This is a genomic window from Nitrosopumilus sp. (assembly GCF_025699125.1).
Lineage (GTDB): Archaea > Thermoproteota > Nitrososphaeria > Nitrososphaerales > Nitrosopumilaceae > Nitrosopumilus.
The window spans coordinates 170,423-282,950 of sequence record NZ_JAILWC010000001.1; the positions used below are offsets into that span (position 1 = coordinate 170,423).

137 protein-coding genes and 2 tRNA genes (2 of these 139 cut by a window edge) are annotated in these 112,528 nt (G+C 34.0%); 52 read left to right on the top strand and 87 right to left on the bottom strand.

Annotated elements, in window-relative coordinates:
- The 4 genes from K5783_RS00995 to K5783_RS01010 form a co-directional block, all read left to right on the top strand.
- Window positions 1–55 carry the 3' portion of an adenylate/guanylate cyclase domain-containing protein gene (locus tag K5783_RS00995; RefSeq protein ID WP_297471717.1) on the top strand. Its footprint begins 764 nt before the window's first position, so only the last 55 of its 819 coding nucleotides appear in the window; its start codon lies beyond the left edge, outside the window; the stop codon is at window positions 53–55.
- A gap of 78 nt (window positions 56–133) precedes the next feature.
- Window positions 134–448: a hypothetical protein gene (locus tag K5783_RS01000; RefSeq protein WP_297471718.1), complete on the top strand. Its 315-nt coding sequence runs from the start codon at window positions 134–136 to the stop codon at window positions 446–448.
- A gap of 100 nt (window positions 449–548) precedes the next feature.
- Entirely contained in the window at window positions 549–1,016 is a 468-nt protein-coding gene (locus K5783_RS01005) for a universal stress protein (RefSeq protein WP_297471719.1), read from the top strand.
- Window positions 1,013–1,450: a universal stress protein gene (locus tag K5783_RS01010; protein ID WP_297471720.1), complete on the top strand. Its 438-nt coding sequence runs from the start codon at window positions 1,013–1,015 to the stop codon at window positions 1,448–1,450. The genes K5783_RS01005 and K5783_RS01010 overlap by 4 nt, the downstream gene beginning before the upstream one ends.
- Before the next feature lie 218 nt (window positions 1,451–1,668).
- Here K5783_RS01010 and K5783_RS01015 read toward each other — a convergent pair whose 3' ends face one another.
- The 4 genes from K5783_RS01015 to K5783_RS01030 all read right to left on the bottom strand — a co-directional run bounded on the left by K5783_RS01015 (window position 1,669) and on the right by K5783_RS01030 (window position 4,480).
- Complete coding sequence (locus tag K5783_RS01015; protein ID WP_297471721.1) at window positions 1,669–2,655, bottom strand: inorganic phosphate transporter; 987 nt, start codon at window positions 2,653–2,655, stop codon at window positions 1,669–1,671.
- A 9-nt stretch (window positions 2,656–2,664) separates the two neighbouring features.
- Entirely contained in the window at window positions 2,665–3,294 is a 630-nt protein-coding gene (locus tag K5783_RS01020; protein ID WP_297471722.1) for a DUF47 family protein, read from the bottom strand.
- A 446-nt stretch (window positions 3,295–3,740) separates the two neighbouring features.
- Entirely contained in the window at window positions 3,741–4,307 is a 567-nt protein-coding gene (locus tag K5783_RS01025; RefSeq protein ID WP_297471723.1) for an Lrp/AsnC ligand binding domain-containing protein, read from the bottom strand.
- Window positions 4,308–4,309: 2 nt separating this feature from the next.
- Window positions 4,310–4,480 carry a hypothetical protein gene (locus K5783_RS01030; RefSeq protein WP_297471724.1) on the bottom strand — a complete coding sequence of 57 codons (171 nt, stop codon included), beginning with the start codon at window positions 4,478–4,480 and terminating at the stop codon, window positions 4,310–4,312.
- 731 nt (window positions 4,481–5,211) lie between these two features.
- On the opposite strand from K5783_RS01030, the gene K5783_RS01035 reads away from it, so the two are divergent.
- Both K5783_RS01035 and K5783_RS01040 read left to right on the top strand, forming a co-directional pair.
- Window positions 5,212–5,700 (top strand): cupredoxin domain-containing protein, encoded by a 489-nt coding sequence (locus tag K5783_RS01035; protein WP_297471725.1) that lies wholly within the window; start codon window positions 5,212–5,214, stop codon window positions 5,698–5,700.
- Window positions 5,701–5,816: 116 nt separating this feature from the next.
- A complete protein-coding gene (locus tag K5783_RS01040) occupies window positions 5,817–6,206 on the top strand; it encodes a cyclophilin-like fold protein (protein ID WP_297471726.1) in 390 nt (129 codons plus the stop codon).
- A gap of 7 nt (window positions 6,207–6,213) precedes the next feature.
- Here the strand turns inward: K5783_RS01040 and K5783_RS01045 are convergent, their stop codons facing one another.
- Complete coding sequence (locus tag K5783_RS01045; RefSeq protein WP_297472682.1) at window positions 6,214–6,600, bottom strand: M67 family metallopeptidase; 387 nt, start codon at window positions 6,598–6,600, stop codon at window positions 6,214–6,216.
- A 2-nt stretch (window positions 6,601–6,602) separates the two neighbouring features.
- The gene (locus K5783_RS01050) at window positions 6,603–7,694 is read right to left on the bottom strand and encodes a plastocyanin/azurin family copper-binding protein (RefSeq protein WP_297471727.1); all 1,092 of its coding nucleotides are present in this window, start codon (window positions 7,692–7,694) and stop codon (window positions 6,603–6,605) included.
- A 98-nt stretch (window positions 7,695–7,792) separates the two neighbouring features.
- Here K5783_RS01050 and K5783_RS01055 point away from each other — a divergent pair, with 98 nt between their 5' ends.
- Window positions 7,793–8,680 (top strand): heme o synthase, encoded by an 888-nt coding sequence (locus tag K5783_RS01055; RefSeq protein ID WP_297471728.1) that lies wholly within the window; start codon window positions 7,793–7,795, stop codon window positions 8,678–8,680.
- 3 nt (window positions 8,681–8,683) lie between these two features.
- Here the strand turns inward: K5783_RS01055 and K5783_RS01060 are convergent, their stop codons facing one another.
- Genes K5783_RS01060 through K5783_RS01080 form a run of 5 tightly spaced genes read right to left on the bottom strand, consistent with a single transcriptional unit; the run spans window position 8,684 to window position 12,815 of the window.
- A complete protein-coding gene (locus K5783_RS01060) occupies window positions 8,684–8,980 on the bottom strand; it encodes a hypothetical protein (RefSeq protein WP_297471729.1) in 297 nt (98 codons plus the stop codon).
- Between the two features lie 2 nt (window positions 8,981–8,982).
- Complete coding sequence (locus K5783_RS01065) at window positions 8,983–11,151, bottom strand: CDC48 family AAA ATPase (RefSeq protein ID WP_297471730.1); 2,169 nt, start codon at window positions 11,149–11,151, stop codon at window positions 8,983–8,985.
- Window positions 11,152–11,159: 8 nt separating this feature from the next.
- Window positions 11,160–11,441, bottom strand: a complete 282-nt coding sequence (locus tag K5783_RS01070) for an elongation factor 1-beta (protein ID WP_297471731.1) — start codon at window positions 11,439–11,441, stop codon at window positions 11,160–11,162.
- Window positions 11,442–11,444: 3 nt separating this feature from the next.
- Window positions 11,445–11,624 (bottom strand): zinc finger domain-containing protein, encoded by a 180-nt coding sequence (locus K5783_RS01075; RefSeq protein ID WP_297471732.1) that lies wholly within the window; start codon window positions 11,622–11,624, stop codon window positions 11,445–11,447.
- 54 nt (window positions 11,625–11,678) lie between these two features.
- Window positions 11,679–12,815, bottom strand: coding sequence for an NAD(P)/FAD-dependent oxidoreductase (locus K5783_RS01080; protein WP_297471733.1), 1,137 nt, complete (start codon window positions 12,813–12,815; stop codon window positions 11,679–11,681).
- A 66-nt stretch (window positions 12,816–12,881) separates the two neighbouring features.
- Between K5783_RS01080 and pth2 the strand changes: the two genes are divergently transcribed.
- The 4 genes from pth2 to K5783_RS01100 all read left to right on the top strand — a co-directional run bounded on the left by pth2 (window position 12,882) and on the right by K5783_RS01100 (window position 16,363).
- Window positions 12,882–13,235: a peptidyl-tRNA hydrolase Pth2 gene (gene pth2 / locus K5783_RS01085; protein ID WP_297471734.1), complete on the top strand. Its 354-nt coding sequence runs from the start codon at window positions 12,882–12,884 to the stop codon at window positions 13,233–13,235.
- A 39-nt stretch (window positions 13,236–13,274) separates the two neighbouring features.
- Entirely contained in the window at window positions 13,275–14,876 is a 1,602-nt protein-coding gene (locus K5783_RS01090; protein ID WP_297471735.1) for a lyase, read from the top strand.
- Window positions 14,873–16,069, top strand: coding sequence for a tRNA pseudouridine(13) synthase TruD (gene truD, locus K5783_RS01095; protein ID WP_297471736.1), 1,197 nt, complete (start codon window positions 14,873–14,875; stop codon window positions 16,067–16,069). The genes K5783_RS01090 and truD overlap by 4 nt, the downstream gene beginning before the upstream one ends.
- Before the next feature lie 63 nt (window positions 16,070–16,132).
- Window positions 16,133–16,363 carry an Lrp/AsnC ligand binding domain-containing protein gene (locus K5783_RS01100; RefSeq protein WP_297471737.1) on the top strand — a complete coding sequence of 77 codons (231 nt, stop codon included), beginning with the start codon at window positions 16,133–16,135 and terminating at the stop codon, window positions 16,361–16,363.
- Here the strand turns inward: K5783_RS01100 and K5783_RS01105 are convergent.
- Window positions 16,360–16,569 carry a hypothetical protein gene (locus K5783_RS01105; protein ID WP_297471738.1) on the bottom strand — a complete coding sequence of 70 codons (210 nt, stop codon included), beginning with the start codon at window positions 16,567–16,569 and terminating at the stop codon, window positions 16,360–16,362. The two genes, K5783_RS01100 and K5783_RS01105, sit on opposite strands and share 4 nt — an antisense overlap.
- A gap of 103 nt (window positions 16,570–16,672) precedes the next feature.
- Between K5783_RS01105 and K5783_RS01110 the strand changes: the two genes are divergently transcribed.
- Window positions 16,673–17,359 carry a hypothetical protein gene (locus K5783_RS01110; RefSeq protein WP_297471739.1) on the top strand — a complete coding sequence of 229 codons (687 nt, stop codon included), beginning with the start codon at window positions 16,673–16,675 and terminating at the stop codon, window positions 17,357–17,359.
- A gap of 1 nt (window position 17,360) precedes the next feature.
- Here K5783_RS01110 and K5783_RS01115 read toward each other — a convergent pair whose 3' ends face one another.
- Window positions 17,361–17,609 carry a hypothetical protein gene (locus tag K5783_RS01115; RefSeq protein ID WP_297471740.1) on the bottom strand — a complete coding sequence of 83 codons (249 nt, stop codon included), beginning with the start codon at window positions 17,607–17,609 and terminating at the stop codon, window positions 17,361–17,363.
- A 120-nt stretch (window positions 17,610–17,729) separates the two neighbouring features.
- Here K5783_RS01115 and K5783_RS01120 point away from each other — a divergent pair, with 120 nt between their 5' ends.
- Window positions 17,730–18,227: a hypothetical protein gene (locus K5783_RS01120; protein WP_297472684.1), complete on the top strand. Its 498-nt coding sequence runs from the start codon at window positions 17,730–17,732 to the stop codon at window positions 18,225–18,227.
- On the opposite strand, the gene K5783_RS01125 is transcribed toward K5783_RS01120, so the two are convergent.
- Window positions 18,217–18,450: a hypothetical protein gene (locus K5783_RS01125; protein WP_048115766.1), complete on the bottom strand. Its 234-nt coding sequence runs from the start codon at window positions 18,448–18,450 to the stop codon at window positions 18,217–18,219. The genes K5783_RS01120 and K5783_RS01125 overlap by 11 nt on opposite strands.
- A gap of 222 nt (window positions 18,451–18,672) precedes the next feature.
- On the bottom strand, window positions 18,673–19,707 hold the full coding sequence (locus K5783_RS01130; protein ID WP_297471741.1) for an alcohol dehydrogenase catalytic domain-containing protein: 1,035 nt from the start codon (window positions 19,705–19,707) through the stop codon (window positions 18,673–18,675).
- Between the two features lie 73 nt (window positions 19,708–19,780).
- Between K5783_RS01130 and K5783_RS01135 the strand changes: the two genes are divergently transcribed.
- Together K5783_RS01135 and K5783_RS01140 are read left to right on the top strand one after the other, a co-directional pair.
- The gene (locus K5783_RS01135) at window positions 19,781–20,014 is read left to right on the top strand and encodes a hypothetical protein (RefSeq protein WP_297471742.1); all 234 of its coding nucleotides are present in this window, start codon (window positions 19,781–19,783) and stop codon (window positions 20,012–20,014) included.
- Between the two features lie 42 nt (window positions 20,015–20,056).
- On the top strand, window positions 20,057–22,084 hold the full coding sequence (locus K5783_RS01140) for a thioredoxin domain-containing protein (RefSeq protein WP_297471743.1): 2,028 nt from the start codon (window positions 20,057–20,059) through the stop codon (window positions 22,082–22,084).
- On the opposite strand, the gene K5783_RS01145 is transcribed toward K5783_RS01140, so the two are convergent.
- The gene (locus K5783_RS01145) at window positions 22,081–22,401 is read right to left on the bottom strand and encodes a hypothetical protein (protein WP_297471744.1); all 321 of its coding nucleotides are present in this window, start codon (window positions 22,399–22,401) and stop codon (window positions 22,081–22,083) included. The genes K5783_RS01140 and K5783_RS01145 overlap by 4 nt on opposite strands.
- Window positions 22,402–22,719: 318 nt before the next feature.
- Window positions 22,720–23,061: a hypothetical protein gene (locus tag K5783_RS01150; protein WP_297471745.1), complete on the bottom strand. Its 342-nt coding sequence runs from the start codon at window positions 23,059–23,061 to the stop codon at window positions 22,720–22,722.
- Between the two features lie 132 nt (window positions 23,062–23,193).
- Here K5783_RS01150 and K5783_RS01155 point away from each other — a divergent pair, with 132 nt between their 5' ends.
- Complete coding sequence (locus K5783_RS01155) at window positions 23,194–23,595, top strand: hypothetical protein (protein WP_297471746.1); 402 nt, start codon at window positions 23,194–23,196, stop codon at window positions 23,593–23,595.
- On the opposite strand, the gene K5783_RS01160 is transcribed toward K5783_RS01155, so the two are convergent.
- Window positions 23,558–24,316 (bottom strand): FxLYD domain-containing protein, encoded by a 759-nt coding sequence (locus K5783_RS01160; protein WP_297471747.1) that lies wholly within the window; start codon window positions 24,314–24,316, stop codon window positions 23,558–23,560. The two genes, K5783_RS01155 and K5783_RS01160, sit on opposite strands and share 38 nt — an antisense overlap.
- Window positions 24,317–24,452: 136 nt before the next feature.
- Here K5783_RS01160 and K5783_RS01165 point away from each other — a divergent pair, with 136 nt between their 5' ends.
- On the top strand, window positions 24,453–24,704 hold the full coding sequence (locus K5783_RS01165; RefSeq protein ID WP_297471748.1) for a hypothetical protein: 252 nt from the start codon (window positions 24,453–24,455) through the stop codon (window positions 24,702–24,704).
- Between the two features lie 93 nt (window positions 24,705–24,797).
- On the opposite strand, the gene K5783_RS01170 is transcribed toward K5783_RS01165, so the two are convergent.
- From K5783_RS01170 to K5783_RS01180, 3 genes are all read right to left on the bottom strand, one after another.
- Entirely contained in the window at window positions 24,798–25,145 is a 348-nt protein-coding gene (locus K5783_RS01170) for a hypothetical protein (RefSeq protein WP_297471749.1), read from the bottom strand.
- Between the two features lie 111 nt (window positions 25,146–25,256).
- Entirely contained in the window at window positions 25,257–25,946 is a 690-nt protein-coding gene (locus K5783_RS01175; RefSeq protein WP_297471750.1) for a hypothetical protein, read from the bottom strand.
- Window positions 25,943–26,233, bottom strand: coding sequence for a hypothetical protein (locus tag K5783_RS01180; protein WP_297471751.1), 291 nt, complete (start codon window positions 26,231–26,233; stop codon window positions 25,943–25,945). Before K5783_RS01180 ends, K5783_RS01175 begins: the two co-directional genes overlap by 4 nt.
- Window positions 26,234–26,490: 257 nt before the next feature.
- On the opposite strand from K5783_RS01180, the gene K5783_RS01185 reads away from it, so the two are divergent.
- Window positions 26,491–28,374 carry a DUF4377 domain-containing protein gene (locus K5783_RS01185; protein ID WP_297471752.1) on the top strand — a complete coding sequence of 628 codons (1,884 nt, stop codon included), beginning with the start codon at window positions 26,491–26,493 and terminating at the stop codon, window positions 28,372–28,374.
- A 44-nt stretch (window positions 28,375–28,418) separates the two neighbouring features.
- On the opposite strand, the gene K5783_RS01190 is transcribed toward K5783_RS01185, so the two are convergent.
- From K5783_RS01190 to K5783_RS01215, 6 genes are all read right to left on the bottom strand, one after another.
- On the bottom strand, window positions 28,419–28,748 hold the full coding sequence (locus K5783_RS01190) for a YnfA family protein (protein WP_297471753.1): 330 nt from the start codon (window positions 28,746–28,748) through the stop codon (window positions 28,419–28,421).
- Window positions 28,736–29,101, bottom strand: coding sequence for a YnfA family protein (locus K5783_RS01195; RefSeq protein WP_297471754.1), 366 nt, complete (start codon window positions 29,099–29,101; stop codon window positions 28,736–28,738). Before K5783_RS01195 ends, K5783_RS01190 begins: the two co-directional genes overlap by 13 nt.
- 149 nt (window positions 29,102–29,250) lie before the next feature.
- Window positions 29,251–29,484: an Lrp/AsnC ligand binding domain-containing protein gene (locus tag K5783_RS01200; protein ID WP_109876663.1), complete on the bottom strand. Its 234-nt coding sequence runs from the start codon at window positions 29,482–29,484 to the stop codon at window positions 29,251–29,253.
- Window positions 29,485–29,535: 51 nt separating this feature from the next.
- Window positions 29,536–30,852 carry a DEAD/DEAH box helicase gene (locus tag K5783_RS01205; protein WP_297471755.1) on the bottom strand — a complete coding sequence of 439 codons (1,317 nt, stop codon included), beginning with the start codon at window positions 30,850–30,852 and terminating at the stop codon, window positions 29,536–29,538.
- Between the two features lie 102 nt (window positions 30,853–30,954).
- Window positions 30,955–31,752 (bottom strand): DsbA family protein, encoded by a 798-nt coding sequence (locus tag K5783_RS01210; protein WP_297471756.1) that lies wholly within the window; start codon window positions 31,750–31,752, stop codon window positions 30,955–30,957.
- A gap of 73 nt (window positions 31,753–31,825) precedes the next feature.
- A tRNA-Thr gene (locus K5783_RS01215) sits at window positions 31,826–31,900 on the bottom strand.
- A gap of 123 nt (window positions 31,901–32,023) precedes the next feature.
- Between K5783_RS01215 and K5783_RS01220 the strand changes: the two genes are divergently transcribed.
- Both K5783_RS01220 and K5783_RS01225 read left to right on the top strand, forming a co-directional pair.
- The gene (locus K5783_RS01220; RefSeq protein ID WP_297471757.1) at window positions 32,024–32,251 is read left to right on the top strand and encodes a hypothetical protein; all 228 of its coding nucleotides are present in this window, start codon (window positions 32,024–32,026) and stop codon (window positions 32,249–32,251) included.
- Between the two features lie 89 nt (window positions 32,252–32,340).
- On the top strand, window positions 32,341–32,892 hold the full coding sequence (locus tag K5783_RS01225; protein ID WP_297471758.1) for an arginine decarboxylase, pyruvoyl-dependent: 552 nt from the start codon (window positions 32,341–32,343) through the stop codon (window positions 32,890–32,892).
- Here the strand turns inward: K5783_RS01225 and K5783_RS01230 are convergent, their stop codons facing one another.
- Window positions 32,893–34,050, bottom strand: a complete 1,158-nt coding sequence (locus K5783_RS01230; RefSeq protein WP_297471759.1) for a hypothetical protein — start codon at window positions 34,048–34,050, stop codon at window positions 32,893–32,895.
- Between the two features lie 136 nt (window positions 34,051–34,186).
- Here K5783_RS01230 and K5783_RS01235 point away from each other — a divergent pair, with 136 nt between their 5' ends.
- Window positions 34,187–34,753 carry a hypothetical protein gene (locus tag K5783_RS01235; RefSeq protein WP_297471760.1) on the top strand — a complete coding sequence of 189 codons (567 nt, stop codon included), beginning with the start codon at window positions 34,187–34,189 and terminating at the stop codon, window positions 34,751–34,753.
- Between the two features lie 120 nt (window positions 34,754–34,873).
- Here K5783_RS01235 and K5783_RS01240 read toward each other — a convergent pair whose 3' ends face one another.
- On the bottom strand, window positions 34,874–36,646 hold the full coding sequence (locus K5783_RS01240) for a M3 family oligoendopeptidase (protein WP_297471761.1): 1,773 nt from the start codon (window positions 36,644–36,646) through the stop codon (window positions 34,874–34,876).
- A 76-nt stretch (window positions 36,647–36,722) separates the two neighbouring features.
- Between K5783_RS01240 and K5783_RS01245 the strand changes: the two genes are divergently transcribed.
- On the top strand, window positions 36,723–36,920 hold the full coding sequence (locus K5783_RS01245) for a hypothetical protein (RefSeq protein ID WP_278976006.1): 198 nt from the start codon (window positions 36,723–36,725) through the stop codon (window positions 36,918–36,920).
- Between the two features lie 104 nt (window positions 36,921–37,024).
- On the opposite strand, the gene K5783_RS01250 is transcribed toward K5783_RS01245, so the two are convergent.
- From K5783_RS01250 to K5783_RS01260, 3 genes are all read right to left on the bottom strand, one after another.
- Window positions 37,025–37,498, bottom strand: a complete 474-nt coding sequence (locus K5783_RS01250) for a hypothetical protein (protein ID WP_297471762.1) — start codon at window positions 37,496–37,498, stop codon at window positions 37,025–37,027.
- Window positions 37,495–37,686: a hypothetical protein gene (locus K5783_RS01255; RefSeq protein WP_297471763.1), complete on the bottom strand. Its 192-nt coding sequence runs from the start codon at window positions 37,684–37,686 to the stop codon at window positions 37,495–37,497. The genes K5783_RS01250 and K5783_RS01255 overlap by 4 nt, the downstream gene beginning before the upstream one ends.
- A 106-nt stretch (window positions 37,687–37,792) precedes the next feature.
- Entirely contained in the window at window positions 37,793–37,960 is a 168-nt protein-coding gene (locus tag K5783_RS01260) for a hypothetical protein (protein WP_160049205.1), read from the bottom strand.
- A gap of 49 nt (window positions 37,961–38,009) precedes the next feature.
- On the opposite strand from K5783_RS01260, the gene K5783_RS01265 reads away from it, so the two are divergent.
- A complete protein-coding gene (locus tag K5783_RS01265) occupies window positions 38,010–38,858 on the top strand; it encodes a hypothetical protein (protein ID WP_297471764.1) in 849 nt (282 codons plus the stop codon).
- Window positions 38,859–38,861: 3 nt separating this feature from the next.
- On the opposite strand, the gene K5783_RS01270 is transcribed toward K5783_RS01265, so the two are convergent.
- From K5783_RS01270 to K5783_RS01300, 7 genes are all read right to left on the bottom strand, one after another.
- Window positions 38,862–39,224, bottom strand: a complete 363-nt coding sequence (locus K5783_RS01270; RefSeq protein WP_297471765.1) for a response regulator — start codon at window positions 39,222–39,224, stop codon at window positions 38,862–38,864.
- Window positions 39,225–39,267: 43 nt separating this feature from the next.
- Window positions 39,268–40,905, bottom strand: coding sequence for an ATP-binding protein (locus tag K5783_RS01275; protein ID WP_297471766.1), 1,638 nt, complete (start codon window positions 40,903–40,905; stop codon window positions 39,268–39,270).
- A gap of 83 nt (window positions 40,906–40,988) precedes the next feature.
- Window positions 40,989–41,243 (bottom strand): UBP-type zinc finger domain-containing protein, encoded by a 255-nt coding sequence (locus K5783_RS01280; protein WP_297471767.1) that lies wholly within the window; start codon window positions 41,241–41,243, stop codon window positions 40,989–40,991.
- Window position 41,244: 1 nt separating this feature from the next.
- Window positions 41,245–41,784 carry an inorganic diphosphatase gene (locus K5783_RS01285; protein ID WP_109876654.1) on the bottom strand — a complete coding sequence of 180 codons (540 nt, stop codon included), beginning with the start codon at window positions 41,782–41,784 and terminating at the stop codon, window positions 41,245–41,247.
- 157 nt (window positions 41,785–41,941) lie between these two features.
- The gene (locus K5783_RS01290) at window positions 41,942–42,370 is read right to left on the bottom strand and encodes a hypothetical protein (RefSeq protein ID WP_297471768.1); all 429 of its coding nucleotides are present in this window, start codon (window positions 42,368–42,370) and stop codon (window positions 41,942–41,944) included.
- A gap of 52 nt (window positions 42,371–42,422) precedes the next feature.
- The gene (locus tag K5783_RS01295) at window positions 42,423–42,578 is read right to left on the bottom strand and encodes a hypothetical protein (RefSeq protein WP_297471769.1); all 156 of its coding nucleotides are present in this window, start codon (window positions 42,576–42,578) and stop codon (window positions 42,423–42,425) included.
- Between the two features lie 102 nt (window positions 42,579–42,680).
- Entirely contained in the window at window positions 42,681–43,316 is a 636-nt protein-coding gene (locus K5783_RS01300; protein ID WP_297471770.1) for a DUF4443 domain-containing protein, read from the bottom strand.
- Window positions 43,317–43,396: 80 nt separating this feature from the next.
- Between K5783_RS01300 and K5783_RS01305 the strand changes: the two genes are divergently transcribed.
- Together K5783_RS01305 and K5783_RS01310 are read left to right on the top strand one after the other, a co-directional pair.
- Entirely contained in the window at window positions 43,397–43,612 is a 216-nt protein-coding gene (locus tag K5783_RS01305; protein ID WP_278975998.1) for a CbtB domain-containing protein, read from the top strand.
- 7 nt (window positions 43,613–43,619) lie between these two features.
- On the top strand, window positions 43,620–44,354 hold the full coding sequence (locus K5783_RS01310) for a CbtA family protein (protein ID WP_297471771.1): 735 nt from the start codon (window positions 43,620–43,622) through the stop codon (window positions 44,352–44,354).
- Window positions 44,355–44,449: 95 nt separating this feature from the next.
- Here K5783_RS01310 and K5783_RS01315 read toward each other — a convergent pair whose 3' ends face one another.
- The gene (locus K5783_RS01315) at window positions 44,450–44,704 is read right to left on the bottom strand and encodes a type II toxin-antitoxin system RelE/ParE family toxin (RefSeq protein ID WP_297471772.1); all 255 of its coding nucleotides are present in this window, start codon (window positions 44,702–44,704) and stop codon (window positions 44,450–44,452) included.
- Between the two features lies 1 nt (window position 44,705).
- Window positions 44,706–44,939 (bottom strand): hypothetical protein, encoded by a 234-nt coding sequence (locus tag K5783_RS01320; RefSeq protein WP_297471773.1) that lies wholly within the window; start codon window positions 44,937–44,939, stop codon window positions 44,706–44,708.
- Between the two features lie 184 nt (window positions 44,940–45,123).
- Between K5783_RS01320 and K5783_RS01325 the strand changes: the two genes are divergently transcribed.
- Window positions 45,124–46,011: a Fic family protein gene (locus tag K5783_RS01325; protein ID WP_297471774.1), complete on the top strand. Its 888-nt coding sequence runs from the start codon at window positions 45,124–45,126 to the stop codon at window positions 46,009–46,011.
- Between the two features lie 238 nt (window positions 46,012–46,249).
- Here K5783_RS01325 and K5783_RS01330 read toward each other — a convergent pair whose 3' ends face one another.
- Window positions 46,250–46,558 carry a hypothetical protein gene (locus K5783_RS01330; RefSeq protein WP_297471775.1) on the bottom strand — a complete coding sequence of 103 codons (309 nt, stop codon included), beginning with the start codon at window positions 46,556–46,558 and terminating at the stop codon, window positions 46,250–46,252.
- Between the two features lie 113 nt (window positions 46,559–46,671).
- Between K5783_RS01330 and K5783_RS01335 the strand changes: the two genes are divergently transcribed.
- Window positions 46,672–47,691, top strand: a complete 1,020-nt coding sequence (locus K5783_RS01335; RefSeq protein WP_297471776.1) for an ester cyclase — start codon at window positions 46,672–46,674, stop codon at window positions 47,689–47,691.
- Window positions 47,692–47,843: 152 nt separating this feature from the next.
- Complete coding sequence (locus tag K5783_RS01340) at window positions 47,844–48,140, top strand: hypothetical protein (RefSeq protein WP_297471777.1); 297 nt, start codon at window positions 47,844–47,846, stop codon at window positions 48,138–48,140.
- Between the two features lie 74 nt (window positions 48,141–48,214).
- Here K5783_RS01340 and K5783_RS01345 read toward each other — a convergent pair whose 3' ends face one another.
- Complete coding sequence (locus K5783_RS01345; protein WP_297471778.1) at window positions 48,215–48,787, bottom strand: matrixin family metalloprotease; 573 nt, start codon at window positions 48,785–48,787, stop codon at window positions 48,215–48,217.
- Between the two features lie 294 nt (window positions 48,788–49,081).
- Between K5783_RS01345 and K5783_RS01350 the strand changes: the two genes are divergently transcribed.
- On the top strand, window positions 49,082–49,297 hold the full coding sequence (locus tag K5783_RS01350; RefSeq protein WP_297471779.1) for a YlcI/YnfO family protein: 216 nt from the start codon (window positions 49,082–49,084) through the stop codon (window positions 49,295–49,297).
- Between the two features lie 34 nt (window positions 49,298–49,331).
- Here K5783_RS01350 and K5783_RS01355 read toward each other — a convergent pair whose 3' ends face one another.
- Entirely contained in the window at window positions 49,332–49,715 is a 384-nt protein-coding gene (locus K5783_RS01355; protein WP_297471780.1) for a nuclear transport factor 2 family protein, read from the bottom strand.
- A 96-nt stretch (window positions 49,716–49,811) separates the two neighbouring features.
- Window positions 49,812–49,905, bottom strand: a tRNA-Val gene (locus K5783_RS01360).
- 96 nt (window positions 49,906–50,001) lie between these two features.
- Between K5783_RS01360 and K5783_RS01365 the strand changes: the two genes are divergently transcribed.
- The gene (locus tag K5783_RS01365) at window positions 50,002–50,250 is read left to right on the top strand and encodes a hypothetical protein (RefSeq protein ID WP_109876629.1); all 249 of its coding nucleotides are present in this window, start codon (window positions 50,002–50,004) and stop codon (window positions 50,248–50,250) included.
- Between the two features lie 2 nt (window positions 50,251–50,252).
- On the opposite strand, the gene K5783_RS01370 is transcribed toward K5783_RS01365, so the two are convergent.
- The 6 genes from K5783_RS01370 to ileS form a co-directional block, all read right to left on the bottom strand.
- On the bottom strand, window positions 50,253–50,420 hold the full coding sequence (locus K5783_RS01370; RefSeq protein WP_008299211.1) for a 50S ribosomal protein L40e: 168 nt from the start codon (window positions 50,418–50,420) through the stop codon (window positions 50,253–50,255).
- A gap of 31 nt (window positions 50,421–50,451) precedes the next feature.
- Window positions 50,452–51,369, bottom strand: a complete 918-nt coding sequence (locus K5783_RS01375) for a CoA-binding protein (protein WP_297471781.1) — start codon at window positions 51,367–51,369, stop codon at window positions 50,452–50,454.
- Complete coding sequence (locus tag K5783_RS01380; protein WP_297471782.1) at window positions 51,366–52,472, bottom strand: succinate--CoA ligase subunit beta; 1,107 nt, start codon at window positions 52,470–52,472, stop codon at window positions 51,366–51,368. The genes K5783_RS01375 and K5783_RS01380 overlap by 4 nt, the downstream gene beginning before the upstream one ends.
- A 40-nt stretch (window positions 52,473–52,512) precedes the next feature.
- On the bottom strand, window positions 52,513–52,842 hold the full coding sequence (locus K5783_RS01385; protein WP_297471783.1) for a hypothetical protein: 330 nt from the start codon (window positions 52,840–52,842) through the stop codon (window positions 52,513–52,515).
- Window positions 52,843–52,953: 111 nt separating this feature from the next.
- A complete protein-coding gene (dps, locus tag K5783_RS01390) occupies window positions 52,954–53,541 on the bottom strand; it encodes a DNA protection during starvation protein (protein ID WP_109876633.1) in 588 nt (195 codons plus the stop codon).
- Window positions 53,542–53,593: 52 nt separating this feature from the next.
- A complete protein-coding gene (gene ileS, locus K5783_RS01395) occupies window positions 53,594–56,791 on the bottom strand; it encodes an isoleucine--tRNA ligase (RefSeq protein WP_297471784.1) in 3,198 nt (1,065 codons plus the stop codon).
- Window positions 56,792–56,876: 85 nt separating this feature from the next.
- Between ileS and purD the strand changes: the two genes are divergently transcribed.
- Window positions 56,877–58,139 carry a phosphoribosylamine--glycine ligase gene (purD, locus tag K5783_RS01400; protein ID WP_297471785.1) on the top strand — a complete coding sequence of 421 codons (1,263 nt, stop codon included), beginning with the start codon at window positions 56,877–56,879 and terminating at the stop codon, window positions 58,137–58,139.
- Here purD and K5783_RS01405 read toward each other — a convergent pair.
- Together K5783_RS01405 and K5783_RS01410 are read right to left on the bottom strand one after the other, a co-directional pair.
- On the bottom strand, window positions 58,130–58,690 hold the full coding sequence (locus tag K5783_RS01405; protein WP_297471786.1) for a 5-formyltetrahydrofolate cyclo-ligase: 561 nt from the start codon (window positions 58,688–58,690) through the stop codon (window positions 58,130–58,132). The genes purD and K5783_RS01405 overlap by 10 nt on opposite strands.
- On the bottom strand, window positions 58,680–59,543 hold the full coding sequence (locus tag K5783_RS01410) for a bifunctional 5,10-methylenetetrahydrofolate dehydrogenase/5,10-methenyltetrahydrofolate cyclohydrolase (protein WP_297471787.1): 864 nt from the start codon (window positions 59,541–59,543) through the stop codon (window positions 58,680–58,682). Before K5783_RS01410 ends, K5783_RS01405 begins: the two co-directional genes overlap by 11 nt.
- Window positions 59,544–59,585: 42 nt before the next feature.
- On the opposite strand from K5783_RS01410, the gene K5783_RS01415 reads away from it, so the two are divergent.
- Together K5783_RS01415 and K5783_RS01420 are read left to right on the top strand one after the other, a co-directional pair.
- Window positions 59,586–59,918 carry an antibiotic biosynthesis monooxygenase gene (locus K5783_RS01415; protein WP_297471788.1) on the top strand — a complete coding sequence of 111 codons (333 nt, stop codon included), beginning with the start codon at window positions 59,586–59,588 and terminating at the stop codon, window positions 59,916–59,918.
- Window position 59,919: 1 nt separating this feature from the next.
- Complete coding sequence (locus tag K5783_RS01420; protein WP_297471789.1) at window positions 59,920–60,240, top strand: cupin domain-containing protein; 321 nt, start codon at window positions 59,920–59,922, stop codon at window positions 60,238–60,240.
- On the opposite strand, the gene purN is transcribed toward K5783_RS01420, so the two are convergent.
- Complete coding sequence (purN, locus tag K5783_RS01425; protein WP_297471790.1) at window positions 60,237–60,854, bottom strand: phosphoribosylglycinamide formyltransferase; 618 nt, start codon at window positions 60,852–60,854, stop codon at window positions 60,237–60,239. The genes K5783_RS01420 and purN overlap by 4 nt on opposite strands.
- Before the next feature lie 76 nt (window positions 60,855–60,930).
- Here purN and K5783_RS01430 point away from each other — a divergent pair, with 76 nt between their 5' ends.
- Window positions 60,931–61,893, top strand: coding sequence for an exonuclease (locus K5783_RS01430; RefSeq protein ID WP_297472686.1), 963 nt, complete (start codon window positions 60,931–60,933; stop codon window positions 61,891–61,893).
- Here K5783_RS01430 and K5783_RS01435 read toward each other — a convergent pair.
- Window positions 61,886–62,125: a hypothetical protein gene (locus tag K5783_RS01435; protein WP_297471791.1), complete on the bottom strand. Its 240-nt coding sequence runs from the start codon at window positions 62,123–62,125 to the stop codon at window positions 61,886–61,888. The genes K5783_RS01430 and K5783_RS01435 overlap by 8 nt on opposite strands.
- A 142-nt stretch (window positions 62,126–62,267) precedes the next feature.
- On the opposite strand from K5783_RS01435, the gene K5783_RS01440 reads away from it, so the two are divergent.
- On the top strand, window positions 62,268–63,317 hold the full coding sequence (locus tag K5783_RS01440) for a HAMP domain-containing sensor histidine kinase (protein ID WP_297471792.1): 1,050 nt from the start codon (window positions 62,268–62,270) through the stop codon (window positions 63,315–63,317).
- 33 nt (window positions 63,318–63,350) lie between these two features.
- Window positions 63,351–63,650, top strand: a complete 300-nt coding sequence (locus tag K5783_RS01445; RefSeq protein ID WP_278976074.1) for a hypothetical protein — start codon at window positions 63,351–63,353, stop codon at window positions 63,648–63,650.
- 186 nt (window positions 63,651–63,836) lie between these two features.
- Here K5783_RS01445 and K5783_RS01450 read toward each other — a convergent pair whose 3' ends face one another.
- On the bottom strand, window positions 63,837–65,114 hold the full coding sequence (locus K5783_RS01450; RefSeq protein WP_297471793.1) for a DUF4147 domain-containing protein: 1,278 nt from the start codon (window positions 65,112–65,114) through the stop codon (window positions 63,837–63,839).
- A 52-nt stretch (window positions 65,115–65,166) separates the two neighbouring features.
- Here K5783_RS01450 and K5783_RS01455 point away from each other — a divergent pair, with 52 nt between their 5' ends.
- The 3 genes from K5783_RS01455 (at window position 65,167) to K5783_RS01465 (ending at window position 67,600) form a co-directional block, all read left to right on the top strand.
- Window positions 65,167–66,111, top strand: a complete 945-nt coding sequence (locus tag K5783_RS01455; protein WP_297471794.1) for an iron-containing alcohol dehydrogenase — start codon at window positions 65,167–65,169, stop codon at window positions 66,109–66,111.
- Between the two features lie 99 nt (window positions 66,112–66,210).
- Entirely contained in the window at window positions 66,211–67,311 is a 1,101-nt protein-coding gene (locus K5783_RS01460) for an LLM class flavin-dependent oxidoreductase (protein ID WP_297471795.1), read from the top strand.
- 58 nt (window positions 67,312–67,369) lie between these two features.
- Window positions 67,370–67,600 (top strand): hypothetical protein, encoded by a 231-nt coding sequence (locus tag K5783_RS01465; protein WP_297472688.1) that lies wholly within the window; start codon window positions 67,370–67,372, stop codon window positions 67,598–67,600.
- Here the strand turns inward: K5783_RS01465 and K5783_RS01470 are convergent.
- Window positions 67,595–68,014, bottom strand: coding sequence for a hypothetical protein (locus K5783_RS01470; RefSeq protein WP_109876603.1), 420 nt, complete (start codon window positions 68,012–68,014; stop codon window positions 67,595–67,597). The genes K5783_RS01465 and K5783_RS01470 overlap by 6 nt on opposite strands.
- A gap of 63 nt (window positions 68,015–68,077) precedes the next feature.
- Complete coding sequence (locus K5783_RS01475) at window positions 68,078–68,302, bottom strand: hypothetical protein (protein WP_297471796.1); 225 nt, start codon at window positions 68,300–68,302, stop codon at window positions 68,078–68,080.
- Between the two features lie 77 nt (window positions 68,303–68,379).
- Here K5783_RS01475 and K5783_RS01480 point away from each other — a divergent pair, with 77 nt between their 5' ends.
- The 4 genes from K5783_RS01480 (at window position 68,380) to uvrC (ending at window position 75,732) form a co-directional block, all read left to right on the top strand.
- Complete coding sequence (locus K5783_RS01480) at window positions 68,380–69,012, top strand: pyridoxamine 5'-phosphate oxidase family protein (protein WP_297471797.1); 633 nt, start codon at window positions 68,380–68,382, stop codon at window positions 69,010–69,012.
- Window positions 69,013–69,391: 379 nt separating this feature from the next.
- On the top strand, window positions 69,392–71,344 hold the full coding sequence (uvrB, locus tag K5783_RS01485; RefSeq protein ID WP_297471798.1) for an excinuclease ABC subunit UvrB: 1,953 nt from the start codon (window positions 69,392–69,394) through the stop codon (window positions 71,342–71,344).
- Entirely contained in the window at window positions 71,331–74,156 is a 2,826-nt protein-coding gene (gene uvrA / locus K5783_RS01490) for an excinuclease ABC subunit UvrA (protein ID WP_297471799.1), read from the top strand. Before uvrB ends, uvrA begins: the two co-directional genes overlap by 14 nt.
- Window positions 74,146–75,732 carry an excinuclease ABC subunit UvrC gene (gene uvrC / locus K5783_RS01495; protein ID WP_297471800.1) on the top strand — a complete coding sequence of 529 codons (1,587 nt, stop codon included), beginning with the start codon at window positions 74,146–74,148 and terminating at the stop codon, window positions 75,730–75,732. The genes uvrA and uvrC overlap by 11 nt, the downstream gene beginning before the upstream one ends.
- Window positions 75,733–75,751: 19 nt before the next feature.
- Here the strand turns inward: uvrC and K5783_RS01500 are convergent, their stop codons facing one another.
- On the bottom strand, window positions 75,752–77,047 hold the full coding sequence (locus tag K5783_RS01500; RefSeq protein WP_297471801.1) for a plastocyanin/azurin family copper-binding protein: 1,296 nt from the start codon (window positions 77,045–77,047) through the stop codon (window positions 75,752–75,754).
- 680 nt (window positions 77,048–77,727) lie between these two features.
- On the opposite strand from K5783_RS01500, the gene K5783_RS01505 reads away from it, so the two are divergent.
- The 4 genes from K5783_RS01505 to K5783_RS01520 all read left to right on the top strand — a co-directional run bounded on the left by K5783_RS01505 (window position 77,728) and on the right by K5783_RS01520 (window position 81,037).
- Entirely contained in the window at window positions 77,728–78,549 is an 822-nt protein-coding gene (locus tag K5783_RS01505; protein WP_297471802.1) for a protein-glutamate O-methyltransferase CheR, read from the top strand.
- Window positions 78,550–78,940: 391 nt separating this feature from the next.
- Window positions 78,941–79,387, top strand: coding sequence for a response regulator (locus K5783_RS01510; RefSeq protein WP_297471803.1), 447 nt, complete (start codon window positions 78,941–78,943; stop codon window positions 79,385–79,387).
- Between the two features lie 211 nt (window positions 79,388–79,598).
- On the top strand, window positions 79,599–80,177 hold the full coding sequence (locus tag K5783_RS01515) for a hypothetical protein (RefSeq protein WP_297471804.1): 579 nt from the start codon (window positions 79,599–79,601) through the stop codon (window positions 80,175–80,177).
- A 206-nt stretch (window positions 80,178–80,383) separates the two neighbouring features.
- Window positions 80,384–81,037, top strand: coding sequence for a hypothetical protein (locus tag K5783_RS01520; protein ID WP_297471805.1), 654 nt, complete (start codon window positions 80,384–80,386; stop codon window positions 81,035–81,037).
- A 35-nt stretch (window positions 81,038–81,072) separates the two neighbouring features.
- On the opposite strand, the gene K5783_RS01525 is transcribed toward K5783_RS01520, so the two are convergent.
- Window positions 81,073–81,450, bottom strand: coding sequence for a hypothetical protein (locus K5783_RS01525; protein WP_297471806.1), 378 nt, complete (start codon window positions 81,448–81,450; stop codon window positions 81,073–81,075).
- Window positions 81,451–81,645: 195 nt separating this feature from the next.
- Between K5783_RS01525 and K5783_RS01530 the strand changes: the two genes are divergently transcribed.
- Window positions 81,646–83,784 (top strand): cache domain-containing protein, encoded by a 2,139-nt coding sequence (locus tag K5783_RS01530; RefSeq protein WP_297471807.1) that lies wholly within the window; start codon window positions 81,646–81,648, stop codon window positions 83,782–83,784.
- Between the two features lie 320 nt (window positions 83,785–84,104).
- A complete protein-coding gene (locus K5783_RS01535; RefSeq protein WP_297471808.1) occupies window positions 84,105–85,538 on the top strand; it encodes an NAD(P)/FAD-dependent oxidoreductase in 1,434 nt (477 codons plus the stop codon).
- A gap of 1 nt (window position 85,539) precedes the next feature.
- Here the strand turns inward: K5783_RS01535 and K5783_RS01540 are convergent, their stop codons facing one another.
- The 4 genes from K5783_RS01540 to K5783_RS01555 all read right to left on the bottom strand — a co-directional run bounded on the left by K5783_RS01540 (window position 85,540) and on the right by K5783_RS01555 (window position 87,547).
- Entirely contained in the window at window positions 85,540–85,947 is a 408-nt protein-coding gene (locus tag K5783_RS01540; RefSeq protein WP_297471809.1) for a hypothetical protein, read from the bottom strand.
- 140 nt (window positions 85,948–86,087) lie between these two features.
- A complete protein-coding gene (locus tag K5783_RS01545) occupies window positions 86,088–86,564 on the bottom strand; it encodes a universal stress protein (protein WP_297471810.1) in 477 nt (158 codons plus the stop codon).
- Between the two features lie 71 nt (window positions 86,565–86,635).
- Window positions 86,636–87,133, bottom strand: coding sequence for a response regulator (locus K5783_RS01550; RefSeq protein WP_297471811.1), 498 nt, complete (start codon window positions 87,131–87,133; stop codon window positions 86,636–86,638).
- A 30-nt stretch (window positions 87,134–87,163) separates the two neighbouring features.
- A complete protein-coding gene (locus K5783_RS01555; RefSeq protein WP_297471812.1) occupies window positions 87,164–87,547 on the bottom strand; it encodes a response regulator in 384 nt (127 codons plus the stop codon).
- Between the two features lie 167 nt (window positions 87,548–87,714).
- Between K5783_RS01555 and K5783_RS01560 the strand changes: the two genes are divergently transcribed.
- The gene (locus tag K5783_RS01560; RefSeq protein WP_297471813.1) at window positions 87,715–89,118 is read left to right on the top strand and encodes a HAMP domain-containing sensor histidine kinase; all 1,404 of its coding nucleotides are present in this window, start codon (window positions 87,715–87,717) and stop codon (window positions 89,116–89,118) included.
- Between the two features lie 26 nt (window positions 89,119–89,144).
- Here K5783_RS01560 and K5783_RS01565 read toward each other — a convergent pair whose 3' ends face one another.
- Entirely contained in the window at window positions 89,145–89,513 is a 369-nt protein-coding gene (locus K5783_RS01565) for a response regulator (RefSeq protein ID WP_297471814.1), read from the bottom strand.
- Window positions 89,514–89,648: 135 nt separating this feature from the next.
- Here K5783_RS01565 and K5783_RS01570 point away from each other — a divergent pair, with 135 nt between their 5' ends.
- The gene (locus tag K5783_RS01570; protein WP_297471815.1) at window positions 89,649–90,296 is read left to right on the top strand and encodes a hypothetical protein; all 648 of its coding nucleotides are present in this window, start codon (window positions 89,649–89,651) and stop codon (window positions 90,294–90,296) included.
- Here K5783_RS01570 and K5783_RS01575 read toward each other — a convergent pair.
- The 21 genes from K5783_RS01575 to K5783_RS01675 form a co-directional block, all read right to left on the bottom strand.
- Window positions 90,293–91,678, bottom strand: coding sequence for a YncE family protein (locus tag K5783_RS01575; RefSeq protein ID WP_297471816.1), 1,386 nt, complete (start codon window positions 91,676–91,678; stop codon window positions 90,293–90,295). The two genes, K5783_RS01570 and K5783_RS01575, sit on opposite strands and share 4 nt — an antisense overlap.
- A 317-nt stretch (window positions 91,679–91,995) precedes the next feature.
- Entirely contained in the window at window positions 91,996–92,373 is a 378-nt protein-coding gene (locus tag K5783_RS01580; protein ID WP_109876584.1) for a response regulator, read from the bottom strand.
- A gap of 160 nt (window positions 92,374–92,533) precedes the next feature.
- Window positions 92,534–93,346, bottom strand: a complete 813-nt coding sequence (locus K5783_RS01585) for a protein-glutamate O-methyltransferase CheR (RefSeq protein ID WP_297471817.1) — start codon at window positions 93,344–93,346, stop codon at window positions 92,534–92,536.
- 65 nt (window positions 93,347–93,411) lie between these two features.
- Entirely contained in the window at window positions 93,412–94,092 is a 681-nt protein-coding gene (locus K5783_RS01590) for a chemotaxis protein CheC (RefSeq protein WP_297471818.1), read from the bottom strand.
- A gap of 10 nt (window positions 94,093–94,102) precedes the next feature.
- The gene (locus K5783_RS01595; RefSeq protein ID WP_297471819.1) at window positions 94,103–95,653 is read right to left on the bottom strand and encodes a chemotaxis protein CheA; all 1,551 of its coding nucleotides are present in this window, start codon (window positions 95,651–95,653) and stop codon (window positions 94,103–94,105) included.
- Window positions 95,646–96,698, bottom strand: coding sequence for a chemotaxis-specific protein-glutamate methyltransferase CheB (gene cheB, locus K5783_RS01600; RefSeq protein ID WP_297471820.1), 1,053 nt, complete (start codon window positions 96,696–96,698; stop codon window positions 95,646–95,648). The genes K5783_RS01595 and cheB overlap by 8 nt, the downstream gene beginning before the upstream one ends.
- Window positions 96,699–96,823: 125 nt before the next feature.
- Window positions 96,824–97,105: a hypothetical protein gene (locus K5783_RS01605; protein ID WP_297471821.1), complete on the bottom strand. Its 282-nt coding sequence runs from the start codon at window positions 97,103–97,105 to the stop codon at window positions 96,824–96,826.
- A 57-nt stretch (window positions 97,106–97,162) separates the two neighbouring features.
- Window positions 97,163–97,750, bottom strand: a complete 588-nt coding sequence (locus K5783_RS01610) for a chemotaxis protein CheW (RefSeq protein ID WP_297471822.1) — start codon at window positions 97,748–97,750, stop codon at window positions 97,163–97,165.
- A 217-nt stretch (window positions 97,751–97,967) separates the two neighbouring features.
- Window positions 97,968–99,341 (bottom strand): methyl-accepting chemotaxis protein, encoded by a 1,374-nt coding sequence (locus tag K5783_RS01615; RefSeq protein WP_297471823.1) that lies wholly within the window; start codon window positions 99,339–99,341, stop codon window positions 97,968–97,970.
- 99 nt (window positions 99,342–99,440) lie between these two features.
- Window positions 99,441–100,925 carry a flagellar assembly protein FlaJ gene (locus K5783_RS01620; protein ID WP_297471824.1) on the bottom strand — a complete coding sequence of 495 codons (1,485 nt, stop codon included), beginning with the start codon at window positions 100,923–100,925 and terminating at the stop codon, window positions 99,441–99,443.
- Window positions 100,922–102,592 carry a type II/IV secretion system ATPase subunit gene (locus K5783_RS01625; protein WP_297471825.1) on the bottom strand — a complete coding sequence of 557 codons (1,671 nt, stop codon included), beginning with the start codon at window positions 102,590–102,592 and terminating at the stop codon, window positions 100,922–100,924. Before K5783_RS01625 ends, K5783_RS01620 begins: the two co-directional genes overlap by 4 nt.
- A gap of 8 nt (window positions 102,593–102,600) precedes the next feature.
- The gene (locus K5783_RS01630; RefSeq protein ID WP_297471826.1) at window positions 102,601–103,302 is read right to left on the bottom strand and encodes an ATPase domain-containing protein; all 702 of its coding nucleotides are present in this window, start codon (window positions 103,300–103,302) and stop codon (window positions 102,601–102,603) included.
- A gap of 79 nt (window positions 103,303–103,381) precedes the next feature.
- Complete coding sequence (locus K5783_RS01635) at window positions 103,382–103,894, bottom strand: hypothetical protein (protein ID WP_297471827.1); 513 nt, start codon at window positions 103,892–103,894, stop codon at window positions 103,382–103,384.
- Window positions 103,895–103,904: 10 nt separating this feature from the next.
- Entirely contained in the window at window positions 103,905–104,381 is a 477-nt protein-coding gene (locus K5783_RS01640) for a flagellin (RefSeq protein ID WP_297471828.1), read from the bottom strand.
- Complete coding sequence (locus tag K5783_RS01645; RefSeq protein WP_297471829.1) at window positions 104,381–105,628, bottom strand: hypothetical protein; 1,248 nt, start codon at window positions 105,626–105,628, stop codon at window positions 104,381–104,383. Before K5783_RS01645 ends, K5783_RS01640 begins: the two co-directional genes overlap by 1 nt.
- 10 nt (window positions 105,629–105,638) lie before the next feature.
- Window positions 105,639–106,352 (bottom strand): archaellin/type IV pilin N-terminal domain-containing protein, encoded by a 714-nt coding sequence (locus K5783_RS01650; protein WP_297471830.1) that lies wholly within the window; start codon window positions 106,350–106,352, stop codon window positions 105,639–105,641.
- Window positions 106,353–106,441: 89 nt separating this feature from the next.
- Window positions 106,442–107,161, bottom strand: a complete 720-nt coding sequence (locus K5783_RS01655; protein ID WP_297471831.1) for an archaellin/type IV pilin N-terminal domain-containing protein — start codon at window positions 107,159–107,161, stop codon at window positions 106,442–106,444.
- 107 nt (window positions 107,162–107,268) lie between these two features.
- Window positions 107,269–107,982: an archaellin/type IV pilin N-terminal domain-containing protein gene (locus K5783_RS01660; RefSeq protein WP_297471832.1), complete on the bottom strand. Its 714-nt coding sequence runs from the start codon at window positions 107,980–107,982 to the stop codon at window positions 107,269–107,271.
- Window positions 107,983–108,089: 107 nt separating this feature from the next.
- On the bottom strand, window positions 108,090–108,809 hold the full coding sequence (locus tag K5783_RS01665; RefSeq protein ID WP_297471833.1) for an archaellin/type IV pilin N-terminal domain-containing protein: 720 nt from the start codon (window positions 108,807–108,809) through the stop codon (window positions 108,090–108,092).
- Between the two features lie 74 nt (window positions 108,810–108,883).
- Window positions 108,884–109,738, bottom strand: coding sequence for a plastocyanin/azurin family copper-binding protein (locus tag K5783_RS01670; RefSeq protein WP_297471834.1), 855 nt, complete (start codon window positions 109,736–109,738; stop codon window positions 108,884–108,886).
- Window positions 109,739–109,833: 95 nt separating this feature from the next.
- Complete coding sequence (locus K5783_RS01675; protein ID WP_297471835.1) at window positions 109,834–110,514, bottom strand: archaellin/type IV pilin N-terminal domain-containing protein; 681 nt, start codon at window positions 110,512–110,514, stop codon at window positions 109,834–109,836.
- Between the two features lie 214 nt (window positions 110,515–110,728).
- Between K5783_RS01675 and K5783_RS01680 the strand changes: the two genes are divergently transcribed.
- Window positions 110,729–111,538, top strand: a complete 810-nt coding sequence (locus K5783_RS01680; RefSeq protein WP_297471836.1) for a TrmB family transcriptional regulator — start codon at window positions 110,729–110,731, stop codon at window positions 111,536–111,538.
- Between the two features lie 12 nt (window positions 111,539–111,550).
- On the opposite strand, the gene K5783_RS01685 is transcribed toward K5783_RS01680, so the two are convergent.
- Window positions 111,551–112,528, bottom strand: partial view of a tetratricopeptide repeat protein gene (locus tag K5783_RS01685; RefSeq protein WP_297471837.1) — the 3' portion only. 825 nt of this gene lie beyond the right edge of the window; only the last 978 of its 1,803 coding nucleotides appear in the window; the start codon falls outside the window, past its right edge; its stop codon occupies window positions 111,551–111,553.

Sequence of the window (112,528 nt, forward strand, 5' to 3'; positions counted from 1 at the left end):
TAAATCTGCAAAAACCAAAAAAGCTTATCCAGTATATGCATATGTTGGAAAATAAATGATATTCCCACCATTGTTTAAGAAGGGACTAAGTTTTGTCACGTTTACATTAATTCTGATTTTTTTCTTTGGTTTAGTGAACATTGAACATTCTGCTCTGGGAATTTCTAAACCCCTGCTTGCAATTACAGAGCAAACAATAATGATATTCGATATTATTTTTTGGGCGATAGTGTGCCTACTGACTATCGAATTAGTAGTGGCATATCTTGAGATACGAAATGCTAAACACTTCGTAAAAAAATATTGGCTTGAAATAATCATGCTTGTCCTGATGCCAATATTTGTAGGATTTAAAATACTAAAAATAACCATGAAAATCATAAAACAAATCAAAATAATGAAGACAGGGTTTAAACTCTTTAAAAAAATAAAAAAATCCTCGAAATAATATCCAAAGTGATTTTTGCATTTACAATACTTGTTTCAACAAAAATTCTAATCTTCCAACATCTTAATAGTTTATTTACCAAGTTGTTTACAAACAGATAATGTACAAAACTATTCTCTTACCTCATGCAGGAACTCCGGCAGGAGATGAGGCATTAAAGCATGCCATTTACGCAGCTAGAGAATCATCCCGGATTATTATTTTACATGTTGTAGAAGCTGTACAGTATCCCCCTTCATTTGCGTTATCCTCATCAGAACGAAACAGTCTGCTAAAATCCATTGACGAAGTAAACGAGGAAATGAGGCAAGATATGGAGAAAAAGATGGAAAAATACACTCAGCAATGTAAAGAGAATAACATCAAATCCAAAGTTCAAGTAGTTATTGGGGATGCATCTGAAATAATTTTGAATACTGTTAAAAAAGAAAAAGTAGATCTAATTGTTATGTCAAAACGAAGAAAGCTCAAAGGGGTCAAAAAACTACTCTCATTAGGCAGTGTTTCAAGAAAGATTGTGGAAAGTACATCCTGTCCTATTTTATTAATCGATGTTGAGAATAAATGAACCCTCTCTTTGAACATATCTTAGTTCCATATGATGGAAACTCAGGTAGCGAAAAAGCATTTGGAAAAGCAATGTCTCTAGCAATATCGATTGGTGCAAAGATTACGATCCTCACTTGTTTGGAAGAACGACATACGTTTGGATTTTTTAAGACAAAAACAAGCAAACAAGAGTTTGAAAAAGAAAGTAAACTAGTTGAAATACAACATCAAAAATTAAAAAAATTGGCCAAAGAACATGATGTTTCTTGTGATTCTAAAATTGTCAAAAACGGATTGGCATCCATCAAAATCCTTGAATTTGCAGATAAACACAATGTAGGTTTGATCGTAATGACAAAAACAAAACTTGTTTCTCATTATGAAAAACAACATTATCATAGTACGGTTGAAAATGTTTTCAGAAATGCAACTTGTCCAATTTTGATTCTCTAGTTTTATCAAAATATCCTGTCTGAATTAAAGCAACATCTGAATTTTTTCATCTTGTTATGTGTGGCGTAGGTTTGATTTTAAGTGCAGACATCTGTGTCTTGTAGACTCCTACTGAATTTGCATGAATTATTGAAACGATTGGCAACTACGAATTAACATGAGTATTGTCTCTCAAAGATGAATGTGTGGAAAATTATTGATGATTAAAGAATATGCCTTCAAACAAACAAATGAATCAAATAAGTAATTCCTATTCCCATCAATGCACTGCCTGGGATTGTAATTATCCATGAAAATACAATCTGCCTGCTTACTTTCCATCGTACTGCACGTTTTCTACGTGCTGCTCCTGATCCAATAATTGTTCCAGTAATTGCATGTGTGGTGCTAGCTGGAATTCCGAATACTGCAAAGATTGCCAGCATTAATCCTCCACTAGTTTCTGCTGCAAATCCTTGATATGGTTTGAGTTTTGTGATCTTTACTCCTAAAGTTTTGATTACTTTGTATCCTCCAAAGAAAGTTCCCAAACCCATCGCTGTTGCAGCAGCCAAGATTACCCATATCGGCATATCAAGTTCAGGAATCATTCCTGCAGAAAATAGAATTAACACAATAATCCCCATTGTTTTTTGTCCATCGTTGGCTCCATGAGTTAAAGCAAACCATGCTGAAGAAATAATTTGTAATCTGCCAAATGTTTTGTTTACTGGTCCTGGTTTGTGACTTGCAAATATTGTGATGATCAACGTGGTGATTAAAAGACCGAAAATTATTCCACCAATCGGTGCAATGACAATTCCTGCAAAAACTTTTGCCAAACCCCCGTAAACCAATTTTTCAAATCCTAATCCTGCAATGCCTGCGCCCATTATGCCTCCTATCAAGGAATGGCTATTTGAAATTGGCAATCCAAAATAAGTACAAAGAGTACTCCAACCAATTGCTCCTGCCAACCCTCCTATGATCATGTAAACTGTAATGTCATCAGGACTAACAATTCCTTTTGCAATGGTAGTTGCAACCGCCACTCCAAAAATAAAAGGTCCAATGAAATTCATTGTAGCAGATAACCCTACTGCATGAATTGGTTTTAGTACACGTGTTCCAATTACAGTAGCAACGGAATTTGCAGAATCATTGAATCCGTTAACAAAATCAAAGATTAACGCAACTATGATTGCCCCAATTGCTATTTCTATCATTTAATCATCTCAGGTATATTTTAGGACGATATCCTCGATGACATCTGCAACATCTACACATCTGTCTGATGCAGTTTCCATTGTTTCGTAGATATCTTTTAGTTTGATGATTTTGATTGCATCATTTGTTTCAAACAGTTCTTTTATGGCCTCTCTATACAAATCATCTACAGTATGTTCAATATCACTAGTGTTTCTACAATGCTCAATCATGTCTTTTGGATTTTTTATGCGCTGTAACTTTGAAACCATATACTCTACTTCTTTTGTGGCCTTTACAAGCTCCTGAGCCATCTCTACCGTGTATGGTGGGGGACTAGTTATTTGATAGCTGTGAACCCTAGCTGCAATTCCATCCATGAAATCAATCACATCATCTATTTTAGATGCAATTCTTTGCATGTCTTCACGATCCAAAGGTGTGATGAATGTCTTGTTTAATTCCGAAAAAATGTCTCTTGTCAAAACATCTGCTTCTGTTTCTAATTGATGAATTTTTTTTGCTTGCTTTTCATTACTAAGATCGTTGAATAAAACAACCACTGCTTCCGCGGTTTCAACTGCTTTTTTTGCTAAATCATCAAGTATCTTTAGTAGTTCTTTTTCATTGGATTTTATCCATGATAACCATTGTCCCATAAATTACCCCCCGAACTACGTAATTAAAAACTAGCCTATGATAACTATATAGAATATCGATCATATTGGAAGTATGTGGTTATTGTTTGCAAATGTGGTGAGTCATTCAAGACAGTTCAGCAGTTAGAAGAACATCAAAAGTGGCTATGCATCCGTTCAAAAAATTTCTAGTCCCGACATGTGGATTTACCTGAAAAATCTTCTAAATGACTCTCGTTTAATAGATCTTATTTAATCCAAAGTATCTTTTCATACTGAATCTAAATTCAATATCACAAATCTGTAATTGAGATTTTCACAAAAATATTACAATAAAACAATACCAAATATTTGTACAAGAATTGCTATGATCGCAAATATGATGATTTTTACTCCTAATCCCATGAGCTATCACCCCTGATTTTATTATGTAAATTATTTTTAGTCAAATTCAAAATACCGCCACGTTAGTTTACCATCATGTGTCTATCGAGTATTTCTTCAGTACGTTGTTCCTGTTCATTGATTATGTTTAATGTCATGCTGGATTCAATGTAATGTAATGCACGTATATCTTTGGTAATGACATTTTCAAGTGTTTTGTTATCTGATGCTTGAATCTTACAAATTACATCATATAATCCAAAAACCACATCAGCTTCTTTTACCTCTGGAATGTGGCAGATATTTTTCAGGATAGTGTACTCTTCTCCATTCTTACAGTGAACTACAACATATGCTTGAGCTAGATTTTGTCCCAATATTGCTCCAAGCAATTTTTCAGAAGTTTGAAACAATTCTTCAGATTCTGAACGTGTTAAAGTCAAAGTAGAATGAATTTTGGGCATTTTCCGAATAACGCCTGTAACAACCTCTCGAATTTTCTCTTCTGATCCTAGTTCAATTTTTGCAACAATATCATAAAGGCCAAGTGTGCCATGAGCTTCTTTTATGCCATCGATATTTTTCAGTGAGGAAATGACATCTATTTCTGAACCCAAATCACAATTCATTAAGATATATGCTTTAGCCATATTTAGTGATCTTTTACACGTTTGGGTTTTGAATGAGCCTTTATCATGTGTTTTTTAGTTCTTTCTGGATCAGTGAACTCCATATCACAGATATTGCATTTATTGGAAAATGTGGTTTCTCTTTTTAGTATGCTTTTTACCAAATTTTTGTTAAATGATAACTTTGGTTTCATACAAAAACTTGAAATTTGAGATTATAACGTGTTACTTAACATTGTTAATTCAATTTCTATGATAGATGTAGTGATATCTCAATGTTGGGCTACCAATGAATCTATCTTAGTGTTCTAATTGATCAGAACACTCTGTGGAACAAACATCATCACACCAGTGTTCAAATTCTTTTCCACATACAATACATGTTTTCAATAGGGTAATCTCACATCATTGTTTCCAGATTCAAGTATTTACAGAATAATTAACAATGTTAAGTGAATGATAAATACGCAAATGCTGTTAATCTATTTGTGTAGAGGTCCCTATTGTAAAATGATGTGATTCTTAGTTAAAACCCGCGCTGTACTGCTACTCAACTTCTGCTTGAGACGTACTAATTAAGCATCATTTTGGCTTCTACATTTTAACCATTCAGGTAAAATACACATTCAGTAATTTCTCTAATGTTTTATGTTGAAAACCCTGAATTATTTCATAGAATTTTTAAATAATAACTAGTTTCTAAATGTCCATTTTAATTCGCCATGCTTTTTTACGAATTCGTCTGGTGATACTTTATTGTGACTAGTTTTGATGTGAAACATGTAATCTTCCAATGACACAAATTCATGTTTGCATAGAGGGCAAATTTTTCTAAACGACATAAAAAACTAATTCATTATTTCCTTTTAGCGGTTCCTTAACAATGTTAATTATTGTATTTATGCAAGAAAATTATTTCTAAACATTGAACAAGACAAAGAAAAAATTATCCAAACTATCTAGAACAAACATAATTTCAGTTAGTGTTGTTGCAGGTGTTGTTATTTTGATAGGGGGAATTGCATTGAATTCGCTTAGTCCGGTTAATTATGATGGTTTTGTTTTCGCTCCTTCTACAAACGTATTCCTAAAGGCAGTAAAATCCCCTCAAGGTATCTACCATTATCAATTCACCAAAGGCGGTAAGGCACTTCAATCATCATCTGGGACATCGCCTTCAATTGTTATGTCTAAAGGAAATCTTGTTCAGATTCATTTGATTAATGAGGAAAAGAACCAACTTGACAATCCTTCCAAACACAATCTCAATATTGATGAGTTTAATGTACATATCAAAGATCTTAGTTATTTTCAAAGTGAATCAGTCACATTTTTGGCAGATAAAGCAGGCACTTTTGATTACTATTGCTCAATTCACCCTGGTATGAAAGGCACTATCACAATTACTGAATAAATTATTGAAAAATGAAAATTTCCTAGAAAATATCTTCTGTCTGTTTGTATTATTTGCAGTATTGTGCTCAGGATTAATTTCACAGTTCTTATTTAATTCAAAGATTATCCAAGTTCATGAAATATGAAGTTGAAATCAAAATGCCACACTCATCAAGTATACTTTTAGAATTGGATGATGTTAATTCCCCAAAAACAGTTAAAGATTTTATTGGAAAGTTGCCATTCACAGTGGACCTGAATGTGTGGGGTGATGAAATCTATACTTCAAAATCTCCAATCTCTCAACCTGAAGAAAATGCAAAATCTCCTGTTGATCTTAATGATGTTGCATATTGGCCTACTGGAAAAGCAATATGCCTATTTTACGGCCCTACCCCAATTGGCAATCCTGGAGAAATCACTCCCGCTTCACCTGTGAATATTCTTGGAAAAATTATCTCACCTGATAAATCTATTCTAAATTCTGCAGATGGTGAACGCGCAACATTTCAATTGAAATCTTAACTTAATTTTATTCAATTGGGATTTCTATAATGTCTGATTCAAGAATAAATGCTCTGAAATTCTTATTTATTCCAGAATAAATTATCCACACTACTGGATTGCTTTGCATAAATTTTTTGTCAGTGTTTGACGGAAAAGCATCTGAATCTGGATGTGAATGAAATATCCCTACCACATCAAGATTTTTCTCTTCAGCCATTTTGTATCCTTCAATTAACTGTTCGTTTGAGATTGTAAAATTTACAGGTGACTCTTCAATATTTTTTGTTAAAAATAAATCTGATACTGTGTCATTTTTTCCAAATAATATGGCACAAGACTCGTTAGGTTTTTGATTTTCTGAATACTCTGATAGAATTTTTTTATCTGATTCTGATATGGTGATTTTCTGCAAATCTATTCTACGTTGACTGTTCCTATCATCCATGGATGCAATATACAATAATAATCATAATTTCCTGCATCTGTGAATGTAAATTCAAAGGTGTCTCCTGTAGATAGAATGTCTGAATCAAATACTCCGTCTGCACCTGTATCTGGACTGCCTGAAGTTGCTGTATGCATTGTGTTGTCTACATTGTCCCAAACTACTGTAGTTCCAACTGTGACATCAATTACTTTTGGATCATAATAGATTTTACCATCTTCTGGAATTGCTGCTCCTTCTGGAATTGTGACTTTTGTTGGTTCTTTTGCTCCTTCAATTACTAATGATGCAACCATCCATGGATGAACAATACACAGGTATTCGTATTCTCCAACTTCCAAATTATTAGTATCTAACGTAAAGACATCACCTGCACTCATCAAACTTGAGTCAAATGTTTCTCCAAAGTCTACTGCACTAGTAACAGTATGCGCTACTGAATCTTCATTTGTCCATTCTATGATATGCCCTTGCGTAACTATCGCAACATCTGGATCATAGTCTGGATTGCCTTCTTGGGCTGAACCTTCTAGAATTGAAATCGAAAAGATTGGCCCGGTTGGTGAAATTTCTTCAGTTGGTTCTTCGACTCCTACTTCTTGTGGTATCATGTATGTGTCCGGACTTACAAATCCAAAAGCTACCCATGCGATAATCCCTGTAGCGGCCGCCATTCCAACAATTGCACCAACAGGTTTTACAAAAGACGGATGTTTCATTGCAAGGTATGCTATTATGATTGCCGGGAAGGCAATTGCCATTAAGATTCCTGCTATTGTAACTGTGTAGTTTGACGTGTTCATGGTAAATGCAAACATTCCAAATCCTAATGCTATTGACAAAATTACCAAAGTCGTTGCCTTGGCTCTGTTACTGGTAGAAATTCCTCCATCTAGGATACCTGCTGATAAGAAAATCAAACCGACAAACATGGTGAGACCTGTTAATGCATGCATTCCATCTATGAATGTGTGTGCAATGCCTGCATAAGACAATGTAAGACCAGCCAAGCCTATAGCTGTAAGTCCCATTCCAGGCATCATGAGGTCCCAATTACTCATTTAAGATAGCTGGTAGGGCTGAGATACTTATTCCTTTTGAAATACAATGGATCACGTAGACGAAGAAATTAAATGGCTTTGAGAGCGGATAGAGTCAATTGGGATTTAACGAAATACTGGAGATATCAAAACCCAGAATTGTTGTGCTTTTAGTAATTACTGCAGTTACATCGATGTATGCTGCAAGTAAACTAGTTCCAGGAGCACCTGAACTTGATTATTGGTCTTATTTGCACATAATTATAGCAGGAGCATTGGCATCTGCAGGTTCTAGTGCTCTAAACCACTATTATGACAAAGACATTGATCCAAAAATGACGAGAACTAGTACTAGACCAATTCCGTCAGGACGAATGGCTGCATCAAAAGTCTTGTTGTATGGAATTACTGTAAGCTGTGTATCTGTAATTTATGGGTATTTTGCATTAAATGCAGTATCTGCGTTCTTTATTGCAGTTGGAATATTCTCATATGTAATCATCTATACTGTTTGGCTAAAACGAAGAAATACATCAAATATTGTGATTGGAGGAATTGCCGGCAGTGCAGCATCTTGGGCTGGATGGGCAGCAGCAACTGGTAGTATGGATTTGTTGGGGTTTTTGGTAGGATTTTTGGTATTTGTTTGGACTCCTTCCCACTTTTGGTGTCTTGCAATGAAAATTAAAGATGAATATGCTCAAGCTGGGGTTCCTATGTTGCCTGTCGTGATTGGCATGCAAAAAACATCAAAATTCATTTTAGGAAATACTCTAATTTTAGTTCCTTATTCGTTGACACTCTCACTAATTCCTGACGGTATGGGGATTGTTTACACAATCATTGCCATAGTTTCTGGCGGACTAATGCTTGTGTATCATTATAAATTAACAAAGAATCCTACTTCTGACTTTGCATGGAAAGCATACAAAGTTACAGCCCCGTATCTTACAATTATTTTTGTAGCAGTTGCATTGGATGCTGCATTTCACATTCCGTTGTTTTAGGAATTATTTTTCAAAACCTGGAAAACTTGCTTCATAGTCTTTTTCCATCATTTCTTTATTTTGTTCTTCTATGCTATCTGCTTCTTCCTCAACAACTTTTGCCTCTATTCTGCGCTCTTCTTTAGTGATCCACGCAACTGTGATGAGGCCAAGAATCTCTAAATCTAAAAGTAGTTTGTTGAATTTGTCTTCTGGTATAATATGTCCGTCCTTAGTCAAGCTTTTGTAAAGCTCAATATCTGTTAAGGAATTTGCTTCCTTTATCTTGTCATATATTGTGTTTCGTAGTGGTATTGCCATTTTTATCCGTAGAATGATTTATCTCCTGTCTTTGGTACTACGTTAGATATACTTTCCTTAACTGTGTTATACCATTGATCAACTTCTTTTGTAATTGATGGCCTGATTTGCTTCAAACTATTTGCAAAGTGCTGACTGGAAATTTTTGCTGAATCCTCCCGCATTGCTAGAACTGCTGCTTCTCTACAAAGTGCTGCTAAATCTGCACCTGTATAGTTTTGAGTGGCGACTGCAATCTCTTGCAATTTTACATCATTTGCCAAAGGCATCTTTTTTGTTAGAATCTTGATTATCTCTAATCTGCCTTTTTCATCTGGGGGTGCAACATAAAGAACTAGATCTAGCCTTCCAGTTCTCAATAACGAATTATCTATGACATCTGGTCTATTTGTAATTCCAATAACTACAACTCGTGATGAAATACCTTCTTCAATCTCTGTTAGTAATTGACTCAGAATAGTTTCACCAGGTCCACTTTCACCTGATTTAGAGCGGGCTAGGGAATCTAACTCGTCAAATATTACTACACAAGGCGATGATGCTTTTGCTTTTCTAAAAATCTCTCTTACTGCTTTTTCGGATTCCCCCATCCATTTTGAAAGAATCTCCGGACCTCTAACTAGAATCATGTTTGCACCCGTTTCTGTTGCAAGTGCTCTTCCTAGCAATGTTTTTCCACATCCTGGAGGCCCATAAATTAAAGCACCCTTTGGTGGTCTAATTCCCATCTTGGTAAACTTGCTTGGTTCTTTCATTGCAACTATTAGATTGTCAGTCAATGTTTTTTTGATATCTTCCAATCCTCCTACATCTTGCCACCAAACTTTTGGTCTTTCAACATAAAATTCTCTCATAGCTGTAGGAACTACTTCATGCATTGCATCGTAAAAGTCAATTAATTTAATCTGCATTGACTGTAACACTTCCGAAGGAATCTTTTCAGTTTCAAGATCTATCTCTGGTAGATATCTTCTAATTGATTTTAGTGCAGCTTCTCTACAGAGTGATTTGATATCTGCACCTGTATAACCATGTAATTCTGATGATAGGTCTTTCAAATCAATGTCATCACTAATTGGCATGCCTCGTGTGTGAATCTCTAGAATCTCTAATCTTCCATCTTCATTGGGTACTGATATTTCAAATTCTCTGTCGAATCTGCCTGGTCTTCTTAATGCTGGGTCTACACTGTCTGGTCTATTTGTAGCACCAAGTACAATGACATTCCCTCTATCAGTCAGTCCGTCCATTAATGCTAGCAATTGAGCGACAACTCTTTTTTCAACATCTCCGTATGCTTCTTCTCTCTTTGGGGCAATCGCATCAATTTCATCAATGAAAATTATACTTGGGGAATTATCTTTGGCCTCTTTGAAAATCTCTCTTAGTTTAGCTTCTGTCTCCCCATAATACTTGTTCATTATTTCAGGCCCATTAATTGAAAACATGTTTGCTTCTGATTCACTTGCCATGACTTTAGCTAACAATGTTTTTCCACATCCTGGAGGTCCGTAAAGTAAAATCCCACTATGTGGCTCGATTCCCAGCCTTGTAAATAATTCTGGATGTTTTAATGGTAATTCCACAATCTCTCTCATCGCTTTAACTTCGTGTCTTAATCCACCCACTTCTTCGTATGTCACTCTAACTTTTCTATCCACTGTAGATTCAGTTGAAATGTTAAGATTTGTAGAACGATCAATCTTTACTACTCCCTTTGGAGTAGTCTTTGTAATTTTAAAGTCCATTGAGTTTCCTAAAATCATTACGGATATTTCGTCTCCATGTGTGATTGGCAATCCTTTCAATCTGTTTTTGACAAAATCTGTAAACTCTTTGTCTACAGTTACTGAATCATTTACTGGAGTAAGTGAAACTGCTTTTGCAAATTTTGATGTAACTTTTCTAATCTTGACAAAATCATTCAGTGAACCTCCTACATTTTTTCTTGTCTGCCCATCAATTCTTATGATGTCTGGAAATTTTTCATCCTCGTCAACTGGCCAAACAACTGCACAACTAGTTCTTGAACCCATAACTTCAATAATGTCTCCTGGTGTGACTTTAAGAAAGTCCATGGCTTCCGGACCAATTCTTGCACGTTTTTTACCTACGTCCCTTTGTTTTGCTTCCCCAATTCTCATTTGCAAAGGTTCTTCTTTGCGTGCCAAAATATCTCCTATTTCATGTCAACTGACATTCGACTCATGTTGAGCACTTCAAATTCACTTACGCCTTTTACGGACCTGATGGCATCTTCCAATGAATCCATTTGTCCTTCTTCGTCTTCTAGAATGAATTCTGCTTTAAGAAATTCTAAACCAAAAGCCAATGGCTCTTTTGCGTGCCTTTTCATTGAAATTCCTTCTTTTAATGCTCCTTTGATAGATTCTGCTAATTTGTCTAAATCTATTTCTGTTCCGTCAGGAAGAATTTTTGTGATTAATAATAACTGAGTCATTTTCTAAGGTCCCGATACATTACATGAAGTACAAGTATAGTTTCTTGCTGCTTCCCTGCAACTCTGACATCTCCAAATTAAATCTCCGCCACAATCCGGACAATTGAATTTTACACATTTATCATTAGGCATTATAGGTCTGTGACAACAACTACATGTTGGCAAGGAAATTGTAGACGACATATCCCCAATTTTCTGAAAACATCATTTATACCTTGCTTAGAATTTGAGCACGTTTTAATTCAATAATTTTTTGATTTCTCCGCCCACTAGAGCTTGGACAGTTTTCAAAGAGCCTTTGATTCCTAATAGTTTGATAATTGAGCCGGTGTGAAAATCAAAATCATCTTTTTCTGAAATCTCTTTTGTGATCTCTGGTGTGATTGACTCAAATAATTTGTTGATTGTGTTGTTATCAATTCTCTCTAAAATTTTTCTAGCAAGTAATTGTTTTTCAAATTCTTTGCCAAATCTATCCGTCCATTTTTTTTGATATTCTTCGAGATCTGATTTGTTATTAGTTTCTAAAAATTTTGAAATTGCTTGTCCTGCATAAACTCCGCCCATTCCGCTTGTAAAAATACCTCCTGCAGTTGTTGGTTTTGCTTGTCCTGCAGCATCTCCTATGATTATTGTTTTTCCTTCAACAAAATTTTCAATTGGGCCTTTAATCCAAATTGGTGCAAATATTTTTCTAATAATTGAATAATTTTTCTTCTCTTCCAGAATTCTATCTAGTGTTTCAGCAACATTAATTCCTCTTCCTGCTACTCCCACTTTCCCTTTGGCTTCTCCAGATGGAATAATCCATGCAAAAAATCCTGGATATTTTTCCTGATCAAAAATCACTTCGACTTTCCCTTTCTGTATCCAATCTGCATAGATTTCATACTGAGCTGATGATAAAATTCCTGTCCTGTCTTTATGAATAAGTGATGATACTCCCCTTGCATCCACAAATATTTTACAATCTATCTTTTCTTCATTTGTTCTAATTCCTGTATCTGTAATCTCTTGAAAACTAGTTCTGACTTTAATAACTGCCCCGTTCTTCTGAGCTTGAAAAGCTATTTGTTTGTCTAGTTCTCTTCTACTGACCTCTACAACTTTTTGTTTCTTTGAATTAATCGTAAAACTATTTCCATTTGGCGATGTAATTTCTGCTGACTCTATCATATGATCAAAAGTTTTTCTAAATGGGGTGATTCCAAGTTCTTCCAATCCTCCAATGCTGACCAGACCTCCACAGTGTTCGGGTGTGCCTATCTCGTAATCTTCTTCAATGACAAGTACTGAAAACCCCTTTGATGCAATTTCCCGTGCACACAACAATCCTGCAACACTTCCGCCTGCAATTACTACATCAAAGTACATAGATTTCGTTTCTTTGTCAATTATTTAATTCAAAAGTTTTTCATTAAGCCTGTATTTGATTAGCATATGGGAGACATAAAACAAGTAATTGTGGTTAGAACTGATCTAAAAATGGGAAAAGGAAAGATAGCTGCACAAGTAGGACATGCTTGTGTTCTTGGTGCAGAACATGTAAGAAAATCTCATCCTGAATGGTATGAAGAATGGTGGGGTGGGCAAGAAAAAGTTGTACTCAAAGTGTCTGGAATTAAAGAATTACAAGAAGTGAAACGACATGCTATAGATTTGAATCTTCCATGGTCTGAAGTTACTGATGCTGGTCATACGCAAATTGCCCCTGGAACCACAACTTGCATATCTATTGGACCAGCTCCTGAAAATTTGATTGACAAAATAACTGCCGATCTAAAACTTCTCTAGTTGGAATAAGATATAACGAGGCTAGATATTTTTTAAGACATGAAGAAAAAAGCCATCTTTGTAACAATATTTTTTGGTTTTATCTTGCTATCTTCAACTATTATGATTACACTTCCAGGTATAATTCCAGAAGGAGACACACCTAAAATGACAATCACTGGCACACCTGCTGATAATTTCCCAGATGATCAACGTGCTCAATTTTGCGGTTCTGGTGATGCAAAATCTACTGATTACGTTCAAGAATTTTCTATTCCAACTCTGTGTACCAATCCTTTAGCAATTGTATCTGATTATGACGGAAACATTTGGTTCACTCAAACAAATACTGGTAACCTAGCAAAGTTTGATCCTGACACTGAAACATTCACTGAATATGATAACCCTTCTTGGCCACAAGGAGGGCGTTCTATGATGTGGGGAATTGATTATGCTCCAGATGGGACTGTGTGGTACACTGATGAGACATATGATTCTGTGTGGAAGTTTTCAACTATTGATGAAAAATATGAGCGATTGTCCTATCCATCCGAAGGTAATTCATTACCTCAAAAACTCCAAGTTCATGGTTCCCAAATTATCGTTAATGACTTTACTGGAAACAAAATCACGTTCTTAGATCCAAACCAATCTGATGAAACTGTAAATTATCTTAGCATTCCTTCACCAATTGATGATTCTGTAACTGCTGATTTTGCAGTTGATGCAAATAACAATGTCTGGTTTACAAATTGGTTATTCCAACAAGGAGGGGTTTTAGTTAAATTTGATCAAAATGGTTATTTTGACTCTGTTGCGAATTCTGATGAAGAATATCTTCCATTACTTGACTTTATTGAAATCTATCAATTGCCTCCGGAGTTGCTTACTCCAAACGGTTCTGTAGTTGCTGATGATGGGACAATTTGGCTAGCAGATACGACAACATCGTACTTTTTTAATTTTGATCCTTTGACTGAAGTATTCACGCAATACGTCACATCTGATCCTTTACCTAACACATATGGAAATCAAACAGGAGTTGTAAAGACTCCTATTTCCAGACCATACTGGATTGAAACAGACGACCATGGCAGACTTGTTTTTAATGCCCAAACTGCAAACAATATCTCTGTAATGGATCCAAAATCTCAAAGCCTTGTAGAATATCACATTCCTTCAAAGAACCCCTATTGGGGAGATTGTGATCCTGGAACTGGGTTGATGCTGGCTGATTGTGGTGTGGCACAAATTTTTGATTTTGCAATAGATGGTGAAAAAATTTGGTTTACAGAATGGGTTGAAAATAACATTGGTGTTGTTGACACTTCTGTTCCATTACCTCTTGAAATTCAATTTGAATCTAATTCAATAACACTTGCACCTGGAGAAACTAAGCACTTCAACTTTATTGTATCACCAAAATCACAAAAAGATCTGTTAGGCGTTTCATTAATTTTATCTCCAACTCATGATTTCCTAAATGTAGATCTTGTAAACAATTCCCCCAAATCTTTCCAATTGGATTTTGATGCTCCACGTCCAATCCATACTTCCATCCATGCTTCAGAAGATGCAATTTCTGGAACCTACAAAATTCTGCTTGGAGCACAATCTTCTGATGTTGCAATCAGTAAATTCGTTACAGTGACAATAGAGTGATACCAAATTTAGATTCCCAAATTGGAATCACCGTTTACAGCACTAATTTTTCTGGAATTGGAGGAAAAATTCGAGTCAAACCTGAAGATTTCCATGTATCTGAAATTATTTCTGATAAAGTAAACAAATCCATAACTGATCAAGAAGGTTATGCCGTATACAAATTAAAAAAGAAAAAAATTGATACAAATCACGCCTTATCTGGTATTTTTAGAAAAAAAGGAATTCGTTTAAAGTCACTTGGGCTAAAAGATGCATCAGCTATAACCGAACAGTTTGTTTGCTCTGGAAATAAAGGTAGGGCCATTGAGGATTTCTCTACTGACAAATATTCTTTGGAAAAAATCGGCTATGTAAAAAAACCCCTATCTAAAAAAGACATGATAGCAAATCATTTTAAAATTAAAATCTCTGACTGCTCAAACGATTTGTCTTCTTTCACTGAACATGATAAAGTCTTGAATTTTTATGGTTACCAACGCTTTGGTTCCAAAAGACCTGTGACTCATCTAATAGGTAAGGCCATTTTACAGCGAGATTTCAAAAAAGCTGTTGATTTGATTTTGTCTTTTACCTCTTCATATGATTCGAAGGAAAATACTGAGATTCGTGAGAAACTATCCGACAAGGCAAACTTTGAAAAATATTTTGATCAAGTTCCAAATCAAATGGATATTGAAAAAATTGTTCTAAAAGAAATGATTGAACATGATGATTATTTTGCCGCAATTAGAGCAATCCCGTTATCTTTAAGACGATTCTACATCCAAACGTATCAATCTTTTATTTTTAATCAGTCTCTAAGTCTGGCGTTTTTAGATGGTGAAAATCTTTTTGAAGCTCAATCAAGTGATGTGTGCTTTGATTTTAATGGAATAATTGGTAAATATGTGAAAGGCCTGGATCAACGATTGGCATTACCTTTTGTAGGTTATTCATATTACAAAAAAACAAGATTTGATCATCAAATATCTAAAATACTGAGCCAAGAGGAAATTACACCAAAGGATTTTTTCCTCAAAGAGATGCAAGAAGTAAGTAGTGAAGGTGGTTTTAGACAGGCTGCCTTGCATTGCTTTGATTATTCGTCTCAAGAAAACACTGTGGAATTCTCTCTCTCACGTGGTATGTTTGCAACAATCTTGTTAAGGGAAATTATGAAACCTGAGGATCCAATGACTGCAGGTTTTTGAGATCATTTTCACATTTTCTTAGATGTCTTTAAGTTGGTGTTTTTTTAAGACAATTTGATTTACATGGAAAAAGCATACATGCTAATCAGTTGTGAGATTGGTGAGGAACAATCACTCTATTCTCAATTAAAAGAAATTCCTGAGGTAAAAGATTGCTTGATTACTTATGGCAGCTACGATATTGTTGCAGAATTTATCACAGATACTCCAGCACAAATGAACGAAATTATTACAACCAAAATAAGAAAACTTCAAAAAATTAGAAGTACCATTACACTACGTGTAACAAACTAGGCTTTTTTTAAAACTGTGATTGCAACCCCTATTCCAATTATGATCAACCCTGTAATTGCAATTTGGATTCCATAAGTAATCCAATCTGGATTGGAATACATGAATGAAGATTCTGGTCCAACCACTGATTGTCCCTGAAGGTGAAAAATAATCCCAAACACCACAATAATTCCACCTATGACTGCAATGGAAATTCCCTTTCTCACAAAATCTCTACATTCATGACACTAAAAAGGGTAAACAGAATTGATAATTTGACCAAATGATTTTTCGATTCTATCTTTAATCATATTCCTTAGAGTCCATAAAATGTACGATTGGGATGCCACCTATGAGTCAAGCCGCCACAAATATCTGGGGTTTATACTATTTTCATCTTCTGCATTACTTGCAGTAATCCTCTTTCTAATCTTTCATCCACAAATAGAATCTATCAATAAAGAATCTCCAATTTTGATCAATATCATGTTCCTGCCTGCAATGGCAATTGGATTTCTTTATGGCGTTAGAATTACTGAAAGAGCAGTCAATCCTGGAGAAATCCGCAGCCCAATTAAAAGATCTATTGTAAAAATATTCTTGTTCTTTTTTGTAATGGGTGGAATGTTCAGCTCTGTGAATTTTGCAATTAATGGCGGTAGTGTGATGCCTGAAGTTTCAATTTTAGATGATGGACTTTTGCCTTGGCTAAATGAATTTGTTAGCGCAAACGGTGGCGCTACTTTCTTAATCATTACTAGTATCACATTGATGGCATCTGCTACTAAACGAATTGTTGGAATGAACTCTGGATTTTTAAATAGGATGGTGACATTTGTTGGAACCTTTGTATTTATGACCATCCTTGTTTTGAGTTTCACAAAATCTGATCCTACATCTTCAGGAGTTTTCTTGTATACTTTTTATCATGCAGGAATTGTTGGCGGGGCATTTTACGCAATGAACAAGCTTACAAAGAATCAAAACATGATTGAAGATTTTACTAACGGTTACTGAACTATTTATCCAAATCTACATAAATTCCAGAAATTTCATTGTTAATTCTGTCCCAATATTTTTCACACCCTTCTGTTTTGAAATCATTTAATTTGCATTCATTGAAATGATGTGTGTTTTCTCTTTGTATGTTATCTGCAAAAAGTACATCTGAGCCAATTGCTAATGCTATTAGGCCTACTGCAGCAAGACTAGCTGATACTACAATCATACTATATCCAACTTTGGCATAATTATGAGGCTCTTTCATTTACAGAAAATCAAAAACCCTTGAATTTAATCTTTTCAAGTTTAGATTTTGCGATCAATTTGTGGACACTAGTATATTTTTTGGGAAAAAAAGAAAAGATAGTAGTTGAAAAGTTCTACATTGAGTATTCAAATTCTCCAGTATGAATTTCTTGGTCCTATCCCTCTTGATGAGTGGGGCCCTCCAATGGAAAAACTGGTGTATATTATCTTGTCAAAAGACCAAGATAAATTTAATATTCTTTATGTTGGTGATTGTGAAAAAACTGATGACAAATCGTTTTTTATCCAAAACCCTGATTTCAAATGCTGGGTTCAAAAATCAGGCTCAGAAAAATCATTATATCTTGCAATACTGCCACTGTTTGAATCAAGTAAAGAACGCAGACAAAATGTGCTCAATAAGATATTTTCACGTTACAAGCCTCCTTGCAATTCCACTGATCCTCTAAAGGAAGAACCTGATTATGTTGTAAGAAAATCTGAAACAAATTCAGAAGAACAAAAAATTTCTTGTTTGTGCTGTGGCTCTGAAATGAAAGCAGAACAAATACTTGAAAAATCCACTGTTTATCGTTGTACTAGCTGTGGATTAAGCGATACACGACTCAACTCTTAACTTTATTCTGAACATCAAACAATTGTAATGTCAACAAGTCTATTGCTTTTTTTAAATGCTGAAATTCATTAATTGAATGCATTTGACCCTCCACTAATGCCCTCATAATTTTGATTGAATTTTTTTGATAATCGTCAGATGCTACAATCTCCATTGCATTTATTTTTGATAGCAAGTTGTCTAATTCTTTAATCATTTCATCTGATGGCTTGTGTTTGTCCATAAACATCGTAGATTGATTTTGTATATGAATCGTTACAATAAATCTTCGTCAATCTCTTGAATTGGATCCAAGTATTGCTGACATGTGCAAGTGGGAATTTGACATTTTCCTACTTTGATGATTGAATTGCTATTTTCATTTGGTGAATGTGCTTCATTTGTATGGTGGCATCTTTTACAGTTCATGATCAAAAACCATCTTCTTTAATATTGAATTTGCAAGTCAAGGTATCAAGACTGCCCTGGCTTCAATTTCGGAATCTTTTAGCTTTTTGAGTACTTTGTTTGCACTTTCAAGTGGAAAGACTTGAGATATTACCTCGATATTATTTTCATCACATATCTTAATTACTTGTTCCATGTCTTTTGTCGATCCTATCAAAGTTCCCCTGATTGTTTTTTCTTCAAATGCCATAAATGAAGGATTTTTCCCTACTGTTGCAATAACAATGAGTCCTCCTTTCTTTACTGATTTAATTGCAGTATCTGTAGCAATATCGGATGGCGCAAAAACTATGGCCGCATCTAGCATTCCGTGTTTATTTTTTAGTTTATTCAAAAATTCTTCTTGATTCTCAGAAAATGTCATTGCATCAATTGCCCCTAGTCTCTTTGCCACATCAAGATGTTTTTGAGTTCTTGAAAATGCAATTACGTCGCAATTTTCGACTTTGGCAAATTGTACTGCCATATGACCAACCCCTCCAATTCCAAAAATTCCAATTTTTTTATGTGATTTTGGTTCTGCAGCTTTTACTGCTTTGTATGCTGTGATGCCGGCACAAAACAACGGTGCCGCATACTCTGGTTTCATATGTTGGGGAACTTTGGTTGCAAAATCTTCTGTAACTGTGATGTATTCTGTATATCCTCCTTTGAAAGATTCACCTGTAATTATTGATGATTCGCAAAGATACTCTTTTCCTTCTTTACAATATTGACATTCTTTACATGCTTCTAAAAGTGGGGTTATGCCTGCTCTATCCCCAACTTTGAATTTGGTTACGGCATCTCCAATTTGAATTACTTTTCCCACAAGTTCATGACCTGGAACTGTAGGAAGAGTTGGCGGAATTCCAATATCTTTCCAGTCTCCCTCTATGCCATGAAGCTGTGAATGGCAAACTCCACAAGCTTCGATTTTTAATAATATTTCATTTGATCTTTGAATTTCATGTCTATCAATTTCTGTTAATTTCAATGGATTCGTCTCAATTTTGGCACATTCAGAAAGCACCATCGCACGCATTTTTTCCATGTTCTGCTCACTCAAGCACGAAATTTTAACATTCGCTCATTAGAAAAATAAAGGACTAGTACCAAATTTTCTCATGAATGAAATTACCGATGAAGATCGTGAAAGAGTAAAATTATTGCAACAAATCACTTCCTCTAAAAATGAGTTCAAGAAATTATCTCTGGAACAATTACAGCGATTGCAAGAGCTAATTGAAAAAAAAGATTACAGTCATGACAAAAAGGCACATAAATCAAAAGTGAAATTACTGGGAAAAATCAATGTTAGAATTTATGAATTAACTGAAGGTCGTGGAACTTGGGGTTGATCGCCCAATTAAGTACTAATATTCTAGCAACTATGATTATTTGTGGTAGAAAACAATCTCATTCATGAAACCAGTCCCTATCTTCTTCAGCATGCGCATAACCCTGTAGACTGGTATGGGTGGAATGAAACTGCATTAAAAAAAGCAAAAGATGAAAACAAACCCATCTTTCTTAGTATAGGATATAGCTCGTGTCATTGGTGTCATGTAATGGCTCATGAATCATTTGAAAATGAGGATGTCGCAAAATTCATGAATGAAAATTTTGTTAACATAAAGGTTGATCGTGAAGAACGACCTGACATTGATGATATTTATCAAAAAGTCTGTCAGATAGCAACAGGACAAGGCGGTTGGCCATTGAGTATTTTTCTTACACCTGATCAAAAACCATTCTATGTGGGTACTTATTTTCCTGTTTTGGATTCTTATGGACGTCCAGGTTTTGGAAGTATCTGCAGACAACTCTCACAAGCATGGAAAGAAAACCCAAAGGACATTGAAAAATCTGCTGAGAGATTTCTTGATGCTTTACAAAAAACAGAGACTGTTGCAGTTTCGACGAAATTAGAACGTGTAATTCTTGATGAGGCTGCCATGAATTTATTCCAAATTGGCGATCCAACTTTTGGCGGATTTGGTTCCGCACCTAAATTTCCCAACGCTGCTAACATTTCCTTTATGTTTCGTTATGCAAAACTGTCTGGCCTCTCAAAATTCAACGAATTTGCACTCAAGACTCTCAGGAAAATGGCAAAGGGTGGGATTTTTGATCAGATAGGTGGCGGATTTTCCAGGTATTCTACTGATGCAAAATGGTTGGTTCCTCATTTTGAAAAGATGCTGTATGATAATGCGTTGATTCCTGTTAATTATGCTGAGGCATATCAAATCACAAAAGATCCTTTTTATCTTGATGTGATGCAAAAGACACTGGATTTTGTTTTACGTGATATGACTTCTCCTGAAGGCGGATTTTATTCTGCATATGATGCCGATTCTGAAGGTATCGAAGGAAAATTTTACGTCTGGAAAAAAAGTGAGATTAAAGAAATTCTAGGTGATGATGCTGATCTGTTTTGTCTTTACTTTGATGTTACTGATGGTGGAAATTGGGAAGGAAACAATATTTTATGTAACAATCTTAATCTCTCAACTGTAGCATTTAATTTCGGAATTACGGAACAAAAGGCTCAAGAAATTATTAATTCTTGTTCTGAAAAATTACTCAAAGTTCGTTCTACAAGAGTCTCTCCTGGTTTGGATGATAAAATCCTAGTCTCATGGAATTCTTTGATGATCACTGCATTTGCAAAAGGCTACCGTATTACAAATGATACAAGATATTTGAATGCTGCAAAAAACTGTATCTCTTTTATTGAAAACAATCTTTTTGAGGGTGATAAATTACTGCGAACTTACAAAAACGGCTCTGCCAAAATTGACGGATATCTTGAAGACTATTCTTATTTTGTCAATGCATTACTAGATGTATTTGAGATTGAACCTGAAAAGAAATATCTCGAACTGGCACTAAAATTAGGCAATCATTTGGTGGATCATTTTTGGGATTCAAATACTAACAGCTTCTTTATGACCTCTGATAATCATGAAAAACTAATCATTCGACCAAAGAGTAATTATGATTTATCTTTGCCTTCTGGAAATTCTGTTTCTGCCTTTGCGATGCTAAGATTATATCATTTCTCCCAAACGCAAAACTTCCTTGATGTTTCTACAAAAATTATGGAATCTCAGGCCCAGATGGCTGCAGAAAACCCTTTTGGATTTGGATATTTACTCAATACCATTTTTTGTTATCTGCAAAAACCACTTGAAATTACTATTATCAATACGGAAAATTCGAATATATGCAATACCATTTTTACCACTTATTTGCCTAATTCCTTTATTGTGACGATTCACAATTCTCCTCAATTAGATGACCTTTCCAAATATCCTTTCTTTGCTGGAAAAACTTTCCAAGATAAAACCAGAGTTTTTGTATGCAAGGATTTTACTTGTTCTTTACCATTACAGTCCATTGATGAAATAAATTCACATCTTTAGATTTTTTTCAAGTTCACATCAATCATATTTCCAACTTGAGGCCTTCCCATGTTGTCATATCTTGACTTTGGCATTGCTATTGTGATCTGTGTCTGCTGATATGATTTGATATTTACAGTTGGCTGTGCTTGTAAAATAGCTTCAAGTAATGGCATTACTTGTTCTTTTGTTTCCTCATCCAGTCTTTTTGAAACATTTTCTATGATCATCTGTTTTTGTGAGATTGGTTCAGTTGACACATTTTCAATTAATGTTAATTGCACCATTTGGCCATTATCTACTATTTGTGTAATTTTGAATTCGTTTGTTGCTGACAATATTTTGTTTGATTTTTTTGATGATTTATCTTTAACGAATTGAAAAATATAATGCAATTACTGCAGTAGCTACAGCTGCACTTACTCCCAATCCAAAGATGATCTTACTGCCATCAATTTTCATAACTCTGCTTCCTTTTGTCAGAATTAAACTGTAATGGTTTCTTATTCTTTAAATCCGTTCACTGATGATTTCTACGTAAGTGTTTTAATAGAAAAATCCTATTTTTTGTTATCACAAGTCAAAAAACTGTGTCCATACCATACGCGGAACAACCCTTTCTACAAAGAGTGCCCCATTGGGCACTCCAATTAAAATCATGAATTATCATTTGTAATATTTTGATTATCGTTTGTTTCTTTTTTACTATCTTCAAATTTACGTGGCTCCAAAATGGATTTTTTAATCAGGGGGGCACGTTCTTTTATTATTTTATTAAATTCCCTCATATCTTCTAAACTTGGGGTTTGTTGTTGATTTTGATATGCTTGCAAAAACCCTGAATACACACATCCTGTAATTATTCCAAATGCTGTGTCTGGAACTGATTCTATCTCTGGAACAAAATTATCTGCAATTTGTCTGTATGATTCTGATTCATTAATGTAATAATCGATCAAACTATCTAGAAAATCTTTGGTTTCTTTAGAGATTGCCATGACTTTTTCTCTATTTTCCTAGTTTATTTAATTGTCTTTGATTAATCGTTTATTTATTCATAAATTATTTTTTAGATATTGTGGAAATTAGAAACTGACGACGGTTTTTTTCGAATATATGATTCAAAAAAAATGGTTGCAGGATATTTTGATCCAGACTATGGAGATATTTTTCCAAAAGAAAATTCTGAAGAAATTGTTGCATCCATGCTAAAAAACCATGATAAAATTTTAGGCGGCGTGATGATGGTACCTCTTGTCAAATTTGGTTTATTTGACACTGATTTGGATACTGATATCACTACAATAGAACAAAATGTAACTAGAGTAAATGAACATTTACAAAAATGGAAAGATTTCTTGTCTGCTACTGATCGTCAAAAACATTCCATAAGAATATCTCACACAGATCAAGACATGCTGACAATCACATTTGAAGTGAAATTTTCAAAACCAACACCTCTTGAAAAAAAACACTTACAGGAAGAACTTTTCCCTACTTTGGATTTGTTACAGAAATCAGGTTTGTTATAATTCTGCCCGAATATCTTGTAATTCCAATATATGTGGATAATGTTAACACGAGTACTACCAGTGTTCCAATAGGGAATTCTGGAACTGCAGCATATTCTTCTGATTCTGCAACCAACGTGTATTCTTTGATCTGATTGTTTTGTATTTTATCTGGAATTGTAACTAAAAAGAAGGCATTATCATTTACTCCTAAATAATCTGGCTCTGGATGGACTTTTGATACTGCCGCAACTTTTCCTTCAATATCATATAATGTTGCAATAATTGCTACTGTATTTGCTGTAATGTCTCCTTTGTTCATGACCATTCCTGTTATCATCAAATTATTGTGATTATCCGTTGACAATTTTGATTCAGTAATGTCTATCACTTGATTTTTTGGTGGGCTTAGCTCATAATCCAATTCTATTGAATACGATTCTGTGTTTTTTGCATCATTACTTGTCAATATCAATTCAAATGGGCCTTTCATTCCTGGCATAATTGTATTTACCAATGAATCTGCCTCCCTAACGGCGATTGGATTTTTGTCTTCATCAAGCAGTGTAATTAGAACACTGATTTGGTTTAATGGGACTTTTAGATTATTTGTAATTTCACCTACCACGTGCAGTGATTTATCATCTCCGATGAATTGTTGATCGTTTTCAATAAACGCCTCACCAAATACAGCTGGAATTAATCCTACAAAAAGAAACACAACTATGAAAAATTTCTCCACATCTAATTTTGTTTGAATTCTTTAAAGAAGTTTATGCCCAATCCTATGCTTTTACAATGACAACATTTGAAATTTTTCCAAAAATCTGTATTTTAAAAATCTTATTAATGAGAATCCACTATACTAAACAGCAATTATGGCTAAGATAAAAATTAGATCTGGGAGAGGTACAAGAATTGTTGAAGTTGATGACAGTGCCAACAAATGGGCAGGTTCAGATTTCAAAAAATCCCAAGAAGCAAGAAAAGAAGCATCTAAAGACAAGTATGTTTCTGTAGGTCGTGGAACTGGTAAGATCAAATTCGGAGATATACCAACTACTACGACACAATCAACAAAGGGTATGTGGGTAAGTTCAGGACGAGGAACGGGTAAGAGGAAACTCTGATTATCCAAAAAGATCACACATACAATTCATTATTTTCGAACATGTCTCTGAAAAGAACCAACTAAAAAATAGAAAAAATTAAAGTTGTTATGATTATTTGAAAGAGCGAACCTTTCTAACAACTTTGTTATGATCAAAGGCAGCAGTAGTAGTCACATACAAAATGTGATTCTTTCCGGCAGGAATTACTATTCTTTTGACTTTGTCATACTCTGCAACTACATATTTGCATGCACCTAAAGATTTCAATAGTTTTTTTCTTTGATTCCAGTCATATGCTGCCGCTTTTAATGATGCCAAACTTTGTTTTTTTGACACCAAAATGCTTACTTTCTTTGAACGTGCTGAATAAACTAGTTTACCTTTTAGATCGCATAGTGTTACGACTCTAACCGATGGACTTAGCTTCAATAGTTTTTCAACAGCTGCTTCAATTTCCATAATTGTACCAATACTTTCTAGATGATAAAATTTACTAAAATGTTCGGAACAAAAATTTTTTGATGTGATTTGAATCTTGGAATGTAGAATTTTAATTGGAATCTTTTCTCCTTATGGGAGATGCTCAATTTTCCATTTTTTGGCCTCGTTAATACAATTGAACCATTCTATCTCGATATCATCTGAATTAAATTTCCCAAATTCATTCTTGTATTTATCATCACAATCCCTCTTCATATTTTCCGAAACCTGAATAACCTTTTGTGTCAATCCTGTCTGAGGTGCTTCAAATTTTTCTGGCTCGTCATAATTTTTTACCCCTGTTTTTGCTGAATAAAATTCAACCAGTCCCAACATCTCATATTCTAAGGATTCTTGAATTTGTGTATCTGAACGAATTTTTGCTGATTCGTCCCCAGTTTTTATCCATTCGATGAACTGTGAATCGCTTTCAAGTTGGGATTCTGACGATAATTTTAACAGCTCCACTGAACTTCTGAACATTTCTGGTGGTGATAATTTGTCATATTTGGAAATTATTTCATCAAAATCTCTCAAATGTTTTTCATAGAATTCTAATAATTCTTCTTTGGAAATGTCTCCTTCTTCCCATTTTATTTTTTCAGAATAGAATTTAATTTGTAATTCTTTAACCTCTTCTTGAATTTGTTCTAATTCTATTCCGAACTGCAGACCTTTCTGTTTGGTTTGCTCCACTGAAAAATTGTATGTGACTATTGCACCAATAATGATGACTGCTATTACTGCAATTATGATATTTTGAATTTTCTTTTTCTTCAAAGATAATCTATATAATTTCCATCTTCATCTAACTTTAATTCTATCGTAAACTCTGTTCCGCTGATAAACGAATCATTTCGTGTAGTTCTAACTCTGCCTATGACTAGCTCATACGGCCAAATTTCCACAACAATGGCTCCCACTTTTGCAGTAGGAGTCTCTGTAATTACCATGTCTTCTCGTTTAACTCCGTGTCTTTCTAACATGTGAATAGCGTGATCTAATAGTGGTTGCGGATTATTGTAATTTAGTACCCAAACTGTTCCTTCGTAATCAATTTTTTGCAATTTGAAACATCCTGATTTAACTCATATAACAATTATGCGCCCATGGATTTTGAATGAACCTGTGAGCCGCAAAATTCTTTTGCCATGACATGTGACCTGGCATGAATATTTATTTTTGTAGCGCATTTTTTCTTTGATCTGTTATTGATAATCGCTCTGTTTTTTACAAGCGAAAAATTTTGTTGTTACTCATGACCGTTTATTGGTAAAAATCTATTTTCATCAAACTCTTTAAGGAATATTTTCTTAGGATAAACATGAAACTAATTTGGTTTGTAATTCCTTTGGTATTATTTGGAATTGTAGGAATGCAGAGTTCCTTTGCTGAAGAGGTTGGTATGGGGTCAGATTCTACAATATCTCAGCAGAAGCTAAAAACAATGGTTGAGGATTGGATGTCCAATCCAGATGAGGATGACACAAACCAACGTCTAGAAATCATGAAGGCATATTATACATTTGAGGAAGAAGGGCAGAAATTATCCAATGATCAAGACGGACTGGTCTTGATGAACCAGATTAGAAAAATGGTTAGTCTAGACATACCAAAAGCAGATCTTGATCAATTAAGGGAGCAAGTAAGAATAGAACTGGGATTGACGGCACCATATACAACTAAAATTTTCTACATTGGTCCAAACCTGGTTGATTGTGTTGGAGTTGGTCCTCAAAAATGTATGCAAGTTCGTGAAGATGAAAATTCTAGTTGGGAGTACTTTTATGATTCCATTAAAGGATTTGATTTTGTTGAAGGAAAATCTTACAAAATTTCAGTTAAAGTAACTGATGTTGAAAATCCTCCTGCTGATGCATCAGATAAAAAATATGATCTAATAGAGATTCTTGAAACAAAATCTTATTCTAGACATATTCCATATAACGATACTTGTGCACCTGGATTCGTTTCTCTTGGAGAAATCTGTGTTCTAAATGATAGATGCGGTCCTGGAGCTTATCCAGGAAAAGTATGTGTCATGGATGGAGTCAAGCAACCATATCTTAGACCTGCTCAGCAAGGAAATGCTGGAATTGCAGCTTATGATGTAATATGTGCAGAAGGATTGAATCTAGTTTTCAAATCACATGACGGTTCACCTGCATGTGTGAGTCCTGATTCTGCCAAGAATCTTGAAGAACGTGGATGGCAAACAAAATATCCTAATTTTGCATGCACTTTGGAATATGCTCCAGTATGTGGAGTTGATGGACAAACTTATGGCAACAAATGCATGATTAACTCAAATCATGTTGCTATAAAACATGTAGGCGAATGTACTGATATGGTTGAAGAAACAAAAGGAATATTTGAAAAGACCTTAGACTACACCACTCATCCTCCTGTCATTGACGAGCAAAAAGGATATTTTGTCACAGAAATTGCAGATGATGTCTATTGGTTGGTTGGAAGTGGTTACCAGACGATGTTTGTAATTACTGATGAAGGTGTTGTTGTAATTGATGCACCACAACCTATTGGAGAAAGATACCTTGATGCAGTAAAAGATGTAACATCCAAACCAATCACTCATATGATTTACTCGCACCATCATTCTGATCATACAGGTGCTGCAGGGCAGATATTTCCTACTGATATTACATACATTGCACATAAAGACGCAGCAGATGCTTTAGTGTCTGACAATGATCCTAACAAACCACTTCCAACTAAAATCCTTGAAGGAAAAACCAATACTCTGGAAATAGGCGGTAAGACTTTTGAGTTTCACAACATTGGCGATTTTCATTCTAAAGGTAACTTGCTGATACTTCTTCCAGAATACAAGATTGCAATGCTAGTTGATTTGTTTCGTCCCGCCGAATCACCATATCGTGCATTTGGAATGACACCTGACATTGAATTATATCTGGAGGCTCATGATGTTTTGCAAACCTTTGATTTTGATGTACTTGTTTCAGGCCACACAAATCTTCTTGCCACAAAAGATCATGTCATAACAAACAAGCAGTTCACACAAAGTGTTATGGACAATGCACAAGCTGCATTAGATTCTGGAGAACCAGAACCATTGAAGATTTGCACCACAACTACTACACAACAGTGGGAGGGAAAGCTAGGGAATCTTGATACGTTTATGACTGATCACTGCAATGCTATGATAGAGTATCTTGAATCTCAATGAGTGCTTAGATCATAATTAAAGTAAGAATATTCAGTTCTGTAAACTTAACGTGGCCAGTAAAACATGATTGCAACTCCAATCAGGACAACTGCTGAACCTATGATCTCAAATCTGTCTGGTTTTTTCTTGTCAATCCAATAGCCCCAAATTATCGATGATACGACAAAGATTCCTCCATACGTAGCATACACTTTTCCAAAGTCTGCAGGCTGCAGCGTCATTACAATTCCGTAAGAAAATAAAATCAATCCTCCAATCAAACCCAAAACTTTTCCTTTATGATCATGCAACCACTTCCATACAAGATATCCTCCACCAATCTCTAACAGTGCAGCAAAAAAGAAAATACCTGCAGTTAACGCTACTTCGACCAAATTCTCTCTCCTTTTCTTGGATAGTAAAAGATTATCAAGACTCCAATAACTGCAATTATTGTTCCAATGATGTCATAGTTGTCTGGAGTCACTCCATCAATTAACCATCCCCAAAACAATGACATTACGATGAAGACACCGCCATAAGCTGCATACACTCTATGAAAATGGGTCTTCTGAAATGTTGGAACTATTGCGTACAAAAATAACACAAAGCCGCCAACTGCACCTAACACAAAACCAAAATCTTCACGTAGCCAAAGCCAAACTAGGTATCCTCCACCAATCTCACATAAACCAGCTAAGAAAAATAAGAGAATCGAAATGAAAAAATTCTTTGACTGTTCTCCCATTTGATACCAAAACGGAATAAATATTCTATACTATAACTAGTTTGGATAGATGTCTTGGAATCCAAGAAAAAGCAGTTTTGTGGTTACTGTCTTGAAGACAAGCGTATGTTGTATTGTGAAATTTGTAATCCACAGTCTGCTTAGACCAACTATTCGGGTTTTATTACATTTAGCGTCATGGTGCTGACAACTCTGGATAACTTTCTAATCGCTGCAATAACTCTTTCAAATTCATCCTGATTCTCTGTTTGCACTTCTGCAACCACGTCATATGCACCAAAAGTAAGATATGCATTATTGACGTCTTGCATTTGTTTTAATTCGTCTACGATGTACTCTTCGGCGCCAAGATCACAATTTAGTAAAATGAATCCTTTGTGCATTACTATACCTAGTAATAATTCATGAAGTTCAAGTCTTTAAGTTTTGCAGTATTACCATCTACTACGTCCGCCGTAGCTATTTTTGTTATCATTATCGCCGTATCGTTTTCTCCCGCCTCTGTCATCTCTGGGGTTTCTACTTCTATCCGATCTTCCGTATCCTCCAGAACGCCCTCCTCTAGAATAATTAGATCTTGATTGACCGCCATATCTTCTTGAAGGAGTTTGTCTTTTTAGAGGATCTGGAATGGATATTTGGATTCCCATTTCTTGGTTTAAATCTCTAATAGGAACTTTGATTTGACGTTTGATTAGATTCCAATCTCCTACTGATGAATATGAAACAAATGTGATTGCTTTACCTAATGCACCTGCTCTTGCTGTTCTTCCAATTCTGTGGAAATAAGCCATCTCTTGATTTGGCACATCATAATTTACAACCAATTCTACTCTTGGAACATCAATTCCTCTTGATGCTACATCTGTTGCAACCAGAATGTCTGCTTTTCCACTTCTGAATTTGCCCATGGATTGCTCTCTTCTATGTTGTGACATGTCTCCTTCAATTGCTACGGCATTGTATTTTTCTTGATGGAGAAACTTTGCCACGTCCCTTGTTCTATATTTTGTTGAACAAAATACAATAGATTGGCCTTTTGTTTGTTTGATAAAATCAATTAGATACTTGAATTTATCTCGGTCTTTAATTACTAAAAATGACTGATCAATTCCTTCTCCACTAAGATCATCTGCATCCAATAAGAATTGTTTTGGGTTCTTTAGATATTCTTCAGACAGTCTTAAAATCTCGGTAGGCATTGTTGCTGAAAACAATGACATCACTCTATCTTCTGGAGCTAAATCTAAAATAAATGAAATATCGTCAACGAAACCCATATCGAGCATTGTGTCAGCCTCATCTAGGACAATATGGGTGATATCTCGGAGTTCAATTGATCCTCTCTTGAGATGATCAATTAGTCTACCTGGAGTGGCTACGACAATTTCCACCCCTCTGTGAAGAGCATCTAGCTGTATTCCCATTCCTTGACCTCCATAGACTGTTGCTACTTTAATTCCCGTGAATTTCCCAAATTTTTTAATTTCATCACTAATTTGCATTGCAAGTTCTCTTGTAGGCGCCATAATCAATCCCTGAATGCCGTTTTTTGGCTGAATCTCTTGTAACATTGATAATGCAAACGCTGCAGTTTTTCCTGATCCTGTATGTGCTTGTCCTACAACATCTCTTCCTGAAAGAAGTACTGGAATAACTGCTTCTTGAATTGGAAATGCTTCCTCGAACCCAAGCTCCTTAATCCCTTTCAGTATCTCATCTTTTAATCCTAATTCTGTAAATTTTGTCATTTTATTTTCTTCTCTTAAGCAATGACGAAAAGCTCATTGCTTAGACGTCATTATTCCGATAGTTACAATGTCGCTAAAGGTCTAATAAACGCTTGTTATTTTCTATGCATCTAATTGAGCATCAATAATTTTTTTAAAACTATCAAATGGTTGTGCTCCTTTTAGTTCCACAAATCCAATTTTTTCATTTCCAACAAAAAATCCAGGCGTACCTGAAACTCCATAATCTCTTCCGTCATCAAGATCTTTTCTGATCTCTTCGATATACTTGCCACTAGTGAGACATGAATCAAATATTTCTTGATTTAATTGAATTTCCATTGCATAATTACTGAACAAAGCAAGTGCATCTACAGTTTCTTGTTTGTTCCATTGATTTTGATTATCAAATAACATGTCGTGCATTTCTCTGAATTTTCCTTGCTCATTTGCACATTCTGCAGCAACAGATGCAGGTAACGCATTTGGGTGAATGCTCTGTATGGGGAAATCTCTGAAAACCAGTTTGACTTTACCTTGTTCAATATATTGCTCAAGAATTAATGGGAGTGTCTGAGTGTGGAATCTTGCACAAAATGGACATTGAAAATCTGAAAATTCAATTATAGTAATTGGCGCATCTGGATTTCCAATAATTGGATCATTATCTGCTGAAATTTTTACCTGTTGGGAAGGTTGTTTTGTTGGTAATTGATTTTGCAATACTTTTAATTCTAATTTTGCAATTGCCTCTTCAAGTTCTTCATCTGTAATTTGATTAAAGTTGGAAACATAAGACCCAGCAAAAAATGCTGCTATCCCTACTGTGGCAATTAACCCAATAATTAACAGATTAAATGTTGATTTTTTTACTGCAATGTTTTTGCTATTTTCGTTAAGTTCTGAATCATTAGAGCTCATTTTGATTAATTCCAAAATCCATCATACTTATTCGTATTGTCTCTGAAAATTATCTGATTCAAGGAAGTTTAAGAGCCAATGACGGGATCCGAACCCACGACCTGCTGATTACAAATCAGCTGCTCTAACCAGGCTGAGCTACATTGGCACAATGGAAAATGAAATTTTTCAGGTTTAAAATGTTACCGAGATTAACCAATGGACTATCCAAAGTCGTAATCTGGTTGCTTTGACCGTCAGTTTATAATAATGTCGTATTTTGATACACGTTATGAGATACATTGAACCGACAAGAGTTAAGGTTCTGATGATGATGTTTTATGCAACAGGAATTGTGGGAATTGTTATTGGATTAGCTGTTGCGCCTCCTTCCATGACTGTGATGATTACTTTTATGGCTCTCATCAATGTAGGGTTAGGGGCTTTCTTTACGTTCATCTTTTTGACTCAAGTCCAAAAAGCTCCTGATAAAAGAAAAAAGAAAAGAAAAAGCGATTAGGTCCTGGGCTTAAACATCTCAGATATTATTTTAAAAATTTACCATTCCAATTAAAGTATAAATAATAACTATCTTTCATGAATTCATAAATGCTTGATTTAGTTGCAAAGAAATTATTTCTCACAAAAGGAAAAGGAGTTCATGAAGACCGACTAACAAGTTTTGAATATGCCCTTAGAGATGCAGGGATTGCAGGAACCAATCTGGTATTGATTTCTAGTATTTTTCCACCCAAAGCAAAACTAATCTCACGAAAAGAAGGCCTTAAACAAATTAGTCCTGGACAGATACTGTTTACAATTTATTCAAAGAATCAGACTCGTGAGCCACATAGAATGTGCGCCGCTTCTGTAGGTATTGCATTGCCTAAGGATAACAGCAGATATGGTTATCTGTCTGAATACGAATCATTTGGTCAAAATGAGACACAGGCAGGTGATTATGCAGAAGATATTGCAGCGCAAATGTTGGCCTCTTCTTTAGGTATTCCTTTTGACGTTGACAAAAACTGGGATGAAAAAAGACAACAGTGGTCAATTTCAGGCAAAATCTACAACACAAAAAATATCACACAATCCACAAAAGGCGATAAAGATGGAAAATGGACTACTGTTTTTGCCGCAGCTGTTCTCTTGCTGTAATTATTTTCTGTAGCCTTTGAGATAAAATATTGCAGCTGCAATTGCAACTATTGTGATTATGATTACCACGATTACTGATTCATCAACATCTAGTTTTTCTTGATGTTTGGATTTGAATTCTTCTCCGCCAAGCGAAAATTCTAATTCTTTTTTAGTGATGGTTGTGTCCTTGCCGAAAATGTATTTTCCTTGGATTCTTTCCCCTTCTTGCGGATCAAAAACCCATCCTTTCTTTGTGATGTCTGTTGGAATTCTTTCATCCCCGATAATCTGTGTTGGTGCAATGTCTCCTTTGACATCTGAAACTTTGGTTTCTTCATTGGATAATATGACTACTTGAAATATTGAATTAAGAGGATAAAATCCTAATGAGAAATAATCTGATCTTTTCAATTCATCCGTCTTTAAAAATTCCAATGGGCTGATTTCATTAATTTCTGGTGCTGCATTTGGGTAATTCATTGATAATCTTAACTGAAGCAATGACTTGTTCTCAGCTGGTATGATTGAGAATGTCATTTTTGAATTTTCTTGAGTTGAAAGATTTCTTGCAACATCGTAAAATCCTCCCGAGTCTCTAATTATTTTAGGAATTAAAATTGCAGATATTTTTTCATACATCGAATCTGTGTCTTCCATTGGCATCGTATACACTGCAGAAATAGTTCCTCTGCCTGAAATCACTCCTGACGTTTCAAGTGCCACACTTGCATCATCACTACTGTGGATAAATGTGGAATGAAGTTTTGCATTTGTATCAAAGACCTCGTTAATTTCATCTATAAACTGTCCTGCAATTCGAAGAGTTGAATTCTGAATTTGTACGAAATTTTTATCATCGGGATTTCTCTTTACATTAATCAAAATACATGATTCATTATTTACTCCTAACACACACTGATTCTGATTAGTCACTGTAACTGCTGAAATCATTCCGTTTTCTCGTATTCTCTGTTCTAATTCAGCTGGTATCTTTATTTCTTGAATGCTTGTACTTTGTAATGTTATTGATGCAGTTACATTTTGAGATATGCTTTTGTCTATGATGACTTGTGCCGTTTCTTGAAATGTTGCAAGACTCATTTCTTGAGAATAGGCATAGTTTGTTGCAACTCCAAAAGAGGTGAATATGACAAATAAATAAAACCATTTTTGCATGGTGTTCCAAATAATAAGGAAATTATAAAATTTACTCATTAGTGGATTTTCTACTCTTAAAATTGGAATACTTTTTTGTTGAAAATATTGTATATCTATTAGATAATATTCTCATTATTGCGATATCTAACTGGTAATGGCACTAATCCCTTTTCTTGTTGATATTTTCAAAGATCCTATAATACAATTAATTGCCGTTTTGGGAGTTTTTGTAGTTGGCATAATTCAGGGAATTATCATTGGACGTTCTATTCTTGTGCGATTTCCGCGTCTTCAAAATCATGTCAAGACAGTATCTATTACACTGTTTATCTTATTTTTAGTAAATGCCATTTTGAGCGTTCCGCGTTTTGCATCTCCTGAAAAAATTGATCTGTTCAATTTGCCTGCTGCCAATACTGGCGATATTGCATCCTCTCTCTTTTTGATTTTTGGAATGAATACCGGATTTCTTACCATCCTGGCAATTTCTGTAACTGTGATGACTTTTGTTCTTTTAAAATTTACAAATCTTAATGGGATGCTCAAAATATTTGTTTTATTTTCCAGTATTCTTTTACTGATACTTACTGGCTTGAGCAGACTCACAGATCTTACTCCTAGTACATTTGAGGTTCTCTTGTATTTTCTTTACCAATTAGGATTTACAATTGGCATTCTTGCTGGTACAATTAGAAAGATCAAACCAAAAAAATGGGTTTAAAATAACTTCAAACGTTTAAATCAGATTATTTATTTTTGGATGGTGACATCGAATTCAAACCGTTCGGGGAACAAGCTGGCAGTCCATGCGTTGGACTGTCAGCCCCATTTATTCTAAAATTCAGTTTAATGATGAAAGTGTTTTAACCTGGTCTCTGACATAATCAAATCCCTCTTGCCAAAACTTTGGTGATCTGATATCAAAGCCATGCTCCAAGAGAAGTTTTTCTGGTTTTTTAGAACCACCGGCAGCAAGAATTTCAATGTATGCTGGAACAAAATCCCTTCCTTCCTTTTTGTATCTTTGAAATAGAGACAATGCCAACAAATTGCCAAAAGAGTATGCATAGCAGTAAAATGGTGTGTGATAAAAGTGTGGAATGCAACTCCATTCTATTGCAAAGTCTTCTGAAAGATTTACCGAATTCCCAAATTGCTCTTTAAGGTTTTTCATGTATGTCTTTGAAATCTCATCGACTGTAGTGCCTTTGCCAATTTGCTCATGAGCATCTACTTCAAAAATTGTAAAAAATGACTGTCTGAGAATTGTTGCGTACAGATCATCTATTTTTTCTGATAGCATGATCTTTTTCTCATCATTAGAAATTTTGTCTGATAAATTATCATATAGCAGTAATTCCGAAAATGTGGACGCTGTCTCAGCTAAGGGCAACGGTGCGTCTTGAACAAGGATGGACCTATCCTGTGCTGCTTGACTGTGAACTGCATGACCTAATTCATGAGCTAAAGTAAACACATCTCTTGATTTTCCTGTAAAGTTCACTAGAACATATGGTGTGATTTTTGGAGTAAGAGTACTACAAAATGCACCGTCTCTTTTTCCTTGTCTTACTGAGGAATCGATGTGATTCTCATTGAACACTTTTCTTGCAAACTCTTCTAGCGTCTCACTGAATCTTCCTAGAGATTCAAAAACAAGTTTTACAGAACTATTGTACGAATAATTTTTTTCTTTAATGTTGGAAGCTGCGGGTGCATACAAGTCATACCTTCTCAGTTTTTTCATCCTCAGCATCTTTGCTTTTTGAAGAAAGAATTTTTGAAATACTGGGGAGTTTTTTCTGCATACTGCAAGAAGCGATTCTATAGTTTTATCATCTACATCATTTCCAATATTTCGCATTGAGATTGGGGATTTGTATCCTCTAATCTCTATCCCTTCGTCTCTCCAATTCAGAACAATATTTTGATAGATTTCGCCGATCACTCCCTTGTTCTCAGTATATTTTGTCAGAATTGTTTTGTAAGCTGTTTCACGAATTTTTGAATTTGTGCTTCGAACATAATTGGTAAGTTCTTCCCTTGTCATTTTTCTTGTTTTATTTCCTATCTTCATTTTGTATTCATAGGCATTTGTGATCTTGTCGTAGAGTTTTACTAGTGCTGATATTCCAGTGACGTCTAACGTGTTGATTATTCGCTCTTCAGGCTCACTCAATGCATATTTTGCAACTAGTCTCTTGTGTGATAGGTATTCTGTTATCTCACCTGCATTTTTCATAAGTCGCTTTGCATTTTTTTCATCAACTTGAGTTTTCCACCATAAATCAAAAAATAAAATCTTGTTTGAAATCTCAGAACCTAACTTTGACATTCTTGTCATAAGTGATGTTGCCTCATCTGACTGTGTGTCTGATGAATAGGACAATGATGCATATCCACCGATTTTACTCATTTTCTCAGAAATTTCTTCAACTTGATGTAAGATATTCATAAATTTTTCCGATGACATTTTGGGATCTAATTTTGTTTTAATTTTTTCAAATTTTTCTGATTGTTTTTCCAATTCTTGAATCTGTTTTTGAAATTCCCGGCTTTTTGGGTTTTTTGCCAATTCTGACAGATCCCATTTTTCAAGCTTATACTCTGCCATCATCAATGTACTTTTGTAACTATTAAAAAATCAATATGTGTGAAATTCTTAAATCCCAAATTTACGTATGTTATGTGTGGCAACAAGAGAAGATCTCAGAAATGACATTCTAAAGGCAACAGAAGAACAACAACGATTAATGGAACTGAGAAAACCTCTCTTAGGCTCAAAAGTAAACGAGGATCAAATGAATGCTTTTCGTATGACTACCCAGATAATGAAATATGAGGACTTTATACGGGATACTGAGAGGCAGCTCAGAACAATGAACTGACAGTTCAATTATGCATATCTTAGCAGATATTTGCCCAAATCATAATCGAATCAACCAATCTCTGTCGTATGTTCTGTAGAATCATAAAAAATAGATGAAATAATCTAGACCGAATCTAGATTATCTCTTGGGGTGTTTATCACCTTGAAGATTTTGACATTATAGTCGCCTTCAAAAAAACGGGTGATGTTGCCTTCGTCTATTGACAGCAGTCGGAACTTGTATTCAAAGGAATGATCTCCTTTCAAATTTATCTGTGCAACATGAATAGGGACGTCTTCATCTGGTTTGAAGATTTGAATTATTACCGGATATCCTTGCGAAGGATCATTCACTTTGCCTTTGATTGTTCCCCACGGAAGTGTATTTGTTTCAGGAATATTCATGGAGAGTGTGGTCTTTTCAAGACTTGTTTCATCATCAATCCTTGTCACCGTAGTTTGAGTTGACTCTGCAAACACAGTAGCATCAAACAAAGGGACAGACATGCTCAGCATCATTACAAAAATACATGATGCTGACAAGCTCTTTCTTGTTTTACCATTTCTCTGAATGCTATATTTTGAAACTACATTCATGCTGCTGCCCCACATCTATTTAGTTGGCCTCTTCTTGATTTTTTCTGATTCACAAACAAATCCAAATCATTTAGCATTATCTCATTTTCATAATGAGTATCAATGCCATCTGATTTTTGGATTTGTTCGATGTGATTCCACAGCGAAGATGAAAATCTACCTTTGGGGAATTTCTTGGCAGGTTTCATTTAATCATCTCCTCAACACAATCTTGGCGATGCAACATAACAAAATGGGTCGGCATTTTGTTACACACAATCCAGACATTTGGAAAAAAACATTGTGTCTGCATTCTTAGTATCTCTCCTCAAACAGAGTCCATGTTAGCCCCATCAAATCCTCAGTGGAGAAAGTAGGCGTCTTGGCATGATGCAAGGATTTTGACACTGCTTTTACAGGACTGCTTGCTACCTGAATTTCAGTAGGCGAGTGTTGCCAATTGTGTGTGATTTGCTGTTTCATGAAATAATTGAGGTTGAGTTATATATAACAAGAGATACCGTATATCGGTATGCCTTTAGATGATCCTACATTTGGAAATTTACAAAATTACAAACTGTATCTTCGTCCAAATGCTCATGCTCATTACGGCCATCCTAATCAAAAGAAATCATCCTTGAGTAAGCACCAACAAAATGTTCAGAAGTTATTAAAAGTAATGAGCGTAAATGAATCTTCTACTACTTGGGATTTAGCTAAAATCTCTATTCCTGATGACATTACAAAATTACGTGAAAGAGAAAAAATTTACAGACGATTACTTGTAGGTAGAAAAGACAAAGGAAAACATTCCGATGGAATATTAAATTTAGGTCTTGCGATAAAAGATGGGAAAAGTCTCAAAACTGGAATCGCTGACAAATACAGATTGTCATTATATGGAATTTTGTATTGCATTGATGTTTTAGATCTTAGTAACAACGAGATAGACAAAATCGCTAAAAAATATTCTAAAGTGTTGCCCAAAGTTTTTGGAAAATGGGATTATCTAAAAACAAAAATCGGTGACAGAGTATATGGAATCAAATTGTTGGCAAACGGATTGCTTGCAGATAATCCTCAAATTCAAGTAAGACGTGAAATTCCATTTTATGAATTGATGTCATATGTACACTTGAAGTATCAAAGAAATTTTGAAAATATTACTGAAGAAAATCTAGCAGAGCAAATTTCATACTGGTTTTATGTAAATTTGTTATATCGCCCAATGGGAAATAACAATGATACAGGTATAGAAAGTTTGAATCCTATTTTCCAAGATGATCCTAAATTAAAAAAATGGTTTCTAATTTTTTTCAGAGATTCCATTAAATATTACCATGAAAGATACGCTGTTTTAAAAAAATCCAAAATAAGATAGCATTTAGTTTTTTGATGAAATCAAATTTTTCAATTCATTCAAATCAAATGGTTTTGTTAGTAGACCAAACAGTCCTGATTTTTGTGCATTTTCAAATTCTTCATTATTTATTGCATATGCAGATGTAAATACAATCTTTGCATCCGGATGCTCTTTTTTTATTTTAAAAAACGCGTCATATCCATTCATTATTGGCATTTTGAGATCCATCAGTACTATGTATGGGTGAGATTCGTTGTATTTTCTGATGGCCTCCTCGCCGTTTTTTGCAGTTACTACATCATAATTTTCATATTTTAGCATATACTCCGTAGCCTCCAAAAATTGAGCATCGTCATCAACGAGAAGAATTTGCGTGTTTGTCATTGTCCTATCCCCAATTGTTTGTTACAAGTCATTTTTCGGCGAGTCATTTGGGCAACCTGATTGAAAATACTACTGGATTGTTGGTGGCTTTTATGTCTCCTTTGTGCTGTTCTACTATGTTTTTACAACTAGATAACCCCAATCCTGTACCCTCTAGTTTTGTTGTAAATAAGGTGTCAAAAATATGTTTTAGATCCTTTAATGGTATGTTGGGGCCAGAATTCTCGAATTTGATTATGATGTCTGATTCGGTTTCCTGCGTGCTGATATTGATATGTCCTTTTTCATCTCCAATTGACTGAATTGCATTAAGAATGATATTTACAAACACTATGAGTATTTTTTCATGATCAAAATTTACGGTCATGTCGTTTTTTGGAGTATTGATGTCGATGTTTTTTGGAACAGTTAATGTGTTGATTGCTTCGTATAGTGTTTGATTGATTGAATGTGGTTTAAGAATTAGCGGTGTTGTTCTTACATAGTTTAACACTTCTTCAATCTGGTGTGAAATGCGTCGTACTGATAGATTTATTCTGTTTATCTCCCTTGAAATAATTTCATTTTTGTCGTTATTTTCTTTGCTTATGATCACCCCTGCATTTTTTATTGTTCCTAATGGGTTTCGTATGTCATGAGCAATGTTTGATGAAAGCTGTCCTATTACTGTCAGCTTTTCTTTTTTAAAACTCTGTGATCGTTTTAGCAAAAATGCTAACAGTACAACTATTATTGCTAACAACAAAAAAACAGTTTGAATTTTTGTGTAAAAAATAATCTCGTCAATCTCTTTGTTAATTGATTGGGTGGGAGTTACTACCGCAAACATGAATTCAATTTTATCATTGATTACGACTGGAATTCCAGTGATTATTCTCTCCCCAATATCGTCATTTAAAGTAAAAATCGCCGTAGCTAGATTGCCCTGAAGCACATTTTTGATATGGTTGTTGGAAAAAGAATTGTTGCCTATTTGTTGCTGAATTTCTTCATCAAAGAAATTTTTTCCAATATTTTCAGTACTGGGATCAATTAACAAAATATGATTCTCATCCATGACCATCAAAAACTGTGATTCAACATCATAGATGTTTCCATGTCTCTTGAAAAATTCACTTGATGCGAATGTTACTAAAAGGAGCCCTTTGGGCATTTTTGTCTCTTCGTCTATTATTGGATATGTGATTGCTATTTCTGGCTCGTCAAAAAGAAGGGTGTCGATTGAAAGTATTGCGGGCTCTGACTGTGAGCTATTTTTCTCAGAATTTATTAATCCTGATAATCCTTTGACTGTTGCACCCACAAATGAGTTGTGAGTTTTACTCACTTGGGACTGAACTGTAAAATTTCCATCTAATGCCAGAATTTGCGCCGTAGGAGAAATAGAGTTCAGTCTACTAAATGTATGCGCAATTAATTGACTTGACTCCACTGTTCCAATATCTTTTTGTAATTCCTCTGATTCAGCCAACTCTCCTAGCTCAAATACGATTAACTCAATCTCTGATGAAATATTTTTGGATATTGATTTTGCAATGATTTCTTGAATTTTGACTTGATTTTCTGTTATTGATGTTTTGATGTTTTCTTCTTCTATACTGTATATCTCAATTGTGATGATTAGTATTGAAAGAATTATTGAAAAAATGAGTGCATACCATGCCCATTTTTTTTTATTCACGATCAATTAAAAATCACCATCTCTTAATTAACCCCCATGATTTTTGGTTATAATACATTTTGAGTAAATATTGATTTGATGAATTAGTAGTATTCTTTATGAACATAACACCACTTCCAAATATCATTTGGGATTGCCTTCATAACTGGGTGTCCTGTTTCCTCAAAGTGTTTAGTTGCATGCTTTCCCATTGATGAATCACAGCATCCAACATGCCCACATGTCAAACACATCCTAATCGCAACCACTGGCAAGTGCTCTTTTTCGCATTCTTCACAACTAACAGTATTTGGAGAAACATCTTTTTCTTGTAAGAAATGTTCGCATTTTTTTGGCATGTTAGTATTTTTTCAAAGTATCTTTGTATCTTTTAATCGATTCAACAATGACAATCTTTGCTTCTTTTGCAGACTTCCACCCTAGTATCTCTACTTTTTTTCCCTCCAAGTCTTTGTATACCTGGAAAAAGTGGGCAATTTCTGAACGGTAGTGATCTTCGATATCTGAAATGTCTGTGGTGTGTAAATATCTAGGATCATTTGTGGCAACACAAATTATTTTATCATCTAGTTTTCCGTCGTCTTTCATTTGCAGTAATCCAATAGGTCTTGCCTCGATTAGGATTCCTGGATATGTGGAATTTGTTACTAGTACCAATGCATCAAGCGGATCTCCGTCATCAGATAAGCTTTGAGGTATTAACCCATAATCTCCTGGATAATGAAAAGGTGAGAAAAGAACTCTGTCTAATTTTATCATGTTGTGTTTTTTGTCATATTCGTATTTGTTCATAGAACCTTTTGGAATCTCAACTATCACATTAATTATTTCGGGAATATCGTTTCCTGATTCAATATCGTGCCAAAAATTCTTGCTCATTTTCTAGCTCTTCAACTATTCATTCAATATATGAATTCTGTGAATTCACAAGTTGGAATTTAACAAAAAATCTCTCATTCAATTTTTGTACACATGAGATGTGATTTTTAGATTCTTACAAAATCAAAATAATTTTTGATATGAGGAACTCTTGATTTTATACCAAATCATTGGAGTTTGGAATTACTCTGAAGATTTTCACTGTATATTCTCCTTCAAAGATGTTTACAAATTCGCCTGTGCTTGAATCCATATTTCTGACTCGAAATTTGTATTCAAATGAACCGTCTCCTTTTACGTCGACTTGCGCAAAGTGCACTGGATCCTCACCACTGTAAAACTGAATGATTACTGGATATCTTTCAACATATTCTGATGGTGCGCCTTTTACAAAACCCCATGGAAGCTTGTTATCTTCTGGTATGTTCATCGTAGCTACCGTTTTTTGCAAACTAATCTCTTCGTTAATCGGAGTTACTGTCACCCTATTTTGGTTGGTTTCCGCAGAAATATCTCCTGGAATTATTCCTATAGATAAGACTGCTATGATGGATGCCATCAAAAATACTTTGAATTTCAAATTCATTTAATTGTGATTTTTCAAAGTTATTTAAAAAATTTGTTACTGATTTGTTTACTTATGGCAGTTCTTCTTCTAGATCTGAGCATGCTTTGTGAACCCATTTGTCTTGGGAGTTTTTTGATATCTCTTTGCCAACTTTGATCGATTCCCCACACTCTACACATTTGCCGTTAAACTTGGCTTTCATGGAATATGTATGATCTTGGCTCATTTTAACTAGTCTTTTAATTTAAAATGGCGTTTTTGTGCATCTTTTGAATTTTAGATATTTTATCTTTTAAGATTGTTCAAAATCATTCATCTTTTGATATTGCTATTTTTGTGATCCTAATGTCCACAACGCAGTATTGATTGCAGATATTTCAACTACAAATTTGTCATTAGATGATGTAATGATGACGATGTCATTGTTCCTTGGATGCAATGCCTCAATCAAATTCTCTTTTATTTCTGATTCGTCTGCAAAACATACCACCTCATCTCCTACAAAAACAAATTCCCCGTTCTTGAATCTCAAAGTCAAAGCGTCATCTGCCCCGTACAAAATTGCATAGTCTCTTTGCTGCATTCCATTTCCTATGTTTGAGACGTGTTCTTTTCTAAGAATTATTGCACAATTGTGATCTCCATTTGTAAGGCAGCATTTTTTCAAAAAACTCTGATATGGCATTGCCTCTTGAAACTTTTTTGCAAAGTTTTTACCCTTTGTTGTAAGAAACGTTCCTGCTTTTATCGAATCTACAAATTCATATTCTTTGAGATATGAAATCAATGTTCTTACTGCCCCTTCTCCCATGTGCAGTTCATCGCACAAAGTCGCTCTGCTTACATACTTTTGTTTTGACAACAGCAAAATTGACTTTAGAACGTGTGGTATACTAAATGTCAAAGATTTACTTGTTCTTTTTCTGGATGTTATTTTTTGCAATGTTTTGATCTGTTGCTGCATAGACTCTATTTCACGCCTAGAATATATAAATTGGATGAACCATCCTATAGTTTAAGTATATCACATTCCATGTCATTTTGTTGTCACTTCCTACTGGGATTATGGTTTCAAAATCCAAGGTTCCAGTATTTGCAATTGCACTTTTAGCTATGATCTTTGTAGTAGGATTGTTTGTTGTAGGTTATGATCAGGGACATATCTTCAGTGTTGTGTTAGGGGAGCAGGCATACGAAGACCTGTACATACATGAACTTACACATGACATGCGCCATGCAGCAGGATTTCCTTGTCACTAGATGAATTATGAGAACTGTACTCTTTTTGGCAATTGTCTTGGTATCTGGCGCAATTGCAGGAACCTTTCATGGAATGGCAAACCTTGCAATAGTAGAACCCTATCTTGATCAAGCAATTGGGATTGAAAACCAGAATCTGTTTGCATCCGGTGAAGAAGAAGACACACCGCAATTCTGGGTTGAATACAATAGTTACCGTGACTGGCAGAAAGGTGGACAAGTTTTGGCTGGTGCCATACTAGGAACATCAATTGGCGCATTATTTGGAATTGTTTATGCTTTGTCTAGAAATTCTTTACCGGGAAAGACTGACTTGCAAAAATCATTTGTTCTTGCAGGAATCATGTGGCTTTCAATATACTTGATTCCATTTTTGAAATATCCTGCAAATCCTCCCACTGTTGGAGATGCTGAAACTGTAGTGTTGCGAGCAATACTCTATCTATCATTTATTGCAATTTCTGGATTTGGAGTAATTGGGTTTTATCAAGTGTACAAACGTCTAAAGAAAAATGCCAAGGTTTTGGCATTTGTTGGATATGTTGCATTCATTGGGATTGTTTTTGCATTAATGCCTGCAAATCCCGATGAAGTAACTGCTCCGATGGATTTGGTAAATGGATTCAGAGCAATGTCAGTTGTTGCAGTTAGTGTGTTTTGGGTGTCGGTTGCAACTATTCTGGGCATGCTCTGGCACAAATTCAGACCCGATTCAGAGATTTCTGTGGAAAAAACCCCATAGTTTGTTATTCAAACTTCGAATTTTTTGGATTGATCACAATGGCTGAAGTTTTATGAAATAATAATGCTATTTTCTTTTTACAATTTTGTTTTTCTTTATTTTTTGTAAACTCTTCCTCTATGATCGACTTCGATTACAAAGATTATCATTTTACTTTGCTGCAGATCCAAAATAACTCTGTAGTTTCCTACTCTCAGTCTGTAAAATGGTGAATTTGTCAGTCTTAGTACAATATTGAATGGATCTTGTGTACAATCCAACACTGCATCATAAACTCTTTGTGCCTTTTTCTTGTCTATTTTTTCTAGCTGTTTTACAGACTTTTCCGACCATATGACCTGCCATGCCATATCATTTTAGGCCCAGTCTTTTTTTTACTTGCTCAGATGTATACACACGTCCTGCTTTGATGTCTGCTACCCCTTCCTCAATATTTTTGATGATTGCGGGGCTTAGCACGTCGTCTTCTTGTGAGTTTTTTAGCAGTCTTGCAATTACTGTTTCGTAGGTTTCGCCTGGATGATTCATCTGTTTTTTTAGATCATTTTTTATCTTTTTAGAAAGTTTGATTGTGCTTTGCTCCATGGTATACTCTGGTATACTATGGTATGTTTTAATATAAAAACAAAGCGACTGGGACGCTTTCAATATTCTTATTCTTTTTATTTTTTCAAAAATGAATTGATATTACTCATCTATTTTTTTCCTTTACCCCTACACTTTCATCAAAAATAAAAATTATATAAATATGTAGGGGTAACTAAATACCATGGTAAGAATAAAGAAGAAGATGCTGAAAGGCAAGGCTTACTACTATCTAGAACACAGCATACGGGAAGGCAAGAAGGTCCAGAAGAAGGAAAAGTATCTTGGAAGAAAGATCCCGTCCGGCATCGATAAAATCAAAAAAAAATTTGTTGACGAGATACGCGAAGAGGTTTGGTATGCAGACATAGACAAAATCAGGAATATCGTTTCCAAAGAAGAAAAAAGTCTGCCCAAATCCATCAAAGAAAAGAACCTGCAAAACTTTGCAACGCAGTTTACATACGATACACAGCGAATAGAAGGCTCTACTCTTACAAGAAGAGAGACTGCGGACCTTCTGGAAAAAGGAATCACTCCAAAAAGCAAGCCTATGAGGGACGTGCAAGAGGCAGAAGCACATAGGAATCTATTCTATGAGATTCTAAAATTCAAAAAAGACTTTACGCTACAAATAATGCTTGATTGGCACTGGGCTCTTTTCAACAAGACAAAACCCGACATTGCAGGAAACATAAGAAAATATCAAGTGGGAATAGGCGGAAGCAAGTTCATTCCACCTTCATCTATTGAGGTGTATCCAATGCTTACGGAGTTTTTCAAGTGGTACAAAAAGAACAAGGACTGCCTGCATCCTGTAGAACTTGCAGCGCTTGTACATCTGAAACTTGTAACAATACATCCTTTCGGAGACGGAAACGGTCGCATCACAAGACTTGTAATGAACTTTGTATTAAACAGGAAAAAATATCCTCTGTTTGACATTCCATACGAGAACAGAAACAGCTACTACAATGCGTTGGAAAGGTCACAAGTCAAAAAGGATGACAAGGTATTTCTCCAGTGGTTTGTAAAGCGCTACACAAAGGAATACCAGAGATATCTCAAATGATATATTAGAATTTAAAGAAGAAATATCAAAAAATGAAATAGCATCATACCACTAATTTATCTAACATCGTTAGACAATCCTAATTTGTTAATTGATGTATATTATGAATATTTTATCCACAAATCTTTATTGAAATCATACATATGTACTACAAATTTAATAGGAAAAAACACCATTGAAAAAATTGACAGAACAGTAATAGATGAATTTTTAAAAGAATTAGTATCTGAGAAAAAAATTAGGACTCTGGTTGAACTAATTCAACTTTTTGCTGTTGTTTATCATAGAACTCGTTGATCTCACTTGAAGGAATGTAGAACGTGGCAGATACTATGTCTCCTACTTTTGCATTACATTCAGATACAACTACACTAGTTCCGTATTGAGATTCTGCGACACACCCATCTTCGGTAACTGCAATAACTGTAACATCCTCAGTTACTTGAATTGGGATCCAATTCCATGGAGTAATTGTAAAAATTACAGCAACAGATAACCCTACTATCAACATAGCCATTAAAACACGGCGAGAAAGTTTTGTTCCCATTATACCGATTACTGGGAATATCTTATGTAACTAGATTAGACAATTGTCATCATTGAAAACCAGATCATAAAAATATCTGTTTCTTTATATGTGAAAAACCCAATCAAAATTTAATGAATACGCAACTTACAGTAGCATTCAGTATCGTACTATTTCTGACAGTTGCTGTTGTAACATCCGTTGATCTTTTAGAGACAGCTGATGCTGCAAAATCACAAGGAAATCCTTTGCCTGAAACTAGTTCGAAGAAAGTTTGTGGCGATAAATTATGTTCTGAAGTAAAATCTTCTGAAGACAAAGCAAAACACGGTGAATCCTCACATGAAGACAAAGCAAAACACGGTGAATCCTCACATGAAGACAAAGCAAAACACGGTGAATCCTCACATGAAGACAAAGCAAAACACGGTGAAGACAAAGCAAAACACGGTGAATCCTCACATGAAGGAGAAAACAAGATGAAGGAAAGACATCTTCAATTGTTAGAACAAATGAAATCTATGAGTAAAATGGAGATGATTGATTCTATGAAGTCTATGATGTCTGAACACCATGATAAGAAAATTGAAAAGATGAGTCAAATGGATGTACCAGAACTTCTAAAACACATAGAGAAAATGCTCGATAAAATGAGCAAAGATGATCATTCTGATATGGATGATGCACACCATGAAGATGAACTAACAAAATTCCAAACTGCAGAACTCCTTTCTAAACAACATCTAAAAACATTTGATGAATTGGATTTTGATGTGTTTACAAACCAGAAATGGGATAGATTGCATGAAAGCCACTCAAGTGATATTATTGTACACTGGCCTGATGGTCGTACAACTACTGGAATAGAACCACACATTGAAGATTTGAAAGCAATGTTTGTTTGGGCCCCTGATACTAGAATAGAACAACATCCTATCAAGATTGCATCTGGACCTTGGACAAGTGTGATTGGGGTAATTGAGGGAACCTTTACTGAACCTATGCAATTGCCTGATGGAACTGTTGTTCAGCCTACTGGAAAATCTTACAAACTTAACATGGCTACAGTTGGTTACTGGGAAAATGGCGTCATGACTGAGGAATACTTGTTCTGGGATAATCTGGAATTCATGAAGCAAATAGGATTGGCATAGTGTCTTTTCCTTTTTATTTAATTCACAAAATATTATGTGCATCAAAGGAATATTTGAAATTAAGAGCGTCAAACTTAACGTACAATTCATTTCCTCCCTTGGTTTAACACCATACCCATTTTTCAAAAAAATGTTCTAGCCCCACAGTGGGGATGGAGTTTACAGTAGTTAATTCAAAACCTGTTGTCTATTCACATCCCTTTTCTGAAAATACCCAAGCTTACAAAATAGATCCGATATACATAGAGAATCCAAATACTGGTGAAATGGTTTTGGATATTGATTCGATGCAACAAGTATTGGCAGTTTTAGAGAGTTGCGCAAATGATTCTCCACAAGAAAGAATGGCAAACCCTCTAAGATATACAAATGACACTCATGTACTTCTAAATCTTGGTTGTGAATGGAAATCTGTTGGAAAGTATCTGGGAGTAGAAAATGAAAACTAGACTTTTGATATTTGTTGTTGGAATTATCATTGCATCATCAATTGTTTTTATGATTATTCTGGTCTGATTTAGGTTTATTTCTCACATATCACCTGACTATTCTGACTGCCATCATACAATGAAACTATTGCATCAAGGTCACACTCAGAGATATACGGATAATCAGTACCTATTACAGGATGCATCAGATCTTCTGGTGCAGTAGAATGAGCAAGTCCCAAAGCATGTCCCATCTCGTGCCTGACTATTGTGGAAAGATCCACATCCGATAGCCTGTCAATATCATACACTGTAATCTTTGCCTTTAGCATTTGGTGGTTTGATTCGTCTGCTATTGCTGTAGTGTATGCTGTGTATCCGTCTGCACTTGCGTCATTTGTCAGTTGGATTACAACATCTCCAGTTTCACGATCTGTAGAATCAAACTTTTGTATTCTATGATTGCTGGTGTCTGCCACGTAGATGTTATTTGCATGAAACACAACATCTTCGGGAGTTTTAAAATCCCCATTACCAGTTCCGGACTGACCAAACTCAAAATCAAAAACAGGAAAAACTACAGCATATGACAGATCAAATACAACAACATATAACACCACAGAAATTACTACAATAACTGCAAAATAATTTTGAATGCAAAATGCCATTGTTTTTGAATATTAACGGATAATAGATAAAACTAGTGTTAAAAATCAAACATCTCACTTTCCATTTTGGAGTAAATTCATATCTTTAGTCTGTAAAAGTAATGATGTTTGGGGGATAACAAATTATTACAAACAGAAGCAGGAACTTCATTCATGAATTCATTTAATGAATTCTATTATTCTTAGTCCAATTATTGCACTTAGCTGCGGATAGAGATGCTATTCCAAATCTTCACAGTTCCGCAACTCTGACAGTCCTTAAAACCTAAAACAACTGTATACTGCTGTAAACAAATGTCTAGAACTGTTTCTGCACGTATACCAAATGACTTGCATGAAGAATTACGAGAAAGATGCAATCTTGTTGGAGAATCAATCAATGATTTTGTAACTGCGTGTATTGAGGTAGATCTGCACAATTCATGTGACTTTGATTTTGGTGATGAAGTTGCAGATGAATTGGAAAGACAAAAGGAAGAATTCAAGAAAAATTCAAAGATTGTGAACTAATCTATTAAGATTCTATTTTCAAACTGATGTGTAATCAGTTGATTGCTTCATTAATTTTCTCAGTATCTGTAAACTGCCTGAATTGAATTATTTTGTTATCTTTGATATGATATACATGTGAAAAAGAAGTCTCAAATGATTTGCCCTTTTTTGAGATTCCATGATATTTGCCAGTTACCATAACATGATCTTTCATATCTGAAATATGTTCTGGTGTTGCATGAAATTCTTTAAAGTTTGATAGCATTTTTGGAAAGTATTCTTTGAAAATCGCATCTTTGCCTACAAACCTTCCCCCGTTTGGCATACCTTCTGATAACTGCCATTCAATGTTTTCGTCACACAAAGCAAGATAGGTCTCTTTGTCTTTGTTTTTGAAAGCATGATAGAATTTTTTTATTAACTCTTCATTTGACACGACATTCGATTTTTTAATTTATTAATATCCTGATCTATTTAGATTCAATTTCTCACTCTTTAACGTCGTGGAACTTAAAAAAGGACACTAGAGGGATGGACCGGATGGGATTTGAACCCACGACCTTTGCGGGAAAAAATTCCTTACGCAGTGTGAGTGCGTCATCCAAACCAAACTAGACGACCGGTCCAACGAATCTACTAAAAGACGAGTTTTTTTGTCTTTAGGTTTTGTCATTATACTGTTATTACCTTGACCTTTTCTACTGATTTTGAGAATAACACTCATGTCCCTTCAAGAATTTGATGCGTTAATTAACAGAATGAAATTGGCATACGACTATGCCGATAATTTAGGACAGTATGTAGAGGCAGCTAAAGTTCTTTATCAAATGAATGATCAATTGCCCGATGATCTTCAATTATACTTGGAGGAACTTGACAATCCCGAATCTGCTAAATCATTTATCATGAAATACAATAACGAATTAAAATCTGCCATTGTAAGTTATCGACAAAGATTGATGAATTTTTAGTCCTATTTCTTTACGCCCAGATTTCTATTCTTTAATCTCAAGTATGGATTTCTGCACTTTCTACATCGTGATGCGCCAATATCGTTTCTGCATCCGCATTTGAAGCAAATTCTCATGACGAGACGGGCTTGCTGTGCAATTCGTTTCTTTTCTGGGTCTGTAATGGGCATTTAATTGACTCCTGAATCTCTCTCTTTTATTTTAATCGGATTTTTCCATTTTTCCTGCTAATAATACTGGTACTTCGGCAGGTCTTTTTGCTACAGGGATGTTTGCCTTGTTAAACATTGAAATCTTGGACTCTGCTGACCCATACGTTCCCATTACTATTGCACCTGCATGTCCCATTCTCTTTTCTTTGGGGGCCGCTCTTCCTGCAATGTATGCTACGGTGGGCTTGTTAAATCCACTATCCATAATTCTTTGAGCTAAAATTTCCTCCGAGTCTCCGCCTATTTCCCCAACCACTACCATTCCTTCCAAGTCCGGAATGTCTTTCACCATTTCAAAGGCGTCAATCAATCTTGTTCCATTAATCGGATCTCCTCCAATTCCGATGGTGATTGATTGACCAAACCCTGCATTGGTTAACGCATCTGAAATTTCATAAAGTAAGGTTCCACTTTTTGATAATACTGCAATCTTTCCTGCTTTGAATGGCATTGGTGGCATAATTCCAATTTTGATTAATTCTGGAATCATTATTCCTGGAGTGTTTGGCCCTATCACCACTGCTCCTTTTTTATTTGCTAATTCTAGCGTCTCCATTGTGTCTCTGATTGGAACATGTTCTGGAATTGCAACTAGTAATTTGATTCCTGCTTCCAGAGCTTCTTTGGCGGCTCCCAGGAAGAATTTAGCTGGAACAAAAATAATTGAAATTTTTGCATTTGTTTTATCAACTGCCTCTTGCATTGTGTTGTAAATTGGTACGCTATCATTCCATGTTTGGCCTCCTTTGCCCGGAGTAACTCCTGCTACTACATTTGTTCCATATGCCATCATATTTGCTGCATGTAGCGAACCATACGATCCTGTAATCCCTTGAACTATCACGCCTTTTTTCTCATAGTCTGGTTCTCCAGGTTTTCCTTTTAGTAATCCAAAAATGTCTGTCATTTCTTTATTCCCATTACTGCAGCATTGATTGCCCCTTCAACTGAATCAAATATGTTGGTTCTGGAACCTTGCAACATCTCTTTTGCTTTATCTGATTCAGTTCCCTTTAGTCTTGCAAATACTGGCAAGTCGATTAAATTATCTTCATAAGCTTTGAGAAACGCCTCTGCCACTACTGTTGTTTTTACAATTCCTCCATAGAGGTTTACTAGGATTCCTTTGACTCTGCTTAATTTACTAATCAAAGTCAATGCTTCATAAACTGATTCTGTAGTTGCACCGCCGCCAACATCTAAGAAACATGCTGGCTTTCCCCCATTGTCTGATAGCATATCCAGTGTAGACATTACTAGTCCTGCACCGTTTCCCACAACTGCAATATCTCCATCTAATTCTACTAGAGAAAATCCGCTTTTTTCCGCCTGTTCTTCAATTTTTGTCTTCTCTTGATATTTTTGTAATTCTGGGTGCCTAAAGTTGCTGTTGTCATCTGTTACAAATTTGCCATCAAGGGCCATGATTGAATCATCTTGCATGATTGCAAGAGGATTAATTTCTACCAACTCTGCTTCTTTTTCAATGGTGAGTTTTGATAATTTCTTTAGTGTATCTACAAACTGCTCTGCTGTATTTCCTTGCAATCCTATCTCTTTTGCAACTTCTCTGGCAAGATCGTCTGAAACATCACCCAACCCCACTTCCTTAATGATTTGGTTTTTTACTGATTCAATCTCTACACCTCCCTCAGATGATGCAATAATTGTGTAGCATCTCTTTGAGCGATTCAAAAATAGTGATAAATACAACTCTTTTTTGATGTCAGCCATTTTTTCAAGCAAAATCGCTCTTGCTTTTTCTCCCTTTATTGTCAAATCCATTACTTGAGGATATTTTAATTCAAATTCATCATCGTTTTGACATTTTTGAATGCCTCCTGCCTTTCCTCTTCCGCCTACTGGCACTTGGATTTTAATTACAAATGGATATCCTAATTCTTTTGCATGTTTTCTCCCTTCTTCTATATTTGTAGATGAAATACTGGGAAGTAAATTGATTCCATATTCTCGAAATAGTTCTTTGGCTTGAAATTCTAATAACTGCATGCAAGAATCATGAAATTTACGGTCTTTATTAACTATGATGCTATTTTAATTGCTCTTCAAGAAAATCAATCATTTCTAAAAAGCGATCTTTACTTTTTCTCAATAATTCTTCAGGATATTCTTCAATTGTAAATACAAACTGTTGATGAAAGCTTGGAACTAAAACTCCGCCGGACGTTACCATTTGTTCTATGACATATCCGTTGGTAAGAGTACACACAATTTCTTCATAGGATTCTTCTTCTTCTTCAAGAGTTTGTCTGTAGAGGACAATTGGTCTGTTTGTCTTTGCAACAATGCTGGAACCCTTTTCAAGCAGATCTGATAATTGTTGGATTTGCCAGGCATCCAAACTAATCTGTTTTACCATATTCTAAATGAGTGATTTTTCTATTTAACCGTGATAAAACAACGCATCTTCACAACTTGTCGTCAATAAAATCACAAATTTGTAATTTCAAAGAAAGAAAATGATTTGGCCTTAAGCCATATCGAGTGCTCTAGAGTGTTTTCTAGTGTGTGGTCTTTCACCAGAATATTTTCTTCTCATGTGTCCTGATGGTCGTCCATAGATTAACTCTAAGAACCAAGACTCGTGTTCAATCTCTTCAGCTAAGATATCTTTTGCAATATCATATGTTGCAGGATCTTTTCCTATTGTCATCAGGCAAATTTTATTCCAGTTGACAATTGCACCCTGTTCGGCTTTGAGACATTTCTCTAGAATTGCCTTGTGATCAGTTGGGTTTGCTGGAAGCTGCAGGAATTCACAACCTGACATTTTGATGAATTCTGTTGCGTCATTTGGAAGGGCTCCGCCTAATTGGTAGATTCTTTCCAGGCATGATTCGAAGTGGCTGAGATCCTCTAATCTTGCATCCTCGATAATTCCTTTGAGTCCTTCTCCTTCTAGGCCTGTACAATGCGCTCTTAGATTGGTAAAGTAATAGTATGCAGTAAACTCTACTGCTGCATTCTTGATTAGCTCCTTTAACAATTCATCGACATCAAGGCCATTTTGTTTTAGAACATTGATTCCAACAACATTTGGTGTGTTTGATTCAGACATTTGATTCTACAAATTCTAATTGTAATAAAAATATTGCATTGAATTTCAATATCTATTCAACTGAAATTCTTATTTTCTGGCCATCAATATCGTCGTCTTTGTATTCTTTGCAAGAATCTGTGAAATTCACCTGTTTCACTCTGACTAGAAATGCCAAATCTTCTGCCTTGTCTTGAATCATTTCAAGTGATTCTTCATCCAAATCGAGAATTGATGCAACATCTAAAATATCTGTGGGGTTGTATCCTCTTTCTTTTCTTAGAGTTTGAAGTCTTCTTGCAACGTCTTTTATCAATCCTTTTGCCATCATTTCCTTGTTTCGCAATGTTGAAATGAACACTATGTAATCGTCTCTTTTTGATGCAGCAAAATTTTCACTTGCATCAAAATCTACAACATAATCTTCCGTGTCTAATGAAATTATCTCACCATCTATGTTAAAGTCATGTTTTGAATTCTTCTGCAATGATGAAATGATTTCTTCAGGATCTGTTTCTGTAAATGTTGTAACTAGTTTTCCCATGTGTTGTTTTGCTTTGGGTCCTATTCTTTTTCTTTCAAGTTCAATAACTGGTTTTACCGGCAGTCCTAACTCTTTTAATTCTAAAATTTGTTCTAATCCTGATTCTTTTTCAGTTTCTACAACGGAGAATTTTTCTACGTTTAGTTGGGACTGCAACAAGTCTGACAATGATTCTAGTTTTTTCTTTTGCCCTTTTTTGACGCAAATTCGAGCTTCATTTAACGGCCATCGTCTTTTCAATTTTCCTTTCATCCTTGCTGCAGATGACACTGATACGACATCTTTCATAATGTCAAATGATTCTTCAATCTCTTCATTTACAAGTGATTCTTCATACTGGGGCCACTTGTCAAGTAGGATGCTTTGTTTTTCGTGAAAAACTGTTTGATAAAGATACTCGCTAGTAAATGGACAAAATGGATGAATCAAAATATCTAGTGTTTTGAGTACTTCATTGAGTACTGAATATATCGACAATCTTCTATTTTTCTTGTTTTCATCTTCATCCCATAACTCTCCTCTTGTAATTGGAATGTAGATCTGACTTAGATTGTTTATGATGAAATCATCTATTGCTTTTGCACTTTCATGGAATTTACATGTCTGATTTTTCTCTGTAATTTTCTGTATTAGTTTTTGAAGTTTAGATAATATCCAAATGTCAGGTGATGTCAGTAAATTCTTTTTCTTTGCCCACTCAATCGTGTTTGATTGATCAAAATTGTCGTACTTGCTATTTTGTTCAAAATATAGATGAAGGTTGAATAGCGTGTTTATTACCTGATATGGCCTTGACATTAACTCATCAGTGCTGAAACTCAGAGGTTCAATTGGGCTTGCCTTCCACATAAAATAAAATCTGACTAGGTCTACAGGATATTTCTGTAATAATTCTGCACCTTCCAAAACATTTCCTTTACTCTTGCTCATCTTGCCTCCTTTTTCGTCAAGCACGTGTCCTTGGAACAAAAATGATTTGAAAGGAGGTACGGGACCGTTGTTTAAGATTACATTTTCGATAAGAAGAGTATATGCCCATCCTCTGGTTTGATCAATCCCTTCCGTGAAAAATGGCGCAGGGATTTCATTTGTGTATTCTTCGTCAGTCAAAGATGAGTATGGTGCAGAACCGCTGTTGTGCCATGTGTCTAAAACATATTCTTCTCTTTTTGTTTTGACACTGTTGCATTTTTTACATTTTATTGTAATGTTGTCAATCCACGGTCTATGTAATTCAAAGTCTGGCCCATCTGGTAAGTTTTCTGCTGCATCTACAATATCTTTTCTTGTAAAGAACCAGTTTTTCTCACCACAGTCATCGCAACTCCAGACAGGTAATGGACAACCCCATATCCTTTCTCGAGAAATACACCATGGGTGTCTCTCCTTGATGATTCCTAAAAATCTGTTTTTTGGCTGCTCAAAAAAATACTCCACACTTTCTGCCGCATCAACTGCTTTGTTTCCTAGCCTGTCTAATTTGTAAAACCACCCTCTTCGTGCAAGCCAAACTATTGGATGATGTGACCTCCAACAAAGAGGATACTTGTGTTTTATTTTTCCAATTTTTACTAGCGCATTACAATCTTTTAGATCTTCTACAATTATTCTGTCTGCGTCTCTAACAAACATTCCTTGATATTTTCCTGCTTGAGTGGTGAATTTTACTTCATCATCAATGGGACTGAAAATTTTCACATTTCGCTTGTTTGCTATTTTGATATCTTCTTCTCCGTTTGCAGGAGATAGATGAACAAGACCACTTCCTGTACTTGCATCAACAAATGACTCTGAAACTGCAACATGATAATTATTTAATTTGGAACATTCACTTAATTCTGGAATTAAATCAAGCAACGGATGAATGTATTTCCTGCCTTCGAATTCTGAACCTTTAGCAGTTTTTTCAATACCATAATTATCTATTTTCATTTCTGTCATGAACTCTTCTAGTCTTGTTTTTCCAATGATCCATGTTTCATTTTCTACTTTGACATATGCATAATCTTCGTCTGGTTGAAAACCTACCATTGCATCAGTCACTAGAGTGAATGGCATAGTAGTCCAAACAATCAAAAATGCGTCTTCATCAACTAGTTTTACTTTATAGTATAATGATGGATCTTTAACTTCTTCATATCCCTGATTTACTTCTGCATGACTAAGTGATGTTTGGCAACTAGGGCAATATGCAATTACTGTAAAGTCTTCTTCTAAAATTCCATTCTCGTGCGCTTTTTTTAGCACTTGCCATTCTCTTTCAATGAATTCATCTCTAAAAGTCCAATACGCTTTATCATGATTAAATGACATGCCGAGAAGTTCGTCAACTTCTACCCATGATTTGTTGTATTTTTTTACAACTTTTTTGCACTCAGTTACAATTCTTTCAATTCCAAACTGTTTGATTGCTTCTGTTTTCCCGCCTGAAACTCCTAATTCTTTCTCTACTTGCAATTCTACTGGGAGCCCCTGTGTATCCCATCCACCATTGAATTCAATTTTCCCCCCTTGCAGGGTATTGAATCTGTACCACAAATCTTTGATGACTCTTCCCCTTAGATGTCCTGCATGCGGAATTCCGTTCATTGTTGGAGGTCCTTCGATGAATCTAATTTTTTCACGTTTGTCTGATGCAAAAATCTGTTTTTCTAAATCAATTGATTTGATGTACTCTTTAACTTGTGATTCAATTGATTTTGCATCAAACTTTGTAGAAAGTTCCATTGGATTTTCATATGTATGTGGCATTATAAAGCTAAATTGATTTTTTGAGACTTGGATTATATAATTGAGTTAAAGATGATTTTTGTTGGTAAATATCCTAGTAATAGGTTCTGGAGGCAGGGAGCATGCATTATCTTGGAAGTTATCTCAAAGCAATAAGGTTGAAACTGTTTTTACATCTCCTGGAAACGGTGGTACTGAGAACAATGTGCCAATTGATGTTACTAATTTAGATGAATTGGCTGATTTTGCTCAAAAAAATAATTGCTTTACTGTAGTTGGTCCTGAAGATCCATTGGCTGCAGGAATTGTTGATAAATTTAACAAACTAAATCTCAAAATTTTTGGTCCATCCCAAATGGCTGCTCAGCTTGAATCCAGCAAGATTTGGGCCAAAAATTTCATGAAACGCAATAATATCCCAACAGCTAGATTCGAAATTTTTGATGATGCACAAAAAGCTGAAGATTATGTGAACTCCCTTGAGTATAATGTGGTTGTAAAGGCTGATGGTCTTGCTGCTGGAAAGGGTGTAATTGTTTGCAATAGCAATAAGGAGGCAATATCTGCAATTCAAACAATTCTGGTCAAAAAAACATTCGGTGAGGCTGGAAATCGAATAATTGTTGAGGAAAGACTAGATGGAATTGAGGCCTCCTACATTGCACTCTCTGATGGCGAGATTGCTATTCCTATGGCTTCAAGTCAAGATCATAAGAGAATTTTTGATAATGATGAGGGTCCTAATACTGGTGGGATGGGGGCATATTCTCCTACACCTGTAATTGATGATGTGTTGGCAGAAAAAATACAAAAAAAAATTATTGACAAAACTATACACTCGATGAAAAATGAAGGAATTGTCTTTAAGGGATTTTTGTATGCTGGAATTATGATTAGAGATAATGAACCTTATGTTTTAGAATATAATGTTAGAATGGGTGATCCTGAATGCCAACCTATTATGATGCGGATGGATTTTGATTTGTATGATTATTTTGTAGCAAGCGTTGAAGGCAAATTATCTTCTATGCCTTTACCATCGTGGAAAAATCAATATGCTGTATGTGTTGTTTTAGCATCAGATGGATATCCAGAATCATATGTTAAGGGCGAAGAAATTTCAGGATTTGATTCTGTATCAAATCAAGCACATGTTTTTCACGCTGGTACCAAAAAAATAGATGGTAAAATTGTCTCAGACGGTGGGCGCGTTTTAGGAGTCACAGCTTTGGGCGAAAGTTTGGAGATTGCAATTAACAATGCATATGACGCAACTGAAAAAATAACCTGGGCACACAAATACTGCAGAAAAGATATTGGTAAAAAAGGGCTAGCCTATTTCTGAGTCTGAAAAACTCTGTCTTCTGTTACAATCCAATCAATAATTACATCGTGTTCTGATTTTGGGATGTTCTTTACAATTTGCTTTTCCAAAGTCAACACAATAGTTGTGGTTTTATTTTCTGCTAGAAATTTATCGTAAAACCCATGACCGTATCCCAATCTTACTCCCCTTGGTGACATTCCAACAGCTGGGATGATTATCACATCCAGTGAATTGTCCGTCTTGCAGTCATCTTTTGGCTCCATGATGTCAAATCTTCCTTTTTCTAGGCTCGAAAAATCCTTTATTTTTCTAAATTCCATTTCATTTCCAATTACTTTTGGCAAAAAAACTTCTTTTCCATCACTGATTAATTCTTGAATAATATCCTGTGTGAAAATCTCGCTTTGAATTGGATAATACATTCCAATTTTCTGAGCATTTTTAAATGCAGAAATTTTTTTTATTTTCTTTTGCATCTTCTCACTTGCAATCTTTAATAGATCAAAAGAAGTGTTGTCTCTTTTTTCTAAAAGGAGATTCCTGAGTGCCTTTTTTTTACTATCGTCCAATTTGACTGCTCAGTGATGCTGCGGTGATTGTATTTTTTAATAACATGGCAACTGTCATGGGTCCAACTCCACCTGGTACTGGAGTTGCAAAAGATGCCTTTTGAATTATTTTATCATAATCTGAATCTCCTACTAATTTTTCTTGAAATCGCGATATTGCAACATCAATTACGATTGCACCGTCTTTAATCATCTCTGGTGTCAACGTGAATTTGTTTCTATCACCCACTGCTGTGATGATGATGTCTGCAGATTTACAGAATTCTGCAATGTTCTTTGTTTTAGAATGACATGTAATCACAGTTGCATTTTTTTCTAATAATAAGTGATAAAGTGGCTTTCCTACTAAATTGCTCCTGTTTATTAGAACTATGTTTTTACCTTCCAAATCAATTTTATAAAAATCAAACATCTCCATAACTCCTGAAGGAGTGCATGCAACTAATGCTGCTTTTTTCATTGCTAACAATCCTGCATTATGGGGGGTCAAACCATCTACATCTTTTAGTGGTGAAATTCTTGATGTTGTGGCAAATTCATCTAACTGTTCGGGTAATGGAAGCTGAACTAGGATTCCATGAACAGAATTATCCGTGTTTAGATTATCTATGATTTTATTTAATTCCATTTGAGTAACATTTGAAGCAAGTTTATGATCTTTTGTTATGATTCCAACTTCTTCACATGCAATGTGTTTGTTTTTGACATATGTTGCAGATGCTGGATTTTCTCCAATCAAAATCGTGGCTAAACACGGATTGATATCTTGTGTTTTAAGCTCAAGAACTGCCTTTTTGACCCTGTCTTTGACTGATTGAGCAATAACTTTGCCATCAATTTTGATGCCTACCATACACTGTTTTTAGTTCGTAGATATTTAATTCTTGGAATTTGGATGGAAATCTTAGAAAAGAAATTTAATGCCTATATTTCTAGCCAGAACATGTTTGTAATGATGGCAGATGTAAATCTGAAAGATGGTGCTGAAGAAGGTTTCAAAAAATGGTTTTCAGAATCAAACAAAGTACTGGCAAACTTTCCAGGGTTTATCTCAAGACGATTTTTAAAAGCAAATGACGGAAGCTATAGAATAATTGTAGAACATGAAAGCAAAGACACCTTCATCAAAATGCACAATAGCCCAGAACACGATAAACTACATCCTGAAGGACATTCTTACATGAGTGCTCCTCCAGAAAGAAAAACATTCTCAATTGTTGCTGAATAAGTTGAAACTCGATTATGACTTAAATTCATATCTTGAAAAAATCAAAAAAAGTGATTCTTATTTTCATACTTTTATTAATCGTGAAAGTTTAGCAGCGGGAATTTTGGTTTTACAGCCAAATGAAGAAGATACTCAGGAACCACATAACAGTGATGAGGTATACTATGTAATTTCAGGAAATGGTTTTTTGAAAATTAAAAACAAAGATTACAAAATATCCAAAGACAAACTGTTTTTTGTTGCAAAAGGTGTCGAGCATTATTTTCATGGGAATACAAAGGAGCTAAAGGTTTTGTATTTTTTTGGCGGCCCTGACTCTTAGCCAATCATTGTTCTTCTTCCAGAAACTTTGATCTTTTTTCTAGCAAATAGATTAACTGCTTCGGGGTATGTCTTGTGTTCCTCTTTTAGAATTCTTTTTGATAGTGATTCTTCTGTGTCGTTTTCTTTGATTTTGACTACTGATTGAAGAATCACTGGACCTGTATCCATTTCTGAATCTACAAAATGAACTGTGCATCCTGAATATTTTGCACCGTACTCCAACGCTTGTTTTTGCGCATTTAGTCCTGGAAAAGATGGCAACAATGCAGGATGGATGTTGATAATTCTATTCTTGTATTTTTTTACAAATTGCGGACTAATTATCCTCATAAATCCGGCAAGACAAACAAGCCCATTTTTAGGAGTTACCCCATATTTTGTTAGGGTGACGATGATTTTTTTATCATATGCTTCTCTGCTACCTTCAAACCCCTTGCTCTCAATGATCTCTGTTTTAATCCCTAACTTCGCTGCAATTTTTAGACCTGGTGCATCTACTTTATTTGAAATAACTACTGCTGGATTTATTGGGATCTTTTTACTTTTAATTGACTTTAGAATGTTCTCCATGTTGCTTCCACGACCAGAGATGAGAATTCCTAGATTTAGCAACTAGTCAATACTAGATCAAACCTGCAATTTATATCAAATCCAATTATTTTCATCTTCGTTGCCTAGAAAAGTCAGGATGACTAAAAATGGAATCCTGTGTGAGGTAAATGAAAAACGAGTTTATTTAGATCCTAAAAACAGTGATGTTTCTGGAATAAATTTTGTATCCCATGCTCATTCTGATCACCTACCAACAAAAAACGGTGGAATGATCTTATCCTCCATTGAAACAAATGAGATAGCTAATCTTAGAGGATTCACAATGAAGAATCATGTAGAATCACTAGAAAATTTCTCCCTCATTAACAGTGGCCATATTCTTGGGGCCAGGGGTTTGCTTTTTGATGATATTTTCTATACTGGAGATATCTGTACTAGAGATAGAGGTTTTCTAAAGGGTGCAGAAATTCCTAAATGCAAAACTCTGATTACTGAATGTACATTTGGATTGGCAGAATTTGTTTTTCCAAAAATGGAACAAATTCAAAAACAGGTTAACGAATTAATTTCTGAACTTTACGGAAAAGGAATCCCTGTAATTTTAATGGGTTACCAATTGGGAAAAGCACAAACAATTACTCAATTATTTGGGCATTGGGGCCCGCTTTATCTTCATGATTCTGTAAAAGATATGAATTTACTTCATCAAAAATTTGGAGTCTCTTTAAAGGATGGGATGGGGCATTCTGAAGCTGAAAAAAATGGGTTACTTGAAAAAAAACCGTGGATAATGGTTGCACCAATGATGTCAAGTAAAAATAAATTTATTCAAGAAATGAAATCAAAATACGGTGCTGTAACAATTGGATTTAGTGGATGGGCACAATCCTCACGATTTTCTTTTGGACGAAGAACTGATTACTCAATTCCAATGAGTGATCACTGTGATTTTAATGAGCTTGTTGATATGGTCATAAAATCTGAGGCCGAACAAGTCTATACAATACATGGATTTGTGAATGAATTTGCACAACACTTGAAAAAAATTGGCATTAATGCTCAACCATTACTGGAAAACTCTTTAGATAATTTTACTTAGATGAAAATTTGCTACAATCACAATTTTCAACTAGACACGTTTCCGTATTTCTAATATGATCATGAGAAAAATGCTTGCATTTTTCATTTTTGCATATTCTTCTTTGGGCTTCTTTTTGCACTACTGATTGTGCTATGGCATTTGCCTTGTCCTTTGAATATCCTTTCTTATCCATGTAAAAATGAACAATACTGTTGTATAGCAAATCTGGTTTGAATTGTTTTTCTAACATGGGAATGTCTGGTTATAATACGGCATTATTATATTAAAAGATCTTGTGACGCCTAATTTGTTTAAATAATACTGTGTTTGTACTATCTGAACATCCTATTTGTCATATTTGAAATTTTGATTGTAAATATATGAGAAAATTCATGCATAGGGAAATCAAAGAAGATTCTGACATTGATCCTATGAATGCCCCCCAAAGGACCGTTTTTTTTAAAAAATCCAAACCCGCTGAAACCATGAAGATTGATTTTAAACCTGATGAGAAATCCAAAAAAATCGATCCCGTTTTAGAAAAAACACCGGAAAAAAATTTAGAATTCAATCACGAGTCTTTAGAAGAAAATGAAAATCTAGATGAAGCAGACAAAAAATTACTTACTCTGAAAAAAGAGATTGAGACCGCACAAAAATTCCATCAATTAACAAAACAAAAATTGACTGCAAAATCTGCGTCATTAAGAAAAACAAAATCAACACTTACCCAAACCCAAAAAAAACTTGATGAAGCATTATCCTCAAAATTTACTGCTGTGGACAATAATAAATTGGAGATGATAGGTAAAATGTCTTCAAAAATGGCACATGATATGAGAAATCCTCTAACAATTTTACAATCCCAAATTGAATTGATGAAGGTAAAACAAAAAATTCATGAAGATACAGTCTTGTCAAACTCAATACTCAGTATGGAGAATGCACTCTCCCACATTACAAATCAAATCAACGACGTGCTGAATTTCATTAAGACTCCTGAGATTCGCTTGATTACTTGTGATTTAAAAGAAATTGTAAAAAGTTCAATTGGTGAGGTAAAATTTCCACAGGATGTTGAATTGCAATCATCACTTAATTCCTGTGTCCTTCAATGTGATGTGGTAAAAATTCGTGGTATTATCACAAATATTATACAAAATGCCGTTCAGGCAACTGGCCTTAAAGGTAAAGTTAGTGTATCGATTGAAGTAGATGGTGCATTTGCTACAATAAAAATTAGTGATTCAGGACCTGGAATCCCTGAAGAAAACATTGAACAAATTTTTGAGCCCATGTTTACTACAAAAGATGATGGAACTGGTTTGGGATTGGCATCATGCAAGCAATATTTGGAGATGCATAAAGGCACAATCGATGTTAGTAATAATCCCACCACATTTACAATTACACTGCCAAAAACTGCTGGATCCTCCTCCTGAACTCTTTTTAGAATCTGTTTGGTAATCAAAATAATGGGGTTTTTATCCAATTTCAAAAAAGATCTCCAAAATGAAAAAAGAAAAAAGGCTGCCCAAATCAACGGCAAACATCTCAAAGAACTGTTAAAAAAATTCAAAGAAGAAAGAGATAGAATAGAAGAAGAAACTGGAGTGAGACCTCAAATTGATGACACAACACAAATGTTTATGCAAAAAATTCTAAATGTGTGGATTGATGAAGGAAAAGAAATCGATGAGGAAAAATTCTGGTTAGAAGTTGACTATAATAGACAATTCTCTCATCCTGTGGAGTACTATGAAAAATCACATTAGGATTATCTCTTTTACAATATGTTTATTTTGATATGAAAATCACAACTCTCAAGTGAAATAATTGGATAAAGAATGGCTACGTGTAAAAAGCGGTAGAAGTAAAGGCTGCAAGGATTGTATTGCTCATAGATGTATGCCAACTAGTTGTAATTGCGATTGTCATAAATGAAATTTTACACATTTGATTTATCTTAAAATCAAACCTATGTCCATTAGATTTGTATGTGTAAAGTTTGTAACGATGTTTCCTTTCTGCTTTTGAAAGAATCTTCCTGAATCACTGTTTTTGAGAAATTCCTTCATCACATCCAAATCAACTTTGATGTTCTCTGTGATTGCTCCTGCAAAGATTGAATTTCCGTCTATTCCATCTGTCCCCATAGACGCTATGATGATTTTTTTTGCCTTTTGAGTGTTTTTTAATAGTCTTAAAACTAATTCTTGATTTCTACCACCCGTTCCCTTTCCAAGAACTTTTACGGTTGGTTCACCTCCAAAAATCAAACAAGTATTTTGTTCATATGAAATGTTTTCAAGTATTTTTGGAACTATCTCTTTGATGTCTCCAAAAATTTGCATTGTTGAGACTTTGTATCCTATCTCATCAGCTTTCTTTTGCATTGCTTGCAGGCAATCATTATTGTTTGCAATGATGTAATTTTCAATTTGTGCTTTTTTTGGAGTTTCACACCTTTTTTCATTTGATCTCTTTTCTAAAATCTGCAAGACCTCCGTTGGAATTTTCCATCTGATTTTATATTTATCAATAATTTCTAATGCATCTGCATAAGTTGTATCATCCATGTATGTTGTACCTGACGCAATGGATGAAAGATCATCACCTTCAACATCAGACATCACCAAACTAATCCCGTGGCATTTCATGTTTTCAATTAGCTTTCCCCCTTTAATTTTTGAGAGATGTTTTCTGATGCAATTGAACTCTTGAATTGTCACTCCTGTTTTCAACAGCAAATTTGTAACATGAATTTTATCATCCAATGTAATTTCATCTGGCATTGCAAGAAGCGAAGAACCACCTCCAGACACAAGAAAAATTATTAATTCGTCACTTCGCTTATTTTGGACAAATTTCATAACCTCTTTTGCTGCTTTTACGCTTGTTTTATCAGGTTGTGGATGTCTGGAATTGAAAATTTGAAATTTTTTTCCTTTAATTTTGGCTTTGGAACCTTTGGGAATTACTATTATTCCGCTTTTGATGGGTATTATTGCATTCAATGCCCGGGTCATAGAATCTCCAGCTTTTCCAAATGCTACGGAATAGATGTTTGAATATTTCTCAACATTGATCACTTTGCCTTTGATCCTAATTTCATTGGGCGTAACATATTTTGTAATGATATTTTTAGGATCTGCTGCTTGAAGACCTGCCTCTAAAATTTCCAGGCAATCTTTTTTCTTCTCAGTGGTTGCCAATTCTCTGAAATTTTGTATAATCACACCAATTCTCAATAATGCAAGATATAATAATAATCAATGATGCCTTTGATTTATGCACACAGTACGCATTCCAAAAGTTATCAACTTTGGAGAAAACGCACTTGGTGAAACAGAGTATCCAAAAAATGCCCTGATTGTAACAACCGTTCCGCCAGAACTTTCTGACAAATGGTTAGCAAAAATGGGAATTCAGGATTATATGTTGTATGATCAAGTGAAACCTGAACCATCAATTGAAGATGTCAATACTGTGATTTCACAATTCAAAGACAAAAATCCATCCGTCTTAATCGGCCTAGGTGGTGGAAGTTCAATGGATGTAGTAAAATATGCTGCACCTGAGATGAAAAAAGAAAAAATCTTAATTCCAACTACTTTTGGAACTGGAGCTGAAATGACAACTTATTGTGTTCTAAAATTTGATGGAAAAAAGAAACTGTTACGTGAAGATAGATTTTTAGCTGACATGGCTGTAGTCGATTCATATTTTATGGATGGTACTCCGGAACAGGTCATCAAAAATTCTGTCTGTGATGCATGTGCTCAAGCTACTGAAGGCTATGATAGCAAGCTCGGTAATGACTTGACTAGAACTCTCTGTAACCAAGCATTTGAGATTCTTTATGATGCAATAATGAACGACAAACCTGAAAACTACCCATACGGTTCAATGTTATCTGGAATGGGATTTGGTAATTGCTCTACTACACTTGGACATGCTTTGTCCTATGTATTCTCAAATGAAGGAGTGCCTCATGGTTATTCCTTATCTTCTTGTACTACAGTTGCTCACAAGCATAACAAGTCAATCTTTTATGATCGATTCAAAGAAGCTATGGAAAAACTTGGTTTTGATAAATTAGAACTCAAAGCTGATGTTTCAGAAGCTGCAGACGTCGTAATGACCGATAGAGGACATTTAGATCCAAACCCAATTCCAATATCCAAAGAAGACGTCATAAAATGTCTTGAAGACATCAAATCAGGTAATTTGTAAAAAATTCAAAATTTTTTACCTTTTTTCTATTTTATTGATTAACTGCGAAATTGGCAGCTTGATGAAACTTTTTATGCTAATACTCTAAGGTAATTATACTTGGCTTCAAAGAAACTCAAATTTGGCATTCAAAACGGATTAAATGTCGCAAGAGCCGGATATACTGAGGACCAAATCTTAACGGCTTGCATGCTGGCTGATAAAACTGGCTATGATTCAATTTTCTACATGGATCATACGAATGTCCCACAATGGAAAAACGCTACAGTGCTCGATCCATGGGTCATGCTTTCTGCAATAGCTGCAGTTACAAATAATGTTGAATTGGGAACTTGTGTTACAGATGCAATTAGAAGACACCCATCAAATATCGCATTAGCCGCAATTACTCTTGATAGAGTTTCAAAAGGCCGAGCAATACTTGGTATAGGCGCAGGTGAGGCACAAAATCTAAAAGAATTCTGCATTCCATTTGAAAAACCTGTTTCAAAATGGGAAGAGCAAATTGAAGTTATTCATACATTATACAATTCCACTCCCGACAATACTGTTGATTACACTGGAAAATATTATCAACTAGAAGGTGCGTGCTTACAAGCCCCTCCAATTAGAAAACCACGTCCTCCAACTTACATGGCATCAGGCGGCAAGAGAACTTTGGAATTAACAGGAAAACTAGGCGATGGATGGCTTCCAATTGGTTATACTCCTGAACTCTTTGAAGATCACAAAAAACAAATCGAATCATCCATGGATAAGAACAATCGTACTCAAGAAGAAAAAGACAACTTCCAAATGGCTTTAGATATTGATGTGTACTTTTCTGAGGATGCAGAAGAATCCTGGGCTAAAATGAAAGAAGCTGTAAAAGTTAGTTTATTCAAACCCGAAGTATTGCGAGTTCATGGATTAAAAGAAATTGAAGGATTTGATTTTGTTAAATACTTTACAGAATATTCAATGTCTGATCAAAGTTGGATTGTAAAGATGAGGGAAGCAGCTACAAAAATTCCTGACAAAATTGCACGTTCCTCCACTGCCGTTGGAACCCCTGAAGATATCATTCCCACATTTGAGCGATTTATGGAGGCAGGTGTCAATCACTTTGTTATAAGATTCTGGGGTAAGAACTACTTTGGTTCTATAGATAAATTTGCAAGTCATGTAATGCCTGCACTTAGAGAAAAAGCCAAACAATAAGGCGTCTATTCTATAACGTACAGAAAATCATTTACTCTACTTGTTTTTATGATGTATGATGGATGACGAACTACCCGAGTCTCTAAAAAAATATCTTGACATTTTAGATGAAAATGTAGAAATTTTGGCAAATCTTGAATTTGATTTAGATGATGAACTGGAAGACGAATTGACTCCAAACATGGGACTCCACAATCTTTATGATATGACTGAAGATGTTGCCCAATCTGCACGACTCAAACGTGCTGAATCTAATTTTTCACGAAGACAAGCCGAAGATTCTTTATGATTTGTGTGGTCTTTTGTTTTTTGCTTTTGTAAATGCCTTTGCTCTCCGTTTGTTTTTCTGCTTTTCTAATCTTTTTCTAGTACGTTCAGTTGCATTTGTTGAGCCCTGAATGATTTTTGTCTTACTTCCGTCTCTTAACATGATCTCTTTTCCTTTGAATCTGAATTCAACATCTCTGCATTTAACATAGTATTTTTTCAGACAAAAAAATATCCTATTGTTTGTCCCATGCATGTCTTTGACCTCTTTTGATTTTTTTAATTCATTGAGTATATTTCGAAGTAAACCTTTGTCAATTTCTGTAATTCTATGAATTTCTCGGAACCAAATGAATCTCGATTCAGATCCCCACTCCTCTAACAGTTCTAATACTTTCTGAGTGGCATTTTCTTGTTCCTCGTTGATTTCATTCATGTCTTTTCTTTTAAACTCCTAAATTTAGCAATTTACATTAATGAAAACTATTGATGAGGAAAGTCATTTATTAGATTTTTTCTTCGCTTGTTTTAATCTGGATTTTATTACCTTTACTGATTGTTTTTGATTATTCTCCATTTTGTTAGCTATTGAATCAATCTGCTGAATAATTTTTGATTGCAATTCTATTGAATTTGTTTTTAATAATTTCTTTTTTAATTTTTTCAGTTGATTGGAATAATCTCTAAAGTCGTTTTTTAGTTCATCAAGATATGGATCATCCATGTTGATTTTTATTTTATCTTATATTTTAGGCATTTTTTATGATCTGGATTTATAATATTATTTATTTTTATTAATTTGTGCAATTAGTTGGAATTCTTCAAATAAAATCATATGACAAGGTAAAAGAATTTCTAAATGAGGAGCATGTGGGACGTCTATCTAGCATAGATGAAAATGGGTTTCCTCAAATTATTCCAATGAATTTTGTGTTTCTTAATGATGCGATTTACATGCATTCACATGTAAAAGGAGAAAAATTGGAAAATATATCTAGAAACAACAAAGTTGGCTTTGAGGCAGACAGGGAGCTAGAGTTTTTGCCCTCTTATTTTGAGGATCCTCATAACGCATCTCTCGCAGACACTTTGTACATTAGTGTTGTAATTAAGGGAATGGGAATTTTTGTTTCTGACAGAGAAGAAAAAACACTTGCGCTCAATGGACTGATGAAAAAATATCAACCTGAAGGACAGTATGATCCAATTGAATCTGATATGAGGGTCTTAGACGCTGTAAGTGTTATCAAAGTTGTTCCTCAAACAATTCATGGCAAATATAAGATTGGACAACACTTGAATCCAAAAGATAGAATGGAACTTGCAAAAAATATTTTGAAAAAAAATTCCCCGACATCTAAAAAAACTCTAAAAATCATGGGTTTTGAAGAGACATCCGATGGTTTAAGAATGATTGATGAACCTGTTTGGTAAGATGATGAATCTCACATGTTTTTTCCCAGTTTGTTTAAAATAACTCCACAAAATATGATTCATGATTATTTGAAAACATGATGATTTTCTCGTGTTCTGGATTAGTACCTGACTGTGCTTGGTCAACAACTGCTATTGATCCACAAATCTTATTGAAACAGTAACCGTGCCGATTTTAAACACGTTCTTCAATTATCCACTGGTGTTAAAATCAAAATTCAATTCTCTATAAAAAATCGTTGATTTTTTGATTCTTATTCAATAATCTTTTTTTATCTTTTTTCTATTTTGGTGTTAAAGTTTGATTTGTTTTTAGTTTACCTTTAGTTTTTCATTAACAAACGTTAGCTATAAGTTCAGTTTTCAAGAATTGTATCTATTGGAACAAACATCTAGATTTGAATTAATCTCTGATTATTCTCCAACTGGAGATCAACCCCAAGCAATTGATGAATTAGTTAAAGGCGTAAAAAAGAAAACAATTCAAACTTTGCTTGGGGTTACAGGAAGTGGCAAAACATTCTCCATTGCCAATGTTATTGCTAGAACTGGCAAAAATACACTGGTAATTTCCCACAACAAAACTCTGGCAGCTCAACTTTATGCAGAACTAAAGCAATTCTTTCCAAAAAATAATGTTGGTTATTTTGTATCCTACTATGATTACTATCAGCCAGAAAGCTATCTTCCTCAAACCGATACCTACATTGAAAAGGATACTCAGATAAATGAAAAGATTGAAAAATTAAGACTAGAGTCTACTGCAATGCTGCTCTCAGGCGAACCTACGATTATCGTCTCCACTGTTTCATGCATTTACTCCCTTGGAAATCCAAAGGACTGGGAAGACTTGGCAATTACATTAAAACCTGGTGATGAAATAAAAAGAACTGAACTAATTAGAAAATTTGTTGATGCACGATATGAAAGAAACGATGTTGAAGTAGCACCTGGAAATTTCAGAGTAAAAGGTGACACTATTGATGTTACGCCTGCATACTCTGAAGATATAGTAAGAATTTCCTTGTTTGGTGATGAAATAGAAAAAATTCTTCTTCTTGATCATGTATCATTAAAAGAAAAAAAACTTGTATCTCAAATGAAAATTTTTCCTGCAAAACATTACCTTATTGCCAAAGACGTTAGAGAAAAAGCTGTTAAATCAATTAAACAAGAATTACAAAAGCGTCTGCCCGAATTAAATGAACTAGAAAAACAAAGACTTGAAATGCGAACAAACTATGATTTGGAAATGATTGAAGAGTTGGGATATTGTTCTGGTATTGAAAATTACTCTAGGCATTTTGACGGCAGATCTGCTGGCGAAAAAGCTTTTTGCCTGATGGATTTTTTTGGAGATGACTATCTTTTAGTAATTGATGAATCCCATGTTACATTGCCACAACTTCATGGTATGTACAAGGGAGATCACTCTAGAAAAAAAGAGCTTGTAACATATGGATTTAGATTGCCAAGCGCATATGATAATAGGCCATTAAAATTTGAGGAATTTGAGAAATACATTAAAAATACAATATTTGTATCTGCAACGCCATCAGAATATGAAAAAAAAATCTCCACAAAAATAGCAGAACAACTAGTAAGACCCACTGGTCTACTTGATCCTTTGGTTGAGATTAGGCCAACCCAAGGCCAAATGGATGATTTAATTACTGAAATCAATAAAAGAGCCGCCAAATCTGAGCGTGTTTTGGTTACTACTCTGACCAAACGGATGGCTGAAGATTTAGCTGAATATCTGTCAAAAAAACAAGTCCGGGTACGATACATGCATTCCGAAATTGAAGGATTACAAAGAACCGAATTAATCAGGCAATTACGTCTAGGCGAATTTGATGTTCTCGTTGGAATCAATTTACTGCGAGAAGGATTGGACATACCCGAAGTCTCCCTGGTTGCAATTTTAGATGCTGATAAAGAAGGATTTCTAAGAAATTTTACTAGCTTGATTCAAACATGCGGACGTGCAGCCCGAAATGAAAATGGAACCGTAATAATGTATGCTGATAACACTACACAATCTATGAAAAATGCTATGAATGAAACTAGACGTCGTAGAGAAAAACAAATTAAATATAATCTACAGCACAACATTACCCCTAAAACCATCATAAAATCAGTGCCAGAACAAGAAACTACATTGGATGAATCAAAATTAAAATCAACTCATGATTTAAACAACGACATTATTGATTTAGATGCTCAAATGAAAAAATATTCTGAAGAATTAGACTTTGAGCGAGCAATTGAATGTAGGGATAGGATAAAAAGACTAGAAAAGGAGATTAGATTCAAAGATGGTAGAAACTAAACTAAAAATTCGAGGAGCAAGACATCATAATCTAAAAAATTTAGATATTGATATTCCAAAAAACAAACTAGTTGTAATTAGTGGGTTGTCAGGATCTGGAAAATCCACATTAGCTTTTGATACAATTTATGCTGAGGGTCAAAGACGATATGTTGAATCTCTCTCAGCATATGCTCGCCAATTTTTAGAAATGATGGATAAACCTGATGTTGATTCCATTGAAGGGTTGTCTCCTGCAATTTCTATTCAACAAAAAACCACAAGCAAAAACCCTCGCTCTACTGTGGGTACAACTACTGAAATTTATGATTATATGCGATTACTTTATGCACGAATTGGTATTCCGTATTGCACAAATTGCGGAAGAAAGGTGTCAACACAATCAGTTGAGAGAATATGTGATTCTGTCCTAAAAGATTTTTCTGGAAAAAAGATCTTGATTTTAGCCCCTATCATTCAAAGAAAAAAAGGAACATATGAAAAATTATTTGAACAAATCAAAAAAGATGGGTATTCTAGAATACGCATAAATGGAGAAATTTTGAGCCTGGATGATGAAATTCCTCCACTTGACCGGCAAAAATGGCACAATATTGAAATTATTGTTGATAGAATAACTAGTGAAAAATCTGAACGCTCCCGACTCTTTGAGGCAATTCAAACTGCCATTAAAGCATCAAAAGGAGATGTGATGATTGCAACTGACAAGGATGAAAAAATCTTCTCGCAAAATAATGCATGTCCATATTGTGGATTAACCGTAGGTGAATTAGAACCCCGCTCGTTTTCATTTAATTCCCCGTTTGGAATGTGTAAAACATGTAATGGACTGGGTGTAAAGATGGAGTTTGATGCTGATTTAGTAATTCCTGATAAAACAAAATCAATTTTAGATGGAGCAATTGTTCCGTGGAGTGGACGGTTCTCATCCTTTAGAAGACAAGCATTAAGAGCAGTTGGAATGAAATTTGGTTTTGATTTGATGACTCCCTTGGAAAAAATTAAACCAAAACATTTTGATATTATTTTACATGGAACATCTGATTTAATTGATTTTAAATATCGCTCCAAATCTGGCGATTCTTCTTGGCAATATACTGACGCATTTGAAGGTGTACTTGTAAATCTTCAACGGGTCTTTATGGAGACTGATTCTGAATCAAAACGAGAATGGTTAAAGCAATTCATGCGTGACACTCCGTGCAATTCATGTGATGGTAAAAAATTAAAACCTGAGTCACTTGCAGTCAAAATTAATGAAAAAGGAATAATGGATGTTTGCAATATGTCAATTGATCATTGTTATGATTTTTTTTCTACTCTAAAATTAACTGAAAACGAGCAATACATTGCAAAAGATGTTCTCAAAGAGATCAAAGAACGTCTGGAATTTTTGATGAATGTGGGATTGAATTACTTATCATTAAACAGATTAAGCTCAACACTGTCTGGGGGTGAATCTCAAAGAATTAGATTGGCAACACAGATAGGTTCTAACTTGACTGGTGTTTTGTATGTGCTTGATGAACCAACAATTGGATTGCATCAACGTGATAATGCTAGACTAATTAAAACGCTAAATAAGCTACGAAATCTTGGAAATTCAGTCATAGTTGTAGAGCATGACGAAGAAGTAATACGAAATTCAGACTGGATTGTGGATTTGGGACCTGGCGCAGGAGTTCATGGCGGAAACGTGGTTTTTGAAGGAACAGTTGATAAAATTCTACATGGCGGTAACTCTGTTACTGGTGCGTATCTAAAGGATAATTCTCTGATTACATTGAAAAATAAAATTCGTAATCGTTCTGGTTCATTAATTATTAGAAAAGCATCAGAAAACAATCTCAAAGATATTGATGTTGAAATTCCTTTGGGGTTTTTTGTATCTGTTACTGGTGTTTCAGGTTCTGGAAAATCGACTTTGATTAATGACGTACTGCTTAAAACACTGGAGAGTCATTTTTACAAAACAAATGTCAGGCCTGGCAATCACAAAGAGATTGTTGGTTTAGAGAATATCGATAAGGTTATCGCAATTGATCAATCCCCAATTGGTAGAACACCGCGTTCAAATCCTGCAACATACATTGGTGCATTTACTCCTATTAGAGAACTGTATGCAAATACTGAATTATCAAAAGAGCGCGGTTATGCTCCTGGACAATTTTCATTCAATGTGGCAGATGGACGATGTTTTGCATGTGATGGAGATGGCGTTAAACAAATTGAAATGCAATTTTTGTCTGATGTTTATGTCAAATGTGATGAATGTAAAGGAAAGAGATACAACACCGAAACATTATCTGTGTTGTACAAGGGTAAAAACATCTCCGATATTTTAGACATGACTGTATATGAGGCATTAAATTTCTTTGAGAATATACCATCAATTAAACGAAAATTACAAACAGTTTATGATGTTGGGCTAGGTTATGTCAAATTAGGTCAATCATCTACAACACTTTCTGGCGGAGAAGCTCAGAGGGTAAAACTTGCGTCTGAACTCTCAAAAAGGGGTACTGGGAAAACTCTCTATATTCTGGATGAACCCACAACCGGATTGCATTTTGCTGACGTTCAAAAATTACTTGATGTCCTTAATCGATTAGTAAATTTAGGAAATACTGTGGTTGTAATTGAGCATAACATGGATGTAATCAAAAATTCTGACTGGGTGATTGATCTTGGACCTGAAGGCGGGGATGAGGGAGGGAAAATTGTTGCTATTGGCACCCCTCATGATTTGGCAAAGGCACCTGGAAGTTATACTGGAAAGTTTTTAAAAAAACTATTAAAAAATGACTTTTGACATTTCAAAAATCTCCATTCCCACGGATCCTGGAATCTACTTGATGAAAGATTCAGATGGAAAAATAATCTATATCGGTAAAGCAAAGAACTTGAAAAATAGAGTCAAATCATATTTTTCAAAAAATCAAAACTACAAGACACAAAAATTAGTGGAAAAAATTTCTGAAATTGAATTTGTCCTAACAGATAACGAGAGTGAGGCCTTTTTACTAGAATCAAACATGATCAAAAAATATCGCCCAAGATTCAACATTGAATTGAAAGATCAACAAAGATATACCTATCTTAGAATATCTGATGAGAAATATCCTCGATTGCTTGTTGCACGAAGAACTAGAGATGGAAAATTTTTAGGCAAAGGACTGACTTTTGGACCATTTACTCAAGGCAGTTCAAAATTGCTTACAATTGGAACTTTGCGTAAAGCATTCCAAATTAGAATTTGTAAAACACTTCCAAAAAAAGTGTGTCTGGAATATCATTTAGGAAATTGTGAGGGTCCTTGTGAATTTAAAGATGCCCAAGAAAGATATCCAAAACATATTTCTGCTTTGGAAGATGTTCTAAAGGGAAAAAACCAAACAAAGATTTTTACAAAAAAACTAGAAGAAGAGATGCGCCAAGCTGCTCAACTACAGCAATTTGAGCGTGCAAAAGACATTCGCGATACTCTGGTTAGACTAGGCAGTCTTCAGACTAAACAAAAAATGGAATATGTTGATAAATCCGATGAGGAGTATTTTGGAATTGGTATAAAGGAGCAGTCTGCGACTGTGATGAATTTTAGAATGATTAACGGCGTGATTCGAGATAGTGATAAATTCTTTTTTGACTTGGTTGCTGATAATTCTTTTTCAAATTTCCTTTTTCAATACTATTCCACACATAAAATTCCCAAATTCATTCTAGTAAGTGAGATTCCAGAAAAAAAAGAATTATTGGAATCGTTACTTTCAGAGCAAGCAGGATTTGCTGTACAAATTCTAGTTCCTTCTAAAGGCAAAAGAAAAGATGTCATAAATCTGATTTTAAAGAACATTCAATTAATTCATACAAAGGGCGGAGATCCCGGACTAGTTGAATTAAAAGAAATACTGAATTTACCATCGATTCCTAAAATCATTGAATGCTTTGATATTTCTAATCATGGCGTGGATTTTGCAGTAGGTTCCATGTCTAGATTTGTAGATGGGATGCCCAATAAATCTGGATACAGAAAATTCAAAATTAAAACGGTGTATGGTAGAGATGATTTTGCAATGATTGGTGAGATTATTAAAAGAAGATATTATAGATTATTGGAAGAAAATTCTGAATTTCCAGATTTGATAGTCATTGATGGGGGAAAAGGACAACTTAATGCTGCTATAAAGTCACTTGAATCATTGGGATTGAATGTCCCGTGTATATCATTGGCAAAAGAAAATGAAGAAGTTTATGTCCCAAAAACTAAAAATCCTATAAAAATTTCCCAAGCAAAACCCTCTTTGAAAATATTGCAATATGCAAGAGATGAGACACATCGGTTTGGTGTAGCATACAATAGGACAATAAGAAAAAATAAGATAAAATAAGAAAAAAGGATTTTTTTGGTTAGTTCACTGATACACTGCCTACCATCCAAGGATGCACCATGCAGAAGTAATCATAGTTGCCTGAATCATTAAAGGTAAATGCAAATTCTGCACCTGCCATGATTAGGCTGCTATCAAATACGCCAGATGGACCGTCTGCTGGACTACCTCCAGTCACTGTATGTGCTGCTGAATCTATGTTGACCCAATTTACAGTATCACCCGCATTTATTGTGATATTTGCTGGAATGTAACATGTATTGGATTCTTCACATCCTGGAACTGAAGTGCCTACTGGAATATCAACAGTATGTGTTGTTGGTCCTGCTGATTCTTCCATCATGGTTTCTTCTTTTTGATCTTCTTCCATGGTGATATTGTCTTCAATTTCAACTGTTTGTCCTGCAGTTGTAATTGCACTTACAGAATAACTAACAGTGAATGGATTTGTATTCATTGTGTGAACTGCTAAAGCATTTCCTTTGAATTCCCATGAACCCATTGCATTCTTTGGATCGACAAATGTCAACTCAAAGATGGTTTCACCATCTGGGGTCCAAGTTTTTGCTGGCTTTTCATCAGCACTTATTGGACCTCTAAGTGAAACGAGTTGAATGTTTTCTGAAGCAGAATATGACAGAATTCCTGAATATACATCACTTGATGGTGCAAGAAGCACTGCAAGTTGATGAGATTCATGACCAATACCTGGATCTTGTACTGACATTGTTGTTGCCGTCTTTACGGTATCTGATACTGGTTTTTCTGTGTAGTCTACTTTGTAATCAACTATGAATGGTGTGGTTTTCATTGTATGTACTGCTAAAGCATTACCGGCAAATTCCCATTCGCCTTTTGCGTTCTTTGGATCAACAAATGTTAATGCAAACTTTGTTTCTCCATCAGGACTCCAGATTGCTTGACCTGCGTCTTCCCCAGCTGCTAATGGACCATGTAATGTAACAAGTTGAATTGGTTCAGATGCATCATACTTGAGTGTACCTGAATATACATTACTACTTGGTGCCAAAATGATTGCAAGTTGATGAGATTCATGACCTACACCAGGATCTTGTTCTGATGTTAGTCTGTCCCAACCCGCCTTCATTGGTTTTGCAGGAGCTTCTTCTTTTACCTTATTTGCAATATCTGCAAATGGGTCTGTTTGAGTTTTTGGCTCAACAGTTTTGGAAACTACTGGAGCAGAAACGCTTGGACCGGCATCTTGAGCCACACCCAAAGAGAATGCAACGCCTACGCCTATAGCTACAATTGCGATTGAAAATGCAATTGCAGCTTTGTCTATACCTGCCATTGTTGATCCATTCCTTATTACATGTTAAATAAATCTAATCTCTATCTGTGATTTGTTTTTAATTTTACTAATCTGATTTCATTTTATAATTCTCTCAAAAAATTATTGATTTTTAAAATTTTTCAAATATTTACAATAATTTCAAAAATTTCTTGAAAATATCATATGATCGCTCTAATTGAACTTTACCTCTTGTTAATGTTGTTGAACAAATCATTCTTTTATGAAAATGAGTTCTTATCATTTACATACAATTGAGATGTCACCAAGTAACTAACCGTTTTTGGTCTTAATCTCTTTTGTTTTGTGTTTTAAATAAATCTCCAAAACAAATACGTTTTGCAGTTTTTTATACGTCTTTGTAATATGGAATAATTTTCAAAATAAACTTGATTTAATTTTAGTCGTTGTAAAGGCGACAAATTGTGTGTGTGAATTGAACATTAAGTAATCTATATCCAAGTTATTTTGTTACTAACTATGCAAAAATTTTTTGTAAGAAATAATTTTGATATAAATGACAGTGATCTGCTTGTTTCATCTAAAATAGGTGTAACGAGATTAAGGCCCTCAAGTGTAAAGAATGCTATTGAATCACAAACTGGTACAATTACCTTTCAAAATAATTTAACTCCGTTTAGGATTATTTTATCAAGAACTAAAAAACCAATTCTCTGACTATGACTGCTACAATTTTAGAATGTCAAATAATTGATATTAAAAAAATAGTAAGGAAAAAAATAGATGTAAACATAGATCACTATGCCTCTAGTTTTTTAGAACGTAGGGTTCAAAATAGAATGAACCTCATAGGAATAAAATCCTGTGCAGAATACATCTCATTCCTAGATGAAGATTTTCTTGAATCTTTTGAACTTAATTCTACTTTGTCAATTAATGTGACGCAGTTTTTTAGGAATCAAACTGTGTGGGATGTGTTCAAACAGAAAATTATCCCTGAAATTATTTCATTGTCTCCTTCTGATCAACCAATTTCAATATGGAGTGCTGGATGTGCAATCGGAAATGAACCCTATAGCTTGGCAATGATGTTTTCTGATATGCTTCAAAAAAATGAAAAAAAATTCAAGATTGTTGCAAATGACATAAATCCAACATCTATAGGTATTGCAAAAACAGGCCAATATGAATTTGAAAAATTAAAGAATATCCCAAATTCATTTTTGTCTAAATTTTTAGAAAAAATTGATGATGATTTATACAAATTTAGTGATGATTTAAAAAAAACTATTAATTTTCAAGTAGGCGATGTTGCATCATTTCACATTAATCATGTTGATGTAATTCTATGTAGAAATATGCTAATTTATTACGCTGACGACGCTAAAGAACTTCTTTTTAAAAAATTTCACAAGACACTAAATGACGGTGGATTTCTTGTATTGGGCATGGCTGAAGATGTGCCTATTTCAATGAAGAAATTTTTTAAAACTGTTGATTTGGGTATGAAAATCTATCAAAAAGTTTCACCTGATCCCTAATAACATAAATTTTTTTGAATTTGTATCTAGCATGAACCTGTATGTTACTCATTACAGACAAAATTCTAAATGCATTAAGAATATTTCATTACTATGAGAATTTACATTCCAGTTAGACCTTCAAGAAGACTTGATTCTGATGATGATTCTGATGCACTAGACAACTGGTAATTCAAACTTTGATAATTAAAAAATATCTTGATATAATCTGATGTCGTTACTGTATGTTAAATGTCTTATTTTGACCTTCAAAAAACATGATAAATTTGAAACATTTGACTGGATGCGAAAGATTGCTTTTGATATACATGACGTTCCAGATATGGCTATTTGTTGAAATTGATCACACAAGATTATCTATCCTTTAAGAAAACTTCAATTTACATTGTAAATGAAAATCATGATAATCAATGATTCAAGGGCCATGCGATTATTTCTTGAAGATATTGTGAATTCCTATTTTGGCTGGCAACTAATTGGTTCGTATTCTGATGCATCTTATGCGTTGAGTGTTCTAGAAAATAAAAAACCTGATGTGATCCTTTTAGATCTTGAAATGCCTCAAATGGATGGATTTACATTCCTTGAAAGATTGGGAAATGCTAGAAAATATCCCACAATAATAACCAGTAATTATGCAATAGATGGTTCTGAAATTGTTAATGATGCTCTGGCATTGGGGGCGGTCGATTATATTGTACCTCCACCGTCAAACAACAAAGCAGATTTTGCTAAATTCCAACTTCTACTTCGCCATAAAATTATCAAGGCTTCTCTCAAATCTAATCGTTACCATCTATTTTCTAATAACAGTGAGTCTAAACCTCGCATTACATAAATTTTAGATTATTTTTCTAATGTCTGGAATTAATTTGACAATCTCTTCTTCAATAACTTGAAATTTCAATAATGTTGTTTCTTTTTTGTGTACTCAAATTAACAAAGTTAATCTTTCTTAATTTTCATTAATTGGTTAATAAACACCTGTTTTTTATCTTGTGTGACCTTGTTCTTATAATCAATAATCTTGGAATGATATTGAATAAAAAATGAACAAATCTCTGATTTTGTTGCCTCTTATCGCAATTCCAATTATTTTTATTTTGTTTAGTCCTCAAGATTCTAAAAAATATTCTGAACTTGATCTTACTGGTCAAGATGCAATATTGAAGGTTGGTGAGGATTTCATTAAACAGGCCTCAGTTGAAACTCTTGATCAGGATCATATTTTAAATGAGTTAAGAGAAATCACTGAAGAAGAGATTCGTAAAGAAACACAAATACATGATCCTACAGAAAGTGAAAAGATCTTTACAAATGGAATGAAATTAAGCGACGATTATAATAGGATCAGTTTTGAATATTCTACTGAAAAACTTACTGTTGCAGAATTTTTTTCAAAATTACTGGATTTTAAAATAAAATATGAAAAATATATGACTGCAATAGATTCTTACATTGGCGATGAGGATATCTTAGTTCTTAAGAATTCAATGGTTAAAGAATATAAAAAAATCAACGAGCAGATAACTTTGATAAAAAACTCAGGAACCATTGATGATGAATGGGAATCTCAAACTGAGTTTGATAAATACAAACAATATCTACCATCCATGTTTGATTCTTAATTGCTCGTATTTATCATATTTTGGAAAATTGATAAAAATAGTACTTTTCATAAACCCGACTCTGGAATCCCACAAAAATGATTTTTCTGTTTAGTTGTGACTGATTACTGTTTTTTTATGTCTGAAACCCTAAAAATTGATAAATGATCTTGCATGTTTTTTTTGAACTAGCTGGACTTCTAGATGTCTTTGTGTTTTCATAACTTATGGCAGTATTTAAAAAAAATCCTCCCGATTATTTACTTCATCCTTTTCTTGAATTTTTAATTGTCACGCTTTCTTTAATTGCTATTTTAGTTCCACTTAGAATTCTTTCTAAAATGATTTTTGTTGATGAATGGATTGGTTCTGTTGGTGTTATCACTGTGGTTTTTGGTGTGATTCTCTTTTTATCTATGAAAGAAAAATTGGGAAATTTTGGTCAGATGTTTCTTCGTCAAATCACTAAAAATCATACCCGAAAACAAAAATGGATTATTTTTTCTCAAACCGGATTATTTCTGTCTCTGGGAATTTTGACTATATTTAGCATACATGCCGGAAATACCGAATATTATCTCTTAAAAGAGCAGGTGATAGCAGAATTTGGGAGCAAAGGAATCATGATTGATTCGGACTTGAATTTTGACGCAATTAATCAAATATCTTCCCAAGTTTCTCCCGAACAACAGGTAGGGGCCATTGCAGCATTGCCGCTGCTTACTATACAAAATTTTGAAATTTTTTCAGTAGTGTTGGCGGTTACTGATCAAATGATGGGTGGATGGGTGATGTATTTTTGGCAAATCATGGTAATTGAAACTGTGGAGATTTCGATATTTTTGTTCATTACAAGAAAATTTACTTCAAAATATGCATGAACAATACGTGTACTAAAAAATATTTTTCGTTTATCCTACCTTGCTTTCTGTTTTAATGCTTCTTTGTATTCTGCAAATGCGTCATCTTTGACAATCTTGGCCACATCTAAAATCACTTTTTTTGCATTAATTACAGTTTGCTCCCCTGAGCTTTTAGCTGATTTGTAATCTTCTTTTGCAGTTTTCCATGCTGCAAACGCTGTTTTGTATGCTAAAAACGCCTTCTTCTTTTCTTCAATGACATCTTTTTTGTTTCCTTGTTTGTCATAATCCTTGGATTTTTCTTCCATCTCTTTTCTTGCATTCTCATTTTTGCTATCTGGATTATGATGTGCATCAACTATGGAAACTGTCTGAGCTAAAAGTAACGTTGTCAATAAAACCATCATTACAGAAATCACTTTGATATTCATAATCTTCGTTATTTTTTAGAAATATTATCTAGTGTCTGTTTAATTAAATCACATAATAATCATAATTATTATAAAACATTACATTTGTATTTTATTGTTGAGAAAATTTTCTCAATGTAAGTATGAATAAAAAACGGCTGTTTGTTCATTTTGAATTACCAGTAAATTATGTTGATCTATGCATTTCTTTCCATAATGAGTGATTCTCAACAAGTTATAGAATTGCATGAAAATAAAAAAGATTTTTTCCAGCAGGTAGTTGAACAAACTTCTGAAATTGGTCATGAAATCAACAGAGCGTTAAAATCTACCAAAGAAATCAACGGTAGGGCACATATGCTTTCCACAACTGCAAAAATTGAAGCAAATCGTACTGGTGATATTGGAAGAAATTTTTTGGTCGTATCGAACTCAATTGATGAATTAAGTACAAAAACAGATGAAGTTCTAGATAAAATGAAAAAAGAAACTATACGAGAGATTGAAAATTTATCTAAATCAATTGAAAGTAAATCTGTCAGCATTCGTGGAAGCAGATTGGCAACTCTTGCTTTGACAAATATTCGACTAATTGACAGAAATCTTTTTGAAAGGGCTGCCGATGTTCGCTGGTGGGCAACAGACGATATCTTGGTCAAATCTCTTGTAGAGAATAATATTGATGCGTATCAAGAAGCAGAAAATCGCCTTAGAGTGATTTTACAATCGTATACTGTTTACTATGATCTTATTTTATGTGATGTGGAAGGCAACTGTAAAGCTTCTGGAGAAAGCAAATTTGGTTTTACTGGAAGAAATTTTTCTGATAAACCTTGGTTTAAAGGAGCCATGAATACCAACAGTGGTAAAGAACATGCATTTGAAACTGTACATCACTCCCCATCTGTAAATGATGATTATACAGTAACTTATTCCTGCAAGATACATGAGGGGGGAAATCCTGATAACAAAGTTATTGGTGTTCTGGGTGCTGTTTTCAAATGGACTGAATTTGCACAAAGAATAGTAAATGAAACTTCTTTATCTTCTGAGGAAAAATCAAAAACACGTGTGCTACTTTGTGATGATGCGGGAAATGTTCTTGCTGATACAAAAGAAAGAATCCTAAAACAGACGATTAATTTTAAAGGTAAAAATGATTTGTTCCTAAAAGAAAAAGGATTCAGCGTCGTTGAAAAAGATGGAATTAAAAAAATTGTCTGCCATGCGTTGTCTCCTGGGTTTGAAGGGTATAGATCAAAAGAATGGCATTCATTAATAATTCAAGATATTGATGCGTCTTGTCAGGATCTGGATTTGACCGACAATAATGATGAATCTCTTGATTCAATACTTGATTTAATATCAAATTTGTCTGAAGAAACACAACAGGCAATTAAAGAAATTAACAATGTCAATGATGAAACTCATGTGTTGTCTCTAAACGCTGCAATTGAAGCTGCCCGTGTGGGTGATGCCGGGCGTGGATTTGGGGTTATAGCCGGATTTATGGGTGACCTTTCACGAACCACTGCTGAAATAACATCAAAAATGGATTCGAACACCCAAAAAAAACTCGTAGATCTTAATTCATTGATATCTATCAATTCTAGAGAAATTAAAGGTGACAGACTTGTGAACCTGTCTTTTACAAACATTGATTTGATAGACAGGGCATTGTATGAACGAACAGCAGATGTTCGCTGGTGGGCTACTGAAGGGAGTGTAATTCAAGCATTAACTCAAAAAACAATTGAAAATAAAGATTTTCTAACAACTCGTCTTCAAACAATTCTCAAGTATTATACAGTATATTCAGATTTGATCGTATGTGACACAAACGGTGTTGTCATTGCAAATGGCTCTTCAAATAATGTGGAGAACACCAACATGAATGATGCTTCGTGGTTTCAAACTGCATTAAAGACTAAAAATGGTAGCGAATATGGATTTGACATAATTAAAACAGAAAAAGGGAATGACACATCAACTGGTCTTGTATTTTCATGTAAAATACACAAAGATGGAAATATTTCTGATGATGTTATAGGAATTCTTGGAGTTGTATTTAATTGGAACCAATTCATTGATGTGATATTCAAAGAAACACCACTTAATGGAAACGAAGTCGATTCTACTAGTTTAGTCATATTGGATTCTGATGGAAACAAACTATCTGAGAACATCAAACACAAAAATATGATTTCAGACCATGATTTACTGCTATTACTTAATGAAACCAAGAATTTTCAAACTATTACTTTAGATAATTCGAAATTATTGGCAGGTCATGCAAAATCAAGCGGATATGAAGGATTTTCTACCGGTTGGCATTCAATAATAATTCAGTCATGACTTATGTTTACTATTTTATTTCGGAATTTACAACAAAGTTAAAAAAACTATGGTTTTGTCAATTAATTTCTCTTCCTTACAGGATCGTAAATTTATCTTGAATTTAATTTAGAAAATACATCATTGACTAAATGAAAGTTTGATTGTAAATACTGTGGGCTTATTTTTGACCAAATCGTATCTACGTGTAAATCCCTGTGATTTAGCAAGTTTGTGCCTAAATTCATGCCAATTTTTTTGCAGAAAAATAGATACTTCTTGTATTTTTTGTATTAATAAAACACACAGGTTGTTTTTAAACTGAAATCATCTATTTCTTTATGTCTAAAATTAATTGCAATTGCTGTGATCTTGTATTTGATTCGGAATCAAAATACTATGCACATTATATTGGCATTCACAAAAGTATTTCCTCATCTACAAAAAAAATTTTAATTTTAGGTGGCGGTTTTGGTGGTATTACGGCGTTAAAGGAAATAGAAAAAAAATTTCAAAAAGAATCTGTAGAAATAACTATTGTTTCAGATAAGAATTCTTTTCTTTTTACTCCAATGTTGCCTCAGGTTGCTTCTGGATTACTACATGCAAGTAATATTACAATACCTATACGATATTTTTGTAAAAAAGCAAAATATTTACATGCTTCTATAGACTCTATTGATTTAGATAATCAACTTGTTACTATTGAAAGATCATTTGATCACAAAGTTCGTACGTTAGAATATGATTATCTGATATTGGCATTGGGTGCACAAACTAATTTCTTTCATAATGAAAATCTCAAAAAACATTCTTTCACAATGAAGAATATTGAAGATGCAATTGCAATTAAAAACCATGTAATTGTAATGCTGGAACATGCTGCACAAACAGGAAACTATGAGCTACAAAGAACATTGTTGACATTTGTTGTTGTTGGCGCAGGATTTGCTGGTGTGGAGACCATAAGCGAAATAAACCAATTTATTAAAAAATCAATCTCAAAATCATACCCTAGCATTAATCCAAAAAATGTAAACATGATTTTAATCTCTTCTAAGGATCGTATTTTGCCTGAAATCAATGGAAAATTGTCTGAAAAAGCTACTATTTTTCTTGAAAAATCTGGAGTAACGATTATGAAAAATACTAAAGCTGATGATGCAGATGAAGAAAATGTTATGTTGAGCAACGGTGGAAAATTGTCTTGTGCTACTTTAATATGGACTGGAGGTACAAAAATGGATCCAGTTATTTCAGATTTGAATTGTGAACATGATGCAAATAAAAGAATTATAGTTGATCAATCATTAAGGATGAAAAATAAAAAAAATGTTTTTGTGTTGGGCGATTGTGCTCTGATTAAAGATGAATCTACGGATACTTTCTATCCGTCAACCGCACAGCATGCAATTAGGGAAGGAAAATTGGTGGCCGAAAATTTGATGCTTGTATTTAATAACCGCAAAAATTTAAAAAAATTCACTTTTCATAGTTTAGGAATAATGGCGATTATCGGTAATAAAGTGGGCATTGCAACTATAGGGGGGAGAAATATTAGTGGATTTTCTGCGTGGTTACTTTGGAGAATGTATTATTTATCAAAAATTCCTTCATTTGGAAAAAAATTAAAAATTTCTGTAGATTGGTTTACTGATAGTATTTTGCCCCCTGATGTGACACACATTGGTTTAATTAAAAAGAAAGAAGTTAATTCAATACATGTCAATGAAAACGTTCCTTCAATTAAAGAACAATTGTTGTCAAATTCGTAATTTATCTAAAGATTACACATAAAGAATTTTCATTTGAAATTGTGTGGATTGAATAATTTTTTAAATGAATTGTGAACATCTTTTCAAAAAACTTCTTCAAAAACTTGGTTCCATTAATTCCTGATTTATGAACAACTTTAAAATTACTTCTTCCTGCTCTTTGTATGTATTCAAACGTCCCAAAATCAGAATCTTGAAAAAATTTTTTACACTTTTCTGCAATCTCTCTGACATTTTCTGATTCTATTATGTTTATCTTGGTATTGATTATGTTGCTAACCACATCATTAATTGCATTTTCAACTGATTGGTTAATTAATTCATTAATTGAAATTTTGCTAAAATTTATTTTAACATTATGACTCACTGGTTTTCTAAATTCACCAAAAAGACTATCTATATTTTCCATATTTTTTGATTTTGTTTCAAGATTCTTATACAAACAACTACTTGCCAATAAAATGGACTATTATCATATGTGTGTCGTTTTTACACAAACGTATTTTCTGATTATTTTAATTATTTTTTAATTTATTTTTAATAAAAATTTTATTTTACCAACAATACAGGAATTGGTGCATTCTGTGATATTTCAAGTGATACACTTCCTAACATTAATTTCCTATCTGATCCATTCCCCCTGGTGCCCATTATTACCAGATCTGCTTTTGTCGAATAAACATAAGACATTACAGTTTGAGTAATTGAGGATGAAGTTGCTATAAATGTTCTACATGGAATTCCGTGCTCCTCTGAAATTTCTTTTAATTTTTTGTGTTTGATTTTTATTTCATTAAGTTTTTTTTGTTCAATGACGGTTTGGTGTGTATTATAATTCAAGAATGAACTTGAATGTTGTTCACTATAAAAAACTGAAAGAATGATTATTTCTGATTTATGCTTAAAATTTAAATTAATTGCATGCCAAAACGCTCTATCTGACATTTTTGAATTATCAAAAGGTACCAAAATTTTTCGAAAAATCGCTTTTGAGAATTTCTCTTGTTGAGGTGTACTCACTTGCATGAATGATATTGGTGTCTAAATTTTAAAGCAAGTTGTATGGTTAATTTAAACAGAATCCTAGAATCAATTATCTATTCTAATTTGTCGTGAAGTTTTCTCATGATGTCCAAATATGTACTAATTTGAGCATGTGTGGGTTCTAGTTCTTTTAGACTTTTAATGTCTACGTTTAGTTTTTCTAATTCTTCATATGTAGTTTTATCTTCAATCACATTCAGTAATTTTTGCAATCCAAACGGTTTTTGCAAAAGCTCCACTATCTGTTTCAAAGTTTTAATTGATTCTTTTAGTGTGTCTTCAACATAAGCTGATGCGAACAAAATCCTTTGTTTTGGACATTTTGCTAATATTTCTGATGCAACTTGCATTCCATTTTTACCTGATAGCTGATAATCTAAAATAACAATATCGTATGGAATTGATTCTGAATTCTGATCAAAATTTGCAAAGTATGTTTTTAATCCTGATTCCCCGTTCGTTTCTAAAGTTACATTATGGTTATTTGATTCTAGAAAAATTTTATATTCTTCAAGCAGGTCAATTTCATCTTCAACAATTAATACATTCATAATTTTAGTTTTCTCTGTATTATTTATAATCTATGTAGAAATCACCGGTTTAGATTTATTTGATACTTTTTCAACGGCCTCCATAATTTGACTTATTTTAAATGGTTTAAAAATTACTGCGTCCACATTACATTCTTTTAGTTTTCTGTCTGTTTCTTGAGTTAAATCTGCAGTAACCATGATGATTTTTGCCTCTTTAAATTTTTGCCTCAAATTTGTTAAAAGATAAAATCCATCGTATTCTGGCATCCAAAGATCTGAAAAAACTATGTCTGGTTTTTTTTCTTCAAATAATTTTACTCCGTCTAAACCATTGTATGCTTTTCCTAAGACCTCAATATCTTGCAATGAAAGAAATTCTGAAAATACTTCTACTGTATCAAAATCATCATCTATAATTACAGCAGTTGTCATGTTGATTTTCTTTTTTTCTGCATGAAAAGGAATTGTTTTAAATTTTTGAACAAACAAAAGTGTCTGTTTAATTTAGACAACCAGTAATTCAAGTTAATTTAAATCATAATGGAAAGTTGTTAGAGATTTCTAGTCACTCCCAATTTAGAATTGGAATATGCATATCAATGATAATTTTGCTGCTAGGCGTAGTTTCAATTTATACTATAAAAACAATGGATGGTATTAATCAAAATTATAATTTTATTTTAGAATACAATCAAAACATTTCAAATTTTGATGATATTAAAATAAAATATGAGCGCCAGATGACTATCTTTGAAAGCTTAAAATCTGAAGAGAATTTGGTAGGTGTTGGCACTTTTTGGATATATAATACAGAAATAAAAAACAAAATTTATGATTTCAATACTTTGATTATTAATAATCCTCAATTCATTGAACTTTTAGAAGATAAAAAATCTCTTGAACTTGAAAATAATATTGATTCATATTATAATTTACATCTAAATTATGAAAATAGCGCATCTGATGCACTATCTTATTTCTATGATGGTGATTTTGGTTCATTTTTACTCGAATATGAAAATCTAAAACATTTGCAATTTGAATTATTTGAAAAACTTGAGGATATAGAACAGACTCTTGAAATAATACCAGTTTATTCCAAAATATCTGTTGAACACATTATTACTGATTTTCAGATTCTACAATGGGCTATGATAATTTTGGTAGGAGTTGTAACTACTATGCTAGTTTTTTTCCTTAATCAGACAAATTCTAATCTCAAATCTGAGATAAAAATGCAAACAAAAAATCTTCAGAAATTAAATGAACAATTAAAAAAAGTAGACAAAAAAAGAGAGGAGTTCATCTCTATTGCATCTCATGAATTAAAAGGTCCAATTCAACCTATTTTTGGATTTGTTGAACTTGCTAAAACAGGAATTATCTCTAATCAGGAGGCTTTGGAAGGAATATCTAACATTGCTCTAAATCTGGAAAATATTGCAAATAATGTACTAGATCTGACAAAAATTGAAAATGATGAACTAGAATTACACTTGGAGAAAAATAGCATAAATGACCTGATTTCTGAAGTATTGGATTCTGAGCATTTTAATCCTGACAGAAAAGTACCGATAATTACCAGACTTGATGTTGATGTAGTCATGAATCTTGACAGGACTAGAATTAAACAGGTTTTGAGAAATATTTTGGATAACTGTATAAAATTTACAGAAACAGGTACTATTACTATTCAAACTAATTTATTAAAAGACAAAAAAACTCTAAAACTTTTCATAACTGATTCGGGTCCTGAAATCCCACATGATGTTTTACCAAAAATTTTCAAAAAATTTGTGACAAAAGGTAATTACAAGGTTTCAGGATTTGGACTTGGACTGTATATATCCAAAAATATTGTTGACGCTCATAAAGGGAAAATTTCTGCATATAACAAAAATGGACATCCTGTTTTTGAGATATCCTTACCTATAATTTCATTTGATCTTACATGGAAAGATTCTGAGTCATCTAATTTAGAAAAAAATATTGAATATAACTAGCGATAAAATATTTTAAATTATAAAATTTATACCAATTCTAGAATCTTTGATAACTGAAATGGTTTTTGAAGAAACAAAACTTTGTCTTTTAATTTTGAAAAGTTTCTCTCAGTTGATAATGCATATGCTGATGCTAGAATAATTTTTTGTTCTGGATTTAGGGATAAAATGTCTCCTGCTACTTCTGCCCCGTTTCTTTGAGGCATTGAATGATCCAAAATCAATACATCAAATGTGCTCTTCTTTGAATCTGCATTAATGCTTTTTGTATATTTTTGAATACATTCTTCTCCATCTTTTACAATCTCGACTTGATGATTTTCACTTTCAAGTATTTTTGCATATTGTGTTGCTGTGAATTTATTATCTTCTGCAACTAGAATTTTCTTTGCCATGATTTTTTCAGTAAATTCTGGTTAATCATGTCTTGTCTGTTCAAATCAAACACGGAAATTTGATTTTTAATGTAAAACAGTTCGTTCGTTTAACACACATTATATAATATTATCCAAATACTTCTGACTGATTCTATGCGATTTACAAGTTCTGATAAATATGATGGATTTGAGAATGATTCTAGAGAAGAAGCACAATTATTAGAAAAATTTAATGATTATGCAAATCTAGAAAAAAAGATTTCAAAGCGAGCGTTTCTCGAAATATCTGATGAATCAAAACCTGGAAAATTTGGCAAAAAATTCATTATATCTGCAATGATTCAAGGAGCGATTGTTACTGGGTTAACAATAGCTCTTTTTTTAAATCAACTTTTTGTGTTTAGTGGAAATACTCAAAACATGTTTGATTTTGCCTTTACTGATAATCTCGGAATTTTCTTTTTTGGATTTGTTTTGCAAATTGGATTAACTGCAGGATTGGCAACAATTGGCATATTTTATAATCATATTGAAACAAATTTGCATAGTGGGTTTACAAAATTCAATACTCTGCTGTCATGGATTCATCTATTTGGAACAAATATTTTTGGTAGTATGATTACAATATCTTTGATTTTTGCTGGTATTGCCACTAGTCCACTATATCAAACAGAATTGAGTTATTTACTGTCTTCAATCCCTGCCTTGGTTTACATTTCTGCCGTTTGTCTTGCAGTTGTCATGGGTATTGGGATTCTTGGAACCTCTTTTTCATTTATCAAAAAAAATACTGATGATTAAGATAGAGCGCAGATAGGAAGAATGTTCACCCAAATCTCATATGGGTTAACCTTGTCAATATCGTTAATGGGGAAGAAAAACTCTTCATCACAGTTGATTTCTTTTGGTTGAGGTTTATTTTCAAGATCATTGCTAAACATCATTGCTAGGTCCATCGTCCATGTGGGAATTACAGCTGTTTTTGGCTGAAGTTCTTTCTTTTTATTATAGTCGTCAAGCAAAATACGTGCAATTCCATTTCCATCAAACTCACCTGTGACTCCCAGGTTTTTCAGCAATCCTGAAATCATGTCTGTATCAATATCTTCACGTTGTGGGATGTTGGAAATTCCCTCTATTACCTCTAAAATTAACTCATCATTTACTGAATTGTTATCTGAGATGACTTCTTCAATAATAGGCGTGAGTGTATAGTGATCATAATCATATGATACAGCGGAGATTGAATTTGACAATGGATTTGCAACATAGATGATATTTGCAGTTGGAGAAATAATCATTGATTGTGGTGAGTCAAATACAGAAATTGTTTGAATTTTTTTAGAATTTTCATCAAGTAAATACAATTCATTTGAATGTTCATTTGAAATTGTTGTGATTCCATTCTTTTGATTAGTATTCATTTGCCAAGCTCCTGATGTGATTGGAATTTCAAATATTACTTGTTCATTTTGAAGATCTAGTACAGTTATTGCATTTGAATCCCAACTTGTTATATAAAGAACGTTGCTCTTTTCATTAATTGATAGCCCCCATGGTTTAACTCCTGGATTTACATCGTTAATTAATTCATCCGTATTTCCATCAATTATGTGGATTACTTCAGATGTTCCACTTGCAACATATGTCTTGTCTGTGTTCTGATTAATTGTAATTGCCCAAGGACTTGAATTGATAAATATTGATTTGATGACTTTGAAATTTTCTGTATCTAAAATTATAATTTCATTTTTTATTAAATCTGAAACATACAGTTTTTTATTATCTTCATTAAGTGCAATGTCCCATAACGATTCACCAATTTTAATGGATTTTATCACTTTTCCATTGATTCCATCAATTACAGAAAGCGTTCCTGAAATTTTGTCTGTTACATAAATCAAATGTTGTTTGTAGTCTACTGCAATTCTTGTGGGATTGGAATTCCCTTCATTTATCATTACTGTGTCTTTGATTATCATGGTTGATGCATCAATAATTGATATTGTTCCAGATTCATAATTTGGCACGTATAGATTATTCAATCTTGGGTCAAAATCGATATCTCTGGGGAAATCTCCTACTTTTACCGTATCTTGAATTGCAAAAGCGTTTCCAGATAATGCAACCAACCCAAAGAATGCTGATGATATGATGAATAACCCATATGCGTTTAATGACATGGCCTATTTAGCACAAATTAGACTATATCATATACGGAATTTTTCCTTGAAAATACCTTCCATTTTGGTAGATAAATTGATGATTAGTTTTTTAAATTTTGGCCATCTTTTATGTTGATATGGTCATTTCTGGCCCGTTTTCTTAATTTATGTACGATCACATAGTTTTGTAATGCGTTTCAAATACTGATTTTCTGATTCGATTTTCTCTTTTGTTTTCTTTGACAATATTTCTCATTGATGATTTTGTTGATAATGTGGTGCTCTGACTTTTGTTTATCACTATTTGATAATCTGGTACACTGCAGCGTTTGTGTCTATTTTGCTCTTAATGCTTTATTCAAAACTAACCCTACATTTCCCTTGTCAAATGGTTTTATTATGTAATCTCTTGCACCTGATTTCATCGCGTCTTGAACTATGTGTTTTTGTTCTACTGATGTGACCATTATTACTCGTGCATTTGGATTCACTTTCATGATTCCCTTTAAAGCTTGAATTCCATCTGCTTTGGGCATGTTGACATCCATAGTCACCAAGTCTGGTTTATGCTGTATGTATTGTCTTACAGCTTCTACTCCGTCTGGCGCTTCTACAATTTCAGTTGCAAGTCCATTAGATTTTAAAATATCTTTTAGAACTGTTCTCATAAAAGATGCATCGTCTGCAATTAACACCTTCACTCCGTCTCCCATTTTAAAAACTCCTTCTCATTGGATTTTTTTTGACTTTAGATTCAAAAAATATTTGCATGTTTCTTCTTATTTTTTTTATTAATATCTATAAGTTTGTTTATGTTGTACAAACTAATGTCTTGACAAATTTTTCATAGTTGTTAAATTCAACAAAATATTTTTAATATTCTATTTTTTGATAAATTCTTTCTTTTGGGTACAGAGTTAAAAATAACTTATTTCCAATCGTACCAAACATAGATTCATTTTGTCCAAGAATTAGTATTCCGTTTTCCGTTAATGAATCTGCAAATTTTTCAAAAATTGCCTTATACCTCTGTTTATCATAATAGATCAACACATTTCTGCAAAAAATCATATGGAATTTCTTTTCTGTAATTTTCATCATGTCTATATTTTCATATTTTATTTGATTACTTATGTTGGATTTGATTTGATATTGATCGTATTCTAATTTTTCAAAATACTTTATTCTCCTTTTTGTGTTGATATTTACTAAATTTGCATCTCTGTAAATTCCTTTTTTTGCACGACTAATTGCATCTAAATTAATATCATTTGCAAAAATTTCATATTTAATATCTCTTGACTTTAATACTTCGTTTAGTGTTATTGAAACACTGTGTGGTTCCTCACCTGTTGCACACCCACAACTCCATACATACGCAGTATGAACTTTTGATTTATTTATTAAATTTGGAATTATCTCCTTCTCCAGTTTCTCCCAAACATGTGGATCTCTAAAAAATTGTGTTACATTAATTGAGAATGCTAAATAAAGATTATTTGCCTCCTCCAAATTTGTTGATAGCAGTTTTAAATATTCATCAAAATTCACAATTCCATTAATTTCCATTCTGTGACGAATTCTTCTTTCTAAAAAAGCAGGTTTGAAACCATCTATGTTTTTTCCAGTTTTTATCTTTACCTCCGTTCTTATTTTATCTAAAATTGCGTTAATTTCTGATTCCATCAAATTATTCCACTTTTCATTTTTTCTTTTCTAATCGTATCCTTGACCATCATGGTGCCCGCTTCCTACAAGTTTTTTAACAAATCATCAATTGCATCATTTTGACCTCCTAGCAAATTTGTATTTGATTTGTCTGAATACTTGTTTTCTTCAATATCTTTTGATTCATGGGAGATCAATTTCTTTGCATGTTCAGGATGTTGAATGATGATCATGTGGATTTCGGTTTTACTATTTTTTCCTGTTAGTAGTACATCTGCAATTACAATGTCTTTACTATTGCTATTGACATCGTTTGTAGGTTCTGATAATAATTCCTCTAATTCTCCTTCTTTGAATGTTGGTGTGGATAAATCTATTCTAAATCCTGTATCTTTAGATAATGCATTGAAAAATGACCCCGTTAAAATATTGGCAACTTCTTGCAATGCTGATTCTCCCATTTCATCAATCTTGTTAACTTCGGAACCTAGTAATTTTGATGCAATTTTCATTGCATCTTCAAGTCTTAAAGTATATAGTAATTCGATATGGATGTCTCCTTTACCGTTTAATCTAACTGAATGTAATTTAATTTGTTTGGATGTTAAACCGATATTTCTTACATTTATGTTGTTTTCTAGCATGGTTAATTTGTGTTGTATTGGTTCTTTCAATAATGTAGAAAAAACTTCACATGTTTTTTCTGTAATATAATCATTGAATGTTGATGATAATTTTTTAATTTCAATTTTTTGCAAGTTCATGTTTTAACTCCTATTGAATTATTGTTGATGGATCAATTACTAGGGCGACTTTTCCATCTGGCAGTATGGTAGCATTTGAAAATAAATCTGTTGATTCATTTCTGTCTAATTTTTTAATTACAATTTCTTGATTTCTTTCAAATTTATCCACTACTAACCCATAATTTTTTCCATCATTTTCAATTATTACTACTGTTAGTGGTTTTGATTTATCTGATTCGTTTTTCATTTCAAATAATTCATTTAGTTTTATCAAAGGAATTATTCTATCTCGAAGTTTAATTACTTCAGTTCCATGCAATGAAGTTATTTCATTCTGTTTTATTTGGAGTGTAGTTGTAATACTTGAAAGTGGAATTGCAAATTTTTCCCCTGATATCACTACTAACAGTCCTCTGATTATTGAAAGACTCAAAGGTAAAGATAATTCAATAGTGGTGCCATTACCTCTCTCACTGTTGATTTTGACTGTTCCTCCAACTGACTCAATTTGTGAAATTACTACGTCCATTCCTACCCCTCTTCCTGAAATATCTGTTACTTCTTTTGCGGTGGATAAACCTGGGGCTCCAATTAATTGAACTGCTTCTTGATGTGAGATTTTCTCTGCTTCTTCTTGAGTAATAATTCCGCTTTCTATAGCTTTTTCTTTTACTCTGTCTACATCAATTCCTCTTCCATCATCATTGATTATGATGAGTACATTTTCTCCTTTTCTTGAAACTGTGAGTGTGATATTGCCTGTTTCTGGTTTTCCGCAGATTGTTCGTTCATCAGGTGATTCAATGCCATGATCTGCACAATTTCTTAGAATGTGTAATAGAGGATCTGTGATAGAATCTAAAACACTTCTATCCAATTCAATTCCAGAACCATCCATGCTCAAATTAATTTTCTTTGATAATTTTTGAGATGTGTCTCTTACTGTTCTGTTGAATCTACCAAAAATCTGATCTATTGGGACAAGTCGAATTTGCATCGACTGATATTGTAAATCTGTGATTAATCTATCAATTTCTGTTACTATTTGCTTTAAATTTTCATATTTTTCATTTTCAATTGTTTGCTGTAGTTGCATTTTTGATGTCAATAACTCCCCCACTAAATTTACAACAGAGTCCAAATCCGACATTTTTACTCTTATTGTGGGTAATGTTGTTGTCTTGACGGATTCTTGCATGGGGATATTTTGAATTTCTTGTTCTGGTGATTCTAGTTTTTTTAAATAAGGTGCTAAATCCACTTTTAATTTATCATCTGATATCATTTGTTGTAAAAGATCAATGCATACAAAAAGCGCACTGGTAAGATCATGTGTTAATTTTTCTGTTCCTTTTCTAATATTGTCAAATATGTTTTCAATATTTTTACACAGTTCTCTTGTATCGTCATAATTCATTGTAGATGCCATACCTTTGATAGTATGAGCTGACCTAAAGATTTGATCTAAATATGATCTATTTTCTGGTTGTTCTTCTAATTGTAATAATGTCTTGTTCATTATTTCTATATGTTCTAATGCCTCGGAGACATACATCTCACGATAATTATTATCAGACAAGATTTTGCATTTCCTCGTAAATTTTTATTGGTATTTCATTTATTCCTACTACGTGATCAGCCGCATCAAGATCAATTACAGCTTTTGGCATTCCAAAAATTACACATGTTTCTTTATTTTGAACAATGGTGTGACCTCCTCTTTTTTTTATTGTTTTCATGCCGAATCCTCCGTCATGACCCATCCCTGTAAGTACTACGCCTATCACATTTGATCCATACACTTCTGCTGCAGAAACCATTGTCATGTTAACTGATGGTCTAACTCCAAATCTCTTTTCACTTGAATCTAAGTGAATCCTTCTATTAGGAAGAACAATCATGTGATAGTCTCCAGGCGCTACTAGGATTTCATGATCTCTGATTTCATCTCCTTCATTAGCTTCCTTTACTGTGAATCCTGTTTTTTCTGATAATCTATTGGCAAACTGTTTTGTAAACTCTTTTGGCATATGTTGGACTACCAAAATTCCAGCGGCAATATTTGCAGGTAGGTTGCTTAGCACTTTTTGAACCATTCCTGGTCCTCCAGTTGATGAACCAATTACTATTAATCGTTCAGATGAATTTGATTTTGTAAAAATTTTTTTACTTGGTTTAAGTGAATAAATTTTTTCTGTAATCAATTGTATTGGATCTGATTTTGCAGAAATTTTTATTTTTGTTATTAATTCTTCTTGCAGTTTTTTATCATCTATGTCTTTTAATGGTATGGTGACAAAATCTACTGCACCGTTCTCTAATGCATCAAGAACTACCTTAGATCCATCTTGTGAAAAACTGCTTACTATTATTGTTGGAATCATCATTTTCATTTTTCCCATATTTTCAATGAAAGTCATTCCATCCATTGTTGGCATTTCTAAATCTAACAAAATCACATCTGGTTTTCTTTTGGGTATTTTTGCTAATGCATCTTCACCGTTTACTGCTGTCCATTTAATTTCAATTTCATCAACATTAATCAAATCTGATATGTATTTTCGCATAAGATTTGAATCATTTACAATGCCTACATTGATTGGTATCGCTTTTTCTTTTAACATGTATGATGTCTCCTTGATAAAAATCTCATATCATTTGATTCAAAATTAACCATATTTTTTAAATCAAAAAATTCATAATAATGTGGTGTATGTCTGCGTCGAACAGACTAAAAAATGGTTTACTCTTAATTCTGATTTAATCCATTCTGAACTTCATGAGCCCGTATTAATGAAATTCGTAATTGATCATATAGTGATGGATTGTTTTCTTTTTTTGCTTTAATTTTTAATTCAATTAAATCTTCTACTATGTTTTTCATATATTCTTGTTTCCATCTGATGATGTCTTTTTCTTTATCACTTGATTCAAGTTCAATTTTGTCCCACATGGTATTTAGATTGATATAATTTGAGCACACTATCTTACCATGTCTTGTTTTAAAGATAAAAACAACGGCTAAAACCATCTGATTTCAATTCCAAAATGGAAATAATCTAATAATGAAATGACGTAATTTTTATTTTTATGCTTCTTGATTAATTATAGCTTCTATTTCTGGAATAATTTCATCATTACTATTTTCTACATTATTTTCTGATTCTATTTCAACAGATTTTGAATTTATGGGTGTGTCGTTTTTATTATGTTCATCAGTTTCGCTCAGGAACTTGGCCACATCCACTAAAATAATTAATTTTTCATTCATTTTAGCTATTCCTTTGATGTAATTCTCTTCAAATGCACCTTGTGGGGATTCCTCTACATCTTTTGTTGATATTCTTAATACTTCGTTTACCTCATCAACTAGGAGCCCTGTGAGAGTATCGTTTACATCTGCGACTAGTATTCTTTGTTTTTCAATTTCAGTTGTACTTGAATTTGATAATCCTATTTTTTTGTTCACATCAATAATCGGGATGATTTTTCCTCTTAAATTCATCACTCCTCTAACATATGGTTTTGATTTAGGTATTTTTGTAATTGCTTCAACGATTTTAATTTCTTTAACTTGATCAATTGGTACTGCATAATTACCTTTTTTTGAAGATTTTTCTGAAATGGTAAACGTGACAACTTGTATTGTATCATTTAATACTGTTTGTGTTGACATGAAATGATTTTAAAACAATATATGATAATTATTTGTTTGTTTAATGTGAACAATAACCATATTGATTATCTATCATGTGTACGTAACAGTTTATTTCTGATTTATGCTTGCAATTTTTTTATGCGTACATGATTAATGTAAAATCGTCTTTAAATTATTTTTTAAATTTAAAAAATAATTGTTGTCTGGAATTTTTAAAATAAACCTTTGACACTTTTTATTTGATGTTTCCTTTTTTTAGTTTTTCAACAATTTCTTTGATCTGTGGTTTGACTATTTTCCCTGCATCGATATCTTTACATGCTTCTTCCATGCCTGTAATTTCCATTATTTCTGTAATTGGTGTTCCAATTATCACATATCCTTTGACGTTGTTATTTTCATCAAATGTTGGACTGATTACTGTTTTTGTCCAGAATCTTTTGCCATCTTTTGTTTTATTTCTAAGATATGTCTGAAATATTTTTCCACTTGAAATTGTTTTCCATAATAAATCGAATAATTTCTCATCATGCCAATCCGATTTAAAAATTCTATGCATTTCGCCTTTTAATTCTTCTTCAGGGAATTTTGAAATATCTAAGAAAAAGTGATTTACATAATCACTGATCCCATCAACATCTGTAGTTGATATGATTGTTGATGAATCTAAAACATTTGTGATTTCTGATAACGTTCTTGCGTCTTTATATGCATCTTTTAGAGTCTTTGTTTCTTTGTCTTTTGCTTTAACAATATCTTCAAAACTCTCTAGATTTGTTTGTGCTACAGATAACACTTCTTCGCTTGCAGCAGTAGCCTCTTCTGTTCCACTTGAAACTTCTTCTGTTGCTACTGAAATTTCTTGCATTTGTGAAACGACTTCTGAAATTGATACTGAAATATTTTTAATCGATGTAAGTATATTTGTAATTACTTCATGAGCATCTTGAACAATGCTATTTCCTTTCTCAATACTGCCAGTTGTTTTATCTGATGAATTTTTTAATGAACTTACAAGTTCTGAAATATCTTCTGCTCCTTTTTTGGAATTTTCTGCAAGTCTTCTTACCTCGTCAGCTACTACTGCAAATCCTCTTCCCACATCTCCTGCTCTTGCAGCTTCAATTGCTGCATTAAGCGCCAAAAGATTTGTTTGCTCTGCAATTTGAGTAATAAATCCTGTCATGTTATCCACTTTTGATAATTCTACTGCTAATTTCTTTACATCATTGGATGATTCTGATACAATTGATTTCATACTGTCCATCTTGTTCATTCCTTTCTCAGCATCAGCACTGATGGTTTTGCTGATTTCCTCTGATTGTCGCATCATCTCCATGGCTTTTGTTGCATTTTTAGCTACTCCTTGAATTGCCGATGCAATTGATTGTAAGGATTGTGATACTTCTTCAACTCCGCTTGTCTGACTTCTTGAAGCCGATTCTAACTGTGTCACTGTTTCGCTTAATTCTTCAGATGATGCTACTGCTTGATCAAATGATTTGAGAACCTTTGTTCCCATGCTATTGCTATTTGTATTAATATTATCTGTTGATTCTGATTTTAAGATTGCGTTTTCATCGATGATTTTGGTTTTTTGTGTTGACATATTTCATCAATGATAATTTTCTAGTTAATGCTTTGTTTGATCATTTAGAACAGATTCTTTTTCAATAAATCTATTTTTGAAACATATGAAATATCTGAATCAAACTCCTGGAAGTGGAGCTGTAAATATGATGCTATCCAAAAAGTCTGCCATAAATTCATTTATTGCAAACATTGAGATTCCTCCTACTACAAGTAATAATCCGATATGGAAAAAGACTGTTTTGTATAGACCTCCTTGGATAATTTTTATGGCAAATCCGCTAATTATTGATGTCATTATGAGTAAAACTGGCATCAGCATACTCATTAGGACTGGATCTATTGGGCTTAATTCAAACGCAGCATTTGAAAGATCTCCTTCAGATAAATCGTTGAATAACTCAGTTAATTTATTCATTAATCCAAATATTGACAATGAGAGAACATGTAAAATAACTACAACTAGTTGAAATGTTGATGCGTTCTGTGCTCTTTTGCCTCTTAATTCACTAATTTTTTTTGTAATGTCTGCAACTACATTTCCTACCAGATTCATATCTGCTCCTTTGTATATTGATGTTGAAACAATATCATTTCCATTTGCAATGATGTGATGCCCTGCTTCAATTGAGAATAATTGGAAACAAATTTTCTGGTCAATTCTATTTTTGATTCTATTCTTTAATCCGTCAATGAATATCTGAATGGTTCCAAAATTACTTCTCATTACTGCCTGCAGTGCTTGCCCCATGGAACCTACTGTGGATAATAATTGTCCAAAATGGAGAATAAATGTAGGATACCATTCAGTATATGTTGAAATTTTTGATTCTTGTTTTTTTGCAACTATTCCAGGATAAAGTAATGGTATTCCACCCAACCCCACAGCAAGAATTGGTGGTATCATGTTTGTAATTAAAAGCACTGCTGAAATTCCTACAGTGCCAAAAATTCCCATATGCATCTTCATTCGAAATTGTTTTTCAATTGCATCATCTGTATGTGCTAGTACGTCTCTTGGAAACATGAAAAACATCATTGCCACAAACACTGCCATCCCAATACCTGTGCCCATCATTGAGACAATTAGAATTGTTTCTGAATCTCCAAATCCCATTAACATGCTCATAATGGCGTTTGCAGAAATCATAAACGATGCAGTAGACATTAAAGTGTAAAACATCTCTGAAAATAATTTTTGAGTCTCAAGATTTGCTTCATATTTTATTGAATATGACGCCAATGAATTTTTTAATTCATCTCTAAAAAATGTCTTCAAGTCATCCCCTAATCTTACAACTTGAGATAGTTTCACAAGAAGTAATTTTGTTGGATCGTCTTTTTGTTTTGAAACTTTTCTTCCAATCATTTCACATGCTGATGCCAATCCATATGACCATCCCACACCTAATCTGTATGTGTCTCTGAATGCCTCGGAGTATTTTCCATACTTTGAGTCTTTTCCAGTTTTAAAAAGATCCACTGCTCCAATTTCCCCTGTAGAAATACAGTACAACAAAGCAATGAAATAAACAAAATTTTCGTCAACCTTACTTCCTGAGGTAAAAAGATTTTTTACATCTTTTACCTTGTTTACCATCATTGTTCATCAAGCTCCTTTAGATATTCTTCCAATCCAACTTCATTACAATGTGAAATTGCATTGAACACATCATAATAATTGAATATTTTCTTCTCCATCATTTTCTCTAAGATTTTTGCTCGTAATTCTAGTTCTTCATATAATTTTCCCTCGTCTTTCTTTTTCATTCCTCTTTTTTCTAATACTTTTGAAATGAATAGTGCACTGCTTCCTTTTCCTTTGAATCTTACAGTATCGGTTCCTGCATCCCAATCAAAAACTGGTATGAACATTACGTTACCCTCATTTGAAATTCCTAAAATTTCATTTATTGATAATACTCGACGAACTCTTTTTCCTTCTGGATTAAGAACCGCCCCTTGGAATAATGCCAGGTTTAAATTTTCCATGTATGTTTTTGGAATGTTAATTGGATCATTTGAGAGTCTTTGAATAAGTGGAACCATTCCTGCTGCGTGAAATGTTGCAATTACAGGGTGGCCTGTCTGCATAGCTGCAAATGCTACATTTCCTTCGGCCCCCCTAATTTCTCCTACAAGAATGTAATTGGGTCTCTGTCTTAATGCTGCTTTGAGAAGATCATCCATTGTAACGCTGGAAGCTGCATTTCCTGTGTTTCTAGTAGCTTCTGTAATCCAGTTGTTATGAGGAAGTGTCAATTCAGGAGTATCTTCAATTGTTACTACTTTCCAGTTTGCTGGAATGAATGCAGTTAATCCCATCAATGTTGTGGTTTTTCCTGATGCAGTCTCTCCATTTACAAACAGACTCATTCCTGCTTCCAACATCATCCACAAATATGCAACTTCAGTAAAGTTCATGACTCCTGATGTTAGAACTTGAATAATTGATAGTGGTGTACTGGCAAATTTACGTATAGTTGCATTTGTTCCTTTTCTACTGATGTCTTTTCCAAATACTATGTTAATTCTGGAACCATCAGGTAACGTTGCATCTACCACTGGTCTTGCATGCGATATTGTTTTTCCAAACTGTTCTGATAAACTGATAATTAATTCATCAATTGCATCAACACTGAGAAAAACTGGAACTTTCAGTGTTCCAAATGCTTTGTGAATTATGTACATGTTTCCAGCTCCAATAATTGAAATGTCTTCTAAATTTGGATCATTTAGAAATGGATCTAAGAGTCCAGTTCCTGCTCTTTTTTGCAGAAAATGGTATTTCAGATCAGTTATTTTGTTTGCCTCTACTGGTAGAGTCTTTATTGTAAATGGATCTCCTAGTTTAGAATAATCTACTGGATTTGGGGATGATGCCAAGGTTTTGCTGAGATATTGATCTACCATGTTGAATCTCTCTGTAATTTCTATTGGTGGATCCAACCCTCCAGCTTTTGCAGCAAACACTTTGTCTGCAAATTCCATTAGTTCTCTATCTGGCTCATCAGGCTCAATTATTACATATTCATTATATCCGTCATCTGAGGTAGTATGTGGATTAATGTGAATGAATGTGTCTTCCCCAACTGCATAAATTAAATTTGGTTCTTTCAGCTTTTTGTGTTCAGCTTTTAATTCTTCGGAGAAAAGAGGAAGTGGATTGCCTTTTGCTTGATATGTCTCGAGATAGTTTTTCAGGTATGGTTTTTCCTTTATTTTCTGGACAAACTCCGCATCGTTAATTTTTGATATGTCAAAAACCATTTTCTCACCTATGCATTAGCCATTGATATTGGAACAATCTTTATCCCAAAAATCAAATCTACCTCAAAAGCAAAACCTGATTCTGGTGTATCTGCAGCACCTAATAGCTTTATAATTTTTAGAGTCTTGACTTCTTTATCTCCAACTACTACTGTTCCTAATTTGATGTATACGTCTGCGGTTCCAATTATTGCTGTGTTTATGGCTTGTGAAAAATCAGATGAATGGCTCGTTATGATTATTGTTTTTCCCATTGATACTATTTCTTTGCAAAATGAGATAAAGTCAAGTATTGATTCATTTTTTGAATTGTTCGCCATTGGAGAAATTGAATCAATAATTACCCCGTCCACTTTATCTATTTTTTCTAAAATAAATTCTTTAATTGCAGGAAGAATCTTTTCTGTATTGTTATTAGTCCATTTTGCATCTTTGATATACATTGGAACAAAAATTAATTGACTGCGAACAAAAGGTTTTGAAAAATTAAATGTAATTGATTTCATTTTTTGAATATGTTGTTTAACTGTATTCTCAATTACACAAAGTAAACTTTTTTTTGATGTGAGTAACCCATTCATTATTTGTGCTGAAATTGCACTTTTTCCAGTTCCATGTGCCCCTTCTATGAATACAAGAGATGGCGAAGGAATCCCCCCTCCAAATTGCCTGTCTATCTCTTCATTTCCTGTAGAAATAATATTAAGCATAAGTACACCTCAAATTGAACACTAAGAAAACTATGAGAATTTTCTATTAAAGAAAATGTTTGACTTTTTTGAACAGAACTTAGGCAACAGATCTTGTTTCAGTAGCGACTACACCATTTTGTGTTGCAACTATGACAATCAAATTACTTCCACTTTGTATGTTATTGGATATTTCTACATCTACCGTAATTGTTTCGCCGTTATTGAGAATTTTTGGATCAATGATATCATTTGTCCAAGTACTGATACACCATTCTCCAATATCCGGCGCACAGGTGTAATCATAAGTCAAAGTTTCAGTCTGTGTTATACCTGCACTATTATACGTGATTATTATATCAAATTTATCAAATTCCCACAATTTTTCAAGATTTGTGTTTGTGATGTCAAAACTAAATGTGGAATCTGTTCCAGGATCATTTGGGATGCTCACACCAATTGATGTTTTGACTAATTTACTCTCCCAATCAGATGTTTCTGATGATGCATCTGAAAATGAAGCAGCTTTATCTGTTAGTCCACCAAATGTAAAAATCACAAATGTGATTCCAAACATGATAATTCCGCCACTAATTGCATTACTTAACCCCATGATTCATTCCTCAAGGTACCGAGAAAATATAATCATCTGATTCACCATTCGATATAGTTAATTGAACAAGATATGATGTACTGCTTTGTAATGACGAGTCGTCCTGTATTGTGATTTGGATTGTATCGCCTTGAGACCATACAGAATCCACGCTGGTTCCATTGAAAATCCATTGTGGTGTGGTGCCTGTTGAGTATCCCACAAAATCAACTGAAGTAATAGGTCCAAAATATAGGTCAGATGAACCCAATCCCTTAATTGGTGTCAAACCTGTATTTTTTACCCACGCATTCACTGACGTGCTGTTTAACTGGCTAACATGAATTATCTCAAACTTACTTAGCATTTTGTCTTTTTGAGCTTCTGTTGTTGCAGTATAGTATCCTTCAAATGTTCCAACCTTGCTCACAACAATGCCTGTAATTAATCCTGCAACTATGATTGATGCAATAATTAAAATCCCTTCACTGATCATTCCAGATGCCATTATTTCACCTCATTTGCAACTGTTTTTTCCAGAAAATCTTCCATCTCTGAATTCTCATCTTCGATTTTCGTTATTCCATTAGAATTATTTTTTTTATCAATAAATTTTTTTAATTGTTTTTCATCCACTGTAATATTCAAAGTCTTACAATGAACTTTAGCTAGTTCAAATACTTCTTCTGAAACAAAATCTCTTGATAATTCATCAATCAGAGAAATAACATCTTCTGGCAATTTGGAATTTTCTTCCTCTATAGGTTCTTGTACCACAGGTTCTTGTACCACAGGTTCTTGTACCACAGGTTCTTGTACCACAGGTTCTTGTACCACAGGTTCTTGTACCACAGGTTCTTGTACCACAGGTTCTTTTGGTTTAGAATTTGATTTTGAAATTTCTGGAGGATTGGTTGGTTTTTGAATTAATTCGTCTACATTAATTGTTTGAATGTTATCTTTGAATGGAGCATCTTCTTTCATGAAATTTAATGGATTGTTCATATCTGTTGTGAGTAATTTAATGTCAGTTAGAGTGGTTTCAAAAGAATTTGAAAGAATTTCCACTTCTTCTTTTACTGTAGTCAGATCCATCTTGAATTGATCAAAATCTGTTTTAAGTGTCTGAATATCGTTTTCTATTGGTTCTAGTTTCTCCATGATGATTAATTCTGTGTCTGAATTATCTAGTGATGTATCTGAATAATTTCCATCGCCCTCAGTTTCCACTCCTGCTAGTAAAGCTTCTATTTCTGAATTGCCCCCTATGCTGTCTTCTGAATTATCCTCAGCATTTGCTCTGGATAACATGGCCTCTATCTCTGGATTTCTATTTTCTTCTCCCTCAGCATTTGTTTTTGTCAAAAGTGTTTCCATTTCTGACATTCCTGAACCGTTTTCAGAATCTGTCCCTGCTAACAAAGCATCAATCTCCGAATTTTCACTACTTGAAGTTTCTGTGATTGATGATTTTTTTGGTGTTTGTATTTTGGCGTTGTTTGATTTTCCTTTCCCTTTTACTGATATGTTTTTTAATGATAAATTTTTTAAATTAATTTTTTTAAAATTAAGACCAACTACTATTACAACAAGTGGAACCAACAATGTAAACAAAACATACTGTTCATCAAAAAGATATTGAGGAAATATTTCATAAAGAACAAGAAAATACATTGCAAATCCTGAAAATATGATTAATTTTAAATTGCTTTCACTGATTTTTAGTTTAGAAAAAATAGTTGATGGGGGGAGCATAAAAAACCTCCTAGCCCAAATCTACTATGGTGTTTGTGATTGTTGGAACTTGTCTTTCTACCGTCAAGGCTGCACCAGTTGGTGTAATGATTTCCACTTTGACCTTGTCTAATGATGCAGGTCTATCAGCTGCACTGTAAAGAATTGCCAAAACTGCTGTTTCACCTTGTGAAAGAATGTCATTTGGTGGTGATTCATTTGCTTGTGTAAAGTAAACGAATGCACGTGTATCTGTTGGAATTTCATTACTGAATGGATCGCCAACTATGTCGGCAAATGCTTCACCTGTTCCACTAGATTCTGTATTATCTGCTTGTATGGATGCTGCTGATAGTTGTTTCCATTCTTGAGTAGATAATGTACCTACGTAGATGTTGTCGTAATTTTCGCCATTACTGACATATTTTACGGCCATAGTCTCTGCATCAAGATTTACATCTGATCCACCAGATGAGACCTTAAATGGAAATGCTGTAGCATTAAGTGATCCGTCATTTACGTATCCTTGACCAATAACTTTGCCTGCAACCTGCATGCTGCTACTGGATTCACCCAAACTAGAGATGATCGAAGTCTTTGCTTTCTGTGAGGTAGTAAATCCCATGTTAAGTACAACAAATGCTAAGGCTGCTGCTACGATTACAAATGCAATCATGACTATTGCAGACTCTACACCGATGACTCCACGATGAGAATGTCGCGTTCCCTTTCGTTGTAATTTCATTGATAGAATTTAGTGGGATGGGAGTATATCATCGCGTGTGTTTGCTGTGATCAAACAAGACTAATTTCAAATTATTCAAAAAACAGTATTTATCCTAAATCTAGAACTTCGTGGGTAATACTTGGTATGTCTCTGCTTATTGTCATGGTTGCGCCACTTGAAATCATTATTTCTAAATTAATCCTGTCTTGTGATTGAGGTCTGTCATTTTCAGCAAATGCCACTGCCAATACTGCGTGCTCTCCCATATCTAAAACTTGGTTTGCATTTAATCTCTTTGCCCAATATACGAATGCACTTGTTTCATTGGGAGTGGTCCCATTAACCGGATTTGCCTCATTAAAAGCATCAAATGAAGAATCTGTTTCAAGGTCTGCCTGTCTAAATGCAAGAACAGATTGTCTAAAAATTTCAGATGTTATAGCTCCTGCATAGATGTTATTGTACTGAATAGATTTAGTGATATAACTAATTGAGACAACATCTGATGCAAAATTTACAGAATTTCCCGACTCTGAAATTTTTAATGGTATTGTAGTAGCATTAATTTTTTGAACAACTCCGCATCCTGAATTCACATTAATACAACCTACTGCAGTAATTGATCCTGCTATCTTCATGGCACTTGTAGCTTCTTCAAGACCTGCCAGAGTTACAGTCTTTGCTTTCTGTGAGGTAGTAAATCCCATGTTAAGTACAACAAATGCTAAGGCTGCTGCTACGATTACAAATGCAATCATGACTATTGCAGACTCTACACCGATGACTCCACGATGAGAATGTCGCGTTCCCTTTCGTTGTAATTTCATTGATAGAATTTAGTGGGATGGGAGTATATCATCGCGTGTGTTTGCTGTGATCAAACAGAAAACTCGAAATATCAAAAATAAGAAAAAGGAAAACCAGTGTTATTGGTTTAACCTAGGTCTACTACGGATGTAGTGATTGTTGGAACTTGACGTTCTACTGACAATGAGGCTCCAGTTGCTGGAATTATCTCCACTCTAACTGTATCAAGTGAAGTTGGTCTCTCTCCATCTTCAAATGCCACTGCCAATATTGCATGTTCACCATCATCTAAGATTGAATTGATGGTTGATCCACTAACTGACCAGTAGATGAATGCTGCAGTATTGGTTACTACGGTTTGATTTACAGGATTCATAACTCCTGAGAAGTTTGTCAAACTATTATCCACTGCTCCTCTAAATGCATCAGCTAATGATCTGTATTCTGCATCAGTAACTGTACCAGAGTAAATATCATCATATTCGATACTATTGCTGACATATTTCACTGCAGTTGTTGCTGCTGACAAGTCTACTGCATCTCCACCAGAAGTAATCTTGATTGGGTATGCAGTTGCATTAAGATATGGTGTACTACATCCATTACTAGATGATGTACAACCTACGCCGATAACTTTACCGGCAACCTGCATGCTGCTACTAGACTCTCCTAATCCAGAGATGATTGTGGTTTTTGCTTTCTGTGAGGTAGTAAATCCCATGTTAAGTACAACAAATGCTAAGGCTGCTGCTACGATTACAAATGCAATCATGACTATTGCAGACTCTACACCGATGACTCCACGATGAGAATGTCGCGTTCCCTTTCGTTGTAATTTCATTGATAGAATTTAGTGGGATGGGAGTATATCATCGCGTGTGTTTGCTGTGATCAAACAGAAAACTCGAAATATCAAAAATAAGAAAAAGGAAAACCAGTGTTATTGGTTTAACCTAGGTCTACTACGGATGTAGTGATTGTTGGAACTTGACGTTCTACTGACAATGAGGCTCCAGTTGCTGGAATTATCTCCACTCTAACTGTATCAAGTGAAGTTGGTCTCTCTCCATCTTCAAATGCTACTACCAATACTGCATGCTCGCCTTGATCTAATACTGCATTAGCAGTTGTTTGGACTGACCAATAGATGAATGCTGCTGTGTTAGCTACAACAGATCCTGTCATTGGCTGTGCATTGTTAAAATCATCAAAATCACTACTACTTTCAGCATCTGCTTGATCTAATGCGGATGTTAAAGATCTGTATTCTGTTGCCGTGATTGGACCTGCGTAAACATCATCATACTCAATTGCATTACTAAGGTATCTTACAGCTGTTGTTGCTGCTGACAAGTCTACTGCATCTCCACCAGAAGTAATCTTGATTGGGTATGCAGTTGCATTAAGATATGGAGTTGATGAACAACCTCCTGCCGATGTTGTGCAACCTACGCCGATAACTTTACCGGCAACCTGCATGCTGCTACTAGACTCTCCTAATCCAGCGATGATTGTGGTTTTTGCTTTCTGTGATGTAGTAAATCCCATGTTAAGTACAACAAATGCCAAGGCTGCTGCTACGATTACAAATGCAATCATGACTATTGCAGACTCTACACCGATGACTCCACGATGAGCATGTCGCGTTCCCTTTCGCTGTAATTTCATTGATTAGAAAATGAATGATGTAGGTATATCATGGCGTGTGTTTGCTGTGATCATACATGTTTAAAATAATGACTTTAAAGAGAATTTTTGAAGAAATTTAATGAATTGACGAATTCTTTTTCTGTCATTAAATCATTTCCGTACCAGCATAATGTTTTTTTGAACCAATTTGGAAGAAGTACTTCTTCAAAAATAAAATTATCTTCTAATTTAAAATCTTGACAAAATTCCAGATATTTTGATTTCTCATATGCTATATTTTTTGAAATTTTTATCTGCATGCTGGTAGATTCACTTGGAATGCCATAAACTAACTTGAGTACATAATTTTCATCTTTGTCCCATAAAGAATCTGAAATATCTATAACTTCGTTAAAAGATGAATCTGATTCAAATGATTTGATTTTTTGATAGACGAGATTGTTTTTACTGTCATAAATTAACATCTCATATTCTGTATTTCCTAAATCTGATTCCACTAATCCTCCAATTGATAAAATATTTTGATTTAGAATTTCATATGATATGTCTAATGTGGAAAAAAGTATGTTTGGTCTATCTTCAAAAAATATTTTACCTGTATACCATGGATGTATTTCACAAAAATAATAGTATCCTGCATAATCCGTAAAATCTAATGAAATCGAATTGCTATTTTCTCCTCCTGAAATAATATCTGTGGAAAAGAATGTTCCAGAATAATCTGGATGTTGAGGTACTCCGCTAACAATTCTATGGCTAATTGAATCATTGTTTTGCCATGTTACTCTATCTCCTGAAAATATTGGGAGTTCTTTGGGCTTGAACAATTCTTGTCCTCCATGGCTATCGTAAGGATTTATGGATACGATCCAAGAATTTTCTGCATATGCTGACAATACGATATATGGTAAAACCATGAATAATCCTAAAATTATCATTATTTTCATCGTCATCACATAATCATAAAAAATTTGTAATTTGTAGTGTTGTTTGATCAAAATAAACAAAATAAAAAAGTAAAAAACCTGGCTAACTCACAAGATTAACCAAGATCTACTATTCTCGATGATATGTTTGGAACAGTACGCTCTACTGACAATGGTGCTCCAGTTGGAAGAATTACTTCTGCTCTAATCACATCAAGTGACTGTGGTCTTTCAGATTCTGAAAATGCTATTGCTAACATTCCGTGTTCTCCTTGGTCCAAGATAAAGTTGTCATTTCTATTTACGTTGAAATAAAAAATTGCTTTTGTATCCGTTGGACTAGAAGCATTTACCGGATTTGATGAAATATATCCTGCTGTAACTGATGCTTCCATGGCATCTGCCAGTGTATCATAAGTTCCTGTAGCTATAGCTCCTGCATAGATGTTTCCATGCTCAACATTGTTACTAAGATAACGAATGGCAGCATTTGAAGGATTAAGATTAATAGATGATCCTCCAGAGACAATCTTTAGTGGAACAGCTGTTGCATTAAGTTTTCCTGCAGTGATGTGGCCTGAACCTACAATTTTCCCTGCAATCTCTAATGCACTACTTGCTTCATCTGCACTTGAGACTATGGCATTTTTTGTTTTTTGCGTAGTTGAGAATCCCATGTTAAGTACAACAAATGCTAAGGCTGCTGCTACGATTACAAATGCAATCATGACTATTGCAGACTCTACACCGATGACTCCACGATGAGAATGTCGCGTTCCCTTTCGTTGTAATTTCATTGATTAGAAAATGAATGATAGGGGTATATCATGGCGTGTGTTTGCTGTGATCGTACAACTTTTCTGAATGGGGGTGTTCGTTTGGAAAAAACATACAGTATCTAATTATGTCAAAATTTGTTTAAAACTTAATGAAAAATCAACGACTTCTAAGTTATAAAGTTCCTAATGGTGGATCAGATATATACCAGAAAAACTCAGAGGAGAAAGTAATATGTTAAGTAAAGATGAAATCTATAATTCTCTAGTTCATTTTGGTTTAGAAGAAATAGATGCCAAAATCTATGTAGGTCTGCTTCAAATGGGTTCTGTAACTGTAGGTACAATGGCACAAAAACTAAACGTCGATAGAGGAAAGGCATACAGATCTCTTAACAAGCTGAGAAACATGGGAGTTATTTCAACAACCTTTTCAAATCCTACAATTGTGAATGCTGTAGAGCCATCAGAAGCATTAACAAGTGTAATTCAAAAGAAAGAAGATGAAATAGTGATGTTACAAAAGTTGGCAAGAACGGTAATTGAGAGTCTGCATAATTATGAAAATAATGTGTCTGCTACTGATTTGTCATCATTCTCTATTGTTCAAGGAAGATCAAATATCTATACTAGAATTGGAAAACTAATTCAAGAATCTACAGATAAAATCTTCCTGGTTACAACTTCAGATGATTTGATGAGGATGTATCATACATCTATTCCAGATAAAATCCATGCAAAAATTAGCACAGGCGGCGAAGTGAGAATAATTACTAATGACTGTGATTCCAAAACAATGGAGATAATTGAGCAGTTAGGTACGCCTGAAGTTAAAATTGGAAAACTACCCTCTAAAAGTAGGATGATTGTGGAATCCAAACATCAACTAATAATGTCTGGTGCAATGAAAGAATCCATGGATCTTAACGACGATGTAGATTCAATCATGTACACAAATTCTGAAGAGATGGTTGAAAACATGTTTAGTTTGTGTACTCATTTATGGAAAAAATCAAAACCAATGGAAATACTATCTTCCAATTAATTTTTTCTTTTTTTATTTTATTAATTCTTTAAATTCAAACATATTTGATATGCTTTCAAAAATTACTTCGTTTGATGCAATTTCTTTAAATGTATTATTTGTTTTAATCACTTTGGATAAAATTTCCATGGCTTGTTTTGTATTGCCTTGTATCATCTGAATCTTTGATTTTTGATATTGTGCATAATAATAGCGGTCGTCATTCTCTGGAATTTGCTCTAGACAAAGAATTGCATCCTCGTATTTTTGTTGAGAAAAAAACGCCATAGATTTTTTCAAAATTATGTTTGAATCCAGAGGATTCACGCTCAGTGCTTTTTCAAAAGAATCTATTGCCTTCTCAAAATTATTCAAAATTAGGTGTGTTTTGCCAAGTTCATAGAATGCTTGTGGATTATTTTTGTTATTTTGGATTATTTTCATGGCTATTTGACCTGCTTCTTCATGACGCCCAAGAATGGATAATAGGTGGGATTTTCTCTCTAAAATTGATGTTGATGATGATTTTGATAATAGTTGATTAGTATAAGATAACCCGTTTTCATAATTTCCCACTTTTAATGATAGTTCAGCTGCATTTTCCAGTGCTTCAATATTGTCTGGTTCTGATTTGAGGATGTTTTCTATACATAGAAGAGCTTCTTGAAATTCTTGTTTTTGAGCAAATATTCTTGCTTTGTAAATGAGAGCAATATTGTTTGTTTTTGTTTTACCTAAAACCCCATTAAAAATAGTTAATGCAGCAGCAGTTTTATTGTTGTTGAATAACAATATTCCTTTCTTTAATAATTGCTCTCTGGGTTCTGTTGTTGAATCTACCAAATGATCACAACACTCTATTGCTTCATCAAGTTTTCCATTTTTTTCTAACAATTCGATTTTATAATTTAATGCTTCTTTATGGTTTGGTGAAATTTCTAAAATTTTTTCAAAATTGGACATTGCCTCATTAGTATTATTTATGTCCATGTGTGTTTTTCCTAAAAGCAG

What these genes read in the sequence shown, in the direction of transcription:
- K5783_RS01005 (WP_297471719.1), top strand. Translation starts at nt 549, where the DNA reads ATGTACAAAACTATTCTCTTACCTCATGCAGGAACTCCGGCAGGAGAT.
- K5783_RS01010 (WP_297471720.1), top strand. Translation starts at nt 1,013, where the DNA reads ATGAACCCTCTCTTTGAACATATCTTAGTTCCATATGATGGAAACTCA.
- K5783_RS01015 (WP_297471721.1), bottom strand. Translation starts at nt 2,655, where the DNA reads ATGATAGAAATAGCAATTGGGGCAATCATAGTTGCGTTAATCTTTGAT.
- K5783_RS01020 (WP_297471722.1), bottom strand. Translation starts at nt 3,294, where the DNA reads ATGGGACAATGGTTATCATGGATAAAATCCAATGAAAAAGAACTACTA.
- K5783_RS01025 (WP_297471723.1), bottom strand. Translation starts at nt 4,307, where the DNA reads ATGGCTAAAGCATATATCTTAATGAATTGTGATTTGGGTTCAGAAATA.
- K5783_RS01030 (WP_297471724.1), bottom strand. Translation starts at nt 4,480, where the DNA reads ATGAAACCAAAGTTATCATTTAACAAAAATTTGGTAAAAAGCATACTA.
- K5783_RS01040 (WP_297471726.1), top strand. Translation starts at nt 5,817, where the DNA reads ATGAAATATGAAGTTGAAATCAAAATGCCACACTCATCAAGTATACTT.
- K5783_RS01050 (WP_297471727.1), bottom strand. Translation starts at nt 7,694, where the DNA reads ATGAGTAATTGGGACCTCATGATGCCTGGAATGGGACTTACAGCTATA.
- K5783_RS01060 (WP_297471729.1), bottom strand. Translation starts at nt 8,980, where the DNA reads ATGGCAATACCACTACGAAACACAATATATGACAAGATAAAGGAAGCA.
- K5783_RS01070 (WP_297471731.1), bottom strand. Translation starts at nt 11,441, where the DNA reads ATGACTCAGTTATTATTAATCACAAAAATTCTTCCTGACGGAACAGAA.
- K5783_RS01075 (WP_297471732.1), bottom strand. Translation starts at nt 11,624, where the DNA reads ATGTCGTCTACAATTTCCTTGCCAACATGTAGTTGTTGTCACAGACCT.
- K5783_RS01080 (WP_297471733.1), bottom strand. Translation starts at nt 12,815, where the DNA reads ATGTACTTTGATGTAGTAATTGCAGGCGGAAGTGTTGCAGGATTGTTG.
- pth2 (WP_297471734.1), top strand. Translation starts at nt 12,882, where the DNA reads ATGGGAGACATAAAACAAGTAATTGTGGTTAGAACTGATCTAAAAATG.
- K5783_RS01090 (WP_297471735.1), top strand. Translation starts at nt 13,275, where the DNA reads ATGAAGAAAAAAGCCATCTTTGTAACAATATTTTTTGGTTTTATCTTG.
- K5783_RS01100 (WP_297471737.1), top strand. Translation starts at nt 16,133, where the DNA reads ATGGAAAAAGCATACATGCTAATCAGTTGTGAGATTGGTGAGGAACAA.
- K5783_RS01110 (WP_297471739.1), top strand. Translation starts at nt 16,673, where the DNA reads ATGTACGATTGGGATGCCACCTATGAGTCAAGCCGCCACAAATATCTG.
- K5783_RS01115 (WP_297471740.1), bottom strand. Translation starts at nt 17,609, where the DNA reads ATGAAAGAGCCTCATAATTATGCCAAAGTTGGATATAGTATGATTGTA.
- K5783_RS01125 (WP_048115766.1), bottom strand. Translation starts at nt 18,450, where the DNA reads ATGGACAAACACAAGCCATCAGATGAAATGATTAAAGAATTAGACAAC.
- K5783_RS01130 (WP_297471741.1), bottom strand. Translation starts at nt 19,707, where the DNA reads ATGGAAAAAATGCGTGCGATGGTGCTTTCTGAATGTGCCAAAATTGAG.
- K5783_RS01135 (WP_297471742.1), top strand. Translation starts at nt 19,781, where the DNA reads ATGAATGAAATTACCGATGAAGATCGTGAAAGAGTAAAATTATTGCAA.
- K5783_RS01150 (WP_297471745.1), bottom strand. Translation starts at nt 23,061, where the DNA reads ATGGCAATCTCTAAAGAAACCAAAGATTTTCTAGATAGTTTGATCGAT.
- K5783_RS01155 (WP_297471746.1), top strand. Translation starts at nt 23,194, where the DNA reads ATGGTTGCAGGATATTTTGATCCAGACTATGGAGATATTTTTCCAAAA.
- K5783_RS01165 (WP_297471748.1), top strand. Translation starts at nt 24,453, where the DNA reads ATGGCTAAGATAAAAATTAGATCTGGGAGAGGTACAAGAATTGTTGAA.
- K5783_RS01170 (WP_297471749.1), bottom strand. Translation starts at nt 25,145, where the DNA reads ATGGAAATTGAAGCAGCTGTTGAAAAACTATTGAAGCTAAGTCCATCG.
- K5783_RS01185 (WP_297471752.1), top strand. Translation starts at nt 26,491, where the DNA reads ATGAAACTAATTTGGTTTGTAATTCCTTTGGTATTATTTGGAATTGTA.
- K5783_RS01195 (WP_297471754.1), bottom strand. Translation starts at nt 29,101, where the DNA reads ATGGGAGAACAGTCAAAGAATTTTTTCATTTCGATTCTCTTATTTTTC.
- K5783_RS01200 (WP_109876663.1), bottom strand. Translation starts at nt 29,484, where the DNA reads ATGCACAAAGGATTCATTTTACTAAATTGTGATCTTGGCGCCGAAGAG.
- K5783_RS01205 (WP_297471755.1), bottom strand. Translation starts at nt 30,852, where the DNA reads ATGACAAAATTTACAGAATTAGGATTAAAAGATGAGATACTGAAAGGG.
- K5783_RS01210 (WP_297471756.1), bottom strand. Translation starts at nt 31,752, where the DNA reads ATGAGCTCTAATGATTCAGAACTTAACGAAAATAGCAAAAACATTGCA.
- K5783_RS01220 (WP_297471757.1), top strand. Translation starts at nt 32,024, where the DNA reads ATGAGATACATTGAACCGACAAGAGTTAAGGTTCTGATGATGATGTTT.
- K5783_RS01225 (WP_297471758.1), top strand. Translation starts at nt 32,341, where the DNA reads ATGCTTGATTTAGTTGCAAAGAAATTATTTCTCACAAAAGGAAAAGGA.
- K5783_RS01230 (WP_297471759.1), bottom strand. Translation starts at nt 34,050, where the DNA reads ATGCAAAAATGGTTTTATTTATTTGTCATATTCACCTCTTTTGGAGTT.
- K5783_RS01235 (WP_297471760.1), top strand. Translation starts at nt 34,187, where the DNA reads ATGGCACTAATCCCTTTTCTTGTTGATATTTTCAAAGATCCTATAATA.
- K5783_RS01240 (WP_297471761.1), bottom strand. Translation starts at nt 36,646, where the DNA reads ATGGCAGAGTATAAGCTTGAAAAATGGGATCTGTCAGAATTGGCAAAA.
- K5783_RS01250 (WP_297471762.1), bottom strand. Translation starts at nt 37,498, where the DNA reads ATGAATGTAGTTTCAAAATATAGCATTCAGAGAAATGGTAAAACAAGA.
- K5783_RS01255 (WP_297471763.1), bottom strand. Translation starts at nt 37,686, where the DNA reads ATGAAACCTGCCAAGAAATTCCCCAAAGGTAGATTTTCATCTTCGCTG.
- K5783_RS01260 (WP_160049205.1), bottom strand. Translation starts at nt 37,960, where the DNA reads ATGAAACAGCAAATCACACACAATTGGCAACACTCGCCTACTGAAATT.
- K5783_RS01265 (WP_297471764.1), top strand. Translation starts at nt 38,010, where the DNA reads ATGCCTTTAGATGATCCTACATTTGGAAATTTACAAAATTACAAACTG.
- K5783_RS01270 (WP_297471765.1), bottom strand. Translation starts at nt 39,224, where the DNA reads ATGACAAACACGCAAATTCTTCTCGTTGATGACGATGCTCAATTTTTG.
- K5783_RS01280 (WP_297471767.1), bottom strand. Translation starts at nt 41,243, where the DNA reads ATGCCAAAAAAATGCGAACATTTCTTACAAGAAAAAGATGTTTCTCCA.
- K5783_RS01285 (WP_109876654.1), bottom strand. Translation starts at nt 41,784, where the DNA reads ATGAGCAAGAATTTTTGGCACGATATTGAATCAGGAAACGATATTCCC.
- K5783_RS01290 (WP_297471768.1), bottom strand. Translation starts at nt 42,370, where the DNA reads ATGAATTTGAAATTCAAAGTATTTTTGATGGCATCCATCATAGCAGTC.
- K5783_RS01295 (WP_297471769.1), bottom strand. Translation starts at nt 42,578, where the DNA reads ATGAGCCAAGATCATACATATTCCATGAAAGCCAAGTTTAACGGCAAA.
- K5783_RS01300 (WP_297471770.1), bottom strand. Translation starts at nt 43,316, where the DNA reads ATGCAGCAACAGATCAAAACATTGCAAAAAATAACATCCAGAAAAAGA.
- K5783_RS01310 (WP_297471771.1), top strand. Translation starts at nt 43,620, where the DNA reads ATGAGAACTGTACTCTTTTTGGCAATTGTCTTGGTATCTGGCGCAATT.
- K5783_RS01315 (WP_297471772.1), bottom strand. Translation starts at nt 44,704, where the DNA reads ATGGCATGGCAGGTCATATGGTCGGAAAAGTCTGTAAAACAGCTAGAA.
- K5783_RS01320 (WP_297471773.1), bottom strand. Translation starts at nt 44,939, where the DNA reads ATGGAGCAAAGCACAATCAAACTTTCTAAAAAGATAAAAAATGATCTA.
- K5783_RS01325 (WP_297471774.1), top strand. Translation starts at nt 45,124, where the DNA reads ATGGTAAGAATAAAGAAGAAGATGCTGAAAGGCAAGGCTTACTACTAT.
- K5783_RS01330 (WP_297471775.1), bottom strand. Translation starts at nt 46,558, where the DNA reads ATGGGAACAAAACTTTCTCGCCGTGTTTTAATGGCTATGTTGATAGTA.
- K5783_RS01335 (WP_297471776.1), top strand. Translation starts at nt 46,672, where the DNA reads ATGAATACGCAACTTACAGTAGCATTCAGTATCGTACTATTTCTGACA.
- K5783_RS01340 (WP_297471777.1), top strand. Translation starts at nt 47,844, where the DNA reads ATGGAGTTTACAGTAGTTAATTCAAAACCTGTTGTCTATTCACATCCC.
- K5783_RS01345 (WP_297471778.1), bottom strand. Translation starts at nt 48,787, where the DNA reads ATGGCATTTTGCATTCAAAATTATTTTGCAGTTATTGTAGTAATTTCT.
- K5783_RS01350 (WP_297471779.1), top strand. Translation starts at nt 49,082, where the DNA reads ATGTCTAGAACTGTTTCTGCACGTATACCAAATGACTTGCATGAAGAA.
- K5783_RS01365 (WP_109876629.1), top strand. Translation starts at nt 50,002, where the DNA reads ATGTCCCTTCAAGAATTTGATGCGTTAATTAACAGAATGAAATTGGCA.
- K5783_RS01370 (WP_008299211.1), bottom strand. Translation starts at nt 50,420, where the DNA reads ATGCCCATTACAGACCCAGAAAAGAAACGAATTGCACAGCAAGCCCGT.
- K5783_RS01375 (WP_297471781.1), bottom strand. Translation starts at nt 51,369, where the DNA reads ATGACAGACATTTTTGGATTACTAAAAGGAAAACCTGGAGAACCAGAC.
- K5783_RS01380 (WP_297471782.1), bottom strand. Translation starts at nt 52,472, where the DNA reads ATGCAGTTATTAGAATTTCAAGCCAAAGAACTATTTCGAGAATATGGA.
- K5783_RS01385 (WP_297471783.1), bottom strand. Translation starts at nt 52,842, where the DNA reads ATGGTAAAACAGATTAGTTTGGATGCCTGGCAAATCCAACAATTATCA.
- dps (WP_109876633.1), bottom strand. Translation starts at nt 53,541, where the DNA reads ATGTCTGAATCAAACACACCAAATGTTGTTGGAATCAATGTTCTAAAA.
- ileS (WP_297471784.1), bottom strand. Translation starts at nt 56,791, where the DNA reads ATGGAACTTTCTACAAAGTTTGATGCAAAATCAATTGAATCACAAGTT.
- K5783_RS01410 (WP_297471787.1), bottom strand. Translation starts at nt 59,543, where the DNA reads ATGGTAGGCATCAAAATTGATGGCAAAGTTATTGCTCAATCAGTCAAA.
- K5783_RS01415 (WP_297471788.1), top strand. Translation starts at nt 59,586, where the DNA reads ATGGAAATCTTAGAAAAGAAATTTAATGCCTATATTTCTAGCCAGAAC.
- K5783_RS01430 (WP_297472686.1), top strand. Translation starts at nt 60,931, where the DNA reads ATGACTAAAAATGGAATCCTGTGTGAGGTAAATGAAAAACGAGTTTAT.
- K5783_RS01435 (WP_297471791.1), bottom strand. Translation starts at nt 62,125, where the DNA reads ATGTTAGAAAAACAATTCAAACCAGATTTGCTATACAACAGTATTGTT.
- K5783_RS01440 (WP_297471792.1), top strand. Translation starts at nt 62,268, where the DNA reads ATGCATAGGGAAATCAAAGAAGATTCTGACATTGATCCTATGAATGCC.
- K5783_RS01445 (WP_278976074.1), top strand. Translation starts at nt 63,351, where the DNA reads ATGGGGTTTTTATCCAATTTCAAAAAAGATCTCCAAAATGAAAAAAGA.
- K5783_RS01455 (WP_297471794.1), top strand. Translation starts at nt 65,167, where the DNA reads ATGCACACAGTACGCATTCCAAAAGTTATCAACTTTGGAGAAAACGCA.
- K5783_RS01465 (WP_297472688.1), top strand. Translation starts at nt 67,370, where the DNA reads ATGGATGACGAACTACCCGAGTCTCTAAAAAAATATCTTGACATTTTA.
- K5783_RS01470 (WP_109876603.1), bottom strand. Translation starts at nt 68,014, where the DNA reads ATGAATGAAATCAACGAGGAACAAGAAAATGCCACTCAGAAAGTATTA.
- K5783_RS01475 (WP_297471796.1), bottom strand. Translation starts at nt 68,302, where the DNA reads ATGGATGATCCATATCTTGATGAACTAAAAAACGACTTTAGAGATTAT.
- uvrA (WP_297471799.1), top strand. Translation starts at nt 71,331, where the DNA reads ATGGTAGAAACTAAACTAAAAATTCGAGGAGCAAGACATCATAATCTA.
- uvrC (WP_297471800.1), top strand. Translation starts at nt 74,146, where the DNA reads ATGACTTTTGACATTTCAAAAATCTCCATTCCCACGGATCCTGGAATC.
- K5783_RS01500 (WP_297471801.1), bottom strand. Translation starts at nt 77,047, where the DNA reads ATGGCAGGTATAGACAAAGCTGCAATTGCATTTTCAATCGCAATTGTA.
- K5783_RS01505 (WP_297471802.1), top strand. Translation starts at nt 77,728, where the DNA reads ATGACTGCTACAATTTTAGAATGTCAAATAATTGATATTAAAAAAATA.
- K5783_RS01510 (WP_297471803.1), top strand. Translation starts at nt 78,941, where the DNA reads ATGAAAATCATGATAATCAATGATTCAAGGGCCATGCGATTATTTCTT.
- K5783_RS01515 (WP_297471804.1), top strand. Translation starts at nt 79,599, where the DNA reads ATGAACAAATCTCTGATTTTGTTGCCTCTTATCGCAATTCCAATTATT.
- K5783_RS01520 (WP_297471805.1), top strand. Translation starts at nt 80,384, where the DNA reads ATGGCAGTATTTAAAAAAAATCCTCCCGATTATTTACTTCATCCTTTT.
- K5783_RS01525 (WP_297471806.1), bottom strand. Translation starts at nt 81,450, where the DNA reads ATGAATATCAAAGTGATTTCTGTAATGATGGTTTTATTGACAACGTTA.
- K5783_RS01530 (WP_297471807.1), top strand. Translation starts at nt 81,646, where the DNA reads ATGAGTGATTCTCAACAAGTTATAGAATTGCATGAAAATAAAAAAGAT.
- K5783_RS01535 (WP_297471808.1), top strand. Translation starts at nt 84,105, where the DNA reads ATGTCTAAAATTAATTGCAATTGCTGTGATCTTGTATTTGATTCGGAA.
- K5783_RS01540 (WP_297471809.1), bottom strand. Translation starts at nt 85,947, where the DNA reads ATGGAAAATATAGATAGTCTTTTTGGTGAATTTAGAAAACCAGTGAGT.
- K5783_RS01545 (WP_297471810.1), bottom strand. Translation starts at nt 86,564, where the DNA reads ATGCAAGTGAGTACACCTCAACAAGAGAAATTCTCAAAAGCGATTTTT.
- K5783_RS01550 (WP_297471811.1), bottom strand. Translation starts at nt 87,133, where the DNA reads ATGAATGTATTAATTGTTGAAGATGAAATTGACCTGCTTGAAGAATAT.
- K5783_RS01555 (WP_297471812.1), bottom strand. Translation starts at nt 87,547, where the DNA reads ATGACAACTGCTGTAATTATAGATGATGATTTTGATACAGTAGAAGTA.
- K5783_RS01560 (WP_297471813.1), top strand. Translation starts at nt 87,715, where the DNA reads ATGATAATTTTGCTGCTAGGCGTAGTTTCAATTTATACTATAAAAACA.
- K5783_RS01565 (WP_297471814.1), bottom strand. Translation starts at nt 89,513, where the DNA reads ATGGCAAAGAAAATTCTAGTTGCAGAAGATAATAAATTCACAGCAACA.
- K5783_RS01570 (WP_297471815.1), top strand. Translation starts at nt 89,649, where the DNA reads ATGCGATTTACAAGTTCTGATAAATATGATGGATTTGAGAATGATTCT.
- K5783_RS01575 (WP_297471816.1), bottom strand. Translation starts at nt 91,678, where the DNA reads ATGTCATTAAACGCATATGGGTTATTCATCATATCATCAGCATTCTTT.
- K5783_RS01580 (WP_109876584.1), bottom strand. Translation starts at nt 92,373, where the DNA reads ATGGGAGACGGAGTGAAGGTGTTAATTGCAGACGATGCATCTTTTATG.
- K5783_RS01585 (WP_297471817.1), bottom strand. Translation starts at nt 93,346, where the DNA reads ATGGAATCAGAAATTAACGCAATTTTAGATAAAATAAGAACGGAGGTA.
- K5783_RS01590 (WP_297471818.1), bottom strand. Translation starts at nt 94,092, where the DNA reads ATGAACTTGCAAAAAATTGAAATTAAAAAATTATCATCAACATTCAAT.
- cheB (WP_297471820.1), bottom strand. Translation starts at nt 96,698, where the DNA reads ATGTTAAAAGAAAAAGCGATACCAATCAATGTAGGCATTGTAAATGAT.
- K5783_RS01605 (WP_297471821.1), bottom strand. Translation starts at nt 97,105, where the DNA reads ATGGTTTTAGCCGTTGTTTTTATCTTTAAAACAAGACATGGTAAGATA.
- K5783_RS01610 (WP_297471822.1), bottom strand. Translation starts at nt 97,750, where the DNA reads ATGTCAACACAAACAGTATTAAATGATACAATACAAGTTGTCACGTTT.
- K5783_RS01615 (WP_297471823.1), bottom strand. Translation starts at nt 99,341, where the DNA reads ATGTCAACACAAAAAACCAAAATCATCGATGAAAACGCAATCTTAAAA.
- K5783_RS01620 (WP_297471824.1), bottom strand. Translation starts at nt 100,925, where the DNA reads ATGATGGTAAACAAGGTAAAAGATGTAAAAAATCTTTTTACCTCAGGA.
- K5783_RS01625 (WP_297471825.1), bottom strand. Translation starts at nt 102,592, where the DNA reads ATGGTTTTTGACATATCAAAAATTAACGATGCGGAGTTTGTCCAGAAA.
- K5783_RS01630 (WP_297471826.1), bottom strand. Translation starts at nt 103,302, where the DNA reads ATGCTTAATATTATTTCTACAGGAAATGAAGAGATAGACAGGCAATTT.
- K5783_RS01635 (WP_297471827.1), bottom strand. Translation starts at nt 103,894, where the DNA reads ATGGGGTTAAGTAATGCAATTAGTGGCGGAATTATCATGTTTGGAATC.
- K5783_RS01640 (WP_297471828.1), bottom strand. Translation starts at nt 104,381, where the DNA reads ATGGCATCTGGAATGATCAGTGAAGGGATTTTAATTATTGCATCAATC.
- K5783_RS01645 (WP_297471829.1), bottom strand. Translation starts at nt 105,628, where the DNA reads ATGCTCCCCCCATCAACTATTTTTTCTAAACTAAAAATCAGTGAAAGC.
- K5783_RS01650 (WP_297471830.1), bottom strand. Translation starts at nt 106,352, where the DNA reads ATGAAATTACAACGAAAGGGAACGCGACATTCTCATCGTGGAGTCATC.
- K5783_RS01655 (WP_297471831.1), bottom strand. Translation starts at nt 107,161, where the DNA reads ATGAAATTACAACGAAAGGGAACGCGACATTCTCATCGTGGAGTCATC.
- K5783_RS01660 (WP_297471832.1), bottom strand. Translation starts at nt 107,982, where the DNA reads ATGAAATTACAACGAAAGGGAACGCGACATTCTCATCGTGGAGTCATC.
- K5783_RS01665 (WP_297471833.1), bottom strand. Translation starts at nt 108,809, where the DNA reads ATGAAATTACAGCGAAAGGGAACGCGACATGCTCATCGTGGAGTCATC.
- K5783_RS01670 (WP_297471834.1), bottom strand. Translation starts at nt 109,738, where the DNA reads ATGAAAATAATGATAATTTTAGGATTATTCATGGTTTTACCATATATC.
- K5783_RS01675 (WP_297471835.1), bottom strand. Translation starts at nt 110,514, where the DNA reads ATGAAATTACAACGAAAGGGAACGCGACATTCTCATCGTGGAGTCATC.
- K5783_RS01680 (WP_297471836.1), top strand. Translation starts at nt 110,729, where the DNA reads ATGTTAAGTAAAGATGAAATCTATAATTCTCTAGTTCATTTTGGTTTA.